Source organism: Blautia sp. An249, from assembly GCF_002159835.1.
Lineage (GTDB): Bacteria > Bacillota > Clostridia > Lachnospirales > Lachnospiraceae > Blautia_A > Blautia_A avistercoris.
On the sequence record NZ_NFJL01000001.1, the window covers coordinates 230009 to 344631 of the forward strand.

The 114623-nt window shown below is 45.4% G+C and carries 117 protein-coding genes and 2 pseudogenes (1 of these 119 cut by a window edge); 84 read left to right on the forward strand and 35 right to left on the reverse strand.

Translation table 11 applies throughout. The annotated features are described in order from the left end of the window. The first annotated feature begins 40 nt into the window (after positions 1-40). Positions 41-430: a hypothetical protein gene (locus tag B5F53_RS01125; RefSeq protein WP_087218474.1), complete on the forward strand. Its 390-nt coding sequence runs from the start codon at positions 41-43 to the stop codon at positions 428-430. A gap of 2 nt (positions 431-432) precedes the next feature. On the opposite strand, the gene B5F53_RS20050 is transcribed toward B5F53_RS01125, so the two are convergent. The 14 genes from B5F53_RS20050 to B5F53_RS01190 all read right to left on the reverse strand — a co-directional run bounded on the left by B5F53_RS20050 (position 433) and on the right by B5F53_RS01190 (position 12030). Continuing rightward, positions 433-603 (reverse strand): hypothetical protein, encoded by a 171-nt coding sequence (locus tag B5F53_RS20050; protein ID WP_087218477.1) that lies wholly within the window; start codon positions 601-603, stop codon positions 433-435. Beyond that, the gene (locus tag B5F53_RS01135; RefSeq protein ID WP_087218480.1) at positions 600-1343 is read right to left on the reverse strand and encodes a DUF4366 domain-containing protein; all 744 of its coding nucleotides are present in this window, start codon (positions 1341-1343) and stop codon (positions 600-602) included. The genes B5F53_RS20050 and B5F53_RS01135 overlap by 4 nt, the downstream gene beginning before the upstream one ends. Continuing rightward, entirely contained in the window at positions 1333-1590 is a 258-nt protein-coding gene (locus tag B5F53_RS01140; RefSeq protein ID WP_087218483.1) for a DUF4315 family protein, read from the reverse strand. The genes B5F53_RS01135 and B5F53_RS01140 overlap by 11 nt, the downstream gene beginning before the upstream one ends. A 29-nt stretch (positions 1591-1619) precedes the next feature. Next, positions 1620-3785, reverse strand: coding sequence for a C40 family peptidase (locus tag B5F53_RS01145; RefSeq protein WP_087219064.1), 2166 nt, complete (start codon positions 3783-3785; stop codon positions 1620-1622). A gap of 61 nt (positions 3786-3846) precedes the next feature. Further along, entirely contained in the window at positions 3847-6282 is a 2436-nt protein-coding gene (locus tag B5F53_RS01150) for a VirB4-like conjugal transfer ATPase, CD1110 family (RefSeq protein WP_087218486.1), read from the reverse strand. Next, complete coding sequence (locus B5F53_RS01155) at positions 6209-6634, reverse strand: PrgI family protein (protein WP_087218489.1); 426 nt, start codon at positions 6632-6634, stop codon at positions 6209-6211. The genes B5F53_RS01150 and B5F53_RS01155 overlap by 74 nt, the downstream gene beginning before the upstream one ends. Before the next feature lie 164 nt (positions 6635-6798). Continuing rightward, complete coding sequence (locus B5F53_RS01160; RefSeq protein ID WP_087218492.1) at positions 6799-7668, reverse strand: VirB6/TrbL-like conjugal transfer protein, CD1112 family; 870 nt, start codon at positions 7666-7668, stop codon at positions 6799-6801. Positions 7669-7687: 19 nt separating this feature from the next. Continuing rightward, positions 7688-7903 (reverse strand): Maff2 family mobile element protein, encoded by a 216-nt coding sequence (locus tag B5F53_RS01165; protein WP_087218494.1) that lies wholly within the window; start codon positions 7901-7903, stop codon positions 7688-7690. Between the two features lie 187 nt (positions 7904-8090). Then, the gene (locus B5F53_RS01170; RefSeq protein WP_087218497.1) at positions 8091-8273 is read right to left on the reverse strand and encodes a hypothetical protein; all 183 of its coding nucleotides are present in this window, start codon (positions 8271-8273) and stop codon (positions 8091-8093) included. Further along, positions 8270-8407 carry a hypothetical protein gene (locus B5F53_RS19785; protein ID WP_162610506.1) on the reverse strand — a complete coding sequence of 46 codons (138 nt, stop codon included), beginning with the start codon at positions 8405-8407 and terminating at the stop codon, positions 8270-8272. The genes B5F53_RS01170 and B5F53_RS19785 overlap by 4 nt, the downstream gene beginning before the upstream one ends. Continuing rightward, positions 8400-10217 carry a VirD4-like conjugal transfer protein, CD1115 family gene (locus B5F53_RS01175; RefSeq protein WP_442856279.1) on the reverse strand — a complete coding sequence of 606 codons (1818 nt, stop codon included), beginning with the start codon at positions 10215-10217 and terminating at the stop codon, positions 8400-8402. The genes B5F53_RS19785 and B5F53_RS01175 overlap by 8 nt, the downstream gene beginning before the upstream one ends. 5 nt (positions 10218-10222) lie before the next feature. Next, entirely contained in the window at positions 10223-10705 is a 483-nt protein-coding gene (locus B5F53_RS01180) for a PcfB family protein (protein ID WP_087218502.1), read from the reverse strand. An 85-nt stretch (positions 10706-10790) separates the two neighbouring features. Further along, positions 10791-11009, reverse strand: coding sequence for a DUF5348 domain-containing protein (locus tag B5F53_RS01185; RefSeq protein WP_087218505.1), 219 nt, complete (start codon positions 11007-11009; stop codon positions 10791-10793). Between the two features lie 22 nt (positions 11010-11031). After that, positions 11032-12030, reverse strand: coding sequence for a DUF6017 domain-containing protein (locus B5F53_RS01190; protein WP_087218508.1), 999 nt, complete (start codon positions 12028-12030; stop codon positions 11032-11034). Between the two features lie 280 nt (positions 12031-12310). On the opposite strand from B5F53_RS01190, the pseudogene B5F53_RS01195 reads away from it, so the two are divergent. Next, a pseudogene (locus tag B5F53_RS01195) lies at positions 12311-12550 on the forward strand (manganese catalase family protein); the annotation flags it as partial. 81 nt (positions 12551-12631) lie between these two features. Here B5F53_RS01195 and B5F53_RS01200 read toward each other — a convergent pair. Continuing rightward, positions 12632-13927, reverse strand: a complete 1296-nt coding sequence (locus B5F53_RS01200) for an ATP-binding protein (protein ID WP_087218511.1) — start codon at positions 13925-13927, stop codon at positions 12632-12634. 181 nt (positions 13928-14108) lie between these two features. On the opposite strand from B5F53_RS01200, the gene B5F53_RS01205 reads away from it, so the two are divergent. The 3 genes from B5F53_RS01205 to B5F53_RS20910 are packed head-to-tail and all read left to right on the forward strand — an operon-like array spanning position 14109 to position 16018. Next, positions 14109-15047, forward strand: coding sequence for a DUF1848 domain-containing protein (locus B5F53_RS01205; protein ID WP_087218514.1), 939 nt, complete (start codon positions 14109-14111; stop codon positions 15045-15047). Continuing rightward, positions 15028-15963 (forward strand): radical SAM mobile pair protein B, encoded by a 936-nt coding sequence (locus tag B5F53_RS01210; protein WP_087218517.1) that lies wholly within the window; start codon positions 15028-15030, stop codon positions 15961-15963. Before B5F53_RS01205 ends, B5F53_RS01210 begins: the two co-directional genes overlap by 20 nt. Then, positions 15920-16018 carry a DNA-formamidopyrimidine glycosylase family protein gene (locus B5F53_RS20910; protein ID WP_442856276.1) on the forward strand — a complete coding sequence of 33 codons (99 nt, stop codon included), beginning with the start codon at positions 15920-15922 and terminating at the stop codon, positions 16016-16018. Before B5F53_RS01210 ends, B5F53_RS20910 begins: the two co-directional genes overlap by 44 nt. A 12-nt stretch (positions 16019-16030) precedes the next feature. Here B5F53_RS20910 and B5F53_RS01215 read toward each other — a convergent pair whose 3' ends face one another. Further along, positions 16031-17341 carry an MATE family efflux transporter gene (locus B5F53_RS01215; protein WP_087218520.1) on the reverse strand — a complete coding sequence of 437 codons (1311 nt, stop codon included), beginning with the start codon at positions 17339-17341 and terminating at the stop codon, positions 16031-16033. 200 nt (positions 17342-17541) lie between these two features. On the opposite strand from B5F53_RS01215, the gene B5F53_RS01220 reads away from it, so the two are divergent. Next, on the forward strand, positions 17542-18918 hold the full coding sequence (locus B5F53_RS01220; protein WP_087218523.1) for an MATE family efflux transporter: 1377 nt from the start codon (positions 17542-17544) through the stop codon (positions 18916-18918). A gap of 174 nt (positions 18919-19092) precedes the next feature. Here the strand turns inward: B5F53_RS01220 and B5F53_RS01225 are convergent, their stop codons facing one another. The 3 genes and pseudogenes from B5F53_RS01225 to B5F53_RS01230 all read right to left on the reverse strand — a co-directional run bounded on the left by B5F53_RS01225 (position 19093) and on the right by B5F53_RS01230 (position 20035). Further along, positions 19093-19491, reverse strand: a complete 399-nt coding sequence (locus B5F53_RS01225; RefSeq protein ID WP_204246893.1) for a CD225/dispanin family protein — start codon at positions 19489-19491, stop codon at positions 19093-19095. A gap of 3 nt (positions 19492-19494) precedes the next feature. Continuing rightward, a pseudogene (locus tag B5F53_RS20915) lies at positions 19495-19560 on the reverse strand (zinc-ribbon domain-containing protein); the annotation flags it as partial. A gap of 49 nt (positions 19561-19609) precedes the next feature. Beyond that, positions 19610-20035: a DUF2752 domain-containing protein gene (locus B5F53_RS01230; protein ID WP_087218529.1), complete on the reverse strand. Its 426-nt coding sequence runs from the start codon at positions 20033-20035 to the stop codon at positions 19610-19612. 120 nt (positions 20036-20155) lie between these two features. On the opposite strand from B5F53_RS01230, the gene B5F53_RS01235 reads away from it, so the two are divergent. The 4 genes from B5F53_RS01235 to B5F53_RS01250 are packed head-to-tail and all read left to right on the forward strand — an operon-like array spanning position 20156 to position 26673. Beyond that, positions 20156-22630, forward strand: a complete 2475-nt coding sequence (locus B5F53_RS01235; RefSeq protein WP_087218532.1) for an Hsp70 family protein — start codon at positions 20156-20158, stop codon at positions 22628-22630. Next, on the forward strand, positions 22623-25280 hold the full coding sequence (locus tag B5F53_RS01240) for an ATP-binding protein (RefSeq protein ID WP_087218535.1): 2658 nt from the start codon (positions 22623-22625) through the stop codon (positions 25278-25280). The genes B5F53_RS01235 and B5F53_RS01240 overlap by 8 nt, the downstream gene beginning before the upstream one ends. Continuing rightward, a complete protein-coding gene (locus tag B5F53_RS01245; protein WP_087218538.1) occupies positions 25270-25854 on the forward strand; it encodes a hypothetical protein in 585 nt (194 codons plus the stop codon). The genes B5F53_RS01240 and B5F53_RS01245 overlap by 11 nt, the downstream gene beginning before the upstream one ends. An 18-nt stretch (positions 25855-25872) precedes the next feature. Continuing rightward, positions 25873-26673, forward strand: coding sequence for a tetratricopeptide repeat protein (locus B5F53_RS01250; protein WP_087218542.1), 801 nt, complete (start codon positions 25873-25875; stop codon positions 26671-26673). A gap of 15 nt (positions 26674-26688) precedes the next feature. Here the strand turns inward: B5F53_RS01250 and B5F53_RS01255 are convergent, their stop codons facing one another. Then, positions 26689-28122, reverse strand: a complete 1434-nt coding sequence (locus B5F53_RS01255; protein ID WP_087218544.1) for a sensor histidine kinase — start codon at positions 28120-28122, stop codon at positions 26689-26691. 197 nt (positions 28123-28319) lie between these two features. On the opposite strand from B5F53_RS01255, the gene B5F53_RS01260 reads away from it, so the two are divergent. Beyond that, entirely contained in the window at positions 28320-28898 is a 579-nt protein-coding gene (locus B5F53_RS01260) for a response regulator (protein WP_162610507.1), read from the forward strand. 76 nt (positions 28899-28974) lie between these two features. Here B5F53_RS01260 and B5F53_RS01265 read toward each other — a convergent pair whose 3' ends face one another. The 9 genes from B5F53_RS01265 to B5F53_RS01305 form a co-directional block, all read right to left on the reverse strand. Beyond that, the gene (locus tag B5F53_RS01265) at positions 28975-29667 is read right to left on the reverse strand and encodes an ABC transporter permease (RefSeq protein ID WP_087218550.1); all 693 of its coding nucleotides are present in this window, start codon (positions 29665-29667) and stop codon (positions 28975-28977) included. 1 nt (position 29668) lies between these two features. After that, positions 29669-30580 carry an ABC transporter ATP-binding protein gene (locus tag B5F53_RS01270; protein WP_087218553.1) on the reverse strand — a complete coding sequence of 304 codons (912 nt, stop codon included), beginning with the start codon at positions 30578-30580 and terminating at the stop codon, positions 29669-29671. Positions 30581-30655: 75 nt separating this feature from the next. Beyond that, entirely contained in the window at positions 30656-31576 is a 921-nt protein-coding gene (locus B5F53_RS01275) for a sensor histidine kinase (RefSeq protein ID WP_087218556.1), read from the reverse strand. Then, a complete protein-coding gene (locus tag B5F53_RS01280) occupies positions 31577-32272 on the reverse strand; it encodes a response regulator transcription factor (protein WP_087218559.1) in 696 nt (231 codons plus the stop codon). 141 nt (positions 32273-32413) lie between these two features. Beyond that, positions 32414-33019 (reverse strand): hypothetical protein, encoded by a 606-nt coding sequence (locus B5F53_RS01285; RefSeq protein WP_087218562.1) that lies wholly within the window; start codon positions 33017-33019, stop codon positions 32414-32416. A gap of 19 nt (positions 33020-33038) precedes the next feature. Continuing rightward, positions 33039-33872 carry a hypothetical protein gene (locus B5F53_RS01290; protein WP_087218565.1) on the reverse strand — a complete coding sequence of 278 codons (834 nt, stop codon included), beginning with the start codon at positions 33870-33872 and terminating at the stop codon, positions 33039-33041. 31 nt (positions 33873-33903) lie between these two features. Continuing rightward, entirely contained in the window at positions 33904-34623 is a 720-nt protein-coding gene (locus B5F53_RS01295) for a LytR/AlgR family response regulator transcription factor (protein WP_087218567.1), read from the reverse strand. Between the two features lie 18 nt (positions 34624-34641). After that, entirely contained in the window at positions 34642-35472 is an 831-nt protein-coding gene (locus tag B5F53_RS01300) for a hypothetical protein (protein WP_087218570.1), read from the reverse strand. Positions 35473-35499: 27 nt separating this feature from the next. Next, entirely contained in the window at positions 35500-36339 is an 840-nt protein-coding gene (locus B5F53_RS01305; protein WP_087218573.1) for a sensor histidine kinase, read from the reverse strand. Positions 36340-36709: 370 nt separating this feature from the next. On the opposite strand from B5F53_RS01305, the gene B5F53_RS01310 reads away from it, so the two are divergent. From B5F53_RS01310 to B5F53_RS01325, 4 genes are all read left to right on the forward strand, one after another. Beyond that, the gene (locus tag B5F53_RS01310) at positions 36710-36973 is read left to right on the forward strand and encodes a type II toxin-antitoxin system prevent-host-death family antitoxin (RefSeq protein ID WP_087218576.1); all 264 of its coding nucleotides are present in this window, start codon (positions 36710-36712) and stop codon (positions 36971-36973) included. Continuing rightward, positions 36966-37268 carry a type II toxin-antitoxin system RelE/ParE family toxin gene (locus tag B5F53_RS01315; protein ID WP_087218579.1) on the forward strand — a complete coding sequence of 101 codons (303 nt, stop codon included), beginning with the start codon at positions 36966-36968 and terminating at the stop codon, positions 37266-37268. The genes B5F53_RS01310 and B5F53_RS01315 overlap by 8 nt, the downstream gene beginning before the upstream one ends. A gap of 110 nt (positions 37269-37378) precedes the next feature. After that, a complete protein-coding gene (locus B5F53_RS01320) occupies positions 37379-37810 on the forward strand; it encodes a LytR/AlgR family response regulator transcription factor (RefSeq protein WP_087218582.1) in 432 nt (143 codons plus the stop codon). A 472-nt stretch (positions 37811-38282) separates the two neighbouring features. Next, positions 38283-38966, forward strand: a complete 684-nt coding sequence (locus tag B5F53_RS01325; protein WP_087218585.1) for an alpha/beta fold hydrolase — start codon at positions 38283-38285, stop codon at positions 38964-38966. A 9-nt stretch (positions 38967-38975) separates the two neighbouring features. On the opposite strand, the gene B5F53_RS01330 is transcribed toward B5F53_RS01325, so the two are convergent. Continuing rightward, a complete protein-coding gene (locus tag B5F53_RS01330; protein WP_204246887.1) occupies positions 38976-39563 on the reverse strand; it encodes an HD domain-containing protein in 588 nt (195 codons plus the stop codon). A gap of 86 nt (positions 39564-39649) precedes the next feature. Between B5F53_RS01330 and B5F53_RS01335 the strand changes: the two genes are divergently transcribed. The 8 genes from B5F53_RS01335 (at position 39650) to B5F53_RS01370 (ending at position 47446) form a co-directional block, all read left to right on the forward strand. Next, a complete protein-coding gene (locus B5F53_RS01335) occupies positions 39650-39958 on the forward strand; it encodes an MGMT family protein (protein WP_087218588.1) in 309 nt (102 codons plus the stop codon). A 92-nt stretch (positions 39959-40050) separates the two neighbouring features. Then, positions 40051-40800, forward strand: a complete 750-nt coding sequence (locus tag B5F53_RS01340; RefSeq protein ID WP_087218590.1) for a class I SAM-dependent methyltransferase — start codon at positions 40051-40053, stop codon at positions 40798-40800. Positions 40801-40816: 16 nt separating this feature from the next. Next, entirely contained in the window at positions 40817-42523 is a 1707-nt protein-coding gene (locus B5F53_RS01345; protein WP_087218593.1) for a M14 family metallopeptidase, read from the forward strand. After that, entirely contained in the window at positions 42520-43464 is a 945-nt protein-coding gene (gene nikB / locus B5F53_RS01350) for a nickel ABC transporter permease (protein WP_087218596.1), read from the forward strand. Before B5F53_RS01345 ends, nikB begins: the two co-directional genes overlap by 4 nt. After that, entirely contained in the window at positions 43461-44282 is an 822-nt protein-coding gene (gene nikC / locus B5F53_RS01355) for a nickel transporter permease (protein WP_087218599.1), read from the forward strand. Before nikB ends, nikC begins: the two co-directional genes overlap by 4 nt. A gap of 28 nt (positions 44283-44310) precedes the next feature. After that, positions 44311-45870 carry an ABC transporter substrate-binding protein gene (locus tag B5F53_RS01360; protein ID WP_087218601.1) on the forward strand — a complete coding sequence of 520 codons (1560 nt, stop codon included), beginning with the start codon at positions 44311-44313 and terminating at the stop codon, positions 45868-45870. Positions 45871-45901: 31 nt separating this feature from the next. Beyond that, positions 45902-46687 (forward strand): ABC transporter ATP-binding protein, encoded by a 786-nt coding sequence (locus tag B5F53_RS01365; protein ID WP_087218604.1) that lies wholly within the window; start codon positions 45902-45904, stop codon positions 46685-46687. Then, positions 46688-47446, forward strand: coding sequence for an ABC transporter ATP-binding protein (locus tag B5F53_RS01370; RefSeq protein WP_087218607.1), 759 nt, complete (start codon positions 46688-46690; stop codon positions 47444-47446). Positions 47447-47465: 19 nt separating this feature from the next. Here the strand turns inward: B5F53_RS01370 and B5F53_RS01375 are convergent, their stop codons facing one another. Both B5F53_RS01375 and B5F53_RS01380 read right to left on the reverse strand, forming a co-directional pair. Continuing rightward, a complete protein-coding gene (locus B5F53_RS01375; RefSeq protein WP_087218610.1) occupies positions 47466-49544 on the reverse strand; it encodes an FtsX-like permease family protein in 2079 nt (692 codons plus the stop codon). A gap of 4 nt (positions 49545-49548) precedes the next feature. Next, a complete protein-coding gene (locus B5F53_RS01380; RefSeq protein ID WP_087218612.1) occupies positions 49549-50295 on the reverse strand; it encodes an ABC transporter ATP-binding protein in 747 nt (248 codons plus the stop codon). Positions 50296-50503: 208 nt separating this feature from the next. Between B5F53_RS01380 and B5F53_RS19790 the strand changes: the two genes are divergently transcribed. The 47 genes from B5F53_RS19790 to xerD all read left to right on the forward strand — a co-directional run bounded on the left by B5F53_RS19790 (position 50504) and on the right by xerD (position 93614). Continuing rightward, a complete protein-coding gene (locus tag B5F53_RS19790) occupies positions 50504-50677 on the forward strand; it encodes a hypothetical protein (protein WP_162610508.1) in 174 nt (57 codons plus the stop codon). Further along, positions 50638-51096 (forward strand): LytR/AlgR family response regulator transcription factor, encoded by a 459-nt coding sequence (locus tag B5F53_RS01385; RefSeq protein WP_087218615.1) that lies wholly within the window; start codon positions 50638-50640, stop codon positions 51094-51096. The genes B5F53_RS19790 and B5F53_RS01385 overlap by 40 nt, the downstream gene beginning before the upstream one ends. Position 51097: 1 nt before the next feature. Continuing rightward, positions 51098-52345 carry a sensor histidine kinase gene (locus tag B5F53_RS01390; protein WP_087218618.1) on the forward strand — a complete coding sequence of 416 codons (1248 nt, stop codon included), beginning with the start codon at positions 51098-51100 and terminating at the stop codon, positions 52343-52345. A gap of 98 nt (positions 52346-52443) precedes the next feature. Then, complete coding sequence (locus tag B5F53_RS01395; protein WP_087218621.1) at positions 52444-53769, forward strand: FtsW/RodA/SpoVE family cell cycle protein; 1326 nt, start codon at positions 52444-52446, stop codon at positions 53767-53769. Between the two features lie 95 nt (positions 53770-53864). Next, the gene (gene acpP, locus B5F53_RS01400; protein ID WP_087218624.1) at positions 53865-54098 is read left to right on the forward strand and encodes an acyl carrier protein; all 234 of its coding nucleotides are present in this window, start codon (positions 53865-53867) and stop codon (positions 54096-54098) included. Between the two features lie 114 nt (positions 54099-54212). After that, the gene (gene fabD / locus B5F53_RS01405) at positions 54213-55136 is read left to right on the forward strand and encodes an ACP S-malonyltransferase (RefSeq protein ID WP_087218627.1); all 924 of its coding nucleotides are present in this window, start codon (positions 54213-54215) and stop codon (positions 55134-55136) included. Further along, the gene (gene fabG, locus B5F53_RS01410; protein WP_087218630.1) at positions 55130-55870 is read left to right on the forward strand and encodes a 3-oxoacyl-[acyl-carrier-protein] reductase; all 741 of its coding nucleotides are present in this window, start codon (positions 55130-55132) and stop codon (positions 55868-55870) included. Before fabD ends, fabG begins: the two co-directional genes overlap by 7 nt. A gap of 41 nt (positions 55871-55911) precedes the next feature. Next, positions 55912-57147, forward strand: coding sequence for a beta-ketoacyl-ACP synthase II (fabF, locus tag B5F53_RS01415; RefSeq protein ID WP_087218633.1), 1236 nt, complete (start codon positions 55912-55914; stop codon positions 57145-57147). Between the two features lie 16 nt (positions 57148-57163). Beyond that, positions 57164-57613, forward strand: coding sequence for an acetyl-CoA carboxylase biotin carboxyl carrier protein (gene accB / locus B5F53_RS01420; protein WP_087218636.1), 450 nt, complete (start codon positions 57164-57166; stop codon positions 57611-57613). Between the two features lie 17 nt (positions 57614-57630). After that, the gene (gene fabZ, locus B5F53_RS01425; RefSeq protein WP_087218639.1) at positions 57631-58059 is read left to right on the forward strand and encodes a 3-hydroxyacyl-ACP dehydratase FabZ; all 429 of its coding nucleotides are present in this window, start codon (positions 57631-57633) and stop codon (positions 58057-58059) included. Between the two features lie 10 nt (positions 58060-58069). Then, a complete protein-coding gene (locus B5F53_RS01430; RefSeq protein WP_087218642.1) occupies positions 58070-59413 on the forward strand; it encodes an acetyl-CoA carboxylase biotin carboxylase subunit in 1344 nt (447 codons plus the stop codon). 14 nt (positions 59414-59427) lie between these two features. Further along, entirely contained in the window at positions 59428-61140 is a 1713-nt protein-coding gene (locus B5F53_RS01435) for an acetyl-CoA carboxylase carboxyltransferase subunit alpha (protein ID WP_087218645.1), read from the forward strand. A 3-nt stretch (positions 61141-61143) separates the two neighbouring features. Next, positions 61144-62205 carry an NAD(P)H-dependent flavin oxidoreductase gene (locus tag B5F53_RS01440; protein WP_087218648.1) on the forward strand — a complete coding sequence of 354 codons (1062 nt, stop codon included), beginning with the start codon at positions 61144-61146 and terminating at the stop codon, positions 62203-62205. Between the two features lie 372 nt (positions 62206-62577). Further along, on the forward strand, positions 62578-63318 hold the full coding sequence (locus B5F53_RS01445; protein ID WP_087218651.1) for a Sir2 family NAD-dependent protein deacetylase: 741 nt from the start codon (positions 62578-62580) through the stop codon (positions 63316-63318). Between the two features lie 135 nt (positions 63319-63453). After that, positions 63454-64908: a glutamate--tRNA ligase gene (gltX, locus tag B5F53_RS01450; protein WP_087218654.1), complete on the forward strand. Its 1455-nt coding sequence runs from the start codon at positions 63454-63456 to the stop codon at positions 64906-64908. Continuing rightward, entirely contained in the window at positions 64905-66734 is a 1830-nt protein-coding gene (locus B5F53_RS01455; protein WP_087218657.1) for an ATP-dependent helicase, read from the forward strand. The genes gltX and B5F53_RS01455 overlap by 4 nt, the downstream gene beginning before the upstream one ends. Continuing rightward, the gene (locus B5F53_RS01460; protein WP_087218660.1) at positions 66731-67282 is read left to right on the forward strand and encodes a 4'-phosphopantetheinyl transferase family protein; all 552 of its coding nucleotides are present in this window, start codon (positions 66731-66733) and stop codon (positions 67280-67282) included. Before B5F53_RS01455 ends, B5F53_RS01460 begins: the two co-directional genes overlap by 4 nt. Before the next feature lie 45 nt (positions 67283-67327). Then, positions 67328-68455 carry a hypothetical protein gene (locus B5F53_RS01465; protein WP_087218663.1) on the forward strand — a complete coding sequence of 376 codons (1128 nt, stop codon included), beginning with the start codon at positions 67328-67330 and terminating at the stop codon, positions 68453-68455. A 75-nt stretch (positions 68456-68530) separates the two neighbouring features. Continuing rightward, positions 68531-69469: a stage III sporulation protein AA gene (spoIIIAA, locus tag B5F53_RS01470; protein ID WP_087218666.1), complete on the forward strand. Its 939-nt coding sequence runs from the start codon at positions 68531-68533 to the stop codon at positions 69467-69469. Continuing rightward, positions 69463-69981 (forward strand): stage III sporulation protein AB, encoded by a 519-nt coding sequence (locus B5F53_RS01475; protein WP_162610509.1) that lies wholly within the window; start codon positions 69463-69465, stop codon positions 69979-69981. Before spoIIIAA ends, B5F53_RS01475 begins: the two co-directional genes overlap by 7 nt. 26 nt (positions 69982-70007) lie before the next feature. Then, a complete protein-coding gene (gene spoIIIAC, locus B5F53_RS01480; protein ID WP_087218672.1) occupies positions 70008-70202 on the forward strand; it encodes a stage III sporulation protein AC in 195 nt (64 codons plus the stop codon). A 15-nt stretch (positions 70203-70217) separates the two neighbouring features. Then, positions 70218-70604, forward strand: coding sequence for a SpoIIIAC/SpoIIIAD family protein (locus B5F53_RS01485; protein ID WP_087218675.1), 387 nt, complete (start codon positions 70218-70220; stop codon positions 70602-70604). Further along, the gene (locus B5F53_RS01490) at positions 70601-71785 is read left to right on the forward strand and encodes a stage III sporulation protein AE (RefSeq protein WP_087218678.1); all 1185 of its coding nucleotides are present in this window, start codon (positions 70601-70603) and stop codon (positions 71783-71785) included. The genes B5F53_RS01485 and B5F53_RS01490 overlap by 4 nt, the downstream gene beginning before the upstream one ends. Next, entirely contained in the window at positions 71782-72357 is a 576-nt protein-coding gene (locus tag B5F53_RS01495) for a stage III sporulation protein AF (protein ID WP_087218681.1), read from the forward strand. The genes B5F53_RS01490 and B5F53_RS01495 overlap by 4 nt, the downstream gene beginning before the upstream one ends. Then, positions 72317-72679, forward strand: a complete 363-nt coding sequence (locus tag B5F53_RS01500) for a hypothetical protein (RefSeq protein ID WP_087218684.1) — start codon at positions 72317-72319, stop codon at positions 72677-72679. Before B5F53_RS01495 ends, B5F53_RS01500 begins: the two co-directional genes overlap by 41 nt. An 11-nt stretch (positions 72680-72690) precedes the next feature. Then, the gene (locus B5F53_RS01505) at positions 72691-73455 is read left to right on the forward strand and encodes a SpoIIIAH-like family protein (RefSeq protein WP_087218689.1); all 765 of its coding nucleotides are present in this window, start codon (positions 72691-72693) and stop codon (positions 73453-73455) included. An 83-nt stretch (positions 73456-73538) separates the two neighbouring features. After that, positions 73539-75128, forward strand: a complete 1590-nt coding sequence (locus B5F53_RS01510; protein ID WP_087218693.1) for a peptide chain release factor 3 — start codon at positions 73539-73541, stop codon at positions 75126-75128. Between the two features lie 72 nt (positions 75129-75200). Beyond that, complete coding sequence (locus B5F53_RS01515) at positions 75201-75587, forward strand: Asp23/Gls24 family envelope stress response protein (RefSeq protein ID WP_087218696.1); 387 nt, start codon at positions 75201-75203, stop codon at positions 75585-75587. Between the two features lie 49 nt (positions 75588-75636). Further along, complete coding sequence (nusB, locus tag B5F53_RS01520; protein ID WP_087218699.1) at positions 75637-76044, forward strand: transcription antitermination factor NusB; 408 nt, start codon at positions 75637-75639, stop codon at positions 76042-76044. A 4-nt stretch (positions 76045-76048) separates the two neighbouring features. After that, entirely contained in the window at positions 76049-77278 is a 1230-nt protein-coding gene (gene xseA, locus B5F53_RS01525; RefSeq protein ID WP_087218702.1) for an exodeoxyribonuclease VII large subunit, read from the forward strand. Next, positions 77263-77463, forward strand: coding sequence for an exodeoxyribonuclease VII small subunit (xseB, locus tag B5F53_RS01530; RefSeq protein ID WP_087218705.1), 201 nt, complete (start codon positions 77263-77265; stop codon positions 77461-77463). Before xseA ends, xseB begins: the two co-directional genes overlap by 16 nt. Further along, entirely contained in the window at positions 77453-78340 is an 888-nt protein-coding gene (locus B5F53_RS01535) for a polyprenyl synthetase family protein (RefSeq protein WP_087218708.1), read from the forward strand. The genes xseB and B5F53_RS01535 overlap by 11 nt, the downstream gene beginning before the upstream one ends. A gap of 13 nt (positions 78341-78353) precedes the next feature. Further along, complete coding sequence (gene dxs / locus B5F53_RS01540; RefSeq protein ID WP_087218712.1) at positions 78354-80231, forward strand: 1-deoxy-D-xylulose-5-phosphate synthase; 1878 nt, start codon at positions 78354-78356, stop codon at positions 80229-80231. Beyond that, on the forward strand, positions 80228-81037 hold the full coding sequence (locus B5F53_RS01545; protein WP_087218717.1) for a TlyA family RNA methyltransferase: 810 nt from the start codon (positions 80228-80230) through the stop codon (positions 81035-81037). Before dxs ends, B5F53_RS01545 begins: the two co-directional genes overlap by 4 nt. A gap of 12 nt (positions 81038-81049) precedes the next feature. After that, a complete protein-coding gene (locus B5F53_RS01550; RefSeq protein ID WP_087218720.1) occupies positions 81050-81910 on the forward strand; it encodes an NAD(+)/NADH kinase in 861 nt (286 codons plus the stop codon). Between the two features lie 11 nt (positions 81911-81921). After that, positions 81922-82380 carry an arginine repressor gene (gene argR / locus B5F53_RS01555; RefSeq protein ID WP_087218722.1) on the forward strand — a complete coding sequence of 153 codons (459 nt, stop codon included), beginning with the start codon at positions 81922-81924 and terminating at the stop codon, positions 82378-82380. 9 nt (positions 82381-82389) lie between these two features. Beyond that, positions 82390-84084 (forward strand): DNA repair protein RecN, encoded by a 1695-nt coding sequence (recN, locus tag B5F53_RS01560; RefSeq protein ID WP_087218725.1) that lies wholly within the window; start codon positions 82390-82392, stop codon positions 84082-84084. 85 nt (positions 84085-84169) lie between these two features. Continuing rightward, the gene (spoIVB, locus tag B5F53_RS01565) at positions 84170-85384 is read left to right on the forward strand and encodes a SpoIVB peptidase (protein WP_087218728.1); all 1215 of its coding nucleotides are present in this window, start codon (positions 84170-84172) and stop codon (positions 85382-85384) included. Between the two features lie 204 nt (positions 85385-85588). Further along, a complete protein-coding gene (gene spo0A, locus B5F53_RS01570; protein ID WP_087218731.1) occupies positions 85589-86395 on the forward strand; it encodes a sporulation transcription factor Spo0A in 807 nt (268 codons plus the stop codon). A gap of 57 nt (positions 86396-86452) precedes the next feature. Further along, complete coding sequence (gene glgA / locus B5F53_RS01575; RefSeq protein ID WP_087218734.1) at positions 86453-87898, forward strand: glycogen synthase GlgA; 1446 nt, start codon at positions 86453-86455, stop codon at positions 87896-87898. 77 nt (positions 87899-87975) lie between these two features. Next, positions 87976-88161, forward strand: a complete 186-nt coding sequence (locus B5F53_RS01580) for a hypothetical protein (RefSeq protein WP_087218736.1) — start codon at positions 87976-87978, stop codon at positions 88159-88161. A gap of 14 nt (positions 88162-88175) precedes the next feature. Then, positions 88176-88427, forward strand: a complete 252-nt coding sequence (locus B5F53_RS01585; protein WP_087218739.1) for a spore coat protein — start codon at positions 88176-88178, stop codon at positions 88425-88427. A gap of 158 nt (positions 88428-88585) precedes the next feature. Next, positions 88586-89644: a recombinase RecA gene (gene recA, locus B5F53_RS01590; protein WP_087218741.1), complete on the forward strand. Its 1059-nt coding sequence runs from the start codon at positions 88586-88588 to the stop codon at positions 89642-89644. A 12-nt stretch (positions 89645-89656) separates the two neighbouring features. Further along, complete coding sequence (locus tag B5F53_RS01595) at positions 89657-90130, forward strand: regulatory protein RecX (RefSeq protein ID WP_087218744.1); 474 nt, start codon at positions 89657-89659, stop codon at positions 90128-90130. A gap of 72 nt (positions 90131-90202) precedes the next feature. Then, positions 90203-91762, forward strand: coding sequence for a ribonuclease Y (gene rny / locus B5F53_RS01600; RefSeq protein WP_087218748.1), 1560 nt, complete (start codon positions 90203-90205; stop codon positions 91760-91762). Between the two features lie 112 nt (positions 91763-91874). Then, a complete protein-coding gene (locus B5F53_RS01605; RefSeq protein ID WP_087218751.1) occupies positions 91875-92477 on the forward strand; it encodes a stage II sporulation protein M in 603 nt (200 codons plus the stop codon). Between the two features lie 252 nt (positions 92478-92729). Continuing rightward, positions 92730-93614, forward strand: coding sequence for a site-specific tyrosine recombinase XerD (xerD, locus tag B5F53_RS01610; RefSeq protein WP_087218754.1), 885 nt, complete (start codon positions 92730-92732; stop codon positions 93612-93614). A gap of 41 nt (positions 93615-93655) precedes the next feature. Here the strand turns inward: xerD and B5F53_RS01615 are convergent, their stop codons facing one another. Together B5F53_RS01615 and B5F53_RS01620 are read right to left on the reverse strand one after the other, a co-directional pair. Next, positions 93656-94690 carry a 3-deoxy-7-phosphoheptulonate synthase gene (locus B5F53_RS01615; RefSeq protein WP_087218757.1) on the reverse strand — a complete coding sequence of 345 codons (1035 nt, stop codon included), beginning with the start codon at positions 94688-94690 and terminating at the stop codon, positions 93656-93658. Positions 94691-94742: 52 nt separating this feature from the next. Beyond that, positions 94743-96092, reverse strand: a complete 1350-nt coding sequence (locus B5F53_RS01620; protein WP_087218760.1) for a polysaccharide biosynthesis protein — start codon at positions 96090-96092, stop codon at positions 94743-94745. A gap of 166 nt (positions 96093-96258) precedes the next feature. On the opposite strand from B5F53_RS01620, the gene nifS reads away from it, so the two are divergent. From nifS to B5F53_RS01640, 4 genes are all read left to right on the forward strand, one after another. Beyond that, positions 96259-97449 (forward strand): cysteine desulfurase NifS, encoded by a 1191-nt coding sequence (gene nifS / locus B5F53_RS01625; protein ID WP_087218762.1) that lies wholly within the window; start codon positions 96259-96261, stop codon positions 97447-97449. Positions 97450-97516: 67 nt separating this feature from the next. Beyond that, positions 97517-97963, forward strand: coding sequence for a Fe-S cluster assembly scaffold protein NifU (gene nifU, locus B5F53_RS01630; protein ID WP_087218765.1), 447 nt, complete (start codon positions 97517-97519; stop codon positions 97961-97963). Continuing rightward, positions 97963-99057, forward strand: a complete 1095-nt coding sequence (gene mnmA, locus B5F53_RS01635) for a tRNA 2-thiouridine(34) synthase MnmA (RefSeq protein WP_087218768.1) — start codon at positions 97963-97965, stop codon at positions 99055-99057. The genes nifU and mnmA overlap by 1 nt, the downstream gene beginning before the upstream one ends. Before the next feature lie 19 nt (positions 99058-99076). Continuing rightward, positions 99077-101437, forward strand: coding sequence for an HAD-IC family P-type ATPase (locus B5F53_RS01640; RefSeq protein WP_087218771.1), 2361 nt, complete (start codon positions 99077-99079; stop codon positions 101435-101437). Positions 101438-101507: 70 nt separating this feature from the next. Here the strand turns inward: B5F53_RS01640 and B5F53_RS01645 are convergent, their stop codons facing one another. Beyond that, positions 101508-102329 (reverse strand): histidinol-phosphatase HisJ family protein, encoded by an 822-nt coding sequence (locus tag B5F53_RS01645; protein ID WP_204246888.1) that lies wholly within the window; start codon positions 102327-102329, stop codon positions 101508-101510. A gap of 190 nt (positions 102330-102519) precedes the next feature. Between B5F53_RS01645 and gap the strand changes: the two genes are divergently transcribed. From gap to B5F53_RS01695, 10 genes are all read left to right on the forward strand, one after another. Then, a complete protein-coding gene (gene gap, locus B5F53_RS01650) occupies positions 102520-103533 on the forward strand; it encodes a type I glyceraldehyde-3-phosphate dehydrogenase (protein WP_087218776.1) in 1014 nt (337 codons plus the stop codon). 88 nt (positions 103534-103621) lie between these two features. Further along, complete coding sequence (locus B5F53_RS01655) at positions 103622-104827, forward strand: phosphoglycerate kinase (protein ID WP_087218779.1); 1206 nt, start codon at positions 103622-103624, stop codon at positions 104825-104827. Positions 104828-104956: 129 nt separating this feature from the next. Then, positions 104957-105709, forward strand: coding sequence for a triose-phosphate isomerase (tpiA, locus tag B5F53_RS01660; RefSeq protein ID WP_087218783.1), 753 nt, complete (start codon positions 104957-104959; stop codon positions 105707-105709). Positions 105710-105867: 158 nt separating this feature from the next. After that, entirely contained in the window at positions 105868-107181 is a 1314-nt protein-coding gene (locus tag B5F53_RS01665) for a homoserine dehydrogenase (protein ID WP_087218786.1), read from the forward strand. A 70-nt stretch (positions 107182-107251) separates the two neighbouring features. Beyond that, positions 107252-108790, forward strand: coding sequence for a 2,3-bisphosphoglycerate-independent phosphoglycerate mutase (gene gpmI, locus B5F53_RS01670; RefSeq protein WP_087218789.1), 1539 nt, complete (start codon positions 107252-107254; stop codon positions 108788-108790). A gap of 1084 nt (positions 108791-109874) precedes the next feature. Beyond that, positions 109875-111212, forward strand: coding sequence for a phosphopyruvate hydratase (eno, locus tag B5F53_RS01675; RefSeq protein WP_087218791.1), 1338 nt, complete (start codon positions 109875-109877; stop codon positions 111210-111212). A 103-nt stretch (positions 111213-111315) separates the two neighbouring features. Continuing rightward, complete coding sequence (secG, locus tag B5F53_RS01680) at positions 111316-111549, forward strand: preprotein translocase subunit SecG (protein ID WP_087218794.1); 234 nt, start codon at positions 111316-111318, stop codon at positions 111547-111549. Positions 111550-111611: 62 nt separating this feature from the next. Then, positions 111612-113801 carry a ribonuclease R gene (gene rnr / locus B5F53_RS01685; RefSeq protein WP_087218796.1) on the forward strand — a complete coding sequence of 730 codons (2190 nt, stop codon included), beginning with the start codon at positions 111612-111614 and terminating at the stop codon, positions 113799-113801. Further along, positions 113774-114244, forward strand: coding sequence for an SsrA-binding protein SmpB (gene smpB / locus B5F53_RS01690; RefSeq protein WP_087218800.1), 471 nt, complete (start codon positions 113774-113776; stop codon positions 114242-114244). Before rnr ends, smpB begins: the two co-directional genes overlap by 28 nt. Before the next feature lie 10 nt (positions 114245-114254). Then, positions 114255-114623: the start of a sugar phosphate isomerase/epimerase family protein gene (locus tag B5F53_RS01695; protein ID WP_087218803.1), read on the forward strand. The gene runs 396 nt beyond the window's last position; the window shows 369 of its 765 coding nt (coding positions 1-369); its start codon is at positions 114255-114257; the stop codon falls past the right edge of the window.

The window sequence follows — 114623 nt, forward strand, 5'->3', positions numbered from 1 at the left end:
TAAAGAGAAAGCAAATGGAATACTATTAGCAAAAATAAATATGGCTCATGCTGATTATAGAGAAGCAAAAGCCATTTATGATAATATTGCCCCATATGAGGAATACGATAAGGAAGGAAAGGTACAGGGGTGGCGTGGCGAAGTAGAGCGTCATTCTAATACGCTTATGCACAATCATTTGGTAGACATACAGATTGAAAAATACTTTAAATGGTTTCTACCTGTTTATACAATTTGTATCTTCTTTTTATTTCTTTCTGTAATTTTTGCTCAATATCCAGAGTGGATTTCATTTAATCAAAAAATAAATGATGACGCACTAACTCTTTGGACTTTTGTTTTGCTATTAAGCGATATTACATATACGGATTTTCTTGCAAACAAACTTATTGCACTTGTTGAATACCAAAAGAAAGAACGAACACAATAGATTCATTCTTTCAAAATTTTACTGATACAATACCCGATACAAGGGGACTGCCCCCGATAGGGGCAGCCCGCGCAGCGCAGGGGAAAGGAAGCGGGCGGGGATTTGTCCCGCTTCCCGTCCTCTGGTTTCTGTATCATCATCTTTTCATAGGGGCTGTCTGTGAACAAGGTCATACGTCCTTATCCTCCTGTCCCTCGTCGATTTCCTCCCCGCCGTTTGCTTCCTCCGGCTGTTCTTCCTCGGTTTTTTCGTCCTCGTCGTAGTCGTCAAAGTCGTAATCGCTAAGGTCGTCGCTTCCCTTTGCCGCGTCCTTCTTCGGTTTCAGCACTTTGAAATAATAGAACGCTGCGCCGCCTGCCCCGGCAAGCACAAGGACGATAAGCAGTACCCCCATGCTGCCGCTGCTTTCTTCCTCCTGCGGTTCTTCCGGTTCCTCCGGCTCCGGTTCGGCTTCCGCGCCCGCACACTGGGTACGGTCAGTAGAGCATACGGGGCAGTTTATATTGACGGCTCCGGCTTCGCATTTCTCCGTACAGGTGCAGGCGGCAGGCGTTTCCTCTGTGGCTTCCCCGTCCTCCAAAAGAGCGGAAAGGTCTGCGTCGTCTACTTGATTGAGGAAATGGACGGTGTTTTCCCCCTCGTCGTCCCGGTCAATGAGGATATAGAAGTAGTTCCCGGCTTTGGTCGTCACTGTGATAAGCTGCTTGTTCCCGCCGAAATCATCTACAAGGGTGGCGTTCCCCTCCGGTGTGAGGGGTTCGGCTTCCTGCGTTTCCTCCACGACAACGCCGCTGTCGTTGGTTGCGTCGGGTGTTTCCTCCGGGGTCTGTGCAAAAGCGGTAACAGAAAAGCCACCCATAAGAAGCAGGGCGGCGCAAAAGGCAGTCAGTGTCCGTGTGATTTTATTCTTCATGTTTCGTGTCCTCCTGTCCCTCGTTATAGTCCGGCGCGGGTTCCATGCCCGGAATACCGCCGTCTTTCAGCATAGCGTTAAGCTCCTGCGGGGTCAGCTTCATAGCCCGTACAAGCTGTACGATTTGCAGGTTTTCCGCTTCGGTTTTCTGTGCTTCCAAGCCTTTCAGCTTATTCTGGTACTCTGTGATTTTCTCGCGGGTTTTCTGGATTTCCCGGTCGATACGTTCAATCTTGTTCATAGCCATAAAAAAATCTCCTTTCATTTTTGGTCGGTTTACCAGTTCATCAGCCCGTACCCTTTGATACACTGATAGTTAAGGTCGTAGCTTTTTATCTTGCAGGCGTCGCCGGAATTGCCCTCCACGGTGTAGACGCGGCTCCCGTCTGTGCCTATGACAATGCCTACATGGTCTGCGCTGCCGTCTAAGTCCCAGTCAAAAAAGATAGCGTCGCCGGGGGCGATATTCTCATAGCCCCTCGCGCCCCATTGCCCGCGCGACTGGAACCACGGGACACCCTGCGACTGGCAGGCGGCAAACTTCGGTTCGCTCACGCCTGCCCGGTTATAGCACCATGACACAAAGCAGGCACACCACTCGACGCGGGAATTGAAGCCGTACCAGCTCCAATAGGGATAGCCGCCCACGTTCCCGACTTGCTGCTTCGCAAGGTCTACAAGGGCGGTGTTTCCGGGGCGTGTGCCGTTTACAAACTGTACGCCGCTTAAATCCTCCGACGCAGAAGTGTCCGGGGAACCGCCACCGAAAATCAACGGCTTGTTGCCGCTTGTTTCCATGTAGACATGGAACATTTCAAGCTGCTCCGGGGTCAGGAGTTCTTCTGCAAGTGAGGATATGGGCTTGTTCGTCAGCTCCACGTTGAGGATATGGTACTCATACGGCACTTGAACCGTATAGGTTTCCTCATGCTCGTTGCCGTCCTCGTCCGTCCATGTGTCGGTGCGTTCTTCCTCCCGGTAGCGGATTTCCACTTCTTCGGTCAGCGTCAAGGTGTACTGCAAGCCAAAAATGCGCTCGATTTCTGCCTGTGCGCTTTCCGGGGTGTAGCTTTGAAGTAAGGCAGTCAGATAGGACGCTAATTCATGGGGGTTATGCCCGATTGTGTCAAGGTCGTAGCGGTATTCATCATAGCCGGGGTGGGTGCGCTCGATATTGTCTATCTCGCTTTGCAGCTCATTTTCCATAGCGGCATAATTGTTTTCCACTGCCACAAGGTCGCTGTCCTCTGATGTGTAGGAAGTCCCGACAACGCCGTTTATTGTCCCGGAAAACATAGCCGAACAGGACGACAGCCCCGCAAAGACAAAGATAACAAGGAGCAGCGCGGCTATGGCGATACAAACGCCTGCCGGGTGCCTTGCCACAAACGCTATGGTCTGCCTTGTTTTCTCGGCAGCTTTGGCTGCCGCTTTCCGGGTGTTCTCCGCTGCGGCTTTGATACCCTTTGCGCTGCCTGCCCTTGCCGCTTTCGCATACTGCTTTTTTATCTGCTGTTTCTGCCAGAAGCGGGAAAGGGGGTTGCTCGTAAGCTGCGGGTTGTCGTGCAGCGTCTTGTGATACTGGAAGTTGACATTCGCCTTGAACGCCGCTTTCTCTGCCTTTGCCGCTTTCCGGTAGGGCTTGAGCTTGTGGCTGCGGTAGCCCTGTTTCACTTTCCGCGCCCCGTACTTCACGCCTTTTTCTGCCAGTTCTTCGGATTTGTGTGCGCCCTCCACGCCGGAATTGTCCTTTTCTACGGAATGTACCTTGTTGTGGACGAAAACACCCGCTTCCTGCGCGGGGCGGGACAGCGGGTTTCTGTGAGCTTTGCTTCCGGGCATGGGCTTTTCCCGTTCCTCAAAGTGTAAGCGGGTCTTTGCCTTTCCGGTGGCTTCGTCAAAGGTACGCTCCTTCACAAGTTTTTTCTGCTTCGGGATAGCTGCCTTTGCCGCGTCCAGACGGTCGGCTGCCCGGTTGGATTTCTCAATGTACTTTTCCAGTTCCGGGGCAGAAAGTTCTTCTTCGGTAAACTGCAAGCGGGACGACTTCGTTTGTGCCGCCGCTTCCTCCTGTGCTTTCCTTGCCGCCTTTTTGCTTGCCTTGCGGGTATGGGCTGCGTCGATACGCTCCATGACGCGCTCGGCGGTTCCGGTGTCCTGTTTCGGGGCAGCTCCCGGCGTATGTGGCAGCGGGGAAGCATCGGGGGAAGCGGGAAACGGCTGCGCCGCTTCCTGCGCCGTCTGGTTGTCCGGCTCCGGCGGCTTCTGCGATTCTGCCTGCGGCTGCTCCCGTGGGTCGTGCCGGATTTTCTGGTTGTGGGTTTTCCCCTGCGGGGCTTCCGGCTCGTTCTTCCCAGAAAAATCTGCTTCCCGTTCCCGGCTGCTTACCCGTTCGGCGGTCTGCCGGGTTTCATTCACTTCCACAAGACCGTCACGGGTCATTTTCTGCGTGATTTTATCGCGGGGCTTATACTGCTTCAAAAGCCTGCACCTCCTTTCCGGTTCATGCTTCGCCCACTTCCTCCGGCTTCGTCGTCATTACACGGTAAAGCTCCGTGTCCTTCGGGAAGCGGTCTACAAAGGGCAGCACCACGTTCCCATAGAAGATAAGCCCCTCGCCCGCTTCGGTGTGGGTAACGTACTTCATCTGCTGCGGGGAAATGCCTAGCTGCCTTGCAAGGATAGCCCGGTCGCCCTGCGCCTGATTGAGCATGAGGACAAAATCGCTGTTTTCAAAGATGTTCTCCACTTCCCGGCTTGCCAGAAGGTCTTTCACGTTCTGCGTGATAGCTGTCGGTATGCCGCCCCATTTCCGAAAACGCTTCCAGATTTCTACGGAATAGGCGGCGGTCTGTTCCTCTTTCAAAAGCAAGTGAAATTCGTCCATGTAGTAGCGCGTCGCTTTTTTCTCTGCCCGGTTTACGGTCACGCGGTTCCATACCTGGTCTTGCACAATGAGCATACCTAACTTTTTGAGCTGCTTCCCAAGCTGCTTAATGTCAAAGCAGACAAGGCGGTTGTTCAGCTCCACGTTCGTCCTGTGGTTGAACACGTTAAGACTGCCGGAAACATAAAGCTCCAATGCCGCCGCAATCCGCGCCGCTTCCGGCTCCGGCTGCTTCAAAAGTTCGTCGTAAAGGTCGCCAAGGATAGGCATTTTCGCCGGGTCGGGGTCAGCAAGAAACGGTCGGTACACATTCCTTACAGCCCGGTCAATGACGGTCTTATCGACAGGCTGCAATCCCTCCTTGCCGCCAATGACAAGCTCGCAGAGGGAAAGGATAAAGTCGCTTTTCAGTGCAAGGGGGTTGTCGTCCTCGCTGTAATTGAGGTTTATATCCATAGGGTTTACATACTGGGGCTTGCCGTCCATGCCTTTCCCCGCCGGGGAGAGCCGCACTACCTGTCCGTTGAGCCGCTGCACAAGGGAGAAGTATTCCGCTTCCGGGTCGCAGATGATAATGTCGTCGTCGGTAATGAGGAACGCATTTGTCATTTCCCGTTTTGCCGCAAAGGATTTCCCGCTCCCCGGCGTTCCCAAGATAAGCCCGTTCGGGTTTTTGAGCTGCTTCCGGTCGCAGAGTATCATGTTATTGGAAAGTGCGTTCAGTCCGTAGTACAGTGCTTCCCCGGTCTGGAAAAGCTCCTGCGTGATAAAGGGAATGAAAATCGCAGTGCTGCTCGTCGTCAAGCCCCTATGGATAGGGACAAGGTTCTCGCCCAGTGGGACGCTGCTCATCAAGCCTGCTTCCTGCTGATAGTCAAGCCGGGTAAGGGCGCAGTTATATTTCTGTGCGATACCCGCCGCCGCGAAAATGTCATTTTCCAGTTTCCGCTTCGTGTCTGCCATGTTTACCACAAGGAACGTCAAGAGGAACATTCTTTCATTCCTGCTCTGTAAATCCTGCAAGAGATTTTTCGCTTCGCTGCCGAACGTGGCAAGGTCGGACGGGATTATATCCATGTCATACCCGGAACGGACGGCTTTTTTCTGTTCCTCAATCTTCATCTTGTCAAGGTCTGTGATTTTCCGCTTAATGGTCTTTATGGCTTCCGTCTGGTCGATACTGTGGATATGTAAGTTTACAATCACGCCCGTTTCCAAGTCCAGAATGTCGGCAAGCATACGGTCGTTCAGTTCCGGCGCAAGGATTTCAAGGAAGCTAACCGCACCGATTTTACGCCCCATGCGGAAATACCTGCCCTCCCCGAACCGGAAAGAGGACGGGGCGATAAAGTCCTTTGTGGTAAGCCCTGCCGGGGCAAGCCAGTCAAAAGAGAAGGAAAACGGCTCCCCGTCCGGGTGGAATACCCCATGCAGCACCTTTAACCGTTCCTGCCCGTTTAGGGGGTGTGCCGATACCCCAAGCACTTTGAAATTGTTGAGTATGTCGGTTTCAATACGGGCAAGGCGGGATTTTGCCGCCGCCGGATTGTCAGCTTCAATAGAAAATGTGATGTATTTGTGCTTCACAAGCCCGTTGTTCCCTTTGGAGAGCTGCTTTTTCAGCATACCCGCATACTCGCTGCGGATAGAATTGAAAGCGTCGTCCTGCGGTGGTATGTCAATGGCTTTTTCCGCTTCCTCCCGCTGTGTGCCTTGATTGATAAAGGAAAGCTGCACGCTTACGCTTGCGTCAAAGTAGTTGAGGAAATCGCACCAGTTTTCAAAAATGGCGGTCTTGTCGTCGCTGCCTGCAAGCTGATAGTTTATATCCTCAAACGCCACGCTTTTTGAATACTTCTTATCCGTTACCCGGCAGATACCGTCCGGGTACATCTGCAAGTAGGGAATGGTCTGCTGCGCGGTGTGGGCTTTTCCGTCGCCCTTTGCCTGTCTTATAATGCTTTCAATCTGTTTCCTTTCAGCGCGGGTCAGCTTGTGTTTTCCCTTTGTGGGGGCGGCTGCCCGCGCCTGTGCTGCCTGTTTTTTTGACAATCGCTGATACCTCCTTTTCAAGTTTTCTCTGCCGTTCCAAGACGGCGTATAGGTTTTCCGTCCGGTAGGGGCGTTCCTTTGGACGGATAAACTGGGTCTGTATGATGTTTTTTACAATCACTTCAAGGGGCTGCCCGTGTTTCTCATACATGGCAAAGAGAAAGCAGGGCAGCATGACGACAATCATAGCCATAGCTGCAAGGCTCGTCCCTGCGCTGTCCTTGAGTAAAAAGAAAAGCGGCAAGCCTACGCCCAAGGCTGCCGCAAAACAAATGAGCTGCCGCTTCGTAAGGTTGAAAGCGACTTTTGTTTTGACTTTGGATAGGTCTTTCGGTACAGGTACATACGCCAAGTGAAAACCTCCTTTCGTGGTTGGTGTATGAAATTCCCATAAGGGGCAGTCAAGGCAAAGGTCAGACTATGCCCTTTGCCGACATACAGGATATGGGATATATCCGCGTCAAGGTCGGGTTGTATTTTGCTTCGCAAAATCTCCACCCTGCCCTTGACACGCCGCTAATGTGCATTAAAAATCGACTTTGCAAGTGCGCCGGATTTGAATAGGGAAAAGCAGAGAATGACCGTATAGGCTGCAATAGAGAATATCGCGCTGTGTAGGTTGTCTGCGATAATCATGTCGTTTACAAGGACGGCATAAATGCCGACGCATATCATAATGAGGAACCCTTGAAAGCCAAGGGCGAACAGCCCTTTTAGGTAGTTGTTCCCTATCTGTCCCCATTCCCGGTTTGTCATGGTTGCGAATGGGATAGGCGATACCGAACAGTAAAGGTAAATTTCAATCATTCTGCCGTAGAGGATAACCGTTATCAGTACGGACATGATTTTCATGCACAAGCTCACAAGGCTTGTTTCAAGCATGAGTAAGAGAAGTTCGGGGATTTCCATTCCTTCAAGCCCCTCCTGCATGGAAGCAAGGGCTTCGGCAGCGTCGATAGCCGTATCGCTGCCGATAACCCCCGCCGCGCCGGAAACAATATGCTGCGCCATGTCAAAGACTGCCATAGTGATGTCAAAGGTATGCGTTACCAGAAAGACGGCAACGAACGCTTTGAAAAACCACTTGAAAAACATAAATGTGTCAACGTCATGCAGATTGTTCTTTTCCGTTACCATGCTGATAAGCTCCACACATAGGACATAGGTAATGACAAGCCCCGCAATGGGGACGATTACATTCTCCGAAAGGTTCTGTATCATGGAGAAGATATTCGCGTTCCACCCCTGCGGGGTCTTGCCTACCTCGTTTGCGATAGTGCCTACCTTTTCGTTTACGTCCCCGAACATAGTTGACAGATTACCGTTAATGGCTCCGATTAAGATACCCTTTATCCATTCGTTAATCGCGTCAAGTATGCTCTGCATAGGCGGCTACTCCTGCGGCTTATCCGAAAAGCCCGGTAAGCTGCGGTACAAGGAGCATACCGATAAGGGCAACGCCGCCGCCCGCCATGAGCTGTTTCATACCCTGTGATTTCGCGCCGGGGTTGTCGTTGCCGTAACCTTCCAAGAGGTTAATCACGCCCCAGATACCAAGTCCGGCTCCCAGTGCGATAACAAGGGTCTGCAAAACTTCTACTGCGCTGTTGAAAAATTCCATAAAGTTCTCCTTTCCTGCCGCGATAGCGGCTGCCCGAAAAAGGGCATAAAAAACGGCGGTCAGTTTTGGTAACTGCCGCGGTCATAAGTCCCCGCGCCGCCTAAATGTCTGCGGCGCAGCGGTATTCAGTTGTAAGTATGGGGAACATGGGTTTTCCCGGTAGGCGCGCGTATCATGTAACCAATATTTACAGTTGCGCTAATCCCTCCTTTCCCTGTGTCCGTTCTCTGTAATAGCGGTCATAGCTTTCCAGAAAACGCTGCTTGATTTCTTCCTCTTTCTGTGCCTGTTCAAGCGCATAGTCAATCAGCCAACGTATAGCTTCTTCAAGCCTGCGCTTTGCTACTTTCTTTCTGATACGTCTGTTCATGGTTTGACCTTTCTTGCATAAAATTGCTCAAACAGTTTAACAAGCTCCTGCATTTCCCGCCGCTTCCGTTCGTCGGCAAGGGATATGACTTTCTTTTTGTGGTCTGCGGTTTTTGTCTCGGTTCGCTTAATCATTTCCCTTGTCCTCCTGCAAATCTGTTTCGCTGATTTCGTAACAGTCAAAAAGCTCGTCCGGCTTTACGATTGCGGGGCGGCGTTTCATGTATCGTTCCACATCAAAGGTATTTTTCTTGTCGTAGTCGGCAAGGTATTTATAGTTCGGGTGCTTTGTAATGTCGTACTTATCCGAAAAGAACGGGCGCACACCCCGTAGCTGCAAGATACATTTCCCGCCGTCCATGACGGCGATTTCGTCCTGTGTCATAAGCTCCTTGCCTAACTTCTGGTAGTTCAGCCCGTGGGACTGCTCCCGTCCTCTGGTTTCGGAAGTGTTGAAGCTGTCAATGGTTTCTTTCCCCAAAAGCTCCGACATTTCTTTCAGCGTGGTTTTCTCCTTGCCGCCAAGGAAAAGGGTGGTGTCGCAGTTGCCGACTATGGTATCGGCGTTGTCCTTATAGATTGCCTTTAGCTGCGACTGGCTCTGCAAGATGATACAAGCGGAGATTTCCCTACTCCTTATGGTAGCGATTAACTTCTCAAACTTTGGTATCTGTCCGATATTGGCAAACTCGTCCAGTAAACAGCGCACATGGACGGGCAGCCGCCCGCTGTACTCGTCGTCGGCTTTATCGCATAACAGGTTGAAAAGCTGCGTGTAAAGGATAGATACGATAAAGTTAAAGGTGTCGTCGGTGTCGCTGATGATAACGAACAGTGCCGTCTTGCGGTCGCCCAGGGTGTCAAGCTCCATTTCGTCGGTTTCCAGAAGTTCACGCAGTTCCCGTATGTCAAAGGGGGCAAGCCGCGCCCCGCAGCTTATGAGGATTGAGGAACGTGTCTTGCCCGCGCTCAACAGGAATTTCTTGTACTGCCGGACGGCAAAATGCTCCGGGTCTTTTTCTTCCAGACGCTCAAACATGAGGTCAACCGGGGACTGAAATTCCGGGTCGTCCTCGCGGGCTTCCGACGCATTTATCATTTCAAGCAGCGTCGTGAAGTTCTTTTCGTCCTCTGGGGCTTCATACCAGATATAGCCGATAAGGGCGCAGTAAAAGAGCCGTTCGGACTTTACCCAGAAATCCTCCCCGGATTTTTCCCCGTCGCCTTTGGTATTGGCGATTATGGTATTTACCAGTTTCAGAATATCCTTTTCGTTGCGGATATAGGCGAACGGGTTATAGTGCATACTTTTCTTGAAGTTTATCGTATTCAGTACCTTTATCCGGTATCCGCTGCGCTGCAAGAGCTTCCCGCACTCTACAAGGACAGTCCCTTTCGGGTCAGTCACGATATAGCTCACGGGGATAGCATTTTCCCCGTTTTTGGAGCCGCCTGCGGAGCATTGCATAAGGTTCGGCTTTACGAAAAACCTTGTCTTACCGGAACCGGAGCCACCGATTACAAGGACGTTTTTATTCCTTGCGTACTTTGGCTGCTTCGGGCGGCTGTTCATGGTAAGCCGTTCCGTCTGGGTCAGAATGATGTTGTTCTGGAATACCGGGTCGATATAAGGCTTTATGTCCTCGGCTGTCCCCCAACGGGCAGAGCCGTATTCCATGCCTTTCCGGTACTTCTTCGCGTTCTTGCCTTTGAAATAGACAATCAGCCGGATAAGAACCGCCCCCGCTGCGCCGATAAGCAAGTCCATAGGGTGTAAGCTCGGCGCGGCGTTTGAAAAGGCTGCGGAAAATCCCGTCCCAAGGGAAAGCAGCTTTTCCGACAGGTCAGCCCCCGGCGACAGCCGGAACGCCTGCGCCGCCTTGTCAAAGAGCCAGACAAAGAGTAGATAGGGAATATTCGGGATAATCAGCTTTTTCAAGTCTATGTTGTTCAACGGTCAAGCCCCCTTTCTTTGTTCTTGACTTTCTCCCGGTTCGCATTAAGCTGCTTCGCCTTATCCCGGAAAACGGCTAACGTCTTTCGGATAGAGGGCTTTTGTTCCCGTGAGAGCTTCTTTGCGGAAAACTCCTTAAAGGCTGCGGTCAGCGCGTCAGCGTCCCGCGCCTTAAAGAAAACAAGGTACCGGGGCGGGTTTTCCGTCGCGTCCTTTTTCAGCGCAAAGTCAATCCCGTATTTTTTCGCGGTACTTTCAAAGGCTTTGATATTGTCCTTCGTGATTTCGATATTGGAAACGCCTGCGTTCTGCTTCATAAGCTGCTTTAGGGTCTGCCTGCCGTGGGGCATTTGCCGCTTGTTTACCTGCTTCTTTACCTGTGAGAGAAAGAATTTCATGGATTTTTGCAGCACTTCCGCAGACAGCTTCCCGGTCTTGATTGACAGGGCAATCACTTTTTCATTGACTTCCTCCTGCAATTATCGTCCTCCTTTCGCAAAAATCTGTTTCCGGGCAGAAAGAAAGGGCAGCCGTTTCCCGGTTGCCCTGTGTCTGCCGCTTTCCTTAAATCCGCACTCTAAGCCCGTTCAAGTCCTCGGCGCGTACGCCTACCAGATACCAGTTCTGTCCGTACTCCATACGGGTCGGCTTCCATTTCCCCCTTACGAACACTTCCAGACAGTCGCTGCAATGCAAGCCCCCGTAGTAGTCGGAAAGGTCAAAGCGAATGTCGTAACGGTCGGTCAGTTCGTCAAATACCAATGCTCCGGTTCTCTGTGCCATAAAAAATCCTCCTTGTGTTGTTCTAAAGGCTTTCGCCCTCGTTGCATGAATAATAGTCCGGGTCGCCAAACTGGGGCTTTCGCGGAGCCAGTGCGCCGCTTGCCATGTCGTGGGCGACAAGGGAAGTGTAGTAATTGCCGATAGTGGACGGTGCGTTGAACAGTGCCGCCCGTAGGTACTGCTTGATATTGCGGATTTTCGTGGTGTTCTCCCGCATACAGTCAAGGACGAACCGGATATGTTCGCTTTCCAGTTTCATAAACTTTGACTTTACAAGCTCTGCCGGGTAGTCGTCCCCGGCGATACGGATTGTCCTGCGCCTTGTGCAGACCGTTTCAAGGATAAGGTCAATGATTTCATTTATCCGGTCATGGTCGTAGGGCATATCCTGTTTGAGAATGTCATAGCAGATATTGTCCTTGATGATTTCCTCATATACCCGGTATGCGTCGTTCGGTTCCTTTCGTTTCCGTTCCCCGGCTGCGCCTGCGCTGCCGTTGGCTCCTGCCGCGTCCTCGAAAGGAGAGGGGTTAGGGGAATGGATTGGAATGGAATGGGTACTTTGTGTATCTGTATTTGGTTTTTCTTTTTTTGATAGATTAGTCTTTTGTTCTTCTTTAATTATTTGCATTGGATTTTCCGACGTCGGATTTCCCGTTGTCGGATTTTCCAATACCGGATTACCCGCTGTTGGATTTTCCAATATCGGCTTTTCCAACTCCGGGGGCTGCGGCTGCTCGTAAATGGTGTACTCAATGGCGGTCATTTTGCCTTTCTCATCGCGTCCCTGCCGCCTTGTGATATATCCGGCTTTTTCAAGCTCCCAGACGGCGGTACGGATAGCGTCGATACTTTCCCGGTTGATATGGGACAGCCCCGCAAGGGTATAGTCCCAATCTTCGGGAAGTGAGAGCATTTGCGACAACAAGCCCTTTGCTTTCAAGGTCAGCTCCTTGTTGCGTAAGTGGTGGTTGCTCATTACGGTATATCCTGTGTTCCGTTCCACTCTGAAAACTGCCATAGCTTATCAGCTCCTTTGCTGTGGATTTGTTACGCAGTAGAACGCGGATTTTAAGGGGAAAGGTATCTTTCCTTTGCTTCCCCGGTTTCGCGCTCTGGAAGCCTTATATATCAAAGCTCTTTCTGCCCCTACCGCGTAACATGAGGGCATTAAAAAAGCGGCGTTCCTGTTCTTCCGGGTGGGAAGTGGGAAACGCCGTCTTTGCGGTTCAATATTCAGTTTTAGTGTGTGTGAAAGCAGCTTGTCCTATCTGTTCTACATGATATGTTGTTCTTTCACAGTTGCAGCAGAACAAAAAGCCAGATCCACCTACGACAATATTCTGCGTGTGGTAAAAGATATTCCGGAAATCGCAGATCCCATTAAATTTTTACGGGCAAGGGAAATCGTCCATTTCCAGAGATTCGGTGAAGCCCTCAGAACCGTACAGGAACAGTTGGATGCAAAGAACTTCTATGCCTTTAACCCAAGCTTTGACAATCCCTGTATGGCAAGCTGCAGTCCGGGAAATAAAAATTAAAGAAAAGTAGAGTAGAGAGAAAGGATGCCTTAAAGTCATAAAAGACCAGGGGCACCCTTTCTTAATTTTGGGAAAATCATATTAGATACAGAATGCGGCATAAAGGGGAACAATCTTTTTATTGTCCTCAAACCCGAAGTTTTTAGCCGAGAGCTTAATGGCATAGGCAGGCTTGTAGGTTTCCATATAAACCTTCAGGCTCTTTGCCCGTGTGTTGTCAGCGGACTTGACCTCAATGGGTATCAGCTTTTCTTCACGCTGAATGACAAAATCAATCTCAGCGCTGCGTTCGGACTCCCAATAGTAGGTTCGATATCCGTTTATGGTAAGCTGCACATTTACATAATTTTCTGCCATACCGCCTTTGAAGTCGCCTATTTCCTCAACCATATAGAGAATGTCATTCGCCGCTAAATCCTTTTTGGCGCAAAGCAGGCCTGAATCAGATACATAAATTTTAAAAGCGTCAATATCACGGTAGTTCTCAAGGGGCTTTTTTATCTGCTCTACTTTGTAAACCTGTGACACGATACCTGAAAGGCAAAGCCATTCGATTGCGTTTTCAAACTCAGAAGCCCTGCCGCCTTTCTTTATCAGCTTATACTGAAAACGGGTATTTTTCCTGGAAAGCTGCACAGTGATATTATCATAAGCAAGCCTTGTTTTTTTGATTTCATTCAAATTGTTATATTTGCTCATATCATTGAGATAGCTCGCTAAAATCGTATCCTGTGTGTGTCGCACAAGGATATAATCCTTTGTTTCCACGAACTGCATAACACATTCGGGCATACCGCCGACAATAAGATATTGGCGATAGAGCTGCATTGCTGTATCATGCAGGGCAGACGGAAGGGGTGTATCGGTCTGAAAACTTTTTTTGATTTGTTCCACCAGAGCGTCCTCGCCTAAAGCTACCATAAATTCTTCCATATCCATAGGGTAAAGGGTTTTCATATCCACCTTGCCTACGGGGAAAGAGAACTTTGCTCTGTTGACCGCAACACCGAGCAGACTTCCCGCCACGATGATGTGATAATCGGGTGCGTCTTCACAAAAGTATTTCAACGAAGTCAACGCCCTTTCGCATAGCTGTACCTCGTCAAAGACAATCAGCGTCTTTTCCCGAACAATGGTTTGTCCTGCGATATGGGACAAAATTGGTATCAGATAATCGGGGCTGATAGTTTCCTCAAAGGTTTCATTCAGCTTTGGATGGGTTTCAAAATTGAAATATGCCACATTTTCATAATGGGTACGACCGAACTCAAGAATAGAGTAGGTCTTGCCGACCTGCCTTGCTCCCTGTAAAATAAGAGGTTTACGGTGTTTGCTTTCTTTCCACGCTTCTAAAAAGCTCATAATTTTTCGATACATTATCAGACCTCCTTCAAGGTATTAATTATAGTATATTGCATATTCGTGTAAATATCAATGAAATTTTATTGTAAAATCACATTAAAATACATGAATATTTCTTGATCTTTGGAAAGTTTTGTGTTATTCTAAAGTCAAAAAATAGACAGTCAAATATTGGATAAAATGAGGAGGAACAGGAATGATTATTAATACAGGAGGACGGACAGATACGGTCCAGTATTATACCAAATGGCTGCTGCGCCGCTTTTCGGAGGGGTATGTACTGACTCGGAACCCCATGTTTCCAAATAAAGTCAGCCGTTATGAACTGACTCCCGATAAAGTGGACTGCGTGGTTTTCTGTTCGAAAAATTATAAACCCATATTGCCCCATTTACATGATATTACCGATCGTTTTCACACATATTTTCACTATACCATTACAGCTTACGGGAAGGACATAGAACCGGGAGTTCCCTCCATTGAAGAAAGTATGGAAACTCTGAAAGAACTTTCTGATCTTGTGGGAAAGCAGCGTATAGCATGGCGTTATGATCCGGTTCTTCTGACTGGCAAATACACCATTTCCCGCCATCTGGAAACCTTTGAACGAATGGCAGAAGTTCTTGCCCCCTATATTGACCGCTGCATTTTCAGTTTTGTGGAAATGTATAAAAAGCTGGAAGTCAATATGCCGGAGATACACCCCTTCTCTGTGGAGGAGATGAATCTTCTGGCGCAGGGACTGGGATCCACTGCAAATAAATATGGGATCCGGATTCAGACCTGCGGAACAAACGGAGATTATACCCGGTATGGAATTCACGCATCCGGATGCATGACTCTCGATATATTAGGAAAAGCAAATGGAATTGAATTTAGAAATCTGAAGCATAAGGGAATGCGCCAGGGCTGTCATTGTATAGAAAGCCGGGACATCGGGGCCTATGATACTTGTATGAACGGATGCAAATACTGTTATGCCAATAAAAATCCACAGAAGGCCTTTGAAAATTTCCGGTATCACGATCCGGATTCCCCCCTGCTGTTGGGACAGGTAAGACCCGAGGATACTGTGACCCAGGGAGTGCAGAAGTCATTCTTGAAAGGAGCAGGAAATGGAAAAACCAGTCATTAACACAACAGAAGTAAGAAGTATATTGTCAAAATCCAATCTGCCGGTATGTGACTATTCGGTTAATCCATACACCGGCTGTACCCACAGGTGTCGTTATTGCTATGCATCTTTTATGAAACGCTTCACAGGACATAAAGAACCCTGGGGAACCTTCCTGGATGTGAAGATATGGCCGGAAATTAAGAATCCGGGAAAATATGCGGGTAAGGAGCTGTTTATCGGCTCGGTTACAGATCCCTATCTTCCGGAGGAAGAGACTTACGGACGGACAAGAGAGCTGCTTCTTCAGCTAAAAGGCAGCGGTGTCAAACTATCCATTGCCACAAAAAGCGATTTCATACTGCGGGATTTGGAACTGATAAAAACCTTTCCCGATGCCCGTGTGTCCTGGTCCATTAACACCCTGGATGAAAATTTCAAAAACGATATGGACAAGGCAGTATCCATTGAACGACGGCTTGCAGCCATGGAAGCTTTTTACCGGGCCGGAGTGCGTACCACCTGCTTTATTTCGCCGATTTTTCCGGAAATTACCGATGTGAAGGCCATTATTGAACGGACGAAAGGGCAGTGCAATCTGATCTGGCTGGAGAATCTGAATCTGCGGGGAAACTATAAAACGGAAATTCTGAATTACATAAAGGAGAAATATCCGGAACTGATGTCCCTGTACCGGGATATTTACATCAAAGGAAACCGCAGTTACTGGGAGATGCTGGATGCAGAGCTGAAAGCCTTTACAGAGAAAAACGGACTGGAGTACAAAACCAACGATGACAGTATGAAGCGTCCTTTTGAAGCGCCGCCGGTGGTTGTAAATTATTTCTACCATGAGAAGATTAAAAAATCTGCCCGAAAAGGAGGGAAATCCCATGCCGGAATTACCGGAAGTAGAAACAGTAAAGCGGATACTTGAAACCTGGATACAGGAAAGAAATGTAAAAGTCTCAGAAATCATGTCAGATTTCTGAGACCTTTCTATGTCAGCTATAACGTTTCATGGAAAATACCACGTAGGCGAAAACAAGCAGTTCCGTAATCGGCATGGCAAACCATAAGGATCCCACCCCGGCCAGAACGGGGAGGACATAAATGAGAATCCCGCTGATGACCAGGCCTCTGGATACGGAAACCAGGAAAGAAACCTTCGGTTTCATCAAAGCCTGGAAGTAATAAGTGGAAAAAATATTAAAAGGCAGAAGGAGGAAAGAAATCCCGTAACTTCGGATAATAGGAGGAGCCATCTTCAGCACTTCTGCAGTGGGATTCATGAAAATCCGGGTGAAACCATTGGGGAATACCAGTATGGCCAGTGTCCAGGCGAGACTGAAAAATCCGGCTGTCCAGAGGGCATATTTTAAAGTCTGACGTACCCGGTCCCGTTTTTCCGCCCCGTAATTTATGGAGAGTATGGGCTGGGCAGCCTGTCCCACGCTGTAAGCGCAGCACTGAACAACCGTACTGACATTTACAATAATACCGTAGACGGAAAGAGCCGCGGAACCGGAATATTTCATTATCTGCCGGTTGAAAAACATGGTCAGAATGCCCATTGCCACATCAATAAAGAAAGTGGAAAAGCCCATGACCAGAATCCGGTTTAATTTCTGAGGAAACGCGGATACTTTCACAATCCTGAGAGAATTCCGGGAGGTGAAAAAGTGGCTCAGTAACACTATAAAAGTCAGGGCTGCACCCAGGGCAGTGGCAAGTCCGGCGCCCATGATCCCCATTCCCAGAGGAAAGACGAAGAGATAATCTCCGATAATATTTAAGATTCCTCCGGAAAGAACAGCGGCAGTGGCAAGTCCCGGATTTCTGTCGTTTCGCAGGAAAGCGGCCAGCATCTGATTAAAAACAAAGAACGGAATCACAAACTTAATGGGCAGCAGATATTCCTGGGCCAGAGGCAGCAGCGCCTCATCAGCGCCGAAAAGGCGAAGCAGAGGAGCGTCCAGAAACAGAATCAGCAGCCAGCTAATCAGGGCAAAGGCGGCTGTCCCCGTAAGAGAAGCGGTAAAGTATTCGTTCTCCGAGTTTCCGCCTTTTTGCTGTTGTCCCTTCAGAGTACTGAAAAGAACAGAGCCGCCGATTCCGGTAAGAAGTCCCAGGCTGTAAATCAGATTCCAGATAGGAGCCACCACTGCCAGCGCTGCAGTACCGTCAGGCCCCTGGTATTGTCCTACCATGGCCATATCCACAATAGCATAAATAGAACTGATCATGGCGCTTCCAAAGGCGGCGGAAAGATATTTAAAATAAAGGGATTTTATATCCTGACGTAAAAGATCCATAAAATTATCCTCCTTTACGATTAGGTTTTGACACCTTAATCCTATTACATAAGAAAGGCAGATAAACTATACCATAAAGGGCAAAAAGAAGCAAGAACTATCTTTCTTTCCAATTCTTGACAAAAACGGAAAAGCTTCTTATTATTTACAATAAATAGCGTCAGCATACCTGTTTTGGGAATTGAAGGAGGGAGAAATAGATGAAGGAAGAAGATTTTCTGGGCACAGAACCTGTGGGAAAACTGCTTCGCAAACTGGCGCTTCCTACGGTAGTGGCCCAGCTTATCAATATGCTGTATAACATTGTGGATCGGATTTACATAGGACATATTCCCGGGGAAGGGGCTCTGGCTCTGACGGGAGTAGGGGTGTGTATGCCGGTGATTATGATCGTCTCGGCCTTTGCCGCTCTGGTCAGCACCGGAGGAGCGCCCAGAGCTTCCATCTCCATGGGAAAAGGCGAGCGTGGGGAAGCAGAGAACATACTGGGAAACTGTTTTACCACACAAATGATAGTGTCATTGCTTTTAACGGCTGTGCTGCTTCTCTGGAACCGGGATTTTCTGATGGTTTTCGGAGCCAGCGGCAATACCATTGAATATGCCACAGATTATATGCAGATTTACGCAGTGGGAACGATTTTCGTGCAGCTTACCCTGGGAATGAATGCCTTTATCACTGCCCAGGGATTTGCAAAGACAGGGATGTATTCCGTACTAATCGGGGCTGTCTGCAATATTATTCTGGATCCCATATTTATTTTCGGATTCGGATGGGGCGTCCGGGGAGCGGCTCTGGCAACCATTCTCTCCCAGGCTGTCTCCTGCATCTGGGTTCTGGCTTTCCTTTGCGGACAAAAGACTTTCCTGAAAATCCGCAGGAAGAGTCTTCGTCTGAAAGCCAAAGTCATACTTCCCTGTCTGGCTCTGGGACTGGCTACCTTTATTATGCAGGCCAGTGAAAGTGTGATTTCCGTCTGCTTTAATTCCTCCCTCTTAAAATACGGCGGCGACATTGCCGTGGGAGCAATGACCATTCTTACCAGCGTTATGCAGTTTGCCATGCTTCCCCTTCAGGGACTTGGCCAGGGAGCGCAGCCGATTATCAGTTATAATTACGGAGCCAGAAATACGAAACGTGTCAAAGGGGCTTACTGGCTCTTTTTGAAAGTAAACCTTTGCTATTCGGTCCTTCTCTGGGCGGCGGTTATGCTGTTTCCCCAGGGATTTGCAGGACTTTTTACTTCCGATCAGGAGCTGATGGAATTTACAAAGACAGCCCTGAGAATCTATATGGCGGCTATGCTGCTGTTTGGAATTCAGATAGCCTGCCAGATGACGTTTACCTCTATCGGACACGCCAAAGAATCCATTGTAGTAGCTGTTGTGAGGAAATTTGTTCTGTTAATTCCTCTTATCTATATCATGCCTCAGATACTTCCGGAGACAAAGACCATGGCGGTTTATCTGGCGGAACCTATCGCGGATACCATAGCGGTGACCTTTACGGCTGTTTTATTTAGCATTCAGTTCAGAAAAGTATTAAGAAGGCTGGAAAGTGTTCCGCAGAATGAATGAGAACAGAGACAATATGGTCGCATCCACAGCGGAGCGATTTTTATGTAATAGGAAATCCGACGGAATTTCCTATTGCATAAAAAAACGTATCGGTTATTCAGAGACGGATTTCTCTGAAACCGATACGTTTTTTAGATCACACGGAAATGATTTAAGGCTCCTCAGAAAGTCTGATTATACCATCAAGAGAAAGAAAAACCACAATATATCGAACAGGAATCCTGCTATAGTGCCTATGATGCACAGCATTACAGCCGTCTGCAGCTTTTTCTCCTGCTGTTCACGGGTAGGCTGCTTTTTAGCGGTTACGGAGAAAACCAGTCCCGCAATTCCCAGAGGCGGACAACAGCAGATTAAATTGACAATGGACCAGATCAACAGATGGGTTTCTGTAAGACGGGTCCCGCCCAGAGACGCAGTAGGCTCATCCTGTCCGTTATTTCCGGTGTTATTATAATTGGGGTTATATCCGTTGGGATTGTAGCCCTGATTCTGTTGATAATTCTGCTGGTAGTTCTGCTGATAATTAGGCGGAGTCTGGCCTCCGGGATTTTGATTTGTGTTTTGGAACACAAAGCCGCATTTTTGACAATAATTCATGTTGTCGGGCAATTGTGTACCGCAGTTGGGACAATTTTTCATGTTGTGTACCTGTCCATACAGTCTGTATGGGTCCTTTCTTTAAAAATTTTTATGAAATGGGTGCCAGAAGGGTAAAAGGAAACCAGGGAAGATTTCGCAAAACCCAGTACCCTAAAATAATCAGCATGATGAGGTAATAAGTTCTCAGGGAAACTTTAGGCATCCAAATATAGTCTTTATGAAATACCAGATACAGATACTGCTGAAAAAAATACCATCCTACGATAGGGATGGCGGGAAGGAGCAGGACATTATTCCGAAAAGCCCTGAAGACGTCGCCGTGAATCAGAGCAGAAAGGGCTCTCCCCGTACCGCATCCGGGACAGTAAAATCCTGTCAGGGAATGAAAAAAACAGGGAAAAGGACTGCCGTATCGATATAGAAAAAAGAATCCCCCCGCCAGAATACATGGAACTGCAATTCCGAATAATATTCTGAATAATAATGAATTTTGTAGTCTCTGTAATGGATTCATCCGTTAATTTCTCCTAAATGATATGCAAATTATATCATGTATTTATTCTGAACAGTTCCTATAAAATTTGGGAATTATCGAAATTTTTATTTGCTATAATCGAAGAAAGGAGAAATTAACATGATAAAGAGGATAATTGGAATTGATTTCGGAACAAGTACTTCTTTAATTAAAATAAAAAATTACGCAGAGGAAGAACCGGCAGATCAGAATCCTTCCTCTTCCCAGTATGTGGAATTTGACGGCCTGGCCATGGTCCCCACCTTAATACGGGTACAGGAAGGCAGTTTTTACTACGGATACGATGCACAGCCGGAGAGGGAGAATTCCCTGCTTTACAGTAATTTTAAAATGGATTTGGAAAGCCCGGATATGGAAAAACAGGAGAAGGCGAAAGATCTGACCCGGAAATTTCTCCGGTATCTCTACGGGCACTATGTGCAGCAGGAAATGTATTTTGGAAAGTATGATGAGGTACAGACCATTCTCAGCTATCCGGCCAAATGGAAAGAAGAAACCCGGGAATTTATGCTGGAAGCTGCAGGGGAAAGCGGATTTCCCAAGGTGAAAGGAATGGAGGAACCTACGGCGGCCCTGTATGCAGCTCTGGTGCAGGAGAGACAGCGGTTTGAGTCCTGGGAGGGGTTCTTCCAGGGAAAGCCTCTGAATATGCTGATGATTGATATGGGAGCAGGGACTACGGATTTGGCCTTGTGCCGCTATAAGCCGGGTGAGAGTAATGAGATTTTGCTTACCTGGCCGGAAGCCCAGTCCAGGCTTTTTTTCGGCGGAAATGAGATGGATGGGATTTTAAATGGGTATCTGTGCAGCTATTTAGAGGAAAACCCTATTCCCCCCACAGTTATAGAAAATTTTGCCGAAAAAAATCGGGAAAACTGTAAAGCCTGGAAAGAAGATATTGTATCGAAACTGCTGAAAGAGGATAAAGAAGTGACTTCCTGTCCCTTTATTTCCGGTATCTTTCAGCTCTGGAATATTATCCCTACGTCCTTTCCTCCTCTCGGGAGAAAAACACTGGAAGAGACGGCGGAAGATTATCTGAAAGTTTTTGCCAGGCTGATACAGGGAATTCTGAAGCAGGGAATAGAAAAAGGCATTTTGAAAAGTGAAGAAGAAATTGATTTCATCCTCCTGACAGGAGGACACAGTCAGTGGTATTTCGTGGAGGACATTCTGATGGATCGGATCCCATCCTGTCCCCCTTTAGGTCTTAAAAATATTCAGAAACACCCAAAGCGACTGCTTAAGATGTCCCGGCCGCAGGAAACCGTGGGCTGCGGACTGGTGTATTCTGTACAGTCTATTCAGGTCAGGAGAAATGTCAGAAGAACCGATTCTAAAAAAGCAGATTCCATAAAAGAGTTTTCTCAGGATTTAGCCCAGAGAGCGCAAAAAGGCGATCGGGAAGCGCAGTACTTCCTTGGAAAGGCGTATCAGTCAGGAGAACAGGTGATGTATAATCCGGCCGCAGCCCTCTATTGGTGGAGAGAGGCCGCCCAGATGGGACACCTGGACGCCATGTGGGAATATGGAAGAGCGCTGATACTGGAAGGAAACCGGGAAGAAGGGATTCAATGGATCTTCTATTCCGCAGAAGAGGGTCAGACAGACGCAGAAGTTTATCTGGCGTATCAGGAAGAGACCTATGAGAAAAGAAGATTCTGGAGCAGGAAATTACTGGAAGAAAAGGGCCCGGACATGGAGGCCCGGTATGTAACGGGATATTTTCAGCAGGAGGGAAAACTCAGAGAGTTATACCGCCCCGGCCGCTACGTTTTCTGTGAACTGGAAAACTTTATGGGGGAGAGCCTGTTTTATGGTTTAGGTGTGGAAAGAGATTATAAAAAAGCCTTCACCTATTTTGAAACTGCGGCCAAAGATCTTTCTGATATTTATAATACAGGAGCGCGGCAGGCAGGTTTGAACCTGGTTATGTGTTATCAGTGGGGAAAAGGCGTTTCGCCGGATCCCCTGCGGGCCAGAAGTATCTGTGGATTTCTGCAGACTTCCCTTCAGTTTCCCACAATCGGAAGCATGGTGGAAGCCTGGACTCTTCCCCAGGAGAGAAAACCGGCCTTTCTGGAAGAACGGGAGTTCAGGGAGCTGTTTTGCAGCCGGTTTCCCGGGGCTCTGGGGCAGATTCCCCGGCCGCTCCTTCAGCAGTTATCGAGAATTTATTCCTTTCAGGAGCCCGGGGAGCAGGTGTATCTTCTGCAGATGACTCACAGAAGAGAACAGCTGGTGGGAAGACCGTTTACTCTGTATACAGTTCTGACAGACCGAAAGGCCTTTTCTCTGATGATAAATGATACCGGGGGAGTGTATATGAAATGGTATTTCAGATATGAGGAAGCCGGAGAGTATTATGTGGAAGGCGGATTTATGAAGGCCATAGCCGTCCGGTTAAAGCCGGGCAGAAGGGAGAAAAATCTCCTTGTCTCAGAGTCGGGGACTATCGCCACAGGAATCCGGGAAACGTCCTGGCTGACGGCTCTTCAGTGGCTGACAGAGAGAGACGAATGGAAACATAAGAGAGGTAAATACAGGATACGGCAGGAGGTAAAAAATGAGTAATGTGACCAGGAAACTGCTATTTAGCGACTTATTTAAAGGAATTGAACTGGATCAGCTCCGGATTCCCAATACCCTTCAGGTTCCCGATGATTTCTATCAGAATCTTCTGGATTATTGTCTGGAGAGAAGTTATCTGAATCATATTTCCCAGTGGGATCAGTTTGCACAGATTCCCACGGCGCCTAAGATGGTAACCTGGCTGAAGATGGTGCGCCTCCCCGTCCATCCGGGAAATATCCAGGATTATGATCTGCTTTCCCGCTGGCAGGGAGTTCTCTCTTCTCTGCACGCCTGGGGACACCGGCTTTTGTTTCTTTTAAACCGGGTGCACGGAGAGACCAACCTCTATCTGGGGACCTGTTCTTTTCAGAAGAGCTTCAGTTCCCAGGACGCCATTGAGCAAATCCGGGAGGCGGCGGCAGGAAGTATGCCGGGGGTGGAACTTCATGCCATGGAGCCGGAAGAGACATATACGCAGATTCACTCAACCATGGCAAATTACAGGGCTCTGGGAGCGATTACGGGAATTCCCTCTTTCCGAAAAGATCAGAAGAAGGGCAGTCTTCAGACTCTGGACTCTCTGGCATTTGGAATCCGGGATTTGCAGGGCAGAGAGAAGGATTACGGGCTTTTGATTATTGCGGATCCCATGCCGGATGAGGAAGTGGCAGATACCATTCAGAAAATGCGGAGGCTGGGAAGTGAAATTCATAAAAACGTAAACCGCACTGTCACAGAAAACGAGTCTCAGGGAGAGTCCCAGAATAAGGAGGCGGCTCTGGGAGCTATGGCAGGAATTGCCGGCGGACTGCTGGGGGCCTGTATGGGAGTTTCCTTCCTGGCAGGCAGCAGCCTGATGCGGCTTATGAGTACAGGGGTAGGCGGTATGTTCGGATTAAATAAACAGATTTCCATGAATTTCTCCCGGGGAATTTCCACCCAGTATCTGGATAAATTTGCTCAGTATGCAGAGGAGCTTATAGATAAACATATTGAAAGGCTGAAAAAAGGCAGAAACCTGGGATTATGGAATACAGGGGTTTATCTTCTGGGAAATACCCGCAAAGACATCCATACAGTAGGCGGAATGCTCCGTTCCGTTTACTCCGGAGATGAAACCTACCTGGAGCCGATACGGATTCATACCCTGAAAAATCATTCAGGAGCCATGGAAATTGTAAAGAATCAACTGGATTTAATCCCCCTGGTGGACGCACAGGAAGCCCTGGAGTCCGGTTTTCAATACGAACAGGACTGGCATCTTTTCGGAAAGGCGTATCAGTATCTCAGTACCCCCATGAATACCGAAGAGCTTTCCCTGGCCTCCTCCCTTCCCAGGCGGGACGTGCCCGGCCTGCGGTTTGTGAAAACGGCAGTGCGGTTTGCCAATAATCCGGCGCCGCTGACCGGAGACGCCATCACCCTGGGAAAGGTGGTAGATACCGGAGTGGTGCAAAGCAATGATTATAAAATTGATCCCCATGCACTGGTTCGTCACGGACTGGTAACCGGCAGTACCGGATCCGGAAAATCAACCACCTGTAAAAATATCATCCGTGAGATTATGGATCGTAAGATTCCGGTGCTGATTATCGAACCGGCCAAAGACGATTATATCCGGTGGGCACTGGAGCAAAACAAAATCCTGCCCGAAGAACAGCAGTTTCAGATTTATATGCCGGGAACTTCGGAAATCGAAGGCGTCAGCCCCACACCCCTTCATCTGAACCCCTTTCAGCCGGGAGCGGTGGCAGGAGCGAAGATCGATTTAATGACCAGAGGGGAGAAACTGACCGCCCTGTTAAACGCCTCTCTTCCGGTCAGTGACATCCTGCCGGTAATCATTGATGAAACCGTATATCAGTATCTGTACCTGACTTACAGAAACGCCTTTCTTTCCGGTGAGATGGAACAGCCGCATACCTATCCGCGGCTGGAAGGATTAAAGACCGTGGCAAAAGAGGTATTAAGAATGCGCCGGTATGAACAGAAAGTTCAGGAAAACATCGGCGCGTCGCTGGAAACCCGGTTTAATTATCTGACCAGAGGATCCAGAGGGAAAATTCTGAATGTGGGAATCTCAACGCCCTGGGAAGATTTATTTGGCCGTCCGGCAGTAATTAACCTCAGCAGGATTACAAATGAAAAAGATCGGGCGCTGATTATGTCTGTACTGATGCTAAGTCTGTATGAGTACCGGATTTCGGCATATGAGTATGACAAAGCCTATCGGAAAGAAGCGCAGAAAAACAGACTTCTGCATTTAACCGTAGTGGAAGAGGCACACAATGTGCTGATGAAACCCCATGGGGATTACGGGGGAAGCGGAAATCCCCAGCAGGCAGTGGCAGATTTGTTCACCAATATGCTCTCGGAAATCCGCAGTTACGGGGAAGGATTACTGATTGTGGATCAGGTTCCCACCAGGCTGATCCCGGATGTAATTAAAAATACAAACTATAAAATCGTACACAGACTGACAGCTCCTGACGACTGTCAGGTAATGGCCTCCAGTCTGGCGCTGCGGGAGGAACAGAAATCACTGATAACGGCCCTGGGAATCGGCAACGCCATCGTATGCGGCGATATGGATGATGCGGCTGCCTGGGTAAAAATGAATCTGAGAAAGGAGAAAACACATGGGATTTGAATTAAGAAACGGGATTTTATATGACACAGGAATTGATGAAAGCTACCAGGATCTGATGACCGATCTGATGCCGGAAAACATGGAAATACAAAATGGAATTCTCTATGATACCAGCATTGATGAGATGTACAGCGATATTATGTCAGAAATGCCCGCAGAAGGATTTGAACTGCGCAACGGAATTCTCTATGATACAGGAATTGACCAGCTCTATAATGAGATTATCGTAGAAGTACCTCCGGTTATTGAACAGATGGCAGAGATAAATGAAATAAACAGAGCCAATGGTATTTTTCCGCCCCTTTATGACGGGTTTGTAAGTAATCCCTACTACGATCCGGGCTGGTCGGCGGGGAGTTTCGCCGTGATGGACGCAGTAAATGATATGATGACCATGGATCCGGTAAAATATACCATGGACTCCGTGGATACAGCGGCCGATTTACAGGCAGATTTTGAGTTTAACAGCAGCATGGCAGACAGTTACTTCCAGGATGGAATGTCGGGAATGTCAGATATGTATCGCTCCAGGGCCATCAGCGCTGCAGAAGAGCTGGAAAACGGAGACTATTAATCACAGGGGGAAGAAACAATGAATGCAGAAGCAGCTTTTGAAAAGGGAATGGAACTTTTTGAATCCGCCGGAAAGAAAAAGATCACCAAAGAAGCAGCAGAATACTTTCTGGAGGCAGCCAGGGCAGGAAATCCGAAGGCGATGTATTACTATGGTCTCTATTGTGAATTGCACATGATAGATTTCGACAAAGAGGAGACGCCGGCGCAGTTCTGGCTGAAACAGGCGGCCGATCAGGGAGAAACGGAAGCACAGTTTCAGTTAGGCTACTATTATGAGAGAGATTTAAACCGGATACTGCTCCAGGAGGGACAGGAAGCGGTAAGAACGTTTCTGATGAACTGGGATGACAGTCCGGAGTGGATTATCTGCCGGACCAATATGGAAGAATATAAGTATAAAGCTCTGGAATATTATAAAAAAGCCGCCGAAAAAGGCCACGTAAGAGCCTGCTTTAATCTGGGACTGATCTACGAACGGGGCATTGGCCCGGAAGGAAGTAACAGAGACAGGAAAGCCGCTGAAGAATTGTATCAGAAAGCCGCAGAAAAAGGGCATCCCTTCGCTTTGTGCAGGTTGGCCTACTGTTATCTCTGCGGCGGAGAAACTGTTGAAAAAGACGAAAAGGAAGCGGTACGCCTTTATAAACAGGCGGCGGAAAAAGGAAGCAGGGAAGCAAAATTCCGACTGGGACTGTGTTATGAAAAGGGACTGGGCGTTGAGAAAGACGAAGAGAAAGCCATAGAGTATTACCAGGCTGCCGGAAACCACATCCCCTGGTGGGCAAAAGAAGCCAGAAAAAAAGCAGAGAAAAAATGACGGCGTTACAGGCCGTCATTTTCCATGAAGCTTCTTTTTGCCGCTGTTATCTCCGGAGGGAAAGACCAGGGTAAAGGCAGTCCCGGTTTTGGGATTGCTGGAGGCGGTAATGCGCCCTCCGTGTTTCGTCATCACATTTTTACAGTAATACAGCCCCAGTCCCATATGGTTATCCATGGTTTTGGTGGTGTAATATGGAGAGAAAAGCAAATCTTTCTGCTCAGGAGAAAAGCCGTATCCCTGATCCCGGATAGTAATTGACAGCTCATTTTTATGCGAATTTTGGGCACAGGAAACCTGAATAACGCCGGAAAATTCCATTGCTTCCGCAGCATTAAAAAACAGGTTGCTGAGGACTTCTTCTGTCTGGATTTTGTCACAGAATACCTTCACATCTTTTGGAAAATCAAACCGGATTTGAATTTTTGAAAAAAGGTGCCGGATATTTTTAGCAGGAGAAGCAATTAAATCCATGAGAAGATACTCCTCCGGTTCCGGCTGTATCTCTTCCGAATATTTACTGATTTTATTTAAGTACTCCCGTAAATAGCTGCAGGAGGAGAGAATCATATTGGTATATTGTTTCTCCTCGTTTTCCAGTGTTTCATTTAAGTGGGAGGTACACCATTCAATTTTTATGAGTTCATTTTTAACCGTATGACGGATAAACTGAATATTCTTATTAATCGCCCGGCTTTCCGAATCCCAGTCGTAGGCCTCATGTTTCAGCCGATTGCCTAAAATACCGCCCCGGAAAGCATGGTAGAAATAGAATCCGATAATGAGAAAGACGATTACAAAGTTTAACTGCCACAATTTCGTCAGATTCTCAAGCCGCAGTAATTGTACCGGAAGGACCGTCATCAGAGTGAACCACAGAGGCGTTAAAACTAAAACGGCAATTAAAAGTTTCTGGCGGAAGTAGCTCTGAAAACGCTCCTTGATCAGGGTTCGTACCATGAAAAAAGTCAGAACACAGCCCGACAGCAGGTTGTAGAAACTTATCAGCCCGTAATAAAAAGAGTCATTAAGCTGATAATACCGTGTCTGGGTAAAGGGATACCGAATTCCCAGTATCAGCGCCGGTAAAAAGGTAAGGGCACAGAGCCATGGGAAGAACCGGGGATGTTTCTGATCCACGTGGCAGTAATAATATCCCAGTATCAACGAAATCGGCATGGCGAAATAGTAGGGAATTGCCGTTAAAATTGAATAGAGCGTCAGCGCCGTCTCCTGATTCAGCAGACCGGGCCAGTTTTCCATAAGGAAGGGAAAGAAAAAGTGATACAGATATTCTTTAAAAACGCCGATACTGAAACACATCCCGCTGAAAAAACACCACTGGTTGAGTTTGTTTTTCCGATTTCCCATATAGATCATAAAGAATAAAAACCATATGGCTAAAGTGAAGAGCAGCAGGATTTCCCCCGGCATACTTTTAGAAAACAAAAATATTCCCCCCTTCAGAATCTTATTTCTCTATTATAAGATCCGCCGATAAAAAGGAAAAGGAGGGAAAAAGGTATTTTTCCCAAAAAATATAGGAATACAATTGGAATAAAGTAATATATAATAAGTTCAGTGACTTTTGACAGATACTACGGGAACAAAGAAGGAGACTGTCTGAGAGAAAGGATGTACAAAGCGTGATTACCGTTTACCTGGTGGAAGACGATAAAGATTTTTGCCTGCTGATCCAGCGAACCATAGAGAAAGCAGAAGATATGGAATTTTTAGGATGTACAAACCATCCTGAGACAGCGCTGGAACAGGTAGAGGAACTGAAACCCGATGTTGTGCTGGTTGATCTGTGTCTGGACGGGGAAAGCCTGGAAGGAATCGAGACCGCCAGAAAAATACGTCTTTCCTCAGATGCGAAAGTGCTGATTCTGACAGGATATGAGGATATGAACACCGTATCGGAAGCCTGTTTCAGAAGTTTTGCGTCAGAATATATTTTTAAAAAGGATTTTCTGTATTTGACCGATCGGATTCGCGCCTCGGCCACAGGAATCACATCCTCAGAAATTCTGATTTTCTCCCTGATTGTCAACAGACTGACGCCGTCCGAAAAATCTCAGTTATATAAAATATTAGGAAAAGATATACAACTGATGTCTTCTCCGAAGACACAGGCCAATCAAAAAAGCCAGCTCTTAAAACGGCTGGGACTTTCTGACAGCAGAGAGATCATACATCTGTTTAAAAACATACCCATCAGCTAAACACCCTCTTGTGAAAACGCTCACAGGAGGGTGTTGTTTTAATCAGGATTCTTTTGCCGTTGTCCGGCAGAAATCATCAATATAATTCTGGTACTTTCTTTTTGAAGATAGACAAAATAACTACAAGAGTAACGATAGCAATTAAAAGAATTTGCAGTAGGGACTCCTGATAGGTTGCATTTTTACTGATTATAGCTTGCCGAAACACAATGACAATCAGGGAAGTAACGATGGTTGCAGGAACAGATTTTCGGATCATGCCAATAATGAACGGCCATAGCGATAATACCGCGCATACAATCACAGCAGTGATTGCCATTGGTATCCATGTATGAAGCATTGAGATTTGAAATGTCCCCTCCAGCATATCCCAATATTGATCCGCCAACACAATATAACTACTGCAGCAAATATATCCGATTGCCATTGAAATCGCTGTATAACCCATAATGATTGCCAATTTACCGATCATCAATTTTATCCGGTTCAAAGGGTAGGAAAACATAATGGTAATGGTTCCCTGATTATATTCTCCAATGACCAGCCGTGCAGTTAAAACCGATGAATATACAAGAAAAATAAATGACATCAGCAGGCCAATAACAAGGTATGTGCTTTCAAAAGTGTCTTTGGTCTGTTCCGGGTCTGTCACGCTATCCCATAAAGAGATTGTGATAAAAAGGATACTGAAAAGGATTGCGGCAAACGTAAAGATAATATTTCGTGCAATCCCAAATTTTTTTGACTCTAATTTCATCAGGTGAGCCATCTTATTTTCCCTCCTCTGTAAGCTGGAAAAAGAAATCTTCCAGTGTGTCTTGTTTGCGGCCAATGCTCTCCAAACCAACACCATTCTCAATGAGGGCTTTTGACAGGGCTTTGCCCGAAACATCAGAATCATAAATACGGATAAGCTCTTTATCCAGAACGCAGAAGTTCTTCATGCCCATGTTTTCGAGTAATGCGGCAGCACGGGTCACATCGTCAACCTGCAAGCTGATATAATCCGTTTGATGCTTGTGAATTTCTTCAATCGGCAATTCTGTTAAGAGTTTTCCATGTCGAATAATCCCAATCGTATCAGCAAGAAGATCCACTTCGGACAGAATGTGGCTGGAAATAAAAATGGTTGTTCCATCTCTCTGATTTAGCTGCTGAAAGAGGGTTCGCATCTCACGAATACCATCAGGATCTAAAGCATTGATCGGTTCATCTAAAATCAAAAATTCTGGTCTTGCCAGGATAGCCCTTGCAATAGCCAGTCGTTGTTTCATGCCCAATGAGTAATGGCGGACTTGTTTTCCCTCGACATTCTGCAATTCAACCAAATGCAAAACTTCGTCAATCCGTTCCTTGTTGGGGAAGCCCATATATTCGCAATGCAACTCTAAGTTTTGGCGGGCAGTCATTTTGTCGTAAAAGTATGGGTTTTCGATGATTGAACCAACCTTTTTAAATATTTCGTAGCTGTGATCGGTAACTTTTTCGCCAAAAAGCTGAACCTCTCCGGCGTCTGGATGGAGCAGGTTCAAAATCATTTTCATAACCGTGCTTTTTCCTGCACCGTTTGGGCCAACAAAGCCATAGATTGCCCCTTTCTGTATGTGGATATTTACATCATCTACAACGATATTTCTCTTGTAAGCCTTTCGTAAGCCTACGGTTTCCATGATATAGTCCATTTTGTGTGCCTCCTATTATGGTTGCTATTATACAAAATGGATTTCACTTTTCTCTGCCGTAAATCTAACGATTTTCTAACTTTTCAAGATGATTGAGAAAATAGTTCGCTCATTTTGTATGCTATAAACTTCTAATTCTGCTCCAATTTGTGCAGCCAGACGTTTTGAAATTGCAAGGCCCAAACCGCTGCCGGATGTTTTTCGGGCTGTTGTATAATTTCTTGTGAAAATCTGCTTTTGCTGCTGTAGTGACATTCCAGTTCCGTGATCTTCTATTTCAATTATGCTTTTTCCTTTTGATGTGGTGAGCCGTAAAGAAATATATTTTCCGTCACCGCCGTGTCTAATAGCATTGTCTATCAGATTTTTCAAAATACGTTGTAATGCCTCATGATCTGTGCAGGCATAAACCGGTGTATCTGGCATCTGAATATCAACCTCAAATTGTTTTTGCTCAAGCAAATCATAATAGTCCAAAATTGTGTCATGGCAAAGTCTTGAAATATTTTCCTTTTTCAGTTGAATAGGGAGATCGCCGGAAGTTATTTTAGACATTGTAAAATAATCATTGATTGTCAGGATTAAATCATCGGCCTTTCGGGCTATTTTATCAGCCATAACATGAACATTTTCGGGCATGGCGGGATCGTTTGTTATGCTGGAAAGCATTTCGCTATTTCCTTTCAGGACGGTAAGCGGGGTGCGGATGTCGTGAGAGATGTTTGTTAGAACCTGCGCCATCGCCTTTTGGCTCTGCTCGAATTCAACCCTTTTTGTATAAAAATCTTGAAGTAAGGTATTCAGTACGGCACCTAATTTTTTGATACTATCATAATCCGTAGGTATAAGCACAAAGCCATTTTCAGAAGTAATTGACAGAGAAGTAAGTCTGTCGGTGATATAGTTAATCTCTCGTTCTAACTTTTTGTGTTGTATCCGCTGCCAAATCAAGATAAGCAACAGAACAAATGAAAGAATTGCAAACAGAAGCCACATCTATTTGTCCTCCATTTTGTAGCCGATACCCCATAGGGTTTTAATATAGACTGTTGTATCTTCCGCATTATTCTTCAATTTCAAACGCAGGCGATTGATATGTGTATTAACCACATTTTCATTTCCAAAATATGGTTCCTTCCAAACGATTTCGTACAGCCGTTCTTTTGAGTATGCCTGTCCCGGATGGCTTGCCAAAAGGTGTAAGATTTCAAATTCTATGGGTGTCAAATCTATGGGTGTTCCTTTGCGTGTTACTGTATGGCTGATTGTATCAATTTCTATGCCCTTGATTTTGAGAATTGAATTTTTGTCCGGCAATGGCTGATAAGTTTTTGCCCGCCTGATATTGGCCTTTATTCTTGCAGCAAGTTCAATTAAAGAAAAAGGCTTTACCACATAATCATCAGCCCCCAAATTCAATCCCAATGATTTGTCGGTATCATTGTCTTTTGCTGTAATGATGATGATTGGAATATTACTGGACTGGCGGATGGTTTTTATAATCTCCATTCCACTCATATCTGGCAGCATGAGATCAATCAAGGCAAGAGAATATTCGTCATAGTCCGCGATTGTTTGAATAGCTGTTGTACCATCACGAAAGGCTGTTACTTCAAATTCTCCTGATAAATAGTCTTTTACCATACATCTGATTTCTCCATCATCTTCAATCAGTATAATTTTATTTTCCATTGAGAGGTCTCCTTTCCAATATCATCCATTATATTTCTTCGTCTCGAAGATTACAAGGTGGAAGATACTGATTGGGAGGAAGGCAGCTAATTCCTGCTTTCTATTCAATTAAAGAATAGGTATTTGATTCCGAAAACAGAATTAGGCGGAAGTCTGTGAGGGCATTGGCCCGAAGGAGCTGATTCCAGAGACATGAAGGCCGTCCTCCAGATACAGGGAAAGTTCTTCAGCGTCTCCTCTTTTAAAATGGAAGAAAGTCTCCGCTCCTTCTGTCTGTGTCCATCCGGCAGAAGTAAGAAGCTGTAAAGCAAAGTCCCTTTCGCTTCCGTAGGAAATCCCCTCCAGAGTATAATCACAGTCTCCGTCTATACTGATGAAAGTGACAATTTCTTCCCGGGCTTCAAAGGTTACAGCTCCGTTGCTGTATCCAAGAGAGCCGTCCGTACAGCCTATATCCTGCATGTTGTCAAAGTCTGTCAGAACGGCAGAAATAGGCTGTCCCATGTAAGTATTCAGTTCAACAGATGCTGCGGCTTCCCTTTCTTCAGTGGGAGTAACGGACACATCTGCCCCGGAAACAGGCTCTGTTTTTGAAGTTTCCGGGGAAATTATTTCTGCTTCCGTCGTTTCTTCTGGAGAAGCAGTCCTTTCTTCGTTTACATAGGGCTGGGAGTAATCCGGTTTTCCGCATCCGGAAAAGAGAAGAGTCCCAACCGCGAATATCATCAAATATCGTTCCTTTTTCATGCTTCTTTCCTCCATTTAATCAGGATTCTTTTTCTAAGAGTGTTTGAATATAAGCTTTGCTTTCCTCATACTTTTGGTTTTCCAGAAGGAAGGCGAGGGCCTGAAAGTGATTGCCAATATCATGGTTCCACCTGCGTAACTGCTGATACTCTTTTTCCAGTTCTCTGGAATTGGCGAGCTGCTCCTCAATCAGAAGTTTCTGACTTTTTAACTGCTGACGGTGAAACTCATGCTGATGAATCCGTACTAATCCTCGGTGGAGAAGATAGTAAGAAAGCAGAAAGGGAGGTAATATTCCCCAAAGGGGGATTTTTGTCAGGGTAATAACAGTCTGAGTGAGGACGCAGAAAAGTGCGGGCACACCAATGAGAAGCAGTGCAATTCCGTCAATATATTCCAACAGCCTTTTTAAAAGAGGTCGAAGTAACCGAAGTATCAGGGTTGCGGTAATTGCGGTAGTCAGAAAATACACGAAAGCCTGAGGTCCATTGATGGAAAAGGGTAAAACAAAGTGTCCGCTTTGTATGGATAAAATCAAACAGGGAGTGGTGGATCCCACAACTTCGCAAAGCATCATGGATAAATAAAACAGGATGTAACAGGAAATCCGTTTCTGCAGAGGATCTTTAAACAGAAACAGGATGGGAAGCAGGATAATAATCCAATGGAAAAGATGGATTTTATCATAAATAAAAAACATGAGTATAATATCCGGCGACATCATAAGGACGCAGAGCCAGTAAGTGGTTCTCTTACTTCGGATAGGAGTTAAGAGATAGCAGTAGGTGTTCGCGATTAAGAAAAAGACAAAGTAAGTTACTTCCAGTACATGAGAGAGAATAACCAGGTTCATTTTTCAGCTCCTTTCCATAAAAAGCGGGTAGTCAGGAATTGGGATCGATTGCCGTTCTGGCAAATGCCTTTTTAAATTCTTCATAATGGGTGCGTCCCATAGGAATGGTGCAGCCATTAAATAATGTAATTTCTTCCCGGTTGAACGTGCTGACAGCCTTCAGATTTACCAGGAAGCTTCTGTGGCATAAAAGAAAGCAGGAAGAAAGCTGTTCTTTCAGTACCTGAAGAGACAAAGAGGTGGTATAGGGCTCCTCTCTGGAACGGGTATATACGGAAGTCGTCCGGAGGTTTCGTTCCATATACAGGATGTCATTTTGCCGTATTCTGCAAAGCTGCTTCTTCTGACTGAAAGTAAGATACTGGTGTTTTAGCAGGGCCAGTTTTTTAATGGCTGCATCCAGAGCTTTGGGCAGATAAGTATCCATCTGTTCTTTATTAATGAAATAAATATGCTCCGTTTCATAGACGCTGGAGACATACTCCAGATACTGACTGATAAAGATAATCTGGGTGTCAGGAGAAAGCTGATTAATGGCATGGGCAATCTGGATTCCGTTTTCCTTTTCGTGTTCCAGTTCAATATCCATGAAGACAATATCGTAGGAATTTTCCTCTGCGTAAGAGGCCTTAAAATCCTCCATGGATGCAAAAACCGTCAGTTCATAGGGGATTTGAACAGAGGCTTTTAATTTATCTTTCAGAATACGGGTATGTACCGAATCATCTTCAAACATAGCAATTTTTAACATGGCAGTTCTCCTTTATGATTAAAATTCTTTTTCTAAAAGTTCCCGGATATAAGACTTTCCTTCTTCGTACTTCTGACTTTCCAGCAAAAAAGCGAGAGCCTGAAAATGGTTGCCAATATCGTGATTCCACCGGCGTAACTGCTGATATTCCTTTTCCAGTTCCCTGGAATAAGAAAGCTGCCCCTCAATTAAGAGTTTCTGGCTTTTTAACTGCTGACGGTGAAATTCATACTGATGAATCCGTATCAGGCCCCGGTGGAGAAGATAGTATGAAAATAAAAAGACCGGAAAGATGAACCAGGCAGGGAGACGGGCCAGCGTAATCAAAGAATGAGAGAGCAGACAGGAAATAACGGGCAGACCGATTAGAATTAATGCAATTCCGTCAATGTATTCCAGCAGTCTTTCTAAAAGCGGAGCAAGACGTGGAAGAAGCAGAGAGGAAAAGACTACAATAGAAAATAAATACAGGCAGGACTGAAATGCATTTAATGAAAAAGGCGCCGTAAAATGCCCGCTTTGTACAGAAAGAACGAAGCAGCAGATGATTGCTCCTGCAATTTCGCAAAGCAGCATAGAGAAATAAAGAAGGACATAGCAGGAAATCCGTTTCTCCATAGGATCGGAAAATAAAAACACCAGAGGAAGCAGGATAATCACCCAATGAAAAAGATGGATCTTTTCGTAATTCAGCGCCATAAGTACAGCATCGGGCAACATGAAAAGGACAGAAAGCCAGAAAGTAGTCTTCCTGCTTCTGACAGGAGCTAAGAGATAACAGTAAAAACCGGCCAGGATAAAAATAAAGTATAGGATTTCCAGTACATGACAGAGAATAATCAGATTCATTTTTCCAGCTCCTTTGTATCGTTTCCCTTATTCAGGAAGTTTCAGCATAATCAGAGAATCGAAGGTATCTCCCTGATCCTTCCATTCACAGGAACCATCATAATTCTGTACGATTTCTTCAATAATCGAAAGTCCGAATCCATGAGAAAAAGAATCCCCCTTTGTGGTGTGCCGGGAGAATTTCTCACTGTCAGACTTGGAATTTATCATGTGAATCATAAAAAAGTTCTGATGCTTTTTCGATGAAACCCGTATGAAAGACCCCGGACGGTTCAAACGCAGACAGGATTCAATTCCGTTGTCCAGTAAATTAAAGAAAATAGCATTTAAGGAAGAAGAAAAGTCTTCCAGATTTTCCGGAAGAAAAATCTGATAATCCACCTGGATCTGATGCTCTTTGGCGAATTCCCTTTTACTGTCCAATACAGCGCTGATTAAACTGTCAGAGCAGCAGGGCCGAAAACGAACGGACTGAAAATCTCTGGCTATGCGGGTAAAATATTTCTTTGCCTCTTCCGGATTGTCCTTTTCCAGGCAGTCCTGCAGATGAGAAAGCTGATGAATAACGTCCTTATGAAACTGAAGCGACTCCATTTCTTTTTTCTGAATGCTCTGTCTCTGGCGTTTTTGCAGTTCCTGCTGCTGCTTCAGCACAGAGATTTCTGTTTCCAGTTTGACATTTTTAATGATTTCACGAACCAGGATTAGAAAAGATGCGGCCAGCAAAGTGATTACCGCAGACATGATGAAAAAAGAATAATTGATTAAAGGATTGTCAGGGGCGTATTTGGTGAAATAAAGCATCCATATAATGCCGATCTGATAAAGAAAAAAACTGATAAAAAAGAAAGCCCTCTTTTGTTTCATAGAAAATTCCCCCTCAAATAATATAACCCTTATTATAATCAATTGAAAACAGGACTGCAAGAAGCAGATGGAGGACAGGGATGTTATTTATGACAATAAACTGGCAGTTGGTGGAGAAAGAAATAATTTTAAAGGAGAAATGAATCAAATACAAAACAGCAAAAGAGGGAGAGACCTACTATTTATACGGTAAAAGCTTTCTCCGGGGACATATAAAGAATATGACAGGAAGAAAAGGCATGGCTTACTATGGTTCTGCAGGCGTGATTGTCTGCGATGGATATTCCGCTCATAAATAAAATCTTATTCGATGACTTGTGATTGTAGCATAATTGTGCTACAATCATAAAAAAGGAAAGGGGAAAGATTTATGCCGCTTATTTTACCAATCAGGGATCTGCGTAAAACAGCAGAGATTTCGGAATTAGCTCATAAAGAACAGCAGCCTATTTTCATAACAAAAAACGGATACAGTGATCTAGTGGTAATGAGTGCAGAACTTTATGATAAATTTGCCAGAGAAAACCGCATTGATCAGGCTATTTATGAAGCGGAAAAAGAGCTTGCTGAAGGTGGTGAAAGCATTGAGCTGAATGATGCGTTTGAAAGGTTAAATAAGAAATATTATGGATGAATATAAAGTAAAATTAACCCCCAGAGCATACAGGGACATTGAAGATATTTTTACTTATATTGCAGTAGAGAAAATGGCAGAAGAGAACGCAGGAGAACAAACCTATCGGATATGGAGAGCGCTGGAAAAACTTAAGTTTTTTCCGGCCTCCCATCAGGATAGGATAGTAGGAAGATATGCAAGTCAGGGATACAAGCAATTGCTAATTGATAATTATGTGGCAATTTTTAGAATTGACAAAGACAGAAAAACAGTATATGTAATTACCGTTCAATATCAGGGAAGAAATGTATAAGGAAATACCATTCATTCATTACAAAAACCCGGCAATTGGTGCACAAATCTTGAAGCCGCCGAGGGAGGAGGATAAAATAGAGGCATCTGAAATATAAGGGGTATGGGATCATGGATGGACTTTTATTATACGAAGTAAATGAGTGCGGATACCCGGACGGGTGTTGGAAAATACAAAAGACAAAATCCTTTTGCATCAGTGAAATTCTGGAGAACCAGGAGACAGAGGACAGCATTACAGTTTTTATAAGGAGAACCGGCTATAAGATCGCCTGCAGGGAGATTCTTTACGCAGAAAGTAATAAACGGCAGGTAAAGATTGTGACCGGGGAGAAAGAGTATACCGTATATATGAAGATGGATCAGTTGGAACAGCAGCTTCCGGATTACTTTCTCAGAACCAATAAAAGCTATCTGGTGAATATGAATAGGATTGAATCATTCTCCGGCGAAGAAGTGGTATTGAAAAATGGAATTTCTATTTCCGTCAGCCGTTCTCACTGTAAGGAGGCGAGAAGAAAGTTTCGGGAATATTGGAAATAACGAAGAAGACAGGATAAGAAGGAATCTGGAAAGTTCCGTATCTTATCCTGCTTTTTATGTAATAGGAAATTCCGTTGGATTTCCTATTACATAAAAAACGCTCCGTTGTGGATGCGGCCAGATGCATATGGAATTTGACTGCCTGCGGCAGTCTGCATCTGGCGCGTAAAGAGTACAAGTCCCTCATGAGTGAGGGATAGGGGGAGTTGAAAAGGACTTGTCCTCTTTGTTTCCGCTTTCTGCTATTATCATTTTACTCAGAATGAGATTCTTCCAGAAATCTGGGGTATACATAAATTTATGAAATCCCTTCTTTTTGAATGAAGATAAATGTTGTATAATCAGTTTAATATGCGCAGAATAATTCTGAATTCAAAGATGCTTCCTTTCTCTTTTTGTTGTTGACAGAGGAAAAGGAATGGCTTCTTAAGAAAGGAACTTTCGGCAGCAATAGCGATTGGAGGATGCCAGGATGACGCAGCTTTATTATAAAGAAAAAGGCCAGGGAGAGCCGTTGATTCTTCTTCACGGAAACGGGGAAAACCATGAATATTTCAGAAATCAGATAGAGTATTTTTCCAAATCCTACAGGGTCATTGCTCTGGATACCCGGGGACACGGGAAGTCGCCGCGGGGAGACGAACCCTTTACCATCCGGCAGTTTGCGGAAGATCTGAGGGAGTTTATGGATGAAAAAAAGATAGAAAAAGCAATTTTACTGGGGTTTTCTGACGGAGGAAACATTGCCCTGATTTTTGCTCTGCGGTATCCTCAGAGGGTAAGCAGGCTGATTTTAAACGGAGCGAATCTGTATGGATCAGGGGTGCGGCCCTCTGTCCAGATTCCGATCATTTTAGGCTATCATATAGCCCGGCTGTTTGCCGGACACAGTCTTAAGGCCAGAAGAAATGCAGAAATGCTGAGACTGATGGTGAAAGATCCGGATATTAAGCCGGAGGAATTAAAGGCGGTTGCCATAAAAACGCTGGTGATTGTGGGGACAAAGGACATGATAAAAGCACAGCATACCGCACTGATAAAAGAGAATCTTCCCAATGCCAGTCTGCGGATCCTTTCCGGAGATCATTTTATTGCAGCGAAAAATCCAAAGAAATTTAATCAGGCTGTTGAGGAATTCCTGAAACAGCCTGACTGATAACAAAACTCAGGAAAGACGGTCAAGTTCTTCCTGTACAGAAGTCTCACAGGAGCGCATGGCCAGAATGGTTTTCTCAAAGAGTTCATTTAACTCCCAGCCCAGCATTTCGGCGCCCTGGCGGATAATATCCCGGGAACATCCGGCGGCGAAACGTTTGTCTTTGAACTTCTTTTTCAGGCTGGAAACCTCCATATCCTGACAGCTTTTAGAAGGACGCATCTTAGCGGCGGCTCCGATTAATCCCGTTAATTCATCGGAGGCGAAGAGCACTTTTTCCATAAGATGTTCCGGTTTTACCTGGCTGCAGATGCCGTAACCGTGGGAACAGACGGCATGGATCAGATCATCTCCGGCCTGTGCCTCTTTTAAGAGTTCTTCCGCTTTGACGCAGTGCTGATCGGGATATTGTTCAAAGTCGATGTCGTGGAGAAGGCCGGCCATTCCCCAGAAATCTGCGTCTTCTTCATATCCCAGTTCTTTGGCATACCAGCGCATAACGCCTTCTACCGTCAGGGCGTGAAGAAGGTGAAAGGGTTCCTGATTGTATTTTTGAAGGAGCCGGACAGCCTCTTCTCTTGTCAGATTTGCGTTCATAATAAATCCCCCTTATGTTATTTGAATAGAATATTTCACAAAAGACATTATACTGCAAAAAAACAAAAGTGGAAAGAGGAAGACCAATGAAAAAAGTATTAGATGAAGACCTGATTTATGAAATTCTCTCTGTGGTCGAGGAGATTCCAGAAGGAAAAGTGGCTACTTACGGCCAGATTGCCCGGCTGATTGGGAGGGAGAAAAACGCCCGTCTTGTGGGGAAAGTTCTCAGCATGGCTCAGTATTATGGGGAATATCCCTGTCACAGAGTGGTCAATCATTCCGGACGTCTGGCGCCCGGATGGAGAGAGCAGGGACTTTTGCTGCAGGAAGAAGGGGTTGCCCTGAAGGATGCGGATCATGTGGATTTGAAGAATTATCAGTGGGATTGGTAAAATTTTATCAGATTTTATCCCCCACGGGGGCTTGTGCGGGATTTGGGGGTACGTTAAGATAAGGGAAAGAAAACGAAAGATGGAGTCGGATTATGAGACAAGAAGAAATCAATCAGCACTGGTCAGAAGATGCGGGGAATTACAGCCGGATCATCGATGATGAACTGGAAAGCTACAGACCCGCTTTATGGAGAGAACAGATAGAAAAAGTCTGTCAGAAGAAAGAAATGAAGATTCTGGACGCCGGCTGCGGCCCGGGATTTTTTTCCATTATTTTAAGCCAGGCCGGACATCAGGTAACAGGTGTGGACGGTGCGGCGGAAATGGTACGACAGGCCAGAAAAAAAGCCAAAAGCTACGGTGTTCATCCGGTCTTTCTGGAAATGGACTGCAATGATCTGCAGTTTCCGGATAATACCTTTGATCTGGTCATCAGCAGAAATGTAACCCATACTCTATTGGATCATTCACGGGTTTACGGAGAGTGGAAACGGGTTTTAAAGCCGGGCGGGAAACTGCTGATATTTGATGCAAACTGGCATTTGACGGAACCGGGAGCGCCCTTATATCAGGAATACCGAAAACGGTTTCAGAAATGTATTTTACAGTATGGAGACGCCTATGGGGAAGAGGATATGGTACTGGAAGAAGAACCGGAAGTTTCCGGCTCCCATGTGTTGGGACACCTGGTAAGACCCCAGTGGGACCAGGGGATTCTGGAGGAGCTAGGATACCGGAAGATTCAGTATAAGACAGATATATCCAGAGAACTCTGGGATGATAAGGAAAAACTGATTTACGGGGCGACGCCCATGTTTATGATTCAGGCGACAAAACAGTAAAGGCAGGATAAATAAAATGGAAAAAACAAGAACTTTTCAGATAGGCAATCAGGAAGTACAGCCGGGAGAGAAATGGAGCGGTTTTGTGAGAATCGGGGGAGAATTCGAGCTTCCGGCCACGATTTTACATGGAGAAAAGCCAGGGAAAACCGTTCTGATTACGGCGGGAATCCACGCACAGGAGTATGTAGGGATTCAGGCTTCTATAGAACTGTCTCAGCGGCTGAAAATAGAGAAAATAAAAGGGACCGTTGTGATTATAAAGCTGGTCAACCGGCAGGCTTTCGAGCAGAGAAGCGGAAGTGAAGGCTATGAAGACGGTAAAAATCTGAATCGGGTTTTCCCGGGAAAACCGGAAGGAACCCAAATGGAACGTCTGGCCTATGCGGTGGAAAAGGAACTGCTTTCCCGGGCCGATTATTATATTGATCTTCACAGCGGAGACAGCTATGAGCAATTGACTCCTTATGTTTATTATGCAGGAAAAGCGAAAGAAGAGGTGGTGGAGCAGTCCAGAAAAATGGCAGAGCAGGCGGATGTGCCATATATGGTGGGGTCTCAGGTAGCAGCAGGCGGATGTTATAATTATGCGGCGACTCTGGGGATTCCAAGCATTCTCATTGAGCGGGGAGGAATGGGGGCCTGGAGACCGGAAGAGACCCATTCCACAGGCCGGGATGTAAGAAATATTCTGTGTTTTCTGGGCGTTTATCAGGGAAAGAGAGATTATCGCAACTATTATCCCCTGGAAGTAGAAGATGTCTGCTACCAGTTTGCAGCCCAGACAGGATTGTGGTATCCCCAGAAAGCGCCGGGGGATGTGGTACGCCGGGGAGAAGTCCTGGGAGTCGTGAAAAATTATGCAGGGGAAGTACGGGAAGTATGCTGGGCGGAAAATGACGGCGTCATTCTGTTTCAGACCGGAAGCCTTCAGGTAAAGGAATCCGGCCCCATGATTACCTATGGAAAAATAGCCGGAAATAAAGACGGAAGAAAAGAGAGAATTACCACTTACTGGACCAAAAGAAGCGACAGCTTTAAGGAACAGAGGCAGAGAGAGCTGCACAGTGTTCTGGCAAAACGGTGGGAAGAAGAGATTCTGCAGAGAATTCCCCGGGACAGAAAGTTAAAGATACTGGATGTGGGCTGCGGAGCCGGATTTTTTACCATTCTTCTGGCAAAACAGGGACATGAGACAACCGGTATTGACCTGACTCCGGATATGATTCTCCATGCCAGGGAACTGGCAGAAGAGGAAGGCGTTTCCTGTCAGTTTCAGGTAATGGATGCGGAGAAACCGGAGTACCCGGACGAAAGCTTTGATGTGGTGATTTCCAGAAATCTTACCTGGACCCTGCCTCATGCCCAGGATGCCTATGGAGAATGGTACCGGGTATTGAAAAAGGGAGGAATCCTGCTGAATTTTGACGCGGATTATGGGGCGAGCGACTGTTCTGATACCTCAGCCCTGCCGGAAAATCACGCCCATCATACCATTGGAACAGAGATGATGCAGGAGTGTGAAGAGATCAAACGGCAGCTTCCGATTAACAGTAAAATCCGTCCGGCCTGGGATGTGGAAGTCCTGGGAAAAACAGGAATAAAGAATATGGAATTGGATTTGGGAATCAGCGGGCGGTTATATCAGGAAAAAGATGAGTTTTATAATCCGGATCCCCTGTTTCTCATCTGCGGAAGGAAAGGCGCACAGGAAGATAAATGAAGAAATATATAGGAAAACGGCTGCTTTTACTGATCCCACTTTTACTTGGAATTACTTTTCTTTCGTTTGCTATGATGCGGATTGCAGGAAGTGATGCGATTCTTCAGAAAACAGAAGTCTCCGGGGTGGCGGTTTCAGAAGAAGCAATCGAAGCCCAGAGAGAGGAGCTGGGACTGGATAAACCTTTTCTGGTTCAGTATATAAACTGGCTGGGGAATTTTCTGAGAGGAGATATGGGAAAAAGTTATATTTCAGGGGAAGAAGTCTTAGATACTTTTATCTCTAAACTGCCGGCCACACTGCTTCTTACTGGGTTGTCTGTTCTACTGACCGTTGTGATTTCCCTTCCTTTGGGAATTCTCTCGGCAGTGAAGCAAAATCAGTGGACGGATTATCTGATCCGGGTCTGCAGCTTTGTGGGAAACAGTCTGCCCAATTTTTTCGTAGCGCTGGTGCTTATGTACCTGTTTGCTATTCAGCTCGGAATCTTTCCGGTAATTTCGGAAGGGATGAATCTTGAAAGCGCAGCTCTTCCGGCCATTACGCTGGCCATTGCCATGTCTGCAAAATATCTCAGGCAGATTCGGGCTGCCATTTTAGAGGAATTGAGTAAGGAATATGTAACCGGGGCTAAAGCCAGAGGAATTCCCTTTTCTGTAACGCTCTGGAAGAGTGTTTTCCGTTCCGCGCTGGTAACTATTTTAACCCTGCTGGCTCTTTCCATTGGAAATCTTCTGGGCGGCACAGCAATTATTGAGTCTATTTTTATGTGGGACGGCGTGGGAAAAATGGCGGTAGATGCCATTAATATGCGGGATTATCCGGTGATTCAGGCCTATGTTGTCTGGATGGCGATCATTTATGTAGTGGTCAATCTGATTACGGATCTGATCTATTGCTTTCTGGATCCCAGAATCCGTCTGGGAGGTGAGAAGGAATGAGAAATCGTACCAAAAGAAAACTGATTCTCTTTGGCGCGCTGGTAGCTATTTTACTGCTGGCAGCTATTTTTGCCCAGGTTATTTCTCCCTATGATCCGAATCTGCAAAATTATGAAATTGCCCTGCAGCCTCCCAGTTTTGCCCATCCTTTTGGGACAGACAGGTATGGGAGGGATATGCTTTCCCGGGTTATTGCAGGAGCACAGACCAGTATTTTTTCCACACTTCTTTTAGTGGCTGTGATTTCCGTGTTCGGAACCCTGATCGGGGTTGCCTGCGGCTATCTGGGCGGACTCTTTGACGGTGTGGTAATGCGTATTTCGGATATTTGCCTGGCTTTTCCCGGACTGGTATTTGCTCTGGCTATTGCAGCAGTACTAAACGGAGGAATACAAAATGCGGTTCTGGCCCTGGCGGCCATAAGCTGGCCAAAATATGCCAGACTTGCAAGAAGCCAGACACTCTCCATGAAAAATGCAGACTATATGATGGCGGCCCGGCTGTCCGGAAATACGCCTTTGAAAATGATTGTCAGACACATTTTACCGAATATTACAGGGCCTGTTCTGGTGACGGCGATGTTGGATATTGGTACGATGATGATGGAAATCGCTGCCCTCTCTTTTCTGGGACTGGGAGCGAAGCCGCCTACTGCAGAGTGGGGAAGTATGATGAGCGGAGGCAGAAGTATGCTGCAGACCTATCCCTGGGTAGTGTTGACGCCGGGAGTGGCAATCTTTATTTCGGTAGTCTTGTTTAATCTGCTGGGAGATACCATCCGGGATTATCTGGATCCCCGCAGTACTCATGGAAAATAAGAGAAAAAAACTGGCAGGAGGAAGGAAAATGAGGAAAAAGAAAATAGCTGCGTTTCTGATTTTTACTTTGGCTGCGGCGTTTTTTGCCGGCTGCGGACACAGCGAGTCCTCAGAAGAAAAGAATACATCAGGAAAGAAAACCTTTGTTTATGGCGTTACGAATTTTAATGCGGAAAATGGGGAGACAGATATTAATCCTCACAATGACAGCAGCGGCTGGGCCTGCATCCGTTACGGTGTGGGAGAAACCCTGTTTCGGTTTAATGACGCTATGGAGATTGAGCCCTGGCTGGCAGAAAGCTGCGAGAATACCGACGAACTGACCTGGGAGATTATCCTGCGGGAGAATGTGAATTTTACCAGCGGACGTCATATGGACGGGGAAGCGGTAAAGGAATGTCTGGAGGCTCTTGTAAAGGAACATGAACGGGCCGCCGGAGACTTGAAAATAGAAAAAATTACGGCTCAGGGCCAGACTGTAACCATTCAGACACAAGTACCGGTTCCTGCCCTGCTGAACTATCTGGCAGACCCCTACGGATGTATTTATGATGTGCAAGAAGGGGTTACGAAGGATGGAATCGTCTGCGGGACAGGACCGTATAAAGCTGTTTCTCTTATTACCGATACCAATCTGGAACTGGTAAAAAACGAAGATTACTGGAACGGGGAACCAAAGCTGGATGAGATCACCATCCGGACGATATCAGACGGGGATACGCTGACCATGGCTCTTCAGTCCGGAGAAATTGACGCTGCTTACGGAATGCCCTATGCAAGTTATCCTCTGTTTGAAAGTGAGAAATATACCTTCAGCAGTTGTGCCACCAGCCGTGTATTTTTCGGCGCTATGAATTATGAAAGCGAAATAACTTCCGATCCGGCAGTGCGCAAAGCCATTTGTATGGGAATTGACAAAGAAGGATTTGTGGAAACCCTGCTGGGTGGAAACGGGTATCCGGCACAAGGTGTCTTTCCGGAGAATTTCTCTTTTGGCGGAGATGCCGTTCAGGGAGAGCCTTACGACCCCCAGGGAGCAAAAGAGGTACTGGAAGAAGCCGGCTGGGTAGATGAAGACGGTGACGGCACCCGGGAAAAAGACGGAAAAAAACTGATTCTTCGCTGGCTGACGTATCCAAGCCGTCAGGAACTGCCCTTGCTTGCGGAAGCGGCCCAGTCAACATTAAAGGAAATCGGATTTGAGGTGGAAGTAAATAATACGGCAGATCACAGCAGTATCCGGGCCGATAAAGATGCCTGGGACATTTTTGTAAGCGCCATGGTGACGGCTCCCACCGGAGATCCGGAATACTTTTTTACCTATCGCTGTCTGGACAGTTCCAGCGGAAATGACGGCAGTTACCACAGCGATGAACTGGAAAAACTGGAGCAGGAAATGATGCAGACCTTTGATACTGAAAAACGTTCCCAACTGGCGGTGAAAATGCAGCAGACGATTCTGGATGATCACGGCTATGTGTTCTGTTCCCACCTGCGTATGAGTATTATTTCCAAAGCAAATGTCACAGGTCTTGCGGCACATCCCTGTGATTATTATGAGATTACCGCCGATCTGGATGTGGCGTGACTCCAGATAAGGAGGAAACAGGAGATACACAATGAGCACTGAACTTTTTAAATATGATTCTGTAGAAGTCTGCTACGGAGAAAAAGCAATTGTAGAAGAAATCAGTTTTACTTTAAAACCGGGAGAGATCCTGGGAATTGCAGGAGAGTCCGGAAGCGGGAAAAGTACAATTATCAAGGCGGCCCTGGGAATTCTGGGGCCGTCAGGAAAAGTAACAAAGGGAGACATCCGGTTTCAGGGAAAAAACCTGCCGGATCTGACGGAAAGGGAAATGCAGAAGATCCGGGGTGCAAAAATCGGCATGATTTTTCAGGACGCGGGATCTTCTTTTTGTCCTGTCCGAACCATTGGTGATCAGATTTATGAAACTTTGGCCGCCCATGAAACCATACAGAGAAAAGAAGCAGAGGAAAGGGCGCTGGAACTTCTGGGGAAATTGGGATTTAAGGATGGAAGACGGATTCTGGAGAGTTATTCTTTTGAACTTTCCGGGGGAATGAACCAGCGCATTGGAATTGCCCTTGCCATGCTTTTAAATCCGTCTGTTATTCTGGCCGATGAGCCAACCAGCGCCCTGGATGTTTCCGTACAGAAACAGGCGGTGGAGGAAATGCTGCTGCTAAGAGAACTGTATGGAACAGCGATGGTACTTGTAACCCATAATATCGGGGTGATTTCAGCTATGGCAGATGCTGTTCTGGTGCTGAAGGAGGGAAAGATCGTGGAATACGGAGCGGCGAAACAGGTGCTGAACGCCCCCCGGGAAGCATATACAAAGGAATTGATGGATGCGGTGCCGAAGCTGCGGAGGAGTTAAATGGAACCATTATTAGAAGTTAAAAATCTGACAAAAGTATTTGAAGGGCGCAAACAGGAAGAATTTGCGGCGGTGAATCAGGTAAGTTTTTCCCTGTATCCCCATGAAACCCTGGGAATTGTGGGGGAATCCGGATCCGGAAAGAGTACGGTAGTAAAAGCAATTACCCGTCTCATAGATGTCAGTGAGGGAGAGCTCCTCCTTCATGGACAGGATATTACCCATGTAAAAGGAAAAAAACTCAGAGAGGCATATCGCCGGTTTCAGATGGTTTTCCAGTCTGCAGCGGGTTCTTTTGACCCCAGGCGAACCCTGGGGGACGGAATCGGAGAGAGCCTTCGTAATAGCGGAATATCCAGGAAAGAGACGAAAGAAAGAGTAAAGGAACTGCTGATGCAATGCGGTTTGCCAAAGGAATACGCCGACAGGTATCCCCATGAAGTCAGCGGAGGCCAGTGCCAGAGGGCGGCTATTGCCCGCGCTCTGGCTATACGGCCTGAAATTTTAATCTGCGACGAAGCCACCAGCGCCCTGGACGTAACCGTACAGAAACAGATTATACAGTTATTGAAGAACCTGCAGAAAACCTATGGGATGTCCTATCTGTTTATCTGTCATGATCTGGCCTTAGTTCAGCTTTTCTGTGACCGGGTGCTGGTGATGCAGGAAGGCAGAATTGTAGAAGAAGGCACACCCAATGAGATTATTATGCATCCCCAAACAGACTATACAAAACAATTAGTCGAAGCAGTACTTTAAAAGCTTTTCTTTCTATATATTATATATTCAGCATCCGGTAGACTTTATTTCTTACCCGACGGTAAAAGAAAAACAGAATGACGGCCAGGGTCAGAACCAGCAGGAAACAGACGCCTGCTCCAATCCATTCTGCAGAAGAGATACTGCCGGAATTGGCGTATAAAACCAGGAGAAAGTAGCCCCAGATTCCAATGGCTCCTGTCAGGGTAGGAGATACAAAGACGGAAAAAAGCTGCCTGCTTACTGACTTTCTTAAGTAAGCGCGGGAGGCGCCCAGCCTTTTGAGATCTTCATATACCTGCCTGCAGGACAGCCCCAGTGTGATGGAACGGGTATATAAAATAACCAGGACAGACATCAGGCAGATCAGGAAAATGAAAAGAAAAGTCATTAAAAAGACCGATAAGTTTTTCAGGCTGTCCCTGACATCCATAGGTGAAAAATCGGGATAATATTTCCAGGAATTGGCAAAGCCCATGGAGTCTGCATCCTCATAAGAAATCTTAAGGTAATCTTCATAGGTCATTCCCTCAGATTCATAATAAGCTTTGGCAATCCGATCATAGAAATCACTGATCTCACAGTCTTTGGAACTGTGTGCCAGAATCTGATCGAACAGTTCTCTGGAAAAGAGATAGGCATTCTCTGAGTCTTTATCTCCGTGGAAACACACCACTTCTTCCTGCCACTGAGGCGTCAGTCCCCGGGAAATTTCTTTATAGTCGGAATCATTCAGGACCAGATGAGACAGAAGAATGCTGTACTCAGGGAGCACTTTTGCTGCCTTTACCGGAAGGACTTTCCCGGTGACCGGATTGGTAAGCTGTGTGATGGAAATGGTGGACTCTGAGGACTCCGGGGAATCCAGGAAGCAGAATTCTCCGGGGGCTGGATCCAGGGTTTTCCCGGTGAGTTTTTTATAGTCACTGGCAGATACAATCTGGCATTCACTTAGCTGCTCCACATATTCTTCAGAAATTGCTCCCGAGTCGGAATAAAGATCTCTGTAGCCGTCGCGGGCTACCGTGGCAGAAGAAATCTCCGTATAAGAATGAATGGGAACCTGATGCTTTTCGGCCAGTTTTTCAATGTCTTTTTGTGTAACCATCTCTTCATCGCCCCGGTAGAAGAACGCATATTCAAAGGTTCTCTGACCGATGGAGTATAACCTGGTGCACTGGGTAATAGGAGCATAGAACATAGCGAAAAGTCCCCCGGCAGTCAGCAGGGCGATGATGCACATATTGCGGACAGTCTGGCGTCCCTGGAATTTCATAATGCTTCTGGACACAATGTTTTTGTAAGAATTTTTGCCAGACCAACCACGGATAACCGTATAAAGAAGGAACAGATACAGTCCGACGGGAACGAAGGCATAAACTACATTTGCCCAGACGGGAGGCCAGTACTTCAACACCTGGATAAAAAATGCAGAATGGTAATATCCCAGAAAGCCGCCCAGGAGAATCATTAAAATTCCGCCCCATCCGTACCAGAATTTCACATCTTTTACAGGTTCAGATTTTCTCTGTTCTTTGATCACATCCAGAATATTCGTTCTTCCAATAAAGAAAACTCCTTTTAAAAATACAGCCGTAATAGAAATAACGGCGAAAAAAAGGCCATAGAGAAGACCAGACCAGGAAATAGAAAATACCATTTCCTTCGTATTTATAATGGCAAACCGGAAAAAATTCCAGATTCCCGCAGCCAGAGGAACGCCAAGCAGCAGTCCCCCAAAAGCGGAACAGGCAGTAAGCAGAAGCAAATCCTCAGACAGGAGCCTTTGAAGCTGCTTCTTTTCTGCGCCCAGCGCCATGAAAATGCCAAATTCCCGGGATTTAAAACGCAGGAAAAGACCGGAGGCATAATTGATAAAAATCAGACAGCCCAAAAGGGTCAGCGCAAAAATCATGTACAACATTTTTCTGGAATCCCCTCCTTCGGGCAGTACATTCCGGATGGTGGGGCTTTCCATGACTACTCCATAAGCGGTAATTAAAAGGATGGAAACAAAATAGCAAAGAAACATCAGAAGATACTGACTCCGGTTTTGGCGGCGCATCTTCCGGTAAATATGGCGTAAAGTTACAGACATATCATCACCTTCCTTCCCCGCTCATTTCCTGAATGGAATCCAGGAGCTCTTTTTGAAATTCTTTCCGGTCTTTTCCTGATTTTAAATGTTTATGGACAACGCCGTCCTTCAGCAAAATAACCCGGTCGCAGAAAGAGGCGGCATAACTGTCATGAGTGACCATAAAAATGGTGGCGTTTAAGGAGTGCTGTGCCTGGAGAAAGGATTCGATGACCGTCCGTCCGGACTTGGAATCCAGATTTCCGGTGGGCTCATCAGCCAGCACCAGAAGAGGATGATTGATTAGAGCTCTGGCCACTGCTGTCCGCTGTTTTTCCCCTCCGGAGATCTCGGCCGGATATTTTTCCTGAATATGGGAAATATCAAAGACCTGACAAAGCCTGTCGGCAGAACGCTCCATCTCCTTATCCGTCTGCCCGGACAGAATCCGGGGGAGCATAATGTTTTCTTTGACGGTAAGGCCGTCTAACAGCATGAAATCCTGGAAAACAAATCCCAGTTTCTGATTTCGCAGATGGGACAAGTCCGTTTCGTTAAATTTGGAAATATCCTGTCCGTCCAGAAGAATTTCTCCCTGATCGAAGGGGATGTAACAGGAAATACAGTTTAATAAGGTGGTTTTTCCGGATCCGGAAGGCCCCATGACGGAGACGAATTCTCCCGGTTCAATGGAAAAGGTAATTCCCCGAAGGACAGGATAAGTCTGTCTGCCCACCTGATAGGATTTATATAGATCTTTTACCTGCAGCATAATGAAGACCTCCTTTGTTCTGAATGCTGATATTCAAGTGCTGTACTGATTATAGGTAAGAAGGAGAAAAGAAACAAAAAGAGATGGAAAGAATGGACTGTTTCTATGTAAAGTTTGACACAGTTTCCGAAATTTTTAGAGTTTATCCGGAATTTTATGATAAAATAAAAAAATAACAAAGAATCAAAAAAGCAGAGAGGAGATAGGAATGCTGCGGATTGGGGTGTGTGAAGATGACAGCAAATACAGAGAAAGTCTGGCTTTTTTATTGGAAAAATATCTGCACCACAGAGAAAATGATCTGATTATTGAAGAGTTTTCCACCGGGGATGCTCTTCTGCAATGGCTGGCTATGAAGTGGACGCTCTGGACTATCTGCTGAAGCCGGTCAGAGAGAGGAAACTTCAGGAAGTTCTGGACAGAGCCAGGAAACTTCTCAGCCGAAAGGAAAGGGACAGGTTTACCTTCCGGAATAAAGAGGGAATTTACCGGATTCCAAAAAATCATATCCTTTATTTTTACAGCGACCGGAGAAAAATTTATTTAGTGACTTCCGCAAATGTGTATGGGTTTTATGGGAAGATGGAACAGGTGGAAGAACAGGCGGGAGAGGAGTTTGTAAGGATTCATCAGCGCTATCTGGTCAGAGCCCGGGCGGTGCTGAAAGTAGAGAAAAGCCAGGTTTTTGTGCCGGTTAGCGGGAAAGAAGGGATACAGCCGGAAGCTCTGCCCATGAGCCGTTCTTATCAGAAAGCAGCGCTGCTGTCTTTTATGAAAGCAATTTTAGAGGGGGAGGAATAGCATGGCAGAGCGTCTGATTGCTCTTTTCTTAAATACAGGAACCGGATGGATTGCTTATTGCGCCATATCCCGGTTTCAGCAGTATCCCAGATCCAGGATACTTCGTGTTCTGGTTTTCGGGATGATGTATGCCAGTGTAAATATGATGATTACGGCGGGAGATGCGGCTAATATTTTAGGAGTGCTGTGTCTTTTTTCTGCGGGCACGGCCCTTCTCATAAAGGGAGGATGGATGGCCAAATTGTCCATGGGCGCCGTCTTTTTCTCCCTGGCTATGTCTGTAAGCGGCATTAGTAACGGAATTGTGTTCCTGCTTCTCGATTTTCGTTCCATGGAAATTATGAAGAGAGGTCTTCTGATTAGTTTTCTGATTCGGTTGCTTTTTTGGAGTGTTTTTTATCTGGCTGTAAAGAATAAGCCAAAAGAGACCCGGCCAAAGCTGCCATGGAAAGTCTGGGCGCTGACAGACAGTCTGGTATGTATGCCGGTGGCCACCATTCTGGTCTATTTACTGGGAGAAGATTTTGCAGTTACCACGGGACAGACGGTCCTGATGCTGCTTTTTTCCTGGATTTCCAGTATGGGAGCCCTGTTTTTGGTCTGCGAGCTGGATCAGAATCAGCGGGTCATGGAAGAGAGACAGCTTTGGAAAATGAGAAGTCTGTACTATAAAAACCTGGAGAAAGAGCAGCTTCAGATAAGAAGAATGAAGCATGACATGCAGAATCACCTTTACACCCTCCAGGGACTTCCGGCGGAAAAAAAAGAGGCCTATCTGGACGATTTACTGGGGGCGCTGTCCGTACAGCGGGGCGAACATTTCAGTGACAATCCGGTGGTTCAGACAGTCCTGGCAAAAAAAGCAAGTGAGATGGAGGAGGCAGAGATTGTCAGAAAGACAGATGTGAAAATTCCCGGGAAACTGCCCATAGAAGATCTTCAGTTATGCGCCCTGCTTGCCAACACTCTGGATAATGCCATAGAAGCATGTCAGAAACTGCCGAAAGAGAAACGATGGATTCAGGTGCGGTGTCATTGTGCAAAAGGAATGTTTCTGCTTCTGGTGGAAAATCCTGTGGAGGGAGAAGTTCAGAGGAAAGAAGGAAAACTTGTGACTACAAAACCGGACAGAAGGAATCACGGACTGGGGAATGGAGAAATTTCCGATATTTGTGAAAAATATCATGGAACGGTTTCCTGCGAAACAGAAAAAGGAATTTTCTCCATAAAGATTGTGATTCCGATCTGAATTTCCGGCGAAAAGCAACTTGCCAAGTAAAGGATAAGTCTGTTATAATAAATCTTTGAAAACAGTGAAAAACCTGAACTTTAGGGGAGTCATGTTATATGGGAAATCAAGCGAGTGTACGTCGTCGGGAAGACGTCCGAAGACCCGGAAACGTACATTATCAACATAGTAACAGAAGGAACACAGTTCCTGCCGTCCGGCAGGAGATGCTGCCCGCAGAAACGAAAAACAGAAACCGGACGCACAAAAAGAGCGCTCCGCCCACGGTGCAGAGGGTAAGAGAGAGAAAGGCGGCTGCAAAGAGGGCAGATTATTACGACTACAGCTTATTGGCAGTTATCCTGCTGCTGACCTGTTTCGGACTGGTGATGCTTTACAGTACCACGGCTTACCGGGCAGAGATTGATCATAATAATGATATGTTTTTCTTTGGAAAACAGGCGGCCATCAGCGGCGTCAGTCTGATAGCGGCAATTATTATATCAAAAATTGATTATCATATTTACCAGAAGTTTGCAGGAGTACTTTACGCGGCGGGCGCGGTTCTGATGCTCCTGGTACTTACCCCTCTTGGGGTTGTATCCAACGGCGCCCGAAGATGGCTGAACCTGGGGGTTCAGTTCCAGCCTTCAGAAGTTGCGAAGATTGCAGCGATTGTAACTCTTTCCTATATGATTGTTAAAATGGGAAATCAGGTAAAGACTCTGAAAGCCTGCGCCGTTCTGGGGGCAGCCGGAGGATTTTTAGGAGTGATCGCGTATGTAGCGACCGATAACTTAAGTACGGGTATTATCATTATATTAATTACCTGCGGTATGATTTTTCTGGCTCATCCCGATACGAAGCCGTTTATGATTTTGCTTGTAGTGGGAGCCGTTATGATTGCCTGTCTGGTAGTATTTCTGGTACAGAATGTGGACACCGGAGATGCTTCCTTCCGTATCCGCCGTATCCTGGTATGGCTGCATCCGGAAGAGTATTCTTCAGAAGGCGGTTATCAGACCCTGCAGGCATTGTATGCAATCGGATCCGGAGGCTTCTTCGGAAAAGGACTGGGAAACAGTGTGCAGAAGCTGGGCTCTCTGCCGGAAGCGCAGAACGATATGATTTTTTCTATTGTATGCGAAGAGCTGGGAATATTCGGAGGCGCCATTATTCTGCTTCTGTTTGCATATTTGCTGTACCGTTTGTTTTTTATTGCACAGAATGCGCCGGATTTATTCGGAACCCTTCTGGTCAGCGGAATTTTCATTCATATTGCCCTGCAGGTGGTACTGAATATCGGCGTAGTTATCAATCTGATCCCCAATACGGGTATTACGCTGCCCTTTGTCAGCTACGGAGGAACCTCGATTCTGTTCCTGATGGCAGAGATGGGAATTGCCCTGAGCGTATCCCGGAAAATTAAATTTCAGGATTCCTGATAACTTCTGTAAAAATCCACTTGACAAATGATACGGCAGATTATATACTTTGACTATCAAAATAAATCACCTGTGAATTAAAGGAGAAGAGTAAAATGTTAGAAAAAATGCAGGAAATTATTGCAGAACAATTAAACTGCGATGCAGAATCCATTAAACCTGAAACATCTTTCAAGGATGATCTGGGAGCAGACTCTCTTGATTTATTTGAGCTTGTAATGGCTTTAGAGGATGAATACTCTGTAGAAATTCCTTCTGAAGAATTACAGGATCTGACAACCGTAGGTGCGGTTATGGATTATTTAAAAAATAAAGGCGTGGAAGCTTAATCCATACCTTTTCTCCTTAGGGCCGCTGCCTTAAGGAGAATTTTTTTAGGATAATACTTTGTGAATCAAATTATTTTAAAGACAAAATAATTGGAATAGATGAAGGAGTAAAAGATGAGTAAAATAGCATTTGTTTTCCCCGGTCAGGGAGCCCAGTATGTTGGAATGGGAAAAGATTTTTACGAGCAGATTCCAGTATGCAAAGAGATCATTGATACGGCTTCTCAGGTAACAGGTCTGGATATACCGGCATTATGTTTTGAAGAAAATGAGAATTTAAATATTACAGAATATACACAGATTGCCATGGTCAGTGTGGAAATGGCAATTACAGCAGCCTTAAAGGAAAGAGGCATTACCGCACAGGTACACGGCGGCTTAAGCCTGGGAGAATACGCAGCTCTGGCAGCCTCGGGAGTAATGAGCAGCGAGGATGTATTTAAGGTAGTCAGACAGCGTGGAATTTATATGCAGGAGGCAGTTCCCACCGGAGGCGCCATGGCGGCTGTTCTGGGACTGGATGCATCCGTCATTGAGGAAGTACTGGAGAAAACAGAAGGAATTGTTTCCATTGCCAATTATAACTGCCCCGGACAGATTGTTATTACGGGAGAGAGTAAGGCAGTAGAGGCTGCTTCCGCACAGTTAAAGGAAGCAGGGGCCAGAAGGGTGGTACCTTTAAATGTCAGCGGTCCGTTCCATTCTCAGATGCTGAAACCGGCAGGAGAAAAGCTGCGTAAAGTACTGGATGAGGCAGAAATCCGGGATTTCACCATTCCGTATGTTACGAATGTAACGGCAGAATATGTGACAGAGAAAGAAGAAGTGAAAGACCTTCTGGTGAGCCAGATTTCTTCTTCTGTACGCTGGCAGCAGTGTGTGGAGAAAATGATTGCAGAAGGAGTGGACACCTTTATTGAAATCGGACCGGGAAGAACCTTAAGCGGATTTTTACGTAAGATTAGCCGTCAGGTAACTTCTCTGAATGTGGAAAAAGTAGAAGATTTAAAGAAATTGGAGGAAAAACTCTCATGTTAGAAAATAAAATTGCATTAGTAACCGGAGCAAGCCGGGGAATCGGAAGACAGATTGCCCTGACACTGGCAAAAGAAGGAGCAACGGTTGTTATTAACTATAACGGTTCCAGAGAAAGAGCCCAGGAAGTACTGGATCAGATTCAGGCGGAAGGCGGAAACGGTTCTTTATACCAGTGTAACGTCAGCGATTTTGATGCCTGTGAAACTATGATGAAAGATGTCATTAAGGAATACGGCAGACTGGATATTCTGGTAAACAATGCCGGAATCACCAGAGACAATCTGATTATGCGGATGAAGGAAGAAGACTTCGACGCAGTATTAAACATTAATTTAAAGGGAACCTTTAATACCATCCGTCACGTGGCCCGTCAGATGTTAAAGCAGAAAAGCGGTAAGATTATTAATATTTCTTCTGTTTCCGGAATTCTGGGAAATGCAGGCCAGGCCAATTACGCAGCTTCCAAAGCCGGTGTAATCGGACTGACAAAGACCATGGCAAGAGAGCTTTCCAGCCGTGGAATTACAGTAAACGCCGTTGCTCCGGGATTTGTAGATACGGAGATGACAGAAGTGCTTTCCGATGATGTTAAGAAAGCAGCCTGCGGACAGATAGCCCTGGGCCGTTTCGGAAAACCGGAAGACATCGCCAATGCCGTTGCTTTCCTGGCTTCCGAAAAAGCGGATTATATCACAGGACAGGTACTGAGTGTAGACGGCGGAATGAATATCTGATAAAAATATCGTCTGTGAAATGAGAAAATATGGAGGATTATATGAAGAGAGTTGTAATTACAGGTATGGGAGCAATTACTCCTATCGGCTTAAACGTAGAAGAATTCTGGAACAGTGTGAAGGAAGGAAAGACTGGATTCGATAAGATTACACATTTTGACGCCACCGATTACAAAGCCCATCTGGCGGCAGAAGTAAAAGGCTTTGTGGCAAAGGACTTTATGGACTTTAAGTCTGCAAGAAGAATGGCTTTATTCAGCCAGTTTGCAGTTGCTGCAGCCAAAGAGGCCATTGAACAGTCCGGATTTGATATAGAAAAGGAAGATCCTTTCCGTGTGGGATGCAGTGTGGGAAGCGGAATCGGAAGCCTTCAGGTAGCAGAAGAGGCTCATTCCAAAATTCTGGATAAGGGACCGGGACGTCTCAATCCTCTGGTGGTTCCCATGATGATTTCCAACATGGCGGCAGGAAATGTTTCCATTCAGTTTGGATTAAAAGGAAAAAATATTAATGTGGTAACTGCCTGTGCAACAGGAACCAACAGCATCGGAGAGGCTTACAGAACCATCCAGTTCGGCGAAGCAGACATCATGGTTGCCGGCGGAACAGAAGCAGCCATTACCCCGGTAGGTGTGGGCGGCTTTGCGGCTCTGACTGCCTTATCCACTTCTGAAGATCCCAAGAGATGTTCCATTCCTTTTGATAAGGAAAGAAATGGTTTCGTTATGGGAGAAGGAGCCGGCGTCGTTGTACTGGAAGAGCTGGAACATGCCAAGAAGAGAGGCGCGACCATCTTAGCCGAATTAGTAGGTTACGGAACCACAGGCGACGCTTATCATATTACATCTCCGGCAGAAGACGGAAGCGGAGCTGCCAGAGCGATGGAAAATGCCATGAAAGAAGCACAGGTGAATCCGGAAGACGTTTACTATATTAACGCACATGGAACCAGTACTCATCACAATGACCTGTTTGAAACAAGAGCCATTGAGAAAGTCTTCGGTGAACATGCAAAGGAAATGAAGATCAACTCTACAAAATCCATGATTGGACATCTGCTGGGAGCAGCCGGCGCCGTGGAATTTATTACCTGCGTGAAAACCATCCAGGACGGATTTGTGCACCAGACCGTAGGATACCAGGTTCCGGACGAAGAGTGTACACTTGATTATGTAACAGATGGTCCGGTGGAAATGGATGTAACCTATGCGCTGACGAACTCCCTGGGATTCGGGGGACACAATGCAACGCTGTTAGTGAAAAAATATATGGAGTAAGGAAAGAGGAAGAGTTATGGAATTTGAGAAAATTGTAAAATTAATTCAGACCGTCAGTGACTCCAGCCTGACTCAGTTTCAGATTCAGGACGGCGACTTGAAATTATCCATGAAAAAGGATGTAAAATACGTATGTGCTCCGGAAACGGAAATGGCTGCATCCGTGATCTCACAGGCAGAACCTGCAGCGGCTCCCCAGAAACAGGAGAGTGAGCCAAAAAGTGAAATCAGCGGAAATGTGGTGAAATCTCCTTTGGTGGGAACCTTCTATGAGGCTTCTTCCCCGGATGCGGATCCATTTGTAAAAGTGGGAGATACCGTCAGAGTGGGACAGGTGCTCGGCATCGTAGAAGCTATGAAGCTGATGAATGAGATTGAATCAGAGTTTGAAGGAACTGTGAAAGAAATTCTTGTGAAAAATGAACAGATGGTAGAATACGGACAGCCTCTGTTTGTGATTGAGTAAAGGAAAGGGTGGTTATAATGAAGTTATCAACGAAAGAAATTATGGAAATCATTCCTCATCGCCAGCCTTTTTTACTGATTGATACCATTGAAGAGCTGGAACCGGGCGTAAAGGCTGTCGGCAGAAAATGCGTTTCTTATAACGAACCGTTTTTCGGTGGCCATTTTCCCCAGGAACCGGTTATGCCCGGAGTTCTGATTGTGGAAGCCCTGGCTCAGGTGGGCGCTGTGGCAATTTTAAGCAAGCCGGAAAACAAAGGAAAAATTGCTTATTTCGGTGCAATCAATAAAGCGAAATTTAAAACAAAAGTGGTTCCGGGAGATGTTTTAACTCTGGAAGTGGAAATTATTAAAGCAAAAGGACCCATCGGCGTAGGAAATGCAAAGGCAGTCAACCAGGACGGAAAAGTGGCAGTGGTTGCAGAGCTGACTTTTGCAGTAAATTAGGAGGCTGTTCATGTTCGGAAAAATATTAATTGCCAACCGGGGAGAAATCGCAGTACGGATTATCCGCGCATGCAGAGAGATGGGAATTCAGACTGTGGCCGTATATTCTGAGGCCGATAAGGATGCTCTTCATACGCAGCTTGCGGATGAGGCAGTGTGTATCGGACCTGCGTCTCCCAGAGAAAGTTATTTGAATATGGAGCGGATCATCAGCGCCGCAGTTGCTACGAAAGCAGAAGCCATTCATCCGGGATTTGGGTTCTTATCAGAAAACGCCAGATTTGTGGAAATCTGCGAAAAGTGCCATGTGGCATTCATTGGTCCTTCTGCGGAACTGATTCAGAAAATGGGAAATAAATCCGAAGCCAAAAGTACTATGAGAAAAGCGCATGTACCGGTGGTGCCCGGAACCAAAGAGCCTGTTTTCGACGCGCAGAAAGCCCTAAAAGAAGCGAAAAAGATCGGATTTCCGGTGATGATTAAAGCTTCCAGCGGCGGCGGTGGGAAAGGCATGCGAATTGCCATGACAGAAGAAGAGTTTGTCTCTCAGTTTCAGATGGCCCAGCAGGAATCCGTCAATGCTTTTGCCGATGATACCATGTATCTGGAACGGTACGTACAGTGTCCCCGTCATGTGGAAGTGCAGATTCTGGGGGATAAATTCGGAAATGTTATCCATCTGGGAGAAAGGGACTGCTCTGTTCAGAGACGTCATCAGAAAATGATTGAGGAATCTCCCTGCACAGCCCTGTCAGAGAAACTTCGTGAAAAAATGGGAGAGACGGCAGTCAAGGCAGCCAAAGCGGTAGGCTATGAAAGCGCCGGAACCATTGAATTTCTGCTGGATAAATCGGGGGAATTTTTCTTTATGGAAATGAACACCCGTATTCAGGTAGAACATCCGGTTACGGAATTTGTTTCCGGAGTAGATTTGATTAAGGAACAGATTCGTGTGGCAGCCGGACTTCCGTTAAGTGTAAAGCAAAAGGATATTGTACTTCGGGGACATGCCATTGAATGCAGAATCAATGCCGAAGATCCCAATCGTCACTTCATGCCCTGTCCGGGAACCATTGAAAATCTCCATCTTCCGGGAGGAAACGGAGTTCGCATGGACACGGCCGTATACAATGGATATACCATTCCGCCCAACTACGACTCCATGATCGTAAAAGTGATTGTTTACGACCGGGATCGTCAGAGCGCAATTCAGAAAATGATCAGCACTCTGGGCGAAGTAGTTATTGAAGGTGTAAAAACCAATTTGGATTTTCAGTACAGCATTTTGAATGAGCCGGATTTCCAGGAAGGAAAGATTACGACAGATTTCATACCGGAGCATTATGATATTTAAAGGAGTTTTTGGAAATGCCAGAACTTAAAAAATTTTTCAAAAAAGTAAAGAAAGAAGAACACAGGGAGCAGGCGCCTTCTATTCCTGCCGGGCTCTGGGTGAAGTGCCCGAAATGTTCAGAAATGCTTTATAAAGAAGACGTGGTGGCGGATTCTTATGTATGTTCCAAATGCGGGGGATATTTCCGTATTAAAGCGAAAACCCGTATAAAGATGATTGCTGATCCGGGAACTTTCCAGGAGTGGTTTACCGGACTGGAGACAGACAATCCTCTGGATTATCCTGAGTACCCGGAAAAACTGGAAAGTCTGAGAGAGAAAACCCATCTGGATGAAGCCATTAAAATCGGAAAGGCAGAAATTGATGGTCAGCCGGTGGTTCTGGGAGTTATGGATGCCAGATTTTTAATGGCAAGTATGGGTCATGTGGTAGGAGAAAAAATCACCAGATCCATCGAAAAGGCCACAGAGGAAAGGCTTCCGGTCATCTTATTCTGCTGTTCCGGAGGAGCCCGGATGCAGGAGGGAATCGTCTCTCTGATGCAGATGGCGAAAACTTCCGCAGCAATTAAGCGGCACAGCAAGGCAGGCCTTTTGTATATACCAGTTTTAACAGATCCTACCACCGGAGGAGTGACAGCAAGTTTTGCCATGTTGGGAGATTTGATCTTAGCGGAGCCGGGCGCTTTAATCGGATTTGCAGGGCCGAGGGTAATTGCCCAGACAATCGGCCAGAAGCTTCCGGAAGGCTTCCAAAGGTCAGAGTTTCTGGTGGAGCATGGGATTATTGACGGCATTGTTCCCAGAGAAAAACTGAAAAAGACCCTGTCTTACCTGGTGAAAGTGCATACCCTGAACTGTCCTTACGACAGTTTTCCGAAGGAACGTCCGGGAAGAGCGGACTTCGATTATTATGGAAAAAAGGCAAAAGGGAAAAAATCGGCGGATATGAGCGCCTGGGATCGGGTGATGACCGCCAGAAGCGCCCAGAGGCCTACCAGCCTGGAATACATCTACGCCATTTTTGATCATTTTATTGAACTGCACGGAGACAGAGCATCGAAAGATGACGGAGCAATTGTGGGCGGGATTGCCCAGCTGGACGGCCAGCCGGTAACGGTAATCGGCGTTCAGAAAGGAAAGAATACCAAAGATAATGTAATCCGCAACTTCGGCATGCCTTCTCCCGAAGGTTACAGGAAGGCGCTGCGCCTGATGAAGCAGGCAGAGAAATTTAAACGTCCGGTCATCTGTTTTATTGACACACCGGGAGCTTACTGCGGAATTGAGGCAGAGGAAAAAGGACAGGGCGAAGCCATTGCCAGAAATCTGATGGAAATGTCAGATTTAAAAACACCAATTCTCTCCGTTGTAATCGGAGAAGGCGGAAGCGGCGGAGCGCTGGCCTTAGGTGTGGGTAACGAAGTGTGGATGATGGAAAATGCCACCTATACGATTTTGTCTCCTGAGGGATTTGCTTCTATTTTATGGAAAGACAGCAAACGGGCCCCGGAAGCTGCAGAGGTAATGAAGGTAACTGCGGCCGATCTGTTAGAGCTGGGTATCATTGAGAAAATCATACCGGAAGAAACAGCAGCCGGCGAGCATAATCTGGATGAGCTGGCAGAATATATGAAAATACAGATGAAACGCTTCTTAAAGAAGCAGGCAGGAAAGACGGAAGAGGAATTGACAGAACAAAGGTATGAAAGATTTAGGAGAATGTAAACGATGAAAAAATGGAATCCATTGGAGATTGGCGAGCTTAAGGCGGAGATTCCGGTTTTGCAGGGGGGAATGGGAGTAGGCGTCAGCCTTTCTTCTTTAGCAGGAGCCGTTGCCTCCTGCGGCAGCGTGGGAATGATTTCAACGGCGCAGATTGGATGGCGGGAGGAAGATTTTTCCCAGAACCCCATGAAAGCTAACTTCCGGGCTATCCGAAAAGAGATCGAAAAAGCAAGGGAAATTGCCCAGGGAAACGGAATTCTGGGAGTAAATATTATGGTTGCCACCCAGAATTATAAAGAGTACGTCAAAGAAGCAGTAAAGAATAAAATTGATTTAATCGTTTCCGGAGCAGGACTTCCCATCGATCTTCCGGAACTGGTAGAAGGAACGAAAACTAAGATCGCCCCCATCGTATCCTCCTTAAAATCAGCCAGCGTGATTTGTAAAATGTGGGACAGAAAGTATAAGAAAGCGCCGGACATGGTTGTAATTGAAGGTCCGAAAGCCGGAGGACATCTGGGTTTTTCCAGGGAAGAACTGGAAACGGAAGAGGCTATGGATTATGATTGTGTGATTCGTTCCATTATTCAGCTGGTACGGCAATACGGAGAAAAATACGGAAAGAAGATTCCGGTGGTGGTAGCCGGAGGGATTTTTGACCGTAAAGATATGGAGCACGCGATGGATTTAGGAGCCGACGGGGTACAGGTTGCCACCCGGTTTGTAACCACCGTGGAATGTGACGCTTCAGAAGCTTATAAACAGGCATATCTGGATGCAGAGAAAGAGGATATTTGTATTGTGCAGAGCCCTGTGGGAATGCCGGGACGCGCCATCCGCAATGCATTCATAAAGAAGGTACAGGAGAGTAAAATACCTGTAAAAAAATGTCATCACTGTATATCTACCTGTAACCCTGCAAAAATTCCCTATTGTATTACCGATGCCTTAATTCACGCAGTGGAAGGGGATTTGGATAACGGGCTGATTTTCTGTGGGGAAAATGCCTGGAAATGTAATAAAATAGAGACTGTGCCGGAAATTCTGGAGGAATTTGCCGGATAAAATACGAAATTCTTACTGAAAAAAAAGTCCATCGACAGCTTTCGAGGGACTTTTTGTTTTTGGAAGGATAAAATGTAAGTATCTTTAGAAAAAAGGTACGTCATTTCTATTTTTATTCTTTAGGCGGACAGCCAGATTCCCGGGAAGGAATAATTACATAAAAATTCAGGAAAGGCAGTTCAGGCCGCCTCTCTCTGGCGGAGACAGTCGTCAGAATTCCCGGGAATTTCCAGAGGAAGATTCTGACAGAGTATTCTGACTAAAAAAATCATTTTTTAATATAATTATTTGTGCAAAATGATTAAAATAAGTTGAAATCCCCCCACTGAGACGTTATAATCTAATTAAAAATATTCGCAGGAGGTTTAAAGGATGGAGAATTTGAAAGAGATGCTGGACCTGGTGCGTGGAGTAATTCAAGAAAGTAAGTATTTAGTGTGTTTAAAAGGGGTGAAGGTAAGTACAGAATGCGGCTGCACCAATTACCGGGTAGCCAAAGACGCGTATGCAATTGAGAAACAGTATGGCTTATCCGCAGAAGAAATGTTTAACGCTTCGTACTACAATACAAGAGTAAATGAATTTTATGATTTCTATAAAAAATATATGATCAGTCAGTTAGGAGAACTAAAAGAAGGGCTCTATGTGTTAAAACGTCTGGAGGAGCAGGGACTCTTAAAATGCATTATTACCAGGGATATTTTTTCCCTTGCCAAACGGGCCGGCTGCAGGAATGTGTTAGAACTCCACGGAAGTGTTTACAAAAATTTCTGTCCTCACTGCAGAGAAGAGTATTCCATTGAGTATGTGCAGAATTCCAAAGGAGTTCCCCGCTGTACAAAGTGCAAAACGGTTATCCGTCCTGGAGTGGCCCTTATGGGGGAGATGCTGGATAATGGCCTGGTAAGCAAAGCTTCCGAAGAAGTTTCCAAAGCCGATACCCTGATTGTACTGGGTTCTAATATGAAAGCCAATCTTACCAGTATGATGGTGCAGTATTTCCAGGGAGATAAGATTATTTTAATTAATGAAGAAGAGCATTATGCAGATCGTCTGGCGGATATTGTGCTTCATGCAAAGCCCATGGAGACTCTGGAAAAACTGGGATTATAATTCTCAAAGTTCTCAAAGAATGTTCCGGTAATCTACTGGACAAGACAAAACCATATGGTATATAATACAGGAAGTTACATAGTGGCGGGCATTTAACCCGCCACTTATATTTGAAGAAAGAAACAGGAGAAAGTTATGAGTAAAATAAGAACAAGATTTGCACCCAGCCCCACAGGAAGGATGCATGTTGGAAATTTAAGAACAGCTCTCTATGCTTATTTAATTGCCAAACATGAGGGCGGGGATTTTATTCTCAGAATTGAAGATACGGATCAGGAGCGTTATATGGAAGGAGCAGTGGAGATCATCTACCGCACCCTTCAAAACACAGGATTAATTCATGACGAAGGTCCGGACAAGGATAAGGGATACGGTCCTTATATTCAAAGTGAAAGACAGAAACAGGGAATCTATCTGAAATATGCCAGACAACTGGTGGAACAGGGAGACGCCTATTACTGTTTCTGTCAGAAAGAGGAACTGGAATCCATGAGACGGGTAGTAGCAGGCAAGGAAATCGCCATTTACGATAAACGCTGCCTGAAACTTTCCAAAGAAGAAGTACAGAAGAAACTGGAGGCAGGAGAACCTCACGTTATCCGTTTCAATATGCCCACAGAAGGAACCACTTCCTTTGAAGATGATATTTACGGAACCATTACGGTGCCCAATGAAGAAATGGAGGATTTGATTCTTATTAAATCCGACGGGTATCCCACCTATAATTTTGCCAATGTCATTGACGACCATCTGATGGGAATTACCCATGTGGTAAGAGGAAATGAGTATCTTTCTTCTGCGCCGAAGTACAACCGGATTTATGAGGCTTTTGGCTGGGAGGTTCCTACCTATGTCCACTGTCCTCTGATAACAGATGAAAAACATCAGAAGCTTTCCAAGCGCTCCGGCCATTCTTCCTATGAAGATTTATTAGATCAGGGCTTCTTATCAGACGCCATTGTAAACTTTGTGGCTCTGTTAGGATGGAGTCCCCAGGAAAACAGGGAGATTTATTCTCTGGAAGAACTGGTAGAGGCATTTGATTACCGTCATATGAGTAAATCACCGGCAGTTTTTGACATTCAGAAACTGCGCTGGATGAACGGAGAATACATGAAAGCCATGGACGCGGAAGCTTTTTACGAGGAGGCTCTGCCGTATCTGAAAAGTGTTCTGAAGAAAGACCTGGATTTCCATAAGATTGCGGCTATGGTAAAAACCAGAATTGAAGTGTTTACAGACATTCCGGAGATGGTAGATTTCTTTGAAGAGATGCCGGAATATGACAGCGCACTGTATAAGAACAAACGCTGGAAAACCACAGAGGAGAAATCTCTTGCATTGTTAAAAGAAATTCTCCCCGTACTGGAAGAGCAGGAGGACTATTCCAATGATCCTCTTTACGCTTCTGTAGAAGCTTTTGCAAAAGACAAAGAATACAAAGTCGGCTATGTGATCTGGCCGGTCCGTATTGCAGTATCAGGAAAACAGGTAACGCCTGCGGGAGCTACAGAGATTATGGAAGTAATCGGAAAAGACGAGACCTTAAAACGAATCCGTCAGGCCATTGAAAAACTGGAAAATTTATGAAATTAAATACATCTCAAGAAAGGGCAGTCGCCCACCTGTCAGGGCCGATGATGGTTCTGGCAGGTCCCGGTTCCGGGAAAACCTCCACCATTGTCGGAAGAATTGAATATCTGGTTCACCATTATCAAGTGGATCCCTTTGGGATTTTAGTGGTAACATTTTCCAGAGCCGCGGCCCGGGAAATGAAGGAACGGTATTTACAGAAGACAGGTAAAAACTACACCAAAGTTACTTTCGGCACCTTCCATGGGATCTTTTACGGGATTTTAAAACAGGCTTACGGCCTTGGCGCCCGTAATATTCTTCCGGAAGAAAAGAAGTTTGAATTTCTGCGGCAGCTTACCTGGCAGTATGGAGAAGAACTGACGGAAGACGGGGAGTTTACAGAAGAGCTGGCCCGGGAGATCAGCCTGGTGAAAAACAGCCGGATTCCGCTGGAGCACTATTATTCTTCCTGCTGCTGCGATGAAATATTTAAAAAGATATTTAAGGGGTATCAGAGAAAATGCAGGAAGGAAAGGCTGCTGGATTTTGACGATATGCTGGTCTGCTGTTACGAACTGTTATCTCAGCGGAAAGATATTCTGGCCGCCTGGCAGAAACGTTTTTCATATATTCTGGTGGATGAATACCAGGACATTAACCAGATTCAGTATGATGTGCTGAGAATGCTGGCCCTTCCGGAAAATAATCTGTTTATTGTGGGGGATGACGATCAGTCTATTTATCATTTTCGGGGAGCGAAGCCCGAGATTATGCTTCACTTTAATAAAGACTTTCCCACAGCAAAACAGGAACTGCTTTCCGTGAATTACCGGTGTACCGGCAACATTTTAAAAAGTGCCCTTCATTTAATCGGACACAACAAAAACCGTTTCCCCAAACAACTGGAAACGCCCAATGAGGAGGGAGCTCCCGTAGAGATTCTGGATTTTCAGACCCCCCGGGAGCAAAATCTGTATCTTTTAAAAGAACTGCAAAAAGAGGTGGAAACCGGAGGAAAACTGGAAGATTCGGCTGTGCTGGTGCGGACCAATCTGGAGACGGAAGGGATTGTACGGGCATTTATGGACTATAATCTGCCGTTTCATATGAAAGAAAAGCTTCCTAATATTTATGAACACTGGATAGCCAGAGACTTAATTGCTTATTTAAAACTGGCCCGGGGAGAGAGAAGCAGGAGTCTGTTTCTCTCTGTAATGAATCGTCCGAACCGGTACCTCAGCAGAGAAGCCATTTATGAAAAGCAGGTATCCTTTGAGACTCTGCGCATCTTTTATGAAGGGAAAGAATGGATGTGCGACCGGATTGATAAAATGGAAGATCAGATAAAAGTTCTGGCTTCTATGCCCCTTTATGGAGCCATCAATTTTATCCGGAAAGGGATTGGCTATGAAGAATACTTGCAGGAATATGCCAGTTATCGTAGAATAAAGCCAGAAGAGCTGATGGAAGTATTAAACCGGATCCATGAAAGCACAAGAGACGTGAAAACGCTGGAAGAGTGGGAAGAAAGGATACATAAATATACACAGGCTTTGCTGGAGCAGGCAAAGAATCAGAATGAAAAGCAGCAGGGAGTTTTGATTTCCACCCTCCATGGATCCAAAGGACTGGAATTTAAAAATGTGTTTATTTTAAATATCAATGAGGGGAACATTCCCTATAAAAAAGCGGTTCTCGACGCCCAGGTAGAGGAAGAGAGGCGGCTTTTCTATGTGGGAATGACCAGAGCAAAAAAGCGTCTGACCCTGTGTTATGTACATTTTCAGTTTGAAAAACAGAAGGAGAAATCCAGATTTTTAGGGGAGGTTATGGAAACATGAAAGCGGTTATTTACTGTACGGAAATGACAGAAACCGATCAAAAGCAGAATATGCACCATATGATTGGGGAACGCTTACTGGAAGAAGGATTAAAAGAGTTGTACGGATTGGAGTTGGAAATGGAGCCCCGCAGCCGGGAAGCCCATGGAAAACCATTTTTGACTTTGCAGCCGAAAATCCATTATAATATCAGCCATTCCGGTAAATATGCAGTCTGTGCAATAGGAAGCAGGGAGCTGGGCATAGATGTTCAGGAGGAAAAAGAAGCAGATTTCGCAAGAATCCTGAGACGTATGGTTCCTTTAGAACTGCAGGAAGAAATTTTAAACAGCGGGAATGTGAAAGAGGCTTTTTACAGCCAGTGGGTACTTCGGGAGGCTTACATTAAATGGACAGGAGAAGGACTGTCCAGAGATATGAGAAAAATTAATCTGGAAGAAGGCTGGTATCAGAAATTTTTCGTGGGTGAGGGATACCAGGCGGCCATTTATGCGGCTCTTCCTATGGAAATAGAAATCCGTCGCCGCTCTGTCCGTATTTTAGAATGACAGACCCGCAAAGGGGACGTTCTGCGGGAGATAAAGGAAGAGAATATGAAACGGAAGAAAAAAGGAAAGAAACTGCGGCTTATCATACAGCTGGGACTGGTGATCCCATTAATTTTTCTCTCCTATTTCAGTTATGCATTTGTTTACAGAAGCCAGACAGAACTGTCGCCCAAATCGGAGAGAACCAATCAGGGATCGGCGGTGTATTCCCTGGAACATCTGAAAGATATTCTGTCAGAGGATGAGACTTTTCTGAAATATGCATTTGCAGAGGAAGAGCGGGAATATGAAAAAGAGTACGGAACATATATTATTCCCGGGATGCTGAGTACGCGTACGCTGGTTGCAGGACAGGGAGATGAGCCGGGAATCTGTACCTCCATGACTCCTCAGGGGCTGGCAGTTACAGAAGACTATGTATTAATCAGCGCCTACTGCCACACGAAGAAACACAATTCGGTGATCTATGTACTGGATAAAGAGAATCATAGTTTTATAAAAGAGCTTGTGGTTCCCGGAAAGCCCCACCTGGGCGGTCTGGCCTATGATCCCGTAAATCAGATCATCTGGGCTTCTTCCAACGCAAAGGGGATTGCCCAGGCCATTTCCTTTACCCTGGAAAGCCTGGAAAAATATGATCTGGATAAAAACAGAGAACCTGTGGAAATTTTTCAGGAGTGTAACTTGTACGGAATTGTCAGGGACTCTTTTATGACTTATTACCAGGGAAGTCTGTATGTGGGCTGCTTCACCAAAGGGACTTCCAGCGTGTTGTGCCGGTATTCGGTAGGGGAAGATGGAAGGCTGGTAACACAAAATACAGAAGACTTGGGAATGGATTTTGAAATGGCGGTTCCCAGGGCCACTGCCAGAATTTCAGAAAAAGCCCAGGGAATGGCTTTCTACCAGGATCACCTCCTGCTTTCCCAGTCTTATGGGATACTTCCTTCGCAGTTGTTGTTTTTTAAAGATTCGGATGAACATTTATTTATCAATGAAGTATCGGTTATGGAGTATAAATTCCCGGAAAAGTTAGAGCAGATTTATGTGGACGGAGACTATCTGTATCTGTTGTTTGAGTCCTCTGCCTATGCCTACCGGGCTTCTTCTTTCCGGATTGTGGATCGGGTCATACGGCTGAATTTAAAGGAAATGACCCAGGGACTGGATTAGAACGGGGGATAATCCGATTCTTTTATGTACTAAAAGGAGATTGTCCACATATATTTAGATTAAAGGAGTGAGACAATGAAAGCAGAGCAGATTACCTGCTTATTTGCAAAGAATATACGAAGGTTGTTAGAAGAGACACCGATTGATTACGATAAACTCTATGAAATCCGGCTTCGGGTGGGAAGGCCCCTGTTTTTAATCAGCAGCAGGGGCGAATTTTTCCTGAAAAGAAGCGGGAACTTCAGCAGGGAACCGGGAGAGGATTATCTGGTGACCCAGGAAGATTTAAGGGAAACTCTGGAATATGTCAGCGGATATTCTCTGTATGCCTATGAGGAGGAGCTGCGCCAGGGATATTTGACCGTTCAGGGAGGCCACCGGGTGGGCGTCACCGGGAAAGTGGTGCTGGATGGCTATAAAATCAAGGGAATGAAAAACATTTCCTGTATTAACCTGCGTCTTGCCCATCAGATACGTGGCTGCGCCAAGTCATTGATGCCCTATATTGAAACCAAGGATCAGATTTACCATACCCTGATTATTTCTCCGCCGCGCTGTGGAAAGACAACCATGCTGCGGGATATTATCCGCCACATATCCAATGGATGGAACGGGGTTCCCGGAAGGAATGTGGGAGTGGTAGACGAACGTTCGGAGCTGGCAGGATGTTATGAGGGAATTCCCCAGAATGATCTGGGAATCCGTACGGATATACTGGACGGATGTCCCAAGGCAGAGGGAATGATGATGCTGATCCGTTCCATGTCGCCGGCTGTGATTGCGGTGGATGAACTGGGAAATTATGAGGACATTCATGCCATTGAGTCGGTGATACACTGTGGCTGTAAACTGATTGCCACTGTTCACGGAGAATCTCTGGAGGAACTTAAGAGAAAGCCGCTGTTTGAAAAACTGTTACAGGACCAGGTCTTTGAGCGGTATATATTATTGGAGAGAAAGAACCGGGCAGGAGTGGTGAAAGCGGTTCTGGATCGGAATGGAGTCAGTTGTTAAAGGCAATCGGAATTTTTATTACCATCACAGCAGGAGCAGGCATTGGGTTCGTCTGTTCCCTGGATTTAACCAGGCGGGCGGAGGGACTGAAACAGCTTTTGCGTCTGGGCACAATTTTAAAAGGAGAAATTGAATACAGGCACGCAACCCTGCCGGAGGCTATGGCACAGGCGGCGGCCAAGTTAAAGGATCCCTATAAAAGATTTGCCGAGGACATTTCCGGGGAGATGAAAGAATATCCGGGGATTTTACTGACGGAAATCTTTGAGAAGAGTATGAAAAAGCACCTGGAACAAAGCCGCCTTGACAAAGAGGACAGGCAGAATCTGTGTGAACTGGGAGGCCGGCTGGGGTATCTGGATCGGCAGATGCAGATTCAGAATCTGGAATGGTTCTGCCGGGAAACCCAGCAGGAATTAAGAGATCTGCAGGCGGCTATGCCTGCCAGGAAAAAAGTGTATCAGAGCCTTGGGATTATGGGCGGGCTGTTCCTGGCAGTCCTGATTCTTTAAGGAAATCGCAGAGGGGAGGGACGCCTGTGGAGGTAAATCTGATTTTTAAAATTGCGGCTGTGGGGATTCTCGTATCCGTTCTTACCCAGGTGCTTAAGCACAGTGGGAGAGAAGAACAGGCGTTTCTGGCCAGTCTGGCAGGACTTCTGGTGGTGCTTTTTTGGATTCTGCCATACATTTATGATCTTTTTCAGGAAATACAGCAGTTATTTTTAATCTGAAAAGGGGGCAAAGAAGTGGACATCATACGCGTATCGATTCTGGGAATTGCCGGCGTTTTTCTGGGATTTCTGTTAAAAGGGACGAAACCGGAGTATGCCTATTTACTTACCTTTGGCACAGGGATCTGCATCCTGGTGGCAGGAGTGGGAAAGCTGGAGTATTTGTTTGCATCCATTGAGAAACTTCGTTCCTATATTCCGGTGGAAAGCGTCTATCTGGTGTCTCTGCTGAAAATGATAGGTATTACCTATATCGGTCAGTTTTCCGCAGGAATCTGTAAGGACGCAGGATATTCGGCCATTGCAGGGCAGATCGAACTGTTTTCCAAACTGGCGATTATGGCAGTGAGTATGCCCGTTCTTTTAGCTCTTTTAGAAACGATTCAGGAGTTTTTATCATGAAGGCCCCCAAGGGGAAAGCACGAAGGCGAAAAGCAGTGATGTTTCTGCTTTTAGGCTTTCTTTTTTTATTTGGAAAAACGGTATCGGTTTTTGGAGCAGGGGAAAATCCGGCACAGGAGACAGATACGAAAGAGGAACTGCTGGAGGATACGGATTTGCAGGAGGTACAGAAACTGGTGGATCAGATGCTGGAAGGAAACCGCTTTGATCTGGAAGAAACCATAAGAGGCTTTATGACAGGAGAGGTGCCTTTTACCAAAGAGGCGGCAGGACAGATGCTGCAGCAGATCCTCTTTTCCCAGTGGGATGAGGAAAAAGGGATTTTTCTTCAGATTCTGCTTCTGGTGCTGGCGGCCTCTCTTCTGGGAAATTTATCCAGAGCTTTTGAAGGCGGGCAGATTGGAGAGATTGCATTTTATATTCTGTATCTGCTTTTGTTTGTGTTTTTAGTGGAATCCTTCTCTTCTTTAAGCCTGCATCTGGAAAACCGCCTGCTGATGATACAGACTTTTATGCAGGCTCTGGCTCCGGCATACTTTATTGCGGTGACGGCGGCTTCCGGGGTTTCCACGGCCGTAGTCTTTTACCAGATGGCCCTGTTTCTCATCTGGCTGATTCAGTGGGCGCTGGTAAACCTTCTCCTTCCTACCGCCAATTTGTATGTGCTCTTAAAGCTGGTCAACTACCTGTCCAAAGAAGAAATGCTCTCCAAGCTGGCAGAACTTTTAAAAACTTTTATCAGCTGGGGAATCAGGACGATGCTGGGCATTGTAATCGGGATGCAGGTGATTCAGGGGATGGTGACGCCGATTATGGACTCTTTAAAGCGCAGCGCTCTGGGGAAGACGGCCGGCGCCATACCGGGAGTGGGAAATGCCATTAATGCAGTAACCGAGATTGTACTTACCAGCGCTGTACTGGTGAGAAACTGTATGGGAGTAACGTTTTTGGTTGTTCTGATTCTGTGGGGGATTACGCCGATCATCCGTTATGGAATTACCTCCCTTTTGTACCGGCTGCTGGCTGCCTTAGTACAGCCTGTTTCGGATTCCAGAATTGTAGGCTGTCTGACTACCATGGGAGAAGGGTGTTCCATCCTGCTGCAGATTTTATTTACGGCTCAGGTAATGTGTATGCTGACCATTGCCATTTTGACAGTCAGTTTTGGGGGAGGGACATGAAAGAGAGTATATATAGCTGGATGAAAAATCTGGCCGTTTTTTATATCTTTCTGACAGCCGTGATGAACTTTATCCCGGAGAAAAAATATGAGAAGTATTTCCGGCATTTCATGGGACTGCTGTTGATCCTGCTGATTTTGTCCCCTGTTTTTGAACTCTTTCAGATGAGGGACGTTATGGATCAGAATTTCTGGAACAGCTACCGAAAGGAGGAGATGGAAGGGCTTCGCAGACAGGGAGAGGAAATTCAGGAAAACTATCTGAAAGAAAAGTATGAAGAAGAGCTGGAAAAAACCATTCAGAACCGGTTGGAAAGTATGGGGAAACCACCGGAAGAACTTCAGATAAAACTGGCCCGGGGTCAGGAGATTGTGGTGGAGCAGGCGGTAATTCTCTATGAAAACCGATTAGAGGAGAAGGAAAAAGAGGAGATTACACATGTGCTTAAAGAAGACTATGGAATCGAAGAAGCTAAAATTCAACTGGAATATCGGGAAGATAACCAAACAGCAGTGGATTCTTCTTCTTTTAGTGGGATTGATTCTGGCTACCATCGCACTTCCCGTGACTGACAGCAGGAAAGAAGAACAAACCTCAGGAAGCCTTTTTGGAAACGGGCAGGAAGAAGAACAGACGCAGAAGGAGAGGCTTCAGTCCCAGCTGGAAGATATTTTGTCCCAGGTAGAGGGAGTGGGGCAGGCAAAAGTACTTCTGACCTTTGAAGAGGAGGATTCCTCCGCCTTTTATACCAGGGAGGATGCACCGAAGGTGGCAGGGGTATTAATTGTCGCCCAGGGGGCGTCAGATTCCACGGTAGAGAGGAAGATTCAGCAGGCAGTAATGGCATTATTTCAGATCGAAGCCCATAAGATTAAAGTAATGAAAATGAAATGAGGAGTGTGCAAGTGAAAAAGATTATGAAGAAAAATCAGGTGATAATCACGGCGCTGGCAATCCTGATTGCAGTGGCCGGGTATCTGAACTTTACCGATGTATCTCTGGGAGGAGACGAAAAAGAGGCAAGTACGGATTCCAGCACGATCTTAGAAGAGGTGGATTCCGAATATGACATTACAGACGAGACTGCTTCCGTAGATGAGGATCTGACAGAGACCGGATCGGAAGAAATCGCCGGTCCTGATGAGGAAACGGGCACGCCCGGAGAAGCGGTGCTGACCAATTCTTCCAGCTTTGCAGCGCAGGCCAAGATCAGCAGGGAACAGGTCCGCTCCCAGAACAAGGCGGATTTGGAAGACTTAATTAATAATGAAGCGATTTCTGAAGAACAGAAACAGGAAGCTGTTAATACCATGGTGGCAATGACTGATATGACAGAGAAGGAAGCGGCGGCAGAACTGTTACTGGAGGCCAAAGGTTTTGAAGACGTGGTGGTAAATCTGACAGGAGAAACGGCAGACGTGGTGGTTCCTGACGCCTATCTGGGAGATGAACAGAGGGCGCAGATTGAAGATATTGTGAAACGGAAAACGGGAATCGCAGCCTCCAGTATTGTGATTACCCCATTAAGTGAAAGCGCTGCAGAATCGGATGTGGATCTGAACGCTGAGGCAGAAGTCTCCGGGGAAGAGGGAGAAACCAAAGAAGATTCTGCCGGGGATACGGAAAGTGAAGAAAACACTCAGGAAACCGATACTTATGTGACAGAATGAAAGGGAAATCCCTTGACACAACCGGCTTATCTATACTAGAATAGAAAACGTTGCAAAGAATCATGAATTTTAGGAGGCAAATCGTGTCAAAGTATACGAAAGAAATAGAAAAAAGAAGAACTTTTGCGATTATCTCTCATCCCGATGCGGGAAAGACAACATTGACAGAGAAGTTTCTTCTTTATGGGGGAGCTATTAATCTGGCCGGTTCAGTAAAAGGAAAGGCCACTTCCCGTCATGCGGTATCCGACTGGATGGAGATTGAAAAGGAGAGAGGAATTTCTGTTACTTCTTCGGTTCTTCAGTTCCACTATGACGGTTACTGTATTAACATACTGGATACTCCGGGACATCAGGACTTCTCGGAGGACACATACAGGACTTTAATGGCGGCAGATTCTGCGGTCATGGTCATTGACGGATCCAAGGGAGTAGAGGCGCAGACCAGAAAACTTTTTAAAGTTTGTGTGATGCGCCATATTCCCATATTCACATTTATTAATAAGATGGATCGGGATGCCAACGATACCTTCGATCTGCTGGACGAAATCGAGAAAGAACTGGGTATCGCCACCTGTCCGGTGAACTGGCCCATTGGTTCCGGAAAGAATTTTAAAGGGGTTTACGACAGAAATACTCAGAAAGTACTTGTCTTTCACGATACCCAAAAAGGAACAAAAGAAGGGATTGAAGAAGAATTTTCCATTACGGATCCCAGGCTGGAGGAAGTGATTACCCAGGAGCAGAAGGAACAGCTTTTAGAAGAGATTGAGCTTCTGGACGGAGCCAGCGCAGAATTTGATCAGGAGCAGGTAAGCAGAGGAGAGCTTTCTCCGGTGTTTTTTGGATCTGCCCTTACGAATTTCGGAGTGGAGACGTTTTTAAAACATTTTCTGAAGATGACAACCTCTCCTTTATCCAGAATGTCTGACAGCGGAGAAATTGATCCCATGAGCGATGATTTTTCTGCCTTTGTCTTTAAAATCCAGGCAAATATGAATAAGGCCCACCGGGACCGGATTGCATTTATGAGAATCTGTTCCGGAAGATTTGATGCATCCCAGGAAGTTTATCATGTGCAGGGAAAGAAGAAACTGCGTCTGCTGCAGCCTCAGCAGATGATGGCCGAGTCCCGCCATGTGGTAGACGAAGCCTATGCAGGAGACATTATCGGCGTATTTGATCCGGGTATTTTTTCCATCGGAGATACGGTCTGCAAGCCGGGAAATTCTTATGCCTATGAGGGAATTCCCACCTTTGCTCCGGAGCATTTCGCCCGTGTCCGCCAGGTGGATACCATGAAAAGAAAGCAGTTCGTAAAAGGAATTAACCAGATTGCCCAGGAGGGCGCCATCCAGATCTTTCAGGAGTTCCAGACAGGAATGGAAGAAATTATTGTGGGAGTGGTAGGCGTTCTGCAGTTTGACGTTTTAAAATACCGGCTGGAAAATGAGTATAATGTGGATATAATTTTAGAAAATCTTCCTTATGAACATATACGGTGGATTGCCAATAAAGAAGAGGTGGATGTAAGTAAGCTGTCGGGCACATCTGATATGAAAAAGGTAACTGATCTGAAAGGAAATCCGCTGCTTCTGTTTGTAAATCCCTGGAGCGTGGGCATGACAGAAGATAGAAATCCGGGGCTTATCTTATCCGAATTCAGCAAATAACCCTTTTATTTTGAAGAAGAGTTTGCTATAATAATCCATATGATAGGAAAAAAGCCTCAGGAGGTTTTTAAGATGGCAGAAAAAAGAAATACCTATAAGATACAGGAATTAAGCGGCATCGGAGAAGTTCAGATTGCCGACGAAGTTGTAGCGATTATTGCCGGTCTTGCTGCTACTGAAGTAGAAGGCGTAGCTTCCATGGCTGGAAATATTACCAATGAGCTGGTAAGTAAACTGGGAATGAAAAACTTATCCAAAGGGGTAAAGGTCACGATTCTGGAAAGTGTGGTTACCGTGGATTTATCTCTGAATATCGAATATGGAAAGAACATTCTGGAAACCAGCAAGAAAGTACAGGAACGGGTAAAGGCATCCATTGAGAACATGACCGGACTGGAAGTTGCGGATGTGAATATCCGAATTGCAAGTGTAGATATGGAGAAAGAAAAAGGAAAGTAACCCTTTCCTTTTTTCTATATCAGAGGAAATCAGATACAGGAGGAACCCCATGGGGAGAAGAGAATTAAGAGAGCATATATTTAAGCTTCTTTTTATGAGTCAGTTTAATTCTACGGAAGAAATGGAAGGGCAGACAGGGCTCTATCTGGAGAATCTTCAGCCGTTGGATGAGCAGGATCAGACTTATATACAGGAAAAATATCAGAAGATTACAGAGAAACTGCCGGAGATTGACGAATTAATCAACAGTGTTTCCAAAGGATGGAAGACCAGGCGTATGAGCCGGGTGGATCTGACTATTTTAAGACTGGCTGTCTATGAACTGCGCCAGGAAGAATCCATCCCCGTAAGCGTGTCAATAAATGAGGCAGTGGAGCTGGGAAAACGTTTCGGAGGGGAGACATCCTCCTCCTTTATTAACGGAATCCTGGGCCAGATAGCAAAGATGGAAAGATAAACTTATGAATATTTATTCTGTAGAACAGGTAAATACGTATATTAAGAATATGTTTACCCAGGATTTTCTCCTTCGCAGAATCTATGTGAAAGGGGAAGTATCCAACTGTAAATATCATACGTCGGGACATATTTATTTTTCCCTGAAGGATAAGTCAGGAGTAATGGCCTGCGTCATGTTTGCCAAAAGCCGGAGAGGACTGGCGTTTCCCATGAAAGACGGGGATCAGGTGGTAGTAGAAGGAAACATCAGCGTCTATGAGAGAGACGGACGTTATCAGCTCTATGCAAAGAATATTACGCTGGAAGGCTTCGGGATTCTATATGAAAGATTCCAGGCTTTAAAACAGGAACTGGAAGAGATGGGAATGTTCGCTCAGGAGTACAAACAGCCCATTCCCCATTATATTAAAAAACTGGGGGTAGTTACAGCGCCCACAGGGGCGGCAATCCAGGACATCCGGAATATTTCTCTCAGGAGAAATCCCTATCTCCAGATCATTCTTTATCCTGCCCTGGTGCAGGGAGAAGGGGCGAAGGAAAGTATTGTAAAAGGGATTCAGATGCTGGATTCCTTTGGCGTAGATACGATTATTATAGGAAGAGGCGGCGGATCCATTGAAGATCTGTGGGCTTTTAATGAGGAAGAAGTAGCACGGGCGATTTTTAACTGTGAAACGCCCATTATCTCTGCGGTAGGTCATGAGACGGACTTTACCATTGCGGACTTTGCAGCGGATATGCGGGCGCCTACTCCTTCTGCAGCCGCAGAGCTGGCCGTGGATGATTACCGCGGTCTCATGCAGCAGATGGGAAATTATCAGAAAAAGTTAGATCAGGCTATGGAAAACAGAATTCTGCTTCTTCGCAGCCGTCTGGTGCAGTATCAGACCCGGTTTAATTATTTAAGTCCTCAGAACCAGATACAGGAACAGAGACAGCGGCTGATGGATCTGGAAGAAAAACTGGAACAGCGGATGAAGGGAGTTCTGGAAAAATACCGGCACCGTCTGGAGATCTATGCCGGGAGAATGGACGGCGTATCTCCTCTGAAAAAACTGAACCAGGGCTTTTCTTATGTTTCCGATGAGAAAGGACATACCGTCAGTACAATTACGCAGGTTCAGAGAGGAGATTCCCTTCGGATACAGGTTACCGACGGAAGCATCCGGGCACGGGTGGAAGATATAACTTTGGAGGAGAGAAAGGAGCATCAGATATGGCCAGAAAAATAGAAGATGCATTTGAAGAGCTGGATCAGATGATCGAGAAACTGGAAGACAGGGAAACTTCCCTGGAAGACTCCTTTCAGATTTATCAGGAAGGAATCCGGCTTTTAAAGTTCTGTAACGAGAAAATAGATACGGTAGAAAAGAAAATGATGCAAATGAACGAGGATGGTACACTTCATGAATTTTAAAGAGGAATTGGAACAGCGGGTTTCAAAAGTTAATGAGTTAATCAGAAAATATCTTCCCCGGGAAGAGGGGAAATCCCTGACCATGATTCAGGCCATGAATTACAGCATGACGGCAGGGGGGAAACGTCTGCGTCCCATACTGATGGAAGAGACGTATCGTCTGTTCGGGGGAACCACCAGGGCAATTGAGCCCTTTATGGCAGGAATGGAGATGATCCATACCCATTCTCTGATTCATGACGATTTGCCTGCACTGGATAACGACGAATACCGAAGGGGAAGGAAGACCACCCATGTGGTATTCGGAGAGGCCATGGGAATTTTAAGCGGAGACGCGCTGCTGAATTATGCCTATGAAGTGCTGTTTCACAGTTTCGATTTAGATCCCGGCAATCCTGCCATCCCCCTGGCTTTACAGATTCTGGCATCTAAGGTGGGAATTTACGGAATGCTGGGCGGACAGGGCGTAGATGTGGAAAACGACGGAAAACCCTTAAGCCAGGAGACTTTGGCTTATATCTATAAAAACAAAACCTCAGCGCTGATTGAAGCATCCATGATGACCGGCGCCATTCTGGCAGGAGCAGAGGATGGGAAAGTACGTATCGTAGAAAAAGCTGCAGAGAAGATCGGACTGGCTTTTCAGATTCAGGATGACATTTTAGATGTGGAAAGCACACAGGAAGTATTGGGAAAGCCCATCCACAGCGATGAAAAGAATCATAAGACCACCTATGTGACGCTGAAAGGACTGGAGGCTTCCAGAGAGGAAGTGAAACTGCTTTCCGGGGAAGCGCTTTTTCTCATGGACAGTTTGGAAGAAAAAAATGAGTTTCTTCGTCAGCTGATTACAGAGCTGATTGACAGAAAGAAATGAAAGAAGAGATACCATGGTTTTAGAAAAAATCAATGCACCCAACGATATTCACCGGATTCCCCTGGGGGAATTCCCCAGGCTGGCAGAAGAGATTCGTGAATTTCTGATTGACCATGTCAGTAAGACAGGAGGACATCTGGCCTCCAATCTGGGAGCCGTGGAGCTGACCATAGCCCTTCATAATATTCTGGAATTCCCGGAAGATAAATTGATTTGGGATGTGGGGCACCAGGCTTATACTCATAAAATTCTCACAGGAAGAAAAGAAGGATTTAAGACTCTCCGAAAGGAGGGAGGCCTAAGCGGCTTCCCGAAACGAGAGGAGAGCTTTTGTGATGCCTTTGATACGGGACACAGTTCTACTTCCATTTCCGCGGGACTAGGATATGTAAGAGCCAGGGACTTAAGAAAAGAGAACCACTATGTAATTTCCGTCATCGGAGACGGAGCCCTTACCGGAGGAATGGCTTACGAGGCTTTGAATAATGCAGCGGAACTGGATACTAATTTTATTATTGTCTTAAATGATAATAATATGTCTATTTCCCCAAATGTGGGAGGAATGTCTTCCTACCTGAGCGCTCTGCGTACGGCAGAAGCTTATACGGGAATGAAAATGAATGTAACGAAGACCCTGAAGAAAATCCCAAAGGTGGGAACAGCGCTGGTTGATACGGTTAGAAAAACCAAATCCAGCATTAAACAAATGATCATTCCCGGAATGCTCTTTGAAAATATGGGACTGACCTATCTGGGACCGGTGGACGGGCACGATATGCCAAAGATGATGAAGCTTCTCAATGAGGCGAAAAGGGTGGAAGGTCCTGTTCTGGTACATGTTCTTACGAAAAAAGGCAAAGGTTATGAGATGGCTGTGCGCCATCCCTCCCGTTTCCACGGAACAGGTCCTTTTGACGTATCTACAGGACTGCCGTTGAAAAAGCAGGGAAAAGCGTCTTATACGGATATTTTCTCAACGGTGATGAGGAAAATGGGCGATCGGGAAAAACAGGTAGTGGCCATTACGGCGGCCATGCCTACGGGAACCGGACTGAAGCGGTTTGCAAATATGTTTCCGGATCGGTTTTTCGATGTGGGAATTGCGGAAGAGCATGCGGTAACCTTTGCGGCAGGGCTGGCGCTGGGAGGAATGATCCCTGTGGTGGCTATTTATTCCACCTTTTTGCAGAGGGCCGTGGATCAGATCCTCCACGATGTGTGTACCCAGAATCTGCATGTGGTTTTTGCCGTGGATCGGGCCGGACTGGTAGGAGCAGACGGGGAAACGCACCAGGGGTGCTTTGACCTGTCTTATCTGACTATGATTCCCAACATGACGGTGATGGCGCCCAAGAATAAATGGGAGCTGTCGGATATGATGAAATTTGCGGTTCACCACTCTGGTCCTGTAGCCGTCCGCTATCCCAGAGGGACCGCTTACGACGGGCTGGAAGAATACCGGGATCCTGTGGCTTATGGAAAGAGTGAATGGCTGACTGATAAAAAGGGGAGTGAAATTGCCCTTTTCGCCCTGGGAAGTATGGTAGAGACGGCTGTGGAAGTTCAGAAGAATCTGGATTCTCAGGAAATCCCCTCCACTTTGATTAATGCCAGATTTGCAAAACCTCTGGATACAAAGACTCTGGATACGCTGGCAGAGAAGGGCTGCCGGCTGCTGGTGACCATGGAGGAAAATGTAAGAAGCGGAGGGTTCGGAGAACTGGTTCTGGACTATATGAGCGCCCATCATCCCCAGGTGCAGGTAAAGATCATAGCCATTGAGGATACTTTTGTTTCCCACGGAGATGTGGACAGCCTGAAAAAGAAATTAGGACTGGATGCCCAGAGCATTACAGAAATTATAAAGAATTGCAGGAAGAAAGAAGAATGAAAGAACGTTTAGATGTGTTACTGGTGACCAGAAATCTGGCGCCTTCCAGAGAGAAAGCAAAAGCCGTGATTATGGCCGGACAGGTATACGTGGACGGTCAGAAAGAAGATAAGGCCGGCTCTATGTTTTCTCCCCAGGCTGCCATTGAAGTAAGAGGAAATACTTTGCCCTATGTAAGCAGGGGAGGCCTGAAACTGGAAAAGGCCATGAAAAATTTTGACATTGTCTTAGAGGGAAAAATCTGTATGGACGTGGGAGCTTCTACGGGAGGCTTTACAGACTGTATGCTGCAGAATGGGGCGGTGAAGGTCAGCGCAGTTGATGTGGGGCACGGACAGCTGGACTGGAAACTCCGCAACGATCCCCGGGTAGTCTGTATGGAAAAGACCAATATCCGTTATGTGGTTCCGGAGGATATACAGGAACCGGTTTCTTTTGTTTCCATTGACGTATCCTTTATTTCCCTGACCAAGGTTCTTCTTCCGGTGCGGGATCTGATGGAAGAGAACGGAGAACTGGTCTGTCTGATTAAACCTCAGTTTGAAGCGGGCAGAGAAAAGGTGGGGAAAAAAGGTGTTGTCCGGGAACCGGCGGTCCATCTGGAAGTCATTGAAAAAGTGATCGCATTTGCCGCAGAAAACGGATTTCAGCCTGTCCATCTGGATTTCTCTCCTATTAAGGGGCCGGAAGGAAATATTGAATATCTTCTGCATCTTCAGAAATGTCCCAGGGAAACTCCGGTCGTGCTTCCGGAGACAGTAAATCCCCATGAGGCAGTAAAAAAAGCCCATGAATTACTGGATTAGAGGAAACAGGCCATGAAGAAATTCTGTATTATTACCAACTGGGAAAAAGACAAAGACCTGAAAATAACCAGGGAGATTGTATCTTATCTGGAAGAAAACGGCTGCAGATACTGCGTTCAAAAGGGAGAGAAAAAACAGGAGGGCCGCTATCATTATACGAATCCGGAAGAAATTCCGGATGATACGGAATGTATCATGGTATTAGGCGGGGACGGCACTCTGCTTCAGGCAGCAAGAGATATGGTGCATAAAGACATCCCTCTTCTGGGAATTAATCTGGGCACTCTGGGATTTCTGGCTGAGGTGGATAAGACTTCTGTCTGCAGCGCGCTGGAACAATTGCTGAAAGATGATTATGAAATCGAAGAGCGGATGATGCTGACCGGGAAAATATACCGGGAAGGAAAACCGATCGGAGAAGATATTGCGTTAAATGACATTGTGATTGGACGGGAAGGGCCTCTGCGTGTGGTCCGGTTTATTAACTATGTAAATGGAGAGTATTTGAATACCTATCACGCAGACGGAATTATTATTTCCACGCCCACAGGCTCTACCGGCTACAGCCTGTCAGCGGGCGGGCCTATCATTTCCCCCAGCGCGTCTATGATTTTAATGACGCCTCTGGCTCCCCATACCCTGAATACCCGAAGTATTATTTTTTCACCGGAAGACAGGATAACCGTGGAGCTGGGGGAAGGAAGAAGGAAAGTGCAGGAAGAAGGAATTGCTTCCTTTGACGGAGACACACAGATTGACATGATAACAGGTGATCGGATTGAGATTGCATGTGCAGGGGAGAAAACCAAAATTGTAAAATTAAATAATTTAAGTTTTCTGGAGGTATTGAGACAGAAAATGAGAAACAGCTAGGAGGGCAGGAAGTGAAGTTAGAACGGCACGCAAAAATTATAGAGCTAATCCATGAATCAGAAATTGAGACACAGGAAGAGCTGGTGGAACGACTGAATCAGGCTGGATTCGGAGTGACCCAGGCCACCGTGTCAAGGGATATCCGGGAACTGAAACTGACGAAAATAGCAGGGACAAACGGAAAAAGCCACTATGAGATTACCAGTACGCCAAAAGATAATCTGAGTAAGAAGTATTCCAGGGTATTAAAAGACGGACTGGTTTCTATGGATATGGCTCAGAATATTCTGGTGATAAAGACGGTGCCGGGAATGGCTATGGGTGTTGCAGCCGCATTAGATGAACTGAAGTTTAAAGAAATTGTGGGCAGTATTGCAGGCGACGATACAATCATGTGTGCGGTAAAAAATGCAGATCAGACATTGCTTGTAATGGAAAAGCTGCGTAAGGTTCTGGAAGATTTGGGATAAGGAGTTGCTATGTTAATTCATTTGCATGTTAAAAATCTTGCATTAATCGAAGAAATAGAAGTGGATTTCGGGGAAGGTCTGAACATTCTGACCGGAGAAACAGGAGCGGGAAAATCGATTTTATTAGGTTCCATTCAGTTGATTCTGGGACAGAAAATGTCCAGAGAAATGATAAGGGAACACGCGCCTTATGCCCTTGTGGAACTGGTGTTTCAGATAAAGGATCCGAGAACACAAAAGGCGCTGGAAGAACAGGGGATTTTCTGTGAAGAGAATCAGATTTTTCTCTCCAGAAAGATGATGGAGGGAAGAAGTATTAACAGGATTAACGGAGAAGTCTGCACTATCAGCCAGATGAAGGCGGCGGCTTCTCTGCTTCTGGATATTCACGGTCAAAATGAACACCAGTCTCTTTTGTATTCCAACAAACAACTGGAGATCCTGGACGCCTTCGGCAAAGAAGAAATTGCCCCCTGTAAAAAGGAAACAGAGGAAATCTACCGTCAGTATCAGCAGTGCTGCAAAGAATTGGACGATATGGGACTGGATGAGGAACAGCAGCGACGGGAGGCTTCTTTTTTAGAATTTGAGATTCAGGAAATTGAAAATGCCGGGCTGGCTGTTTCGGAAGATGAGGAACTGGAAGCCCGTTATAAAAAAATGAATAACGCCAGGCAGATTGCAGAGAGCCTTCAGTTCATTCATGAAAAAACAGGATATGAAAGAGACGACAGCGCGGGAGAAGCCGTGGGATCTGCGCTGAGGGAAATCACAAAGATCTCCGGATGGGATAAAGAGCTGGAGAACATGGAAGGAATGCTGGGAGATATTGACGGTCTTCTCAATGACTTTAACAGAGAAGTATCGGCTTATCTGGAAGATATGACCTTTGAGGAAGAAGAATTCCACACCGTGGAATCCCGTCTGGATCTCATTAATAATTTAAAAGCCAAATACGGGCAGACGATTCCTGATATTTTCCATTATAAAGAAAAACAGCAGAAAAAACTGGAAGAAATCCTGACTTATGAGGAACGGAAACAACGGCTGAAAGAGAAAAAAATAAAAATTGAAGAAAAATTAGCTGCGTCCTCGCATGTTTTATCAGAAACCAGGAAAAAATATGCGAAGAAGCTAAGCGACAGGATAATGGAAAATCTGAAAGATTTAAATTTCTTAAATGTTGATTTTGAAATTGCCTTTGAACGTCTGGAACACTATACGGCAAAAGGCTTTGATGAAGTGGAGTACCGGATTTCCACCAATCCCGGAGAAACGAAAAAAAGTCTGGCAAAGGTGGTATCCGGCGGTGAGCTTTCCAGAATCATGCTTGCCATAAAGACGTTACTGGCGGATAAAGATCAGATTGAAACCCTGATATTTGATGAAATAGACACAGGAATCAGCGGCCGCACCGCTCAGAAAGTCTCAGAAAAAATGGCGGTTATCGGTCGGCACCATCAGGTTCTGTGTATTACCCATCTGCCTCAGATAGCGGCCATGGCGGATGTACATTTTCAGATAGAAAAACAGACCAGAGAAGAGGAAACGGTGACAGAAATCTATCCTTTATCAGAAGAAGCTTCCATTTTAGAGCTTGCCAGACTGTTAAGCGGCGCCCAGGTGACAGAACGGGTGGTAGAAAATGCCAGGGAAATGAAAGAATTGGCACAAGTACATAAAACTACAAGACTGAAACAATAAAATATCCACATACTAAGAGAGGCAATACCGAAACGGTATTCCTCTTTTTTCTTTTTATTTTACAGATAAGGAGGTTTCTATATCGATGACTGCAAAAAAGAAGTACAGAAAAATTCTTCTCGCTCTTCTTTGTCTGGATATTTTTTGCATCCTGTATTTAGGCTATCGATACCTGGACAGAAAAATACCGGATGAATTATATGTGGTAAAAGGAACAGAAAATCAAATTGAGGAAATCCTGGAAAATCCCTGGATTCGCTGCGAAGAAGCGATAACCGTTTCCCAGGAGGGAAGTTTTCGGATTCCCTGCCGGCTTTTGGGTGTGATTCCCTGGAAGCAGGTAAAAGTGCAGGTGCAGGAAGAAACCAGCCTGTATGCCAGCGGAAGTCCTGTGGGAATCTATATGGAGACACAGGGAGTGCTGGTGGTGGATACCGGAGAAATAATCGCTCAGGACGGGACAGTGCAGGAGCCGGCGAAAAATATCATACAGCCGGGGGACTACATTGTATCTTATAACCGGCAGCAGATAGAAAATAAAAAGGTACTTATGGAGGAGATTTCCCAGTGTGAAGGAACAACGGCGCAGCTGGAAGTCCTTCGCAACGGGGAAACCGTTCCTGTGGCTGTTCATCCGGTTCAGGGGGAAGACGGAACTTATAAACTGGGCATCTGGATACGGGACAATACCCAGGGAATCGGGACGCTTACTTTTGTGGACAAACAGGGAAGATACGGGGCGCTAGGGCACGGAATCAGCGATGTGGACACAGGAGAACTGTTGAATATGGATGGAGGAATTTTATATAAGGCGCAGATTCTTGGAATTGAAAAAGGAAAAAAAGGCATTCCGGGAGAATTAACAGGTCTTATCTCTTATCAGGAAGAAAACCGGGTCGGAGATATTCAGAAAAATTGCGGAAACGGCATATACGGAAATTTTGTAGGGAATGAGACAGAAGAATTTCAGCTTCAGGAATATCCCGTAGGTTATAAGCAGGATATGGAAATTGGTCCCGCCAGTATTCTGTGCAGCGTAAATGGAAAAGTAGACGAATATGGGGTGGAAATCACAAAAATTGACATGAACCATGAAGATACCAATAAAAGTTTCGTAATCAGCGTAACCGACGAGAATCTACTGGAATTGACGGGAGGAATCGTGCAGGGAATGAGCGGCAGTCCGGTTATCCAGAATGGGCATATAGTCGGGGCAGTTACCCATGTTTTCGTTCAGGATTCGGCAGGCGGCTACGGAATTTTTATCGAAAATATGCTGAAAGAAAGAGAAGATTTTTGAAAAACAATGAGGAAAATTGTAAGATAAAGAGACGTTAATTGTCGAAATATGATGAACGAAAATGCCCGATTTCAGGCACTTTCAGCTTGATTCCCGAACAATTCTTAGTCTATAATAAATGTGATGTATGGAGACAGCCACCGGGCCCAGCCGTTTCTGTACAAATACATGAGAACGCAAAGGAAGTTAGGAGGAAGGAGCCTCATGGAAAAGTTGAATGTGGCCATCGCAGATGATAATGAAAAAATGGTTGAGATTTTAGGAAAAATGATAGATGAAGATAAAGAACTGGAATTAGTTGGAAAAGCACATAACGGGGAAGAAATCTGTAATATAATACGAGAGAAAGAGCCAGATGTGGTAGTACTGGATATTATTATGCCAAAGGTAGACGGACTATCCGTAATGGAAAAAGTAAGCCATGATCAGGAAATGAAAAAACATCCATCATTTATCATTGTATCTGCAGTGGGACAGGAGCGGATTACCGAGGATGCATTCAACCTCGGTGCAGATTATTACATGCTGAAACCTTTTGATAATCAGATGCTGCTGAATCGCATTAAACACATAAGAAATTCCGGTGAGAGAAGGCTGCGGGAAATCCGCAGACAGAATACGCATGAGGAGGTTAGTTCCTTAGGGGAGAGAAACCTGGAAAGAAATGTTACCAATATCATTCACGAAATCGGTGTTCCGGCGCACATAAAAGGGTATCAGTATCTGAGAGATGCCATTATTCTTTCCGTGAACGATATGGAAATGCTGAATTCCATTACAAAGATCCTGTATCCTACTATAGCGAAAAAACATCAGACCACATCCAGCCGTGTGGAGAGGGCGATAAGGCATGCCATTGAGGTTGCGTGGAGCAGAGGAAAAATGGATACAATTGATGAATTATTCGGCTATACCGTCAGCACCGGGAAAGGAAAACCTACAAACTCAGAATTTATTGCTTTAATTGCGGACAAAATCAGACTGGAATATAAAAATCACTCTTTTAATTGATGGAAAATTACGATATAATAAGAGAAATAGTGTAGTTTACCAAGGAGGGGTTTACGGATGAAAAGAATATTATATGCAACATCAGAGGCTGTGCCTTTTATTAAAACAGGAGGTCTTGCAGATGTAGCAGGTGCATTGCCCAAGTGCTTTGACAAGAGATATTTTGATATCCGGGTTATTTTACCAAAATATGCCTGTATGAGTCAGGAATGGAAAGACAAAATGGAATATGTGACGCATTTTTATATGGACCTGGGATATAAAAATTGCTACGTAGGTATTATGAAGATGGAATATGACGGAATCTTATTTTATTTCATTGATAACGAATACTATTTCAGCGGCCCGAAGCCTTATGACGGCGGAACCTGGGATTTGGAGAAATTTGCCTTTTTCTCAAAAGCTGTTTTATCCGTTCTGCCTGTACTGGATTTCCGTCCTGATATTATTCACTGCCACGACTGGCAGACAGGACTGGTGCCCGTTTATCTGCATGATTCCTTCCAGCAGAATGAATTTTTCAGGGGAATCAAGACAATTATGACCATACATAACCTGAAGTTTCAGGGTGTCTGGGATGTAAAGACAGTCAAAGCAATTACGGGCCTGTCCGATTACTATTTCACGCCGGATAAATTAGAAGCCTACAAAGATGCGAATTATTTAAAGGGAGGTATTGTTTTTGCCGATGCAATTACAACTGTCAGCAATACCTATGCCGAAGAGATAAAGACTCCGTTCTACGGAGAGAAACTGGACGGACTTATGTGCGCAAGAGCCAACTGTCTGCGGGGAATTGTAAACGGAATTGACTATGATGTTTATAATCCGGAGACAGATCCATGCATTACAAAAAATTATAATGCAGTGACTTTCAGAAAAGAAAAAGTGAAAAATAAACTGCAGCTCCAGAAAGATCTGGGACTGGAGCAGGATCCGAAAGCCATGATGATTGGAATGGTATCCAGACTTACTGATCAGAAGGGATTTGACTTAGTCGCTTATATTATGGACGAACTGTGTCAGGATGCCGTACAGATTGTGGCTCTTGGCACAGGGGATGAGAAATATGAAAACATGTTCCGTCATTTTGACTGGAAATACCATGGAAAGGTATCAGCGAATATTTATTATTCTGAGCCGATGTCCCATCGGATTTATGCTTCTTCCGACGCCTTTTTAATGCCGTCTCTGTTTGAGCCGTGCGGTTTAAGCCAGCTTATGAGTCTTCGGTACGGAACGGTGCCGATTGTCAGGGAAACAGGCGGATTAAAAGATACGGTGGAACCATATAACGAATTTGAAAGTACGGGAACAGGATTCAGTTTCCGCAACTACAATGCCCACGAGATGCTGAATACCATTCGGAATGCGGAACGTATTTATTATGATAAGAAGAGAGAATGGAATAAGATTGTAGACAGGGCAATGGCAGCAGACTTTTCGTGGAACAATTCTGCAAGACAGTACGAAGAAATGTACAACTGGATGATTGGGGAATAATGCTGCTTTCAGGGAAGTATAAAAAATAAGAAAATAGGGATACTACTGAATACATGAAAATGTTAGGAGGTAGTGTTATGACAAATATTTCAGAGCTGGATTTACAGAATCTGCGCCATTTAATCGGCGGATGTGACACCAACCACTGTAAGATGCAGGACTATGCGGCGAAAGCTCAGGATCCGGAAGTACGTCAGTTCTTCCAGAAATCCGCCCAGTCCGCAATGACAATGAAACAGCAGTTAATGCAGTTTTTACAGTAGAAGGAGGGAAAATCATGAACGATAAGGCGATGGTTGCAGATACTCTTGTAGGAATTAACGGAGAGTTGGTACGGTATGGGGAAATGATTTCTCAGACGGAAAACCCTCAGTTAAAGCAAACCTTAAAACAGTTTAGAAATCAGTGCGAGATGTCTCAGGAAGAGATATATAAAATTGCGAAGGACAGAAAATACTATGTTCCGGCAGCTATGGCGACACCTACAGAAATCGCTGATGTGAAAGCAATTTTTACTTCTGCACAGTAAAAAGATGAAAGAAGCCTTCATGCAGGGGAGCTCACTCCTGTAGGAAGGCTTCTTTTGAATTATACGTTGACAAGAAAAGGAAAGTATATTACTATGGATACATGGAAAACACGAACATAGGTTCGCATTATAAAAACAGAAACAAAGGAGATCTTAATATGATAAATGAAGAAAAACAGAAAGCCCTTGAAGCGGCTTTAGGACAGATTGAGAAGGAATACGGCAAGGGGGCGGTTATGAAACTGGGCGAGTCCAATGCCCAGATGCAGGTGGAGACCATTCCTACAGGTTCTCTCAGCCTGGATATTGCCCTGGGACTGGGCGGAATGCCGAAAGGAAGAATCATTGAGATTTACGGACCGGAATCCAGCGGTAAGACAACGGTAGCCCTGCACATGGTGGCAGAGGTACAGAAGAGAGGCGGCATCGCAGGATTTATTGATGCAGAACATGCCTTAGATCCCGTATATGCGAAAAACATCGGTGTAGACATTGAGAATCTGTATATCTCCCAGCCGGATAACGGGGAACAGGCCCTGGAGATTACAGAAACCATGGTCCGTTCCGGAGCTGTGGATATTGTTATTGTGGACTCTGTGGCAGCTCTTGTTCCCAAGGCAGAGATTGACGGAGATATGGGAGACACCCATGTGGGACTTCAGGCAAGACTGATGTCTCAGGCTCTGCGTAAACTGACAGCAGTAATCAGCAAATCCAACTGTATTGTAATTTTCATCAACCAGTTACGTGAAAAGGTGGGAGTAATGTTCGGAAATCCGGAGACAACCACCGGCGGAAGAGCTCTGAAATTCTATTCTTCCATCCGTCTGGATGTAAGGAAGGTGGAGACCCTGAAGCAGGGCGGGGAAATGGTAGGAAACCATACCAGAATCAAAGTAGTAAAGAATAAGGTGGCTCCTCCCTTCAAGCAGGCCGAGTTTGATATTATGTTCGGAGAAGGAATTTCCAAAGAAGGAGATATTCTGGATCTGGCAGTAGAACATCAGATTATTAATAAAAGCGGCGCCTGGTTTTCCTATGAAGGAAGCAAGATTGGACAGGGAAGAGAAAATGCGAAAAATTATCTGAGACAGAATCCGGAAGTCTGCAAAGAAGTGGAGCATAAAGTCCGGGTGGCCTGCCATCTGGAAGAAGAGGATGCTTCTGCGGAAAAGGAAACAGAAAATACAAAAAAAGAAGAGGAAAAACAGGAATAGCAGGGAACGGATATGGACGACGCTGTTAAGAAAGCCAGAACCCGGGCCATGTATCTTCTGAAGGCCAGAAGCAGAACCCGGCAGGAGCTGTACCGGAGGCTGAAAGAGAAGGGCTTCCAGGATCCGGAGATTGAACAGGCCATTGCCTATGTGGAATCTTACGGCTATATCGACGATTATAAATATGCCCAGAATTACATATTGTACCGGATACAGGAGAAAAGCAGACAGAAAATTCTGATGGAACTGCATCAGAAAGGGGTCAGCCGGGAGACCGCTGAGAGGGCCTGGGAGGAAATCATACAGATTCAGGCGCCCTGTGAGAGTGAACTGATCCGGAAGCTGGTACAGAAAAAATGCGGTCAGCAAAGAGAACTGTCAGAGAAAGAATACCGGAGACTTTACGGCTTTCTGATTCGAAGAGGATTTCAGTTTGAGGATATTCGGCAGGTATTTGAGGAAGAAAAAATCCATATAAAATCTTGACATAATTCTCAAAACAATATAAACTTGTATTGTTGTAATTGTACAATGAAAACTAAATAAGGAGGTGCTCCTGTGACAAGCACAATAATTGTTGCAATTGTCGCTGTGGTAGTCGCGCTACTTATTGCGGTTCCTATTACTTGCAAGGTTGCCGTGGATAACAAGGTGAAAAAAGATGCCGAAGTTATCGGAACAGCAGAAGAAAAAGCAAGAAGCATAATAGATGAAGCCTTAAAAACAGCCGAAACCAAAAAACGCGAAACTCTCCTGGAAGTGAAAGAAGAGTCTCTCCGCACCAAAAACGAATTGGAAAAGGAAACAAAAGAGAGACGAAGCGAACTTCAGAAGTACGAAAAGCGTGTCCTGACAAAAGAGGAATCCGTGGACAAGAAAGCGGAAGCGCTGGAAAGACGGGAAGCAGAGTGTACAGCGAGATTTGCAGATTTGCAAATGAAAGAAAAACGAGTGGAAGAACTCGAAGAAAAAGGAGTACAGGAACTGGAACGAGTTTCAGGACTGACCTCCGAACAGGCGAAAGAAGAACTGTTTAAAGCCGTAGAAGAAGATGTAAAGGTAGATGTGGCCAAACTTTACAAAGAACTGGAAAACCGGGCCAAAGAAGATGCTGAGAAGAAAGCCAGAGAGTATGTGGTAAACGCCATTCAGAAATGTGCAGTGGATCATGTATCTGAGGCGACGATTTCTGTGGTTCAGCTTCCCAGTGATGAGATGAAAGGACGGATTATCGGTCGGGAAGGCCGCAATATCCGGACTCTGGAAACATTGACGGGCGTGGATCTGATTATTGACGATACACCGGAAGCAGTGGTGTTGTCCGGATTTGATCCTATCCGCCGGGAGATTGCCAGAATCGCACTGGAAAAACTGATTGTGGATGGAAGAATTCATCCTGCACGGATTGAGGAAATGGTGGAAAAAGCGCAGAGAGAAGTGGAAAGCAAGATTCGTGAAGAAGGCGAAAATGCTGCCATTGAAGTAGGAGTACATGGTATCCATCCGGAACTGCTCCGACTCCTGGGACGTATGAAATTCCGTTCCAGTTACGGACAGAACGCTTTGAAACATTCCATAGAAGTCGCTCAGTTATGTGGACTGCTGGCAGGAGAGATTGGCGCGGATGTGCGGATTGCCAAACGTGCGGGACTGCTCCATGATATTGGAAAATCCATTGATCATGAAGTGGAAGGTTCTCACATTCAGATTGGCGTGGATTTATGCAGAAAGTACAAAGAATCTGCAGTCGTAATCAACGCCGTAGCGGCTCATCATGGCGACACAGAGCCGGAATCGCTGATTGCCTGTATTGTTCAGGCGGCTGATGCGATTTCAGCAGCAAGACCGGGAGCCAGAAGGGAGACTTTGGAAACCTATACAAACCGGTTGAAACAACTGGAAGACATTACAAATTCTTTCAAAGGTGTAGACAAGTCTTTCGCTATTCAGGCAGGAAGGGAAATTCGAGTGATGGTTGTGCCGGATCATGTGAATGATGCAGATATGGTATTATTAGCCAGAGACATCGCGAAACAGATTGAGGCAGAACTGGAATATCCAGGACAAATTAAAGTGAATGTTATTCGTGAATCCCGAGTTGTAGAATATGCTAAATAAGTTCACCAATAGAAGGGACTGTTACAGAAAAGAAATTTTCTGTAACAGTCTTTTTGCGTTGCGGTGGTTCTAGAAAGACGTCCTCATTCGTAAACTGAAAAGAGGTGAATGTATGAAACGGTTCAGATTCAATAACGATTCAGGAAAATCTCTTTTCTGTTGGTTTGTTTTGCTGGGAGGATTTCTTCTGGGGGTTCTTCTGCCTAATATTTTCTGGAAAACTCAGATACAGAAAGGGGGTTTTGCAGGGATATATTTGATGGAGACCTTTACAAGGGCAGAACTGGCATGGGAGGATTATTTTCTGCTGCTGATTAAAGAAAGAATGACGGGAATCTTTTTGCTGATGATTTGCGGTGTATCGGTTTTTGGGGTGCCGGCCGCCCTTTTTATGTCCGTCTGGACGGGCTTCTTTCTGGGAGGGGTACTGACTGTTTCTATCCTGCAGTTTGGCGCTGTGGGCGGCGTTGTGGGACTGGGACTTTTTTTTCCCCAATATGCACTTTACCTGCCTGTTTTATTTGTTTTGACTTCCATGGCCTGCTCCTTTTCCTGTAAATGCTGGAAAAATCAGAAAATAACAGCAAAAGAACTGCGAAGTTACGGGGGAAAATGTCTGCTGTTAATCGGGATTCAGACGGCGGGAATTGCTTTGGAATGTTTCTTAAATCCCCTCTGCGTGGAGTTCCTTATAAACAAACTGCAGATTTTCTGATAAGTTTACATAAAATGAAAAAGATCCAAAGAGAACTATTTTCCAAAAAAATTTTTTTGCGGAAGGATACGGCAGGATACAATATATTGATAGAAGTAAAGAAAAATCACGATATGTAGTACGGATGAAAAAATGCTGAAAAAGCCCGGTTTTTCCGGGAGAAAAAGGGTTTGCTTTTTTGCGATTTTTCCGTATAATAAAGCATATGAAAAAAGAAAAAGAAACGATACACAAGATTAAGGAACGAAAGACATGGAAAGTTTAATTCGCGAGTTTGTAAGCTATTTACATAAGATGAAAAAAACTTCCAGAAATACCGAATTATCTTATCAGCGGGATTTGAAGAAGATGCAGGGGTTTCTGGAACAGCAGGGGATTCAGAAAGCGGAAGAGGTGACCTGCACTCATTTGAACAGTTATCTTCTGTATCTGGAACAGGAGAATTTTGCCTCTTCCACGATTTCCAGAAGCGTTGCCTCCATCCGGGCATTTTTTCAGTATTTGTTTAAAGAAGGTTATCTCCGGCAGGATCCTTCGGAGCAGTTGAAGCCTCCGAAAGTGGAGAAGAAAGCGCCGGAGATTTTAAGTGTTGAGGAAGTGGATAAGCTTTTGAAACAGCCGGATCTGGAAACGGCCAAGGGGATAAGAGATAAGGCTATGCTGGAGCTTTTATATGCTACGGGAATGAGAGTCAGCGAATTGATTCATTTAAATCTTTCTGATGTAAATATGCAGATGGGATATGTAATCTGCCGGGAGAGTACGAGAGATCGGATCATCCCCTTTGGCAGTGTGTGCCAGAAGGCTCTGGGAAGGTATCTGGAGAAATCCAGGGAATGTCTGTTGAAAGGGTGCAGAGAAGAGAGTCTGTTTACCAACTGCAGCGGAAAGTCCATGAGCCGTCAGGGATTCTGGAAGGTGCTGAAGGGATATGCAGACAGCGCCGGGATTAAAGGCGACATTACGCCCCACACCCTGCGTCATTCCTTTGCTGTTCATATGCTTCAGAATGGGGCAGATATTAAAAGCGTGCAGGAAATGCTGGGACATTCGGATGTTTCCACAACTCAGATTTATTTAAACATGAACGTGAATAAGATACGGGATGTGTATATGAAAGCCCATCCCAGAAAATAAAAATCGCCGTAAAAGAAGCGTATTCTTTTACGGCAATTTTTTTAGCACATTTCCGCAATGGTATAAAGAAGTTTTTCAGATTCCTCCCAGCCAAGGCAGGCATCAGTAATGGATTTTCCGTAGATATGGGGCTCAGCGCCGATTTTCTGATTTCCATTTTCAATGTAGCTTTCAATCATAAGACCCTTAACCATAGAGCGTAAAGAGGAATCGACCTGACGGCTGTGAAGCACCTCTTTGGCAATCCGCACCTGCTGATCGTACTGCTTATTGGAATTGGAATGGTTGGTATCCACAATGATGGCCGGATTAACTAATTCCTGTTCCTGATATTTTTCCACCAGAAGCCGGAGATCTTCATAGTGATAATTGGGGATAGCTTCGCCGTGTTTATTAACGGCTCCCCTTAAAATCGTATGAGCCAGAGGATTTCCGGTGGTTTTAACTTCCCAGCCTCTGTAAATAAAACGGTGGGGATGCTGAGCCGCATAAACGGAGTTCAGCATGACACTGAAATCACCACTGGTGGGATTTTTCATTCCGGCAGGTACATCCATACCGCTGACAGTCAGACGGTGCTGCTGGTCTTCTACCGAACGGGCGCCCACGGCCACATAGGAGAGAATATCAGATAAATATCTCCAGTTCTCCGGATAGAGCATTTCATCTGCACAGGTAAAATCTGTTTCCTCAATGGCACGGATATGCATTTTACGGATAGCGATAAGACCGGCCAGAAGATTTGGTTTTTTCTCCGGATCCGGCTGGTGAACCATGCCTTTGTAGCCATCTCCCGTGGTACGCGGCTTATTGGTATAAACCCGGGGGATAATCAGGACCTTATCCTCAATGGCATCCTGTACTTTCCGAAGCCGGGTAAGATAGTCACATACGGCGTCTTCGTTATCGGCAGAACAGGGACCGATAATAGCCAGAAACTTATCGGATTTTCCGGTAAATATATCGCGGATTTCCTGATCGCGCTGATTTTTCAGAGCTTTGACTCTTTCGGAGATGGGATACTGTCCGCGAATCTCAGAAGGGGTAGGTAATTTTGTAATAAATTCAAATCCCATATGTCGTTCTCCTTTTCACTTTGTTTTATCTTTTTGTTACAGCCATGGGTTATTATAATATAGAACCCCCTTTTTTGACAAGTGTATCCTTAAAAAGTCGGTAAAGGGTAAATCCGTGCAGAAAGGTAAGCAGAAGTTCTCCCAGAAGGATTCCCCATAAGTAACCCCGGATTCCGAAGACGGGAATGAAAAACGCCACAAAGAAAATGCGGATGCTGATGGACGATACATTGTGTACCAGACAGGCAGAGGGTTTTCCGAGGCCGTTTAAGATGCTGGAAAGGGCCGTATTTGTGTACAGAAAGGGGCAGATAAAGGCCATAATCCGGATAAAGGTGCCGGCAGTAGAATTATCAAAGAGGAAGAGACCGAGAAAGTTTCCTGATAAAAAGAAGAAAATTCCGCAGCCGGCTCCCAGAAGCAGACAGCTTTGAACTGCTTTTGTGATGGTCCGCTGCAGGGTTCTGCGGTATCCCAGGGCCTGAATTTCAGCGATAGAGGGCAGGAGCATTACAGAGGCAGAGTTGGTTATGGCGGAAGGAAAAAGAATTAAAGGAAGGGTCATTCCTGTAAAAATGCCATAAAGACTCAGAGCCTCTGATGAGGAGAGGCCAAATTTTATAAGCTGCCGGGGGATGAGGATCACTTCAATGCTGCTTAACAGGGTTAAAAGCACCCGGTTCAAAGTTAAAGGGACAGACATGTGCAGCAAATCCGAGAAGATTTCTCCCGGATGCGCAATGGAAAAAATGCGGTAGCGGTGAGTCTGGAAGTTCCAGCTCATAACCAGAAGGGAAGAGAGGGCTGCCGCAAGTTCCCCTGCCAGAATGCCGGCGACGGCGATTAGAGGAGTGGGGGAGAAGCCCTTTGAAAGGGCGATCTGGTAAACAAGAAACGCAGTGAAAACCCGAAAAGTCTGCTCCAGCAGCAGAATCACAGAGGGCGCGCCTGTTTTCTTCTGACCGTAATGGTAGCTGTTTACGCAGGAGTGCAGACTGCTTAAAGGAATGGCAAAAGCCAGCAGGCGAAGCAAAGGTGCCGTCCGGGGTTCCGCCAGAAGCTGAATGCTGATAAAGTCTGCCTGATTGTGAACCAGACAGGACAGACCAATGGAAAAGAGCAGGGAGAACGTACAGCCGAGAACAAATCCGTCATTGGCTCTTTTCGGGTTTTTTTGCGCGAACTGAGAAGCGATAAACCGGGAAAGAGCTGTCTGCATACCGGCAGTGGTAACTGCCAGAAGGAGTCCCTGTACCGGAAAAATAAGCTGGTAGATGCCCAGCCCCTCCGCACCAATTGTCTGGGATAGGAATATTCTATAGAAGAATCCGATTATTTTGCTTAGAAATCCGGTAAAAGTAAGAATGATGGTTCCTTTCAGGAAACTTTTTTTTAATTGCATATTACAGGAAACCTTTTTTTACTAACATATTCGTCACTTCCCCTTGACAGAACTTTAAAAGAAGAATACAATAGTTTCTGGAAAGAGTACCAAAAAAGTACAGTTTTATATAAAGTGAAAATCTCTGGAAGATATTCGAAAAAAGAAAGATGGGAGAGTGGAGATCATGGGAAAACTTATATATTTAGATAATGCGGCAACCACAAAAACAGATCCAAAAGTTGTAGAGGCGATGATTCCATATTTTTCAGAAAACTACGGAAATCCCTCCAGTATTTATGAACTGGCTGGGAAAAGCAAGACGGCCATGGAGGAAGCAAGGGAGAAAATTGCCGGGGTATTAAATGCCAGAACCAATGAAATCTATTTTACGGCCGGGGGAAGCGAAGCAGACAACTGGGCGCTGGTGGCGGCCTTTGACGCTTACGCCCAAAAGGGAAACCACATTATTACAACGAAAATTGAACACCATGCAATTTTGCATACCTGTGAATATCTGGAGAAATACAGAGGAGCAAGGATTACGTATCTGGATGTGGACGAAAACGGAATTGTAAAACTGGATGAGCTGGAGAAAGCCATAACAGAGGAGACCATTTTAATCTCCATTATGTTTGCCAATAATGAGATTGGAAGCATTCAGCCTGTCCGGGAAATCGGAATGATTGCCAGAGAACATCAGATTTTATTCCACACAGACGCAGTACAGGCATTTGGACAGCTTCCAATTGATGTGGACGCACTGAATATTGATATGCTGAGTTCTTCCGCCCATAAAATTAACGGACCAAAAGGGATTGGCTTTCTTTATATCCGAAAAGGAGTCAAAATACGCTCCTTCATACATGGCGGAGCCCAGGAGAGAAAGAGAAGAGCCGGAACAGAAAATGTACCGGGAATTGTAGGCTATGGGGAGGCTGCCCGCCTTGCAGAAGAAAGCAGAGAAGAGAGAACGGCCAGAGAACAGGAACTGAGAGATTATCTGATTGAGAGAATTTTAAAAGAGGTTCCCTACTGCCGGCTGAACGGAGACCAAAAGAGGCGGCTTCCCAACAATGTAAATATCAGTTTTGAATTTATCGAAGGGGAATCCCTGTTGCTGATGCTGGACGGATATGGAATCTGTGCTTCCAGCGGATCGGCATGTACCTCCGGTTCCCTGGATCCGTCTCACGTCCTTCTGGCTATCGGACTTCCTCATGAGATTGCCCATGGCTCTCTGCGGCTGACTCTGGGCAAAGAGACAACAAAGGAAGAGATTGATTATACGGTTGATAAAATTAAAGAAGTGGTAAGCCAGTTAAGGAGCATGTCTCCTTTGTATGAAGATTTTATGAAAAAACAGAACAGGAAATAAAATACAAGGTATATTTTATTTAAAACTGAGAAAAAATTGTGAAAAGACTTGTCAGGAGGAAAAAAAGATGTATAGTGAAAAAGTAATGGATCATTTTCAGAACCCGAGGAATGTGGGTGAGATAGAAGACGCAAGCGGAGTAGGAACTGTGGGAAATGCAAAGTGCGGGGATATTATGAGAATTTATCTGGATATTGACGATGAGACCCATGTTATCCGTGACTGCAAATTTAAAACTTTCGGCTGCGGGGCGGCTGTGGCTACCAGCAGTATGGCCACAGAGCTGGTAAAAGGCAAAACCATTGAAGAAGCAATGAAAGTAACCAACAAAGCTGTAATGGAAGCGTTAGATGGCCTGCCGCCTGTGAAAGTGCACTGCTCCCTGCTGGCAGAAGAGGCAATTCATGCCGCTCTCTGGGATTATGCCCAGAAGCACGGGATTACCGTAGAAGGTCTTTCAAAACCCAAGTCTGACATTCATGAGGGGGAAGAGGAAGCAGAGGAAGAGTATTAATGAATGGACCAAAAATCGTCATTGGGCTTTCAGGAGGCGTGGATTCTTCTGTAGCCGCATACCTGCTGAAGGAGCAGGGATATGATGTCCTGGGCGTTACTATGCAGACCATACCGGTGCAGGAGGGCGTCCGGGGAGAACACGGGGATCTTCAGATGATAGAAGATGCTAAAAAAGTTGCGGACTATCTGGGGATTCCCCATTATGTTGCAGATTTTCAGAAAGAATTTAAACAGTATGTGACGGATTATTTTGTCCGGGAATATCTGGAAGGACGGACACCCAATCCCTGTATTGTCTGTAACCGGATGGTGAAATGGGAAGCCCTTTTATCTTATGGGAAAAAGCTGGGAGCCAGTCAGATCGCCACAGGACATTATGCCAGAATTGACCGTCTCTCCAATGGAAGATATGCCCTGAAGCAGGCGGCGTCTTCTGCAAAAGATCAGACATATGCTTTATATAATCTGACACAGGAACAGCTTGCAGCTACGGTGATGCCGGTGGGACAGTACGAGAAGGAGGAAATCCGGGCAATTGCAGAAAGAGCCGGGATTCCCGTGGCAAATAAGCCGGACAGTCAGGAAATCTGTTTCATTCCGGACAACGATTATGCCCGTTATATTGAGAAGAAATCCGGAAAAAAAGTACCGGAAGGAAATTATGTAACCGAGGACGGGACGGTTGTAGGCCGTCATAAAGGGATTATCCATTATACCATCGGCCAGAGGAAGGGACTGAATCTCTCTATGGGCCGTCCGGTTTTTGTTAGGGAAATCCGTCCGGAGACGAATGAGGTGGTCGTGGGAGAGAACGAAGATGTTTTTGCCTCGGCTTTAACCTGTACAAAGCTCAACTGGATGGCAGTGGACAAAGTGACAAAAGGGATGGAAGTTTCGGCGAAAATACGATATAATCATAAAGGAGAAGACTGTGTTTTAGAACCGCTGGAACAGGGGGAGGTTCTCTGCCGGTTTAAGCGGCCGGTAAGGGCAGTGACACCGGGACAGGCAGTGGTTTTTTACCAGAATGGATATGTTGCCGGAGGCGGCATTATTATCGGGAAAACAGAAGATACAGGCAACCTAGTATAACCAATATCGTGGTGAGAGTATGACAGGATTAACGAAGGAACAAGTTCAGCAGAGGATCGATGCAGGGCAGATTAACCGGAATGAAGAACCCAATACCAGAACGTATAAGCAGATTATACGGGAGAATGTACTGACTTTTTTTAACTTTTTAAATGTGGTTCTGCTGGTATTGGTACTTCTGGTGGGCTCCTATAAAAATTCCATGTTTATGGGAATTATTATTATTAACACGGTTATCGGAATCGTTCAGGAGGTAAGAGCCAAGAAGACCATTGATAAGCTGGCCATATTAACGGCCAGTAAAAATGTGGTGGTCCGGGAAGGACAGAAATGGAATGTGCCCACAGAAGAGATCGTCATTGACGATATTGTATATCTGAAAGCAGGGGAACAGGTGCCGGCAGATGCGGAGGTTCTGGAGGGAAGTCTGGAAGTCAACGAGTCTTTGCTTACAGGGGAATCCGATAACCTGGTAAAGGGCCGTGGAGACGGACTTTATTCGGGCAGCTTTGTCACGGCCGGAAATGCTTACTGCAAGATTATTCATGTGGGAAAAGAGAATTATGCCTCTCAGATTACAAGTGAAGCCAAGGAATTTAAGAAGCATAATTCGGAGCTTCGCAATGCTTTAAATAAAATCCTGAAGGTAATCAGTATTATTATTCTGCCGTTGGGAATTGTGCTCTTCTATAAGCAGTATCAGATTGTAGGAGACACCTTTGCCAACTCCGTTGTGAGTACTGTGGCGGCTGTTCTGGGCATGATTCCGGAAGGACTGGTTCTTCTGACCAGTGTGGCTCTGACTCTGGGGGCTCTGACTCTGGCCCGGAAGAAAACGCTGGTACAGGAGCTGTACTGCATTGAGACGCTGGCCCGGGTAGATACCCTTTGCCTGGATAAAACAGGAACAATTACAGAAGGCAGTATGCGGGTGGAAAAAGTAGAGCTTCTGGAAAAAGAAGAAGATTCCTGGGATTCGGAGAAAGTTTCCCGGGTAATGGGAAATCTGATGGGCGTTCTTCAGGATGAAAATGCTACCTCGGATGCGATGCGGGAGCATTTTAAGGTACGCCGGGACTTTGTTCTGAATCATCGGATTCCCTTTTCATCAGAGAGAAAATACAGCGGGGCCTGTTATGAAGACGGCACTTATTTCATAGGCGCTGCGCAGTTCCTGTTTCCGGAAGGCGAGGAAGAACTGCTGGAGAAGTGCAGCAGATACAGCCAGGAAGGGCTGAGGATTCTGGTTCTGGCATACAGCCCCAATAAAAATCGAAGCACGGAGCTTCCGGAGGGTCTGCGGCCTTATGCCCTTCTGCTTCTGACGGATGTAATACGTCAGGAAGCTCCGGAAACCCTGCAGTTTTTTGCAAAACAGGGAGTAGACTTAAAGGTTATCTCCGGAGACGATCCGGTGACAGTTTCTGCGATTGCGAAAAAAGCAGGCCTTGAAAATGCGGAAAACTATATAGATGCCACCACCATTCAGACGGAAGAGGAAATGGCCCGGGCGGTGGCATCCTGCAGCGTGTTCGGCAGGGTGACGCCCCAGCAGAAAAAGCAGATGGTACTGGCTTTGAAGGAGCAGGGACATACGGTGGCCATGACCGGAGACGGGGTAAATGACGTATTGGCTTTAAAGGAATCCGACTGCAGCATTGCTATGGCGGCAGGAAGCGACGCGGCGAAAAATATTGCCAATGTGGTTTTACTGGACTCCAATTTCGGAGCAATGCCTCATATTGTGAATCAGGGCCGGCGGGTGGTAAACAATATCCGTATGGCGGCCTCCATGTTTCTGATTAAAACTATTTTTTCCGTCTGTCTGTCGCTTCTGACTATTTTCTTTGGGGATATGTACCCCTTTGAGCCGATTCAGATGTCTTTAATCAGCGCCTGTGCAGTGGGAATCCCAACGTTCCTTCTGGCTCAGGAGCGAAACTATAATAAGATTGATCACACCTTCCTGAGACATGTGTTTATTAACGCATTTCCGGCGGCTGTGACGATTACCGCCTGTGTATTCGCGGTTATGCTGGTTTGTCAGGGAGTATATCACTCCAATGAAATGTTAAATACTGCCTGCGTGCTGGTGACGGGATGGAATTATATGGCGGCTTTAAAGACGGTATATTCCCCTTTGAGCCGTTATCGTAAGATCATTATTTACGGCATGCAGTTTATCTTCTTCGGAGGGGCTGTGGTGCTGCAGAACCTGCTGAATCTGGGCTCACTGGAATTCGGCATGATTATTCTGGTCTTTCTGCTGATGATTTTCTCTCCGGTGGTCATAGACGCAATTACGTCTCTGTTAAAACGGCTGTATGAAAAATCCAGAAAAAGAAAGGAACAGAAAGCCGCTCTGGCGGTGAGAAGATAGAAAAGAGAAGGGCTGTCTCTCCTTATGGAGGGGCAGCCCGGTTTGCATATTACAGAGAATGATTCTGTTTTCAGTCGAGAGGCAGAAACTGCGGCCTGCGGTTTTGAAAAACTGTGTAGTGGGTAAAACCGCAGGACTTTAACAGGTCGGGAAGTTTATGAAAGTCAAAGGCAATATTGCCGGGAATATGGGCGTCCGATCCAATCGTCAGTATTTCTCCCCCGAGCTGACGGTAGCGGGTTAAAATTTCTTCGCAGGGATTGGGGTGGCCAAGCCCGTAGTGAAATCCTCCGGTGTTCACTTCCAGTCCGACGTTTCTGGAGATCAGGGTCCGGAGAATTTCCTCCAGAATTTCCTCATAGCGTCCATAGGTGTAAAACTTATTTTTATTGGGGCCGTAGCGAACCACATAGTCAATATGTCCGTAAACGTCCATCTGATCAAAAACTTTCAGATTGTCCAGGATGGATTCAAAATAGGAGGTATAGGCTTCTTCCTCGGTACGATCTTCGTAAAAAGCAGGATAATAGGGATCGCATCCGTCTGTTACATGAGAGGATCCGATAACGAAATCAAACTCCCATTCTTTCAGAAGCGCCTGATGACGGGAGGCAAGATGGGGCTGAAGGCCCAGTTCCAGTCCGAATCTTAAATCTATGGAATCTTTATATTTTTCCTTCAATTCCACTAGTCGGTTCCGATAGGCGGGGATGTCCAGGTCAAAAGCAGTATGTTCGGGAGTGGGAGGAAAATCCCAGTCCAGATGTTCCGTAAAGCACATAAGGGAGAGACCTCTGGCAATGCCCTCCTGTATCATAGTTTCCATGGGGATTTCTCCATCGCCGGAAAAATCGGAGTGGAGATGAAAATCTGCCATAATCTTTCTGCTCATTGTTATATTCTCCTTAAAAATAATGGATCTTACAGACCCAGTATAGCATAAATCTGCCACTTCTGATAAATTTTTAGGAAAATAGTCTTGAATTTTTAGATAAAATTGGTTACAATACAACTTAGGTTGGCGTTTCGTTAATAAGGTGTGAGAAACGCAAATTTTACCTTAAAAATAGGAGGAATTTATCATGGCAGTAAAAGTTGCAATTAATGGATTCGGACGTATTGGACGTCTTGCTTTCAGACAGATGTTTGGAGCAGAAGGTTATGAAGTAGTTGCTATCAACGACTTAACTTCTCCAAAAATGTTAGCTCATTTATTAAAATATGATTCTACTCAGGGCAGATATGCACTGTGCGATAAAGTAGAAGCAGGCGAAGACTCCATCATCGTTGACGGTAAAGAAATCAAAATCTATGCAAAAGCAGACGCTTCTGAACTTCCCTGGGGAGAAATCGGCGTAGACGTTGTATTAGAGTGTACAGGTTTCTATACATCCAAAGAAAAAGCTTCTGCTCACTTAAAAGCAGGCGCTAAGAAAGTCGTTATTTCTGCTCCGGCTGGTAACGATCTGCCTACAATCGTATATAACGTAAACCATGACACATTAACAAAAGATGATCATATCATCTCCGCAGCTTCCTGTACAACAAACTGCTTAGCACCTATGGCAAAAGCTTTAAATGACTTAGCACCGGTTAAATCTGGTATCATGTGCACCATCCACGCTTACACAGGCGATCAGATGACTCTGGACGGACCTCAGAGAAAAGGTGATTTAAGAAGAAGCCGTGCTGCAGCTGTAAATATTGTTCCTAACAGCACAGGTGCTGCAAAAGCTATCGGTCTTGTTATTCCGGAACTGAATGGTAAATTAATCGGTTCTGCACAGCGTGTACCTACTCCTACAGGTTCTACAACAATCTTAACAGCAGTTGTTGAAGGAAACGTAACAGTTGATCAGATTAACGCAGCTATGAAAGCAGCTTCCAATGAATCTTTCGGATACAACGAAGATGAAATCGTATCCAGCGACATCGTTGGTATGAAATATGGTTCTCTGTTCGATGCTACTCAGACAATGGTTCTTCCATTAGAGAACGGCACAACAGAAGTACAGGTTGTTTCCTGGTATGACAATGAAAACTCTTACACAAGCCAGATGGTAAGAACAATCAAACATTTCGGAACATTACTGTAATTGTTATAAGAATTATAGACTCATTAAGGGTCCGGTCTTGTATGGGCCGGACCCTTTTATCATGGAACAAAAAGGAAGGAGTATCCCTATGTTAAATAAAAAATCAGTTGATGATATTAATGTAAAAGGAAAAAAAGTCCTGGTAAGATGTGATTTTAATGTTCCTCTGAAAGAAGGAAAGATCACAGACGAAAACCGTCTGGTAGCCGCTCTTCCTACAATTAAAAAATTAATCGCAGACGGCGGAAAAGTGATTCTCTGCTCTCATTTGGGAAAACCCAAAGGAGAACCGAAACCGGAATTATCTCTGGCTCCTGTTGCTGTAAGACTTTCTGAGCTTCTGGGACAGGAAGTAAAATTCGCAGCAGATCCGGAAGTAGTCGGACCAAATGCAAAAGCCGCTGTAGAAGCTATGGCAGACGGAGATGTGGTTTTACTGGAAAATACACGTTATCGTGTGGAAGAAACGAAAAACGGCGAAGCATTCAGCAAAGAACTGGCTTCTTTATGCGAAGTGTTCGTAAATGATGCATTTGGAACTGCACACAGAGCACACTGCTCTAATGTAGGTGTAACTCAGTATGTGGATACTGCAGTAGTAGGCTACTTAATGCAGAAGGAAATCGACTTCCTGGGCAATGCAGTAGAAAATCCAACCCGTCCTTTCGTTGCTATCTTAGGCGGAGCAAAAGTTGCAGATAAATTAAATGTAATCTCCAACCTTCTGGAAAAATGCGATACTTTAATTATCGGCGGCGGTATGGCTTATACCTTCCTGAAAGCGCAGGGAAAAGAAGTCGGAAAATCTTTAGTAGATGATACCAAACTGGATTACTGCAAAGAAATGACAGAAAAAGCAGAAAAATTAGGCAAGAAACTTCTGCTTCCCATTGATACAGCAGTTGCACCGGAATTCCCCAACCCGATTGATGCAGAAATTGCCGTTTCCAACGTATCTGTTGACGCAATGCCAGCAGAAGAATTAGGACTGGACATCGGACCGGAAACAGCAAAACTTTATGCGGATGCCGTAAAATCTGCAAAAACAGTTGTGTGGAACGGACCGATGGGTGTATTTGAAAACCCGGTTCTGGCACAGGGAACCATTGCAGTTGCAAAAGCTTTAGCTGAAACAGATGCAACCACCATCATCGGCGGCGGCGACTCTGCAGCAGCCGTAAATCAGTTGGGATTCGGCGATAAAATGAGCCACATTTCCACAGGCGGCGGCGCATCCCTGGAATTCCTGGAAGGAAAAGAACTCCCAGGCGTAGCAGCAGCCAACGATAAATAGAGCACTTAGCGATTGGCAAGCCGAAGGCGCAGACAGAGTTTCGTGTGAATTTAGTTCGAGGGAACTTAATGAAGACGAGCGAGAGCAAAGTGCGGAAAAAGTGCAGATTCAGGTAAAGGAGAAGATAGAATGGCAAGAAAGAAAATTATTGCAGGAAACTGGAAAATGAATATGACTCCCAGCGAAGCTGTAGAGTTGGTAAATACTTTAAAACCTCTGGTAGCTAATGAGGAAGCGGACGTTGTATTTTGCGTACCGGCCATTGACATTGTACCTGTAGCAGAAGCCTGCAAAGGTTCTAACATCCAGGTGGGCGCTGAGAATATGTATTTTGAGGAAAAGGGTGCTTACACCGGAGAAATTTCCCCGAACATGCTGGTAGATGCCGGAGTAAAATATGTAATTCTCGGACATTCTGAAAGAAGAGGATATTTCGGCGAAACCGATGCAGATATTAACAAAAAAATGCATAAAGCATTTGAACACAATCTGATCCCGATTATGTGCTGTGGAGAGTCTCTGGAGCAGAGAGAACAGGGAGTAACCATGGACTTCATCCGTCAGCAGGTAAAAATTGGCTTCCAGGGACTGACAGCAGATCAGGCAAAACAGGCAGTCATCGCTTATGAACCGATTTGGGCTATCGGAACAGGAAAAACTGCTACAACGGAACAGGCGCAGGAAGTATGCAAAGGAATCCGCGAATGCATCGCAGAAGTATACGATGCTGCAACAGCAGAAGCAATCCGGATTCAGTACGGCGGATCAGTAAACGCTGCAACAGCAGCAGACTTATTCGCTCAGGAAGATATTGACGGCGGATTAGTCGGAGGCGCTGCTTTAAAACCAGACTTCGGAAAGATTGTAAACTATAATAAATAAGTAAGAATGGAAAAGGGCCGGCGCAAAGATTTGCGCGCCCTTTTCTTTTTTCAAATCTACTTTGAAGAAAAGCGCTGTCGTGCAGAAGAAAGTTGACAAAAATGGTTTTCTAACCTAAGATAAGTACAGACGAATTGATTTATGAAGGAGAAAAGGCTATGGAGCAGGAAAAGATTGTGTATGCAGCCTTATTAGGGCTGGGAACTGTAGGAGGCGGCGTCTATAAGGTATTAAAAAGCCAGGAGTCGGAAACAGAGAAAAAACTGGGAACACAGATCAAAATAAAAAAGATTCTGGTTCGGAATACAGAGAAAGCGGCAGGTAAACTTCCAGAAGAAGACAGAGGACTTCTGACCAATTCCTGGGAGGAAATCCTTCAGGATCCGGAAATTTCCATTGTCATTGAACTGGTTGGAGGAATCAAAGCTGCGAAAACCTATATTTCAGAAGCTCTTCAGGCCGGAAAACACGTGGTAACGGCCAATAAAGACTTAATTGCTGTTCATGGAAAAGAATTATTTGACCTGGCGGAAGAAAATAACCGGGATTTCCTTTTTGAAGCAGCAGTGGCAGGAGGGATTCCGATTATCCGTCCTTTAAAACAGTGTCTGGCAGGAAACCATATGACAGAGGTTATGGGAATTGTCAATGGAACGACCAATTTCATCTTAACGAAAATGAGCCAGGAGGGAATGGAGTTTGAAGAGGCTCTGGCTCTTGCTACGGATTTGGGCTATGCGGAAGCAGATCCTACGGCAGATATTGAAGGGATTGACGCGGGAAGGAAAGTGGCAATTCTGGCTTCAGTGGCATTTAATTCCCGGGTGGTTCTTGATGACGTATATATTGAGGGAATTACAAAAATAACAGCTACCGATATTCGTTATGCTTCAGAAATGGGATGTGCCATTAAACTTCTGGGCGTAGCGCGCAACACACAAGACGGAATTGAGGCTTACGTAAGTCCGATGCTGATCCCAAGCTCTCATCCTCTTTCTTCTGTCAATGATTCCTATAACGCCGTATTTGTTCACGGAGACGCGGTGGAAGACGCTATGTTCTTTGGCAGAGGGGCAGGAGAGCTTCCTACGGCCAGCGCAGTCGTAGGAGATGTGTTCGACGTAGTCAGAAATATGAGTTATAACTGCAGCGGAAGAATTTCCTGTACCTGTTATAAACAGATTCCGGTTAAGAAAATGGAAGATACCTACAATCGTTTTTTCTTAAGACTGAGAGTGGAAGACCGGTGCGGTGTACTGGCAGAACTGACCAGTGTTTTTGCAAAGAACCATGTCAGCGTGGCACAGATTATACAGAAAGATGCAAAATCCAAAGAAGAGGCAGAAATTGTGGTAATTACCTCCCGGGTAAGAGAAGGAGATATTCAGAAAGCTCTTTCTGAAATAGCAACGAAGGAATGCGTACGTAAAGTTTCGGCTATGATCCGGGTTTATGCAAAAGAAAATGAATAAAAGATTGCATTTATCAGGCAATTAATACTATAATAATGGCCATAGAAGAGAAAGGAGAAAGGAACAAATTATGAATAAAAGACCTACGGTTTTAATGATTTTAGATGGATATGGTTTAAATAAAAAGCAGGAACACAATGCGGTATTCGAGGGAAAAACCCCGGTTATGGACAAGCTGATGAAAGAATATCCCTTCGTAGAGGGATATGCCAGCGGTCTGGCAGTGGGACTTCCGGACGGCCAGATGGGAAATTCTGAAGTCGGCCATATGAATATGGGCGCAGGAAGAATTGTATATCAGGAATTAACAAGAATTACAAAAGAGATCGAAGACGGAGATTTCTTCCAGAACGAAGCGCTTCTGGCAGCTATGAAAAACGCGAAAGAAAACGACTCAGCCATTCACTTTATGGGCCTTCTTTCCGACGGAGGCGTACACAGCCACAATACCCATTTATACGGACTTCTGGAAATGGCAAAGAAAAACGGACTTTCCAAAGTCTACGTGCATTGTTTCCTGGATGGACGTGATACTCCGCCTGCATCCGGAAAGAGCTATATAGAAGAGCTTCAGGCTAAAATGAAGGAAATCGGCGTTGGTGAAATCGGCGTGGTTTCCGGACGTTATTATGCAATGGACAGGGATAACCGCTGGGATCGTGTGGAGAAAGCTTACCGCGCCCTTGTACATGGGGAAGGGGTAAAAGGAAGCGATGCGGCAGAAGCTGTTCAGAAATCCTACGATGAGGGAACAACCGATGAATTCGTAGTTCCTACTGTTATGGTAAAAGACGGAAAGCCTGTAACAGTTATTTCAGATAAAGATTCCGTGGTATTCTTTAACTTCCGTCCGGACCGTGCAAGAGAGATTACCAGAGCATTCTGCGACAATGAGTTCAGCGGTTTCCAGAGAGAGAAGAAACTGGACGTGACCTTCGTCTGCTTTACCGACTATGATGAAACCATAGAGAACAAACTGGTTGCATTCCACAAGGTTGCTTTAAAGAATACTTTCGGCGAATATCTGGCAGCGCACAATATGACTCAGGTACGTATTGCAGAAACAGAAAAATATGCTCATGTAACGTTCTTCTTTAACGGAGGAGTAGAAGAGCCCAATGCCGGCGAAGATCGGATCCTGGTGAAATCTCCTAAGGTTGCCACCTATGACTTACAGCCCCAGATGAGCGCACCTCAGGTCTGCGACAAACTGGTAGAAGCCATTAAATCCGGAAAATATGATGTGGTTATTGTAAACTTTGCAAATCCTGATATGGTTGGACATACAGGAGTTGAGAGCGCAGCTATTGCAGCCATTGAAGCAGTGGATGAATGTGTGGGAAGAACGGTAGAAGCTATTAAAGAAGTAAATGGACAGATGTTTATCTGCGCGGATCATGGAAACGCAGAACAGTTGGTAGATTATGAGACAGGAGATCCATTTACCGCACACACAACCAATCCGGTTCCCTTTATTCTGGTAAATGCAGATCCGGCATACAGCCTGAAAGAGGGCGGATGTCTGGCAGATATTGTCCCCACTTTAATTGAACTGATGGGAATGGAAAAACCGGCAGAAATGACTGGAACTTCCCTTCTGAAAAAATAAGAAATCATTTTTTAGAAACGGATAAGAGCCATTAGATTTTATATCTGAAATCTAATGGCTCTTTAAAACTGTGTGTCCAATGGACGTTACCTCTCTTTCTGAAATTTGGTTCAATCCTTTTGCTTAAAACATTTTTCCGGTATTCTTTGATAATCTCTTTCTCTATATCTTTTGCCTGCGCCTTGCAATTGACATATTGTAGGTGGGGATACTATCTAATCTTTTCCGCCATCTAAACGTATCTGACAATTAGGAAACGAATCATTTATGGTATCTACCGTCTAAACGTATCCGGTATAAAAGATGATAGATTTCTATTAGAAAACCCTCTCTGATACGCTATCCAATACCATATTTTCGTTTTCAGCTTCCTTATCGGAATATGTAACGGCGGTCAGGAAATCTTTTCGGTTTCCGTTTCCTTTTTTCGTTGGACACTTAAGTCTTACTTTCAGGAATCAGAAGAATATAAATATTACTATACTTTAAAAAATAATGATATTAATTTACTTAATATAACTTTTATTCTTTAAAAATTATAGAGGCTGAATATTTATATCGTTATCCAACTATACAAATGGTTCTTTGCAACCGTTTCTTAGTCTTACGAAAATATTTCTGATATGATATGCAGTACCTGGCCTCTAAGAGTTTTAGAAAATAAATATTATTTTCGTTATATTATCAAATGTTACCTTCAAAAATACTTTTTAGTACAAGGGTCGCACCTTCTTTCTTTAAGATTTTATTTTGGGTATTTCTTTACGTTTCTGGTGGTCCGTACCTTCCTTTCTTTAAATTATGAGGTAAACCATATCGTTTTCGGTGGTCTCTCCTCCTTCTTTTTCTTTCTGTTTGTTTATGTTGTTATAATAGCAGAAAATATATGATATGTCAATATAAAAATAGAAAAAAGTTAAAAAAACATAAATTAAACTATTAAGTAGAAATAAAAAATATAAATAATCAGAAAATAATAAAATAATTAAAAAATTGATGCGATAACTAAAAGACAAATCGGGAGGATATTTTTCGGGAATTCACACATACTAGGACAAAAGCGATAGATTTAGGAGGGATGTTCATGTTTCGATACTTACCGATAAGAAAAGTACACGCAAGACAAGTATTGGACTCCAGAGGAAATCCTACCGTAGAAGTTGAAGTTACTGTTGGAGAAGGGATCGTTGGGATCAATGGATATACAGCAAAAGCAATTGTTCCTTCAGGAGCCTCAACAGGAAAATTTGAGGCTGTGGAATTAAGAGACGGAGTAAAAGACAAATACGTAGGTTTAGGAGTAGAAAAGGCGGTTAATAATGTAAATACCAGACTGTCTGAGGCAATCCTGGGAGAAAACGCCCTGAATCAGGAAGTGATTGACCGGATTCTGATTGATACAGACGGAACAGAAAATAAAAGCAGCGCAGGAGCCAATGCGATGCTGGGAGTATCCATGGCAGTAGCCAGAGCGGCAGCTCTGGCCCTGAGAATTCCGCTTTATCAGTATATCGGTGGATGTCATACCTGCCGTCTGCCGGTTCCTATGATGAATATTTTAAATGGAGGACGGCATGCGGACAATACGGTGGATCTGCAGGAATTTATGATTATGCCAGTGGGAGCAGACAGCTTTTCCAAAGCCCTGCAGATGTGCGCGGAAGTTTATCAGTTCTTAAAAATCCTGCTGAAGGAAAACAGACTTTCCACAGGGGTGGGAGACGAGGGCGGCTTTGCGCCGGACATTGCTGATTCTTCGGAAGTTCTCAGATTCATGGTAGAGGCAGTGGAAAAGGCAGGCTATACGGCGGGAAAAGATATTTTCTTCGCCATTGACGCAGCCGCCAGTGAACTCTATGATGAAGAGAAACACATCTATTATTTCCCCGGAGAAAGCAAAATGAGCGGGGAAAAGGTGCAGAGGGACGGACAGGAAATGATTGCCTATTATGAAGAGCTGATTGAACAGTTCCCCATTGTCTCCATCGAAGACGGGCTTCATGAAGATGACTGGGAAGGATGGACTTCTATGACAGAGAAACTGGGGAAAAAGATCCAGTTGGTCGGGGACGACTTGTTTGTAACCAATAAAAAGAGGCTCAATTGCGGCATTAAACTTAAGGCAGCCAATGCTATTTTAGTGAAGGTAAATCAGATAGGAACTCTGACAGAGGCGCTGCAGGCAGTGGAGCTTGCCCATCGAAATGGGTACAATGCGGTAATTTCCCACAGATCCGGGGAAACGGAAGACCCCTTTATTGCAGATTTGGCCGTTGCCACCGGCGCCGGGCAGATCAAAGCAGGAGCGCCCTGCCGATCCGACCGGAACGCAAAATATAATCAGCTTTTGAGAATCGAGGAATATCTGGGAGAACAGGCTGTTTATGAAGCGCCTTCTTTTGGTTGGGGGAGCGAAAAATAAGATTCCATGGCTGTCACAGATTTTTCAAAAATATCCAAGTTTGTTGTTGAAATCCTGAAACTCCTATGCTAAAATATGCTTTAGTTGATTAGGAGGTAAGGACATGGAGATTTTAAGAATTATTTTGACAGTATTGTTTGTAATAGATTGTCTTGGTCTTACAGTTGTCGTTTTGATGCAGGAGGGTAAACAACAGGGACTCGGGGCGATAGCCGGTATGGCAGATACCTATTGGGGCAAGAATAAAGGCCGTTCCATGGAAGGCGGACTGGTAAAAGCCACAATCATTATGGGTGTGCTGTTTATCGGATTAGCACTTGTTTTAAATTTAATCTGAAATCGGAAAACACTCTTGCGGGGAAGCAAGAGTGTTTTTTATGTAATACAAAAAGGAGCAGAATGAATAAAAAAGTAATCGAAAAAAGAAAGAAAATATTACTGGATATTATGGGAGATCCCATTTACCGTCCCATGCGGCTAAGAGAGCTGGCAATGCTTTTAAATGTGCCGAGACCGGAGCGGAAAGCTCTCTATGAAATCCTGGACGCCCTTATTGAAGAAGGCAAGGCCAGCCTGGACAATAAGGGCCGCTACCGGAAAGGGAAAACATCGGAAGGCAAAGTTCTGGAAGGTACCTTTGTGGGAAATTCCAGAGGCTTTGGATTTGTAGAGATTCCTGATGAGGAAGAGGATATTTTCATTCCCGAAGAAGCCACGGGCACGGCCATGCATATGGATAAGGTGCAGGTCAGCCTAAAGGAAGAAGGAAAAGAGGGGCGCAGACGGGAAGGACAGATCGTAAAAGTTTTAGAGCGGGGAATTACAGAAGTGGTGGGGACCTTTGACAAAAGCCAGAACTATGGGTTTGTAATAAGCGACAATCCCAGGTTTTCCAAAGACATTTTTATTCCGAAAGAGTTTTCCCATGGAGCTTCTCATGGAGATAAAGTAATCGCCGTTATTACCGATTATGGAAGCAGCAATAAGAATCCGGAAGGAAAAATCACAGAAGTGCTGGGAAATATTAATACGCCGGGAACCGATATTTTAGCCATTGCCAAAGGATTCGGACTTCCCACAGAGTTTCCGCCCAGAGTACTGAATCAGGCCGGGAAGATGAAAGATCATGTGATTGAAAGTGACTTCCAGGGACGTATGGATTTGCGGAAATGGACCATTGTAACCATTGACGGAGAAGATGCAAAAGATCTGGATGATGGAATTTCCCTTACGAAAGAAGGGAAAACCTATCATCTGGGTGTTCACATTGCAGATGTAAGCAATTATGTACAGGCAAAAAGCGCGTTAGATCGGGAAGCGTTAAAAAGAGGCACCAGTGTATATCTGACCGACCGTGTGATTCCCATGCTGCCGGTGGAATTATCCAATGGGATCTGTTCGCTGAATCAGGGAGAGGACAGGCTGGCGTTAAGCTGTCTGATTGACATTGATGAAAAGGGAAAAGTCTTAAAGCATCAGATTGTGGAGTCTGTGATCTGTGTGGAGCAGAGAATGACCTATACAGATGTGAAGAATATTCTGGAAGATACAGACAAAGAAGCGAAGGCAAAATACGCGGATTTAGTTCCTCTGTTTCACAGAATGGCCAGACTGTCGCAGGTTCTGAGAGAGAAAAGAAAGAAGCGGGGAGCTATTGACTTTGATTTCCCGGAGAGTAAAATTGTATTAAATGCCAGCGGAAAGCCGGTGGAGATTAAAGCTTATGAGCAGAATGTGGCAACGCGGATTATTGAGGACTTTATGCTTCTGGCCAATGAAACGGTGGCGGAAGAATTCTGTAAAAGAGGGTATCCTTTTGTCTACCGGGTACATGAAAATCCGGATCCGGAAAAGACAGAGGCTTTACTGACCCTTCTGCGCAGTCATGGGATTTCCGTTCAGAAGAAGAGACAGGAGATTACTCCCAAGGAAATACAGACCGTATTACACGATCTGGAAGGGAAGCAGGAAGAGGCTCAGATTAGCCGGCTGATCTTAAGAACGATGAAACAGGCCCGCTACACCACAGACTGTATGGGCCATTTCGGACTGGCGGCAAAATATTACTGCCATTTCACATCGCCTATCCGACGGTATCCGGACTTACAGATTCACCGGATTATTAAAGATCACATAAGAGGCCGGATGAGTAAAGAAAAAATTGCAGCATACCGGGAGTTCCTGGATGATGTGGCAGAACAGTCCAGCGTGATGGAGCGCAGGGCAGAAGAAGCGGAAAGAGAAGTGGAAAAACTGAAAAAAGCAGAATATATGTCTTATCATATCGGAGAAATATACGAGGGAATTATCTCCGGTGTGACCGGATGGGGCTTTTATGTGGAACTTCCCAATACGGTGGAAGGCCTGGTTCATGTAAACAGCCTTCAGGACGATTATTACGTTTATGACAAAGAAAACCATGTTCTTTCCGGGGAAATGACCAGAAAGAAATATGGTCTGGGGGATACGGTAACAGTGCGGGTGGCAGATACGGACTGTGTACTGAAAACCATTGATTTTGTGCTTGTAAAGAAAGAGGATGAACAGAGGGAGGAAGAAGGATGGCCAAGGAATCCCAGAACCGATTAATCGCAAATAATAAAAAGGCTTATCACGATTATTTTATTGAAGACACTTATGAGGCGGGAATTTCTCTCGCCGGAACAGAAGTAAAATCCCTTCGGATGGGAAAATGCAGCATTAAGGAATCTTTTGTCCGAATTGAAAAAGGAGAAGTTTATATTTACGGAATGCATATCAGTCCCTATGAGAAGGGGAATATTTTTAATAAGGATCCTTTAAGAACCAGAAAACTTCTGCTTCATCAGTATGAAATCCGTAAAATAGAAGGGAAGATTAAAGAAAAAGGATTCACTCTGGTTCCACTGAAAGTGTATTTTAAAGGAAGTCTGGTAAAGGTGGAAATCGGCGTTGCCCGGGGAAAGAAACTCTATGACAAGCGTCAGACCATTGCAAAAAAAGATCAGCGAAGAGAAGCAGAACGGGATTTCAAGGTGAAAAACCTTTACTAGAGGAAACACTATGATTTATATTTCACATTTAATGGAAGATGAGATTCTGGCAGAATTGCTGGAAGAAGGAAGAAAACGCGGGGAAGTCCTGGGAGTGGAATCCATTGAGTTCGGGATTGGGTTCGAGCTGGATAAGCTGCCCCAAACGCTGAAATCCTATGAGAAGCGTCTGGAGAAACTGGGGCGGCCTCCCCTGACTCTGCACGGGCCTTTTCTGGATTTAAACGGGGCCAGTTATGATACACGGATACAGAAAGCCACAAAGGAGAGGTTTCAGCAGGCTTATGACGCGGCCGAATATCTGGGGGCATCCAAAATTGTTTATCATTCCGGCTTTATTCCTCAGATTTATCTGGAAGAAGGCTGGGCGGAGAGAATG

What these genes read in the sequence shown, in the direction of transcription:
- B5F53_RS01370 (WP_087218607.1), top strand. Translation starts at nt 46,688, where the DNA reads ATGGAACCATTATTAGAAGTTAAAAATCTGACAAAAGTATTTGAAGGG.
- B5F53_RS01640 (WP_087218771.1), top strand. Translation starts at nt 99,077, where the DNA reads ATGACAGGATTAACGAAGGAACAAGTTCAGCAGAGGATCGATGCAGGG.
- B5F53_RS01455 (WP_087218657.1), top strand. Translation starts at nt 64,905, where the DNA reads ATGAAATTAAATACATCTCAAGAAAGGGCAGTCGCCCACCTGTCAGGG.
- B5F53_RS01515 (WP_087218696.1), top strand. Translation starts at nt 75,201, where the DNA reads ATGGCAGAAAAAAGAAATACCTATAAGATACAGGAATTAAGCGGCATC.
- gap (WP_087218776.1), top strand. Translation starts at nt 102,520, where the DNA reads ATGGCAGTAAAAGTTGCAATTAATGGATTCGGACGTATTGGACGTCTT.
- B5F53_RS01320 (WP_087218582.1), top strand. Translation starts at nt 37,379, where the DNA reads ATGGATGGACTTTTATTATACGAAGTAAATGAGTGCGGATACCCGGAC.
- rnr (WP_087218796.1), top strand. Translation starts at nt 111,612, where the DNA reads ATGAATAAAAAAGTAATCGAAAAAAGAAAGAAAATATTACTGGATATT.
- B5F53_RS01550 (WP_087218720.1), top strand. Translation starts at nt 81,050, where the DNA reads ATGAAGAAATTCTGTATTATTACCAACTGGGAAAAAGACAAAGACCTG.
- B5F53_RS01315 (WP_087218579.1), top strand. Translation starts at nt 36,966, where the DNA reads ATGGATGAATATAAAGTAAAATTAACCCCCAGAGCATACAGGGACATT.
- fabF (WP_087218633.1), top strand. Translation starts at nt 55,912, where the DNA reads ATGAAGAGAGTTGTAATTACAGGTATGGGAGCAATTACTCCTATCGGC.
- B5F53_RS01250 (WP_087218542.1), top strand. Translation starts at nt 25,873, where the DNA reads ATGAATGCAGAAGCAGCTTTTGAAAAGGGAATGGAACTTTTTGAATCC.
- spoIIIAA (WP_087218666.1), top strand. Translation starts at nt 68,531, where the DNA reads ATGAAAGCAGAGCAGATTACCTGCTTATTTGCAAAGAATATACGAAGG.
- B5F53_RS20910 (WP_442856276.1), top strand. Translation starts at nt 15,920, where the DNA reads ATGCCGGAATTACCGGAAGTAGAAACAGTAAAGCGGATACTTGAAACC.
- B5F53_RS01595 (WP_087218744.1), top strand. Translation starts at nt 89,657, where the DNA reads ATGGACGACGCTGTTAAGAAAGCCAGAACCCGGGCCATGTATCTTCTG.
- xerD (WP_087218754.1), top strand. Translation starts at nt 92,730, where the DNA reads ATGGAAAGTTTAATTCGCGAGTTTGTAAGCTATTTACATAAGATGAAA.
- B5F53_RS01190 (WP_087218508.1), bottom strand. Translation starts at nt 12,030, where the DNA reads ATGGCAGTTTTCAGAGTGGAACGGAACACAGGATATACCGTAATGAGC.
- B5F53_RS19790 (WP_162610508.1), top strand. Translation starts at nt 50,504, where the DNA reads ATGCTGCGGATTGGGGTGTGTGAAGATGACAGCAAATACAGAGAAAGT.
- B5F53_RS01495 (WP_087218681.1), top strand. Translation starts at nt 71,782, where the DNA reads ATGAAAGAGAGTATATATAGCTGGATGAAAAATCTGGCCGTTTTTTAT.
- B5F53_RS01125 (WP_087218474.1), top strand. Translation starts at nt 41, where the DNA reads ATGGCTCATGCTGATTATAGAGAAGCAAAAGCCATTTATGATAATATT.
- B5F53_RS01380 (WP_087218612.1), bottom strand. Translation starts at nt 50,295, where the DNA reads ATGCTGCAGGTAAAAGATCTATATAAATCCTATCAGGTGGGCAGACAG.
- B5F53_RS01390 (WP_087218618.1), top strand. Translation starts at nt 51,098, where the DNA reads ATGGCAGAGCGTCTGATTGCTCTTTTCTTAAATACAGGAACCGGATGG.
- fabG (WP_087218630.1), top strand. Translation starts at nt 55,130, where the DNA reads ATGTTAGAAAATAAAATTGCATTAGTAACCGGAGCAAGCCGGGGAATC.
- B5F53_RS01300 (WP_087218570.1), bottom strand. Translation starts at nt 35,472, where the DNA reads ATGAATCTGATTATTCTCTGTCATGTACTGGAAATCCTATACTTTATT.
- B5F53_RS20050 (WP_087218477.1), bottom strand. Translation starts at nt 603, where the DNA reads ATGACCTTGTTCACAGACAGCCCCTATGAAAAGATGATGATACAGAAA.
- B5F53_RS01290 (WP_087218565.1), bottom strand. Translation starts at nt 33,872, where the DNA reads ATGAACCTGGTTATTCTCTCTCATGTACTGGAAGTAACTTACTTTGTC.
- B5F53_RS01345 (WP_087218593.1), top strand. Translation starts at nt 40,817, where the DNA reads ATGGAAAAAACAAGAACTTTTCAGATAGGCAATCAGGAAGTACAGCCG.
- mnmA (WP_087218768.1), top strand. Translation starts at nt 97,963, where the DNA reads ATGAATGGACCAAAAATCGTCATTGGGCTTTCAGGAGGCGTGGATTCT.
- B5F53_RS01465 (WP_087218663.1), top strand. Translation starts at nt 67,328, where the DNA reads ATGAAACGGAAGAAAAAAGGAAAGAAACTGCGGCTTATCATACAGCTG.
- secG (WP_087218794.1), top strand. Translation starts at nt 111,316, where the DNA reads ATGGAGATTTTAAGAATTATTTTGACAGTATTGTTTGTAATAGATTGT.
- B5F53_RS01135 (WP_087218480.1), bottom strand. Translation starts at nt 1,343, where the DNA reads ATGAAGAATAAAATCACACGGACACTGACTGCCTTTTGCGCCGCCCTG.
- nifU (WP_087218765.1), top strand. Translation starts at nt 97,517, where the DNA reads ATGTATAGTGAAAAAGTAATGGATCATTTTCAGAACCCGAGGAATGTG.
- nifS (WP_087218762.1), top strand. Translation starts at nt 96,259, where the DNA reads ATGGGAAAACTTATATATTTAGATAATGCGGCAACCACAAAAACAGAT.
- B5F53_RS01655 (WP_087218779.1), top strand. Translation starts at nt 103,622, where the DNA reads ATGTTAAATAAAAAATCAGTTGATGATATTAATGTAAAAGGAAAAAAA.
- xseB (WP_087218705.1), top strand. Translation starts at nt 77,263, where the DNA reads ATGGCCAGAAAAATAGAAGATGCATTTGAAGAGCTGGATCAGATGATC.
- acpP (WP_087218624.1), top strand. Translation starts at nt 53,865, where the DNA reads ATGTTAGAAAAAATGCAGGAAATTATTGCAGAACAATTAAACTGCGAT.
- B5F53_RS01185 (WP_087218505.1), bottom strand. Translation starts at nt 11,009, where the DNA reads ATGGCACAGAGAACCGGAGCATTGGTATTTGACGAACTGACCGACCGT.
- B5F53_RS01215 (WP_087218520.1), bottom strand. Translation starts at nt 17,341, where the DNA reads ATGGATCTTTTACGTCAGGATATAAAATCCCTTTATTTTAAATATCTT.
- B5F53_RS01245 (WP_087218538.1), top strand. Translation starts at nt 25,270, where the DNA reads ATGGGATTTGAATTAAGAAACGGGATTTTATATGACACAGGAATTGAT.
- B5F53_RS01395 (WP_087218621.1), top strand. Translation starts at nt 52,444, where the DNA reads ATGGGAAATCAAGCGAGTGTACGTCGTCGGGAAGACGTCCGAAGACCC.
- B5F53_RS01270 (WP_087218553.1), bottom strand. Translation starts at nt 30,580, where the DNA reads ATGGACTATATCATGGAAACCGTAGGCTTACGAAAGGCTTACAAGAGA.
- spo0A (WP_087218731.1), top strand. Translation starts at nt 85,589, where the DNA reads ATGGAAAAGTTGAATGTGGCCATCGCAGATGATAATGAAAAAATGGTT.
- B5F53_RS01605 (WP_087218751.1), top strand. Translation starts at nt 91,875, where the DNA reads ATGAAACGGTTCAGATTCAATAACGATTCAGGAAAATCTCTTTTCTGT.
- gpmI (WP_087218789.1), top strand. Translation starts at nt 107,252, where the DNA reads ATGAATAAAAGACCTACGGTTTTAATGATTTTAGATGGATATGGTTTA.
- nikC (WP_087218599.1), top strand. Translation starts at nt 43,461, where the DNA reads ATGAGAAATCGTACCAAAAGAAAACTGATTCTCTTTGGCGCGCTGGTA.
- B5F53_RS01240 (WP_087218535.1), top strand. Translation starts at nt 22,623, where the DNA reads ATGAGTAATGTGACCAGGAAACTGCTATTTAGCGACTTATTTAAAGGA.
- B5F53_RS01535 (WP_087218708.1), top strand. Translation starts at nt 77,453, where the DNA reads ATGAATTTTAAAGAGGAATTGGAACAGCGGGTTTCAAAAGTTAATGAG.
- B5F53_RS01235 (WP_087218532.1), top strand. Translation starts at nt 20,156, where the DNA reads ATGATAAAGAGGATAATTGGAATTGATTTCGGAACAAGTACTTCTTTA.
- B5F53_RS01665 (WP_087218786.1), top strand. Translation starts at nt 105,868, where the DNA reads ATGGAGCAGGAAAAGATTGTGTATGCAGCCTTATTAGGGCTGGGAACT.
- nusB (WP_087218699.1), top strand. Translation starts at nt 75,637, where the DNA reads ATGGGGAGAAGAGAATTAAGAGAGCATATATTTAAGCTTCTTTTTATG.
- B5F53_RS01580 (WP_087218736.1), top strand. Translation starts at nt 87,976, where the DNA reads ATGACAAATATTTCAGAGCTGGATTTACAGAATCTGCGCCATTTAATC.
- B5F53_RS01295 (WP_087218567.1), bottom strand. Translation starts at nt 34,623, where the DNA reads ATGTTAAAAATTGCTATGTTTGAAGATGATTCGGTACATACCCGTATT.
- xseA (WP_087218702.1), top strand. Translation starts at nt 76,049, where the DNA reads ATGAATATTTATTCTGTAGAACAGGTAAATACGTATATTAAGAATATG.
- B5F53_RS01200 (WP_087218511.1), bottom strand. Translation starts at nt 13,927, where the DNA reads ATGTATCGAAAAATTATGAGCTTTTTAGAAGCGTGGAAAGAAAGCAAA.
- smpB (WP_087218800.1), top strand. Translation starts at nt 113,774, where the DNA reads ATGGCCAAGGAATCCCAGAACCGATTAATCGCAAATAATAAAAAGGCT.
- nikB (WP_087218596.1), top strand. Translation starts at nt 42,520, where the DNA reads ATGAAGAAATATATAGGAAAACGGCTGCTTTTACTGATCCCACTTTTA.
- B5F53_RS01365 (WP_087218604.1), top strand. Translation starts at nt 45,902, where the DNA reads ATGAGCACTGAACTTTTTAAATATGATTCTGTAGAAGTCTGCTACGGA.
- recA (WP_087218741.1), top strand. Translation starts at nt 88,586, where the DNA reads ATGATAAATGAAGAAAAACAGAAAGCCCTTGAAGCGGCTTTAGGACAG.
- B5F53_RS01265 (WP_087218550.1), bottom strand. Translation starts at nt 29,667, where the DNA reads ATGGCTCACCTGATGAAATTAGAGTCAAAAAAATTTGGGATTGCACGA.
- spoIVB (WP_087218728.1), top strand. Translation starts at nt 84,170, where the DNA reads ATGACTGCAAAAAAGAAGTACAGAAAAATTCTTCTCGCTCTTCTTTGT.
- B5F53_RS01210 (WP_087218517.1), top strand. Translation starts at nt 15,028, where the DNA reads ATGGAAAAACCAGTCATTAACACAACAGAAGTAAGAAGTATATTGTCA.
- B5F53_RS01620 (WP_087218760.1), bottom strand. Translation starts at nt 96,092, where the DNA reads ATGCAATTAAAAAAAAGTTTCCTGAAAGGAACCATCATTCTTACTTTT.
- fabD (WP_087218627.1), top strand. Translation starts at nt 54,213, where the DNA reads ATGAGTAAAATAGCATTTGTTTTCCCCGGTCAGGGAGCCCAGTATGTT.
- B5F53_RS01435 (WP_087218645.1), top strand. Translation starts at nt 59,428, where the DNA reads ATGCCAGAACTTAAAAAATTTTTCAAAAAAGTAAAGAAAGAAGAACAC.
- B5F53_RS01615 (WP_087218757.1), bottom strand. Translation starts at nt 94,690, where the DNA reads ATGGGATTTGAATTTATTACAAAATTACCTACCCCTTCTGAGATTCGC.
- accB (WP_087218636.1), top strand. Translation starts at nt 57,164, where the DNA reads ATGGAATTTGAGAAAATTGTAAAATTAATTCAGACCGTCAGTGACTCC.
- B5F53_RS01385 (WP_087218615.1), top strand. Translation starts at nt 50,638, where the DNA reads ATGGCTGGCTATGAAGTGGACGCTCTGGACTATCTGCTGAAGCCGGTC.
- B5F53_RS01340 (WP_087218590.1), top strand. Translation starts at nt 40,051, where the DNA reads ATGAGACAAGAAGAAATCAATCAGCACTGGTCAGAAGATGCGGGGAAT.
- B5F53_RS01160 (WP_087218492.1), bottom strand. Translation starts at nt 7,668, where the DNA reads ATGCAGAGCATACTTGACGCGATTAACGAATGGATAAAGGGTATCTTA.
- dxs (WP_087218712.1), top strand. Translation starts at nt 78,354, where the DNA reads ATGGTTTTAGAAAAAATCAATGCACCCAACGATATTCACCGGATTCCC.
- B5F53_RS01305 (WP_087218573.1), bottom strand. Translation starts at nt 36,339, where the DNA reads ATGAAACAAAAGAGGGCTTTCTTTTTTATCAGTTTTTTTCTTTATCAG.
- B5F53_RS01205 (WP_087218514.1), top strand. Translation starts at nt 14,109, where the DNA reads ATGATTATTAATACAGGAGGACGGACAGATACGGTCCAGTATTATACC.
- B5F53_RS01430 (WP_087218642.1), top strand. Translation starts at nt 58,070, where the DNA reads ATGTTCGGAAAAATATTAATTGCCAACCGGGGAGAAATCGCAGTACGG.
- B5F53_RS01145 (WP_087219064.1), bottom strand. Translation starts at nt 3,785, where the DNA reads ATGACCCGTGACGGTCTTGTGGAAGTGAATGAAACCCGGCAGACCGCC.
- B5F53_RS01440 (WP_087218648.1), top strand. Translation starts at nt 61,144, where the DNA reads ATGAAAAAATGGAATCCATTGGAGATTGGCGAGCTTAAGGCGGAGATT.
- eno (WP_087218791.1), top strand. Translation starts at nt 109,875, where the DNA reads ATGTTTCGATACTTACCGATAAGAAAAGTACACGCAAGACAAGTATTG.
- B5F53_RS01165 (WP_087218494.1), bottom strand. Translation starts at nt 7,903, where the DNA reads ATGGAATTTTTCAACAGCGCAGTAGAAGTTTTGCAGACCCTTGTTATC.
- B5F53_RS01140 (WP_087218483.1), bottom strand. Translation starts at nt 1,590, where the DNA reads ATGGCTATGAACAAGATTGAACGTATCGACCGGGAAATCCAGAAAACC.
- B5F53_RS01280 (WP_087218559.1), bottom strand. Translation starts at nt 32,272, where the DNA reads ATGGAAAATAAAATTATACTGATTGAAGATGATGGAGAAATCAGATGT.
- fabZ (WP_087218639.1), top strand. Translation starts at nt 57,631, where the DNA reads ATGAAGTTATCAACGAAAGAAATTATGGAAATCATTCCTCATCGCCAG.
- gltX (WP_087218654.1), top strand. Translation starts at nt 63,454, where the DNA reads ATGAGTAAAATAAGAACAAGATTTGCACCCAGCCCCACAGGAAGGATG.
- B5F53_RS01310 (WP_087218576.1), top strand. Translation starts at nt 36,710, where the DNA reads ATGCCGCTTATTTTACCAATCAGGGATCTGCGTAAAACAGCAGAGATT.
- B5F53_RS01445 (WP_087218651.1), top strand. Translation starts at nt 62,578, where the DNA reads ATGGAGAATTTGAAAGAGATGCTGGACCTGGTGCGTGGAGTAATTCAA.
- recN (WP_087218725.1), top strand. Translation starts at nt 82,390, where the DNA reads ATGTTAATTCATTTGCATGTTAAAAATCTTGCATTAATCGAAGAAATA.
- B5F53_RS01490 (WP_087218678.1), top strand. Translation starts at nt 70,601, where the DNA reads ATGAAGGCCCCCAAGGGGAAAGCACGAAGGCGAAAAGCAGTGATGTTT.
- B5F53_RS01230 (WP_087218529.1), bottom strand. Translation starts at nt 20,035, where the DNA reads ATGAATCCATTACAGAGACTACAAAATTCATTATTATTCAGAATATTA.
- B5F53_RS01325 (WP_087218585.1), top strand. Translation starts at nt 38,283, where the DNA reads ATGACGCAGCTTTATTATAAAGAAAAAGGCCAGGGAGAGCCGTTGATT.
- B5F53_RS01285 (WP_087218562.1), bottom strand. Translation starts at nt 33,019, where the DNA reads ATGAAAAAGGAACGATATTTGATGATATTCGCGGTTGGGACTCTTCTC.
- B5F53_RS01220 (WP_087218523.1), top strand. Translation starts at nt 17,542, where the DNA reads ATGAAGGAAGAAGATTTTCTGGGCACAGAACCTGTGGGAAAACTGCTT.
- B5F53_RS19785 (WP_162610506.1), bottom strand. Translation starts at nt 8,407, where the DNA reads ATGATTAAGCGAACCGAGACAAAAACCGCAGACCACAAAAAGAAAGTC.
- B5F53_RS01375 (WP_087218610.1), bottom strand. Translation starts at nt 49,544, where the DNA reads ATGTCTGTAACTTTACGCCATATTTACCGGAAGATGCGCCGCCAAAAC.
- B5F53_RS01585 (WP_087218739.1), top strand. Translation starts at nt 88,176, where the DNA reads ATGAACGATAAGGCGATGGTTGCAGATACTCTTGTAGGAATTAACGGA.
- B5F53_RS01460 (WP_087218660.1), top strand. Translation starts at nt 66,731, where the DNA reads ATGAAAGCGGTTATTTACTGTACGGAAATGACAGAAACCGATCAAAAG.
- tpiA (WP_087218783.1), top strand. Translation starts at nt 104,957, where the DNA reads ATGGCAAGAAAGAAAATTATTGCAGGAAACTGGAAAATGAATATGACT.
- B5F53_RS01645 (WP_204246888.1), bottom strand. Translation starts at nt 102,329, where the DNA reads ATGAGCAGAAAGATTATGGCAGATTTTCATCTCCACTCCGATTTTTCC.
- B5F53_RS01335 (WP_087218588.1), top strand. Translation starts at nt 39,650, where the DNA reads ATGAAAAAAGTATTAGATGAAGACCTGATTTATGAAATTCTCTCTGTG.
- B5F53_RS01275 (WP_087218556.1), bottom strand. Translation starts at nt 31,576, where the DNA reads ATGTGGCTTCTGTTTGCAATTCTTTCATTTGTTCTGTTGCTTATCTTG.
- B5F53_RS01360 (WP_087218601.1), top strand. Translation starts at nt 44,311, where the DNA reads ATGAGGAAAAAGAAAATAGCTGCGTTTCTGATTTTTACTTTGGCTGCG.
- B5F53_RS01545 (WP_087218717.1), top strand. Translation starts at nt 80,228, where the DNA reads ATGAAAGAACGTTTAGATGTGTTACTGGTGACCAGAAATCTGGCGCCT.
- B5F53_RS01170 (WP_087218497.1), bottom strand. Translation starts at nt 8,273, where the DNA reads ATGAACAGACGTATCAGAAAGAAAGTAGCAAAGCGCAGGCTTGAAGAA.
- glgA (WP_087218734.1), top strand. Translation starts at nt 86,453, where the DNA reads ATGAAAAGAATATTATATGCAACATCAGAGGCTGTGCCTTTTATTAAA.
- B5F53_RS01330 (WP_204246887.1), bottom strand. Translation starts at nt 39,563, where the DNA reads ATGAACGCAAATCTGACAAGAGAAGAGGCTGTCCGGCTCCTTCAAAAA.